The organism is Bacillus sp. CPT56D-587-MTF, from assembly GCF_058792335.1.
On the sequence record NZ_JBYTEF010000001.1, the window covers coordinates 1,464,645 to 1,579,987 of the forward strand.

The 115,343-nt window shown below is 34.3% G+C and carries 96 protein-coding genes, 10 pseudogenes, 2 riboswitches and 3 other annotated features (2 of these 111 cut by a window edge); of the genes and pseudogenes, 81 read left to right on the top strand and 25 right to left on the bottom strand.

The window, feature by feature from the left end; genetic code table 11:
• Positions 1–1,882, top strand: partial view of a DEAD/DEAH box helicase gene (locus AC3WVZ_RS07705; RefSeq protein ID WP_065211697.1) — the 3' portion only. The gene continues 1,313 nt to the left of window position 1, outside the view; 1,882 of the gene's 3,195 nt are visible here — the last part of the coding sequence; its start codon lies off the left edge, out of view; the stop codon is at positions 1,880–1,882.
• Positions 1,883–1,980: 98 nt separating this feature from the next.
• Here AC3WVZ_RS07705 and AC3WVZ_RS07710 read toward each other — a convergent pair whose 3' ends face one another.
• Positions 1,981–2,115 carry a DUF3934 domain-containing protein gene (locus AC3WVZ_RS07710; RefSeq protein WP_000047588.1) on the bottom strand — a complete coding sequence of 45 codons (135 nt, stop codon included), beginning with the start codon at positions 2,113–2,115 and terminating at the stop codon, positions 1,981–1,983.
• Between the two features lie 406 nt (positions 2,116–2,521).
• Positions 2,522–2,780 (top strand) — a binding site (T-box leader).
• Positions 2,781–2,850: 70 nt separating this feature from the next.
• Between AC3WVZ_RS07710 and asnA the strand changes: the two genes are divergently transcribed.
• The gene (gene asnA, locus AC3WVZ_RS07715; protein ID WP_233936244.1) at positions 2,851–3,834 is read left to right on the top strand and encodes an aspartate--ammonia ligase; all 984 of its coding nucleotides are present in this window, start codon (positions 2,851–2,853) and stop codon (positions 3,832–3,834) included.
• Positions 3,835–3,892: 58 nt separating this feature from the next.
• Here the strand turns inward: asnA and AC3WVZ_RS07720 are convergent, their stop codons facing one another.
• On the bottom strand, positions 3,893–4,345 hold the full coding sequence (locus AC3WVZ_RS07720; RefSeq protein WP_001107259.1) for a VOC family protein: 453 nt from the start codon (positions 4,343–4,345) through the stop codon (positions 3,893–3,895).
• 229 nt (positions 4,346–4,574) lie between these two features.
• Entirely contained in the window at positions 4,575–5,804 is a 1,230-nt protein-coding gene (locus tag AC3WVZ_RS07725; RefSeq protein ID WP_048657254.1) for an aspartate kinase, read from the bottom strand.
• Positions 5,805–6,006: 202 nt separating this feature from the next.
• A riboswitch (Lysine riboswitch) is annotated at positions 6,007–6,193 on the bottom strand.
• 193 nt (positions 6,194–6,386) lie between these two features.
• On the opposite strand from AC3WVZ_RS07725, the gene AC3WVZ_RS07730 reads away from it, so the two are divergent.
• The 3 genes from AC3WVZ_RS07730 to AC3WVZ_RS07740 are packed head-to-tail and all read left to right on the top strand — an operon-like array spanning position 6,387 to position 9,542.
• The gene (locus tag AC3WVZ_RS07730; RefSeq protein ID WP_233936245.1) at positions 6,387–7,295 is read left to right on the top strand and encodes a DoxX-like family protein; all 909 of its coding nucleotides are present in this window, start codon (positions 6,387–6,389) and stop codon (positions 7,293–7,295) included.
• Positions 7,296–7,299: 4 nt separating this feature from the next.
• Positions 7,300–7,911: a DUF4166 domain-containing protein gene (locus AC3WVZ_RS07735; RefSeq protein WP_063219833.1), complete on the top strand. Its 612-nt coding sequence runs from the start codon at positions 7,300–7,302 to the stop codon at positions 7,909–7,911.
• A 5-nt stretch (positions 7,912–7,916) separates the two neighbouring features.
• Positions 7,917–9,542 carry a YndJ family protein gene (locus AC3WVZ_RS07740; RefSeq protein ID WP_063219834.1) on the top strand — a complete coding sequence of 542 codons (1,626 nt, stop codon included), beginning with the start codon at positions 7,917–7,919 and terminating at the stop codon, positions 9,540–9,542.
• A 29-nt stretch (positions 9,543–9,571) separates the two neighbouring features.
• On the opposite strand, the gene AC3WVZ_RS07745 is transcribed toward AC3WVZ_RS07740, so the two are convergent.
• Complete coding sequence (locus tag AC3WVZ_RS07745) at positions 9,572–10,057, bottom strand: 8-oxo-dGTP diphosphatase (protein WP_001134945.1); 486 nt, start codon at positions 10,055–10,057, stop codon at positions 9,572–9,574.
• Between the two features lie 137 nt (positions 10,058–10,194).
• Here AC3WVZ_RS07745 and AC3WVZ_RS07750 point away from each other — a divergent pair, with 137 nt between their 5' ends.
• Positions 10,195–11,457 (top strand): MFS transporter, encoded by a 1,263-nt coding sequence (locus AC3WVZ_RS07750; protein WP_233936246.1) that lies wholly within the window; start codon positions 10,195–10,197, stop codon positions 11,455–11,457.
• Positions 11,458–11,672: 215 nt separating this feature from the next.
• On the opposite strand, the gene AC3WVZ_RS07755 is transcribed toward AC3WVZ_RS07750, so the two are convergent.
• Positions 11,673–12,137, bottom strand: coding sequence for a YozF family protein (locus AC3WVZ_RS07755; RefSeq protein ID WP_000823337.1), 465 nt, complete (start codon positions 12,135–12,137; stop codon positions 11,673–11,675).
• Between the two features lie 405 nt (positions 12,138–12,542).
• On the opposite strand from AC3WVZ_RS07755, the gene AC3WVZ_RS07760 reads away from it, so the two are divergent.
• From AC3WVZ_RS07760 to AC3WVZ_RS07770, 3 genes and pseudogenes are all read left to right on the top strand, one after another.
• The gene (locus tag AC3WVZ_RS07760; protein ID WP_000427315.1) at positions 12,543–13,346 is read left to right on the top strand and encodes a polyphosphate kinase 2 family protein; all 804 of its coding nucleotides are present in this window, start codon (positions 12,543–12,545) and stop codon (positions 13,344–13,346) included.
• A gap of 152 nt (positions 13,347–13,498) precedes the next feature.
• On the top strand, positions 13,499–14,038 hold the full coding sequence (locus AC3WVZ_RS07765) for a PadR family transcriptional regulator (protein ID WP_000678333.1): 540 nt from the start codon (positions 13,499–13,501) through the stop codon (positions 14,036–14,038).
• A 36-nt stretch (positions 14,039–14,074) separates the two neighbouring features.
• A pseudogene (locus AC3WVZ_RS07770) lies at positions 14,075–15,823 on the top strand (MDR family MFS transporter).
• Between the two features lie 36 nt (positions 15,824–15,859).
• Here AC3WVZ_RS07770 and AC3WVZ_RS07775 read toward each other — a convergent pair.
• The gene (locus AC3WVZ_RS07775; protein WP_063219837.1) at positions 15,860–17,725 is read right to left on the bottom strand and encodes a leucine-rich repeat domain-containing protein; all 1,866 of its coding nucleotides are present in this window, start codon (positions 17,723–17,725) and stop codon (positions 15,860–15,862) included.
• Positions 17,726–17,899: 174 nt separating this feature from the next.
• On the opposite strand from AC3WVZ_RS07775, the gene AC3WVZ_RS07780 reads away from it, so the two are divergent.
• Positions 17,900–19,174 carry an MFS transporter gene (locus AC3WVZ_RS07780; RefSeq protein ID WP_233936247.1) on the top strand — a complete coding sequence of 425 codons (1,275 nt, stop codon included), beginning with the start codon at positions 17,900–17,902 and terminating at the stop codon, positions 19,172–19,174.
• A gap of 46 nt (positions 19,175–19,220) precedes the next feature.
• Here AC3WVZ_RS07780 and AC3WVZ_RS07785 read toward each other — a convergent pair whose 3' ends face one another.
• Positions 19,221–20,204, bottom strand: a complete 984-nt coding sequence (locus tag AC3WVZ_RS07785) for a ketoacyl-ACP synthase III (protein ID WP_000555760.1) — start codon at positions 20,202–20,204, stop codon at positions 19,221–19,223.
• A 691-nt stretch (positions 20,205–20,895) separates the two neighbouring features.
• Between AC3WVZ_RS07785 and hflX the strand changes: the two genes are divergently transcribed.
• The 7 genes from hflX to AC3WVZ_RS07820 all read left to right on the top strand — a co-directional run bounded on the left by hflX (position 20,896) and on the right by AC3WVZ_RS07820 (position 28,720).
• A complete protein-coding gene (gene hflX, locus AC3WVZ_RS07790; protein ID WP_000393283.1) occupies positions 20,896–22,155 on the top strand; it encodes a GTPase HflX in 1,260 nt (419 codons plus the stop codon).
• Positions 22,156–22,367: 212 nt separating this feature from the next.
• On the top strand, positions 22,368–23,579 hold the full coding sequence (locus tag AC3WVZ_RS07795; RefSeq protein WP_001149398.1) for an MFS transporter: 1,212 nt from the start codon (positions 22,368–22,370) through the stop codon (positions 23,577–23,579).
• 10 nt (positions 23,580–23,589) lie between these two features.
• Positions 23,590–24,507, top strand: coding sequence for a cysteine synthase A (gene cysK, locus AC3WVZ_RS07800; protein ID WP_000762273.1), 918 nt, complete (start codon positions 23,590–23,592; stop codon positions 24,505–24,507).
• 78 nt (positions 24,508–24,585) lie between these two features.
• On the top strand, positions 24,586–25,098 hold the full coding sequence (locus AC3WVZ_RS07805; RefSeq protein WP_000771271.1) for a GNAT family N-acetyltransferase: 513 nt from the start codon (positions 24,586–24,588) through the stop codon (positions 25,096–25,098).
• A gap of 92 nt (positions 25,099–25,190) precedes the next feature.
• On the top strand, positions 25,191–26,018 hold the full coding sequence (locus AC3WVZ_RS07810; protein ID WP_233936248.1) for a DUF4037 domain-containing protein: 828 nt from the start codon (positions 25,191–25,193) through the stop codon (positions 26,016–26,018).
• Between the two features lie 23 nt (positions 26,019–26,041).
• A complete protein-coding gene (locus tag AC3WVZ_RS07815; RefSeq protein ID WP_000505543.1) occupies positions 26,042–26,617 on the top strand; it encodes a hypothetical protein in 576 nt (191 codons plus the stop codon).
• Positions 26,618–26,860: 243 nt separating this feature from the next.
• Positions 26,861–27,083, top strand: a binding site (T-box leader).
• Positions 27,084–27,382: 299 nt separating this feature from the next.
• Entirely contained in the window at positions 27,383–28,720 is a 1,338-nt protein-coding gene (locus tag AC3WVZ_RS07820) for a sodium-dependent transporter (RefSeq protein WP_139846994.1), read from the top strand.
• Positions 28,721–28,759: 39 nt separating this feature from the next.
• Here the strand turns inward: AC3WVZ_RS07820 and AC3WVZ_RS07825 are convergent, their stop codons facing one another.
• Entirely contained in the window at positions 28,760–29,464 is a 705-nt protein-coding gene (locus tag AC3WVZ_RS07825; protein WP_000726860.1) for a polysaccharide deacetylase family protein, read from the bottom strand.
• Between the two features lie 326 nt (positions 29,465–29,790).
• On the opposite strand from AC3WVZ_RS07825, the gene AC3WVZ_RS07830 reads away from it, so the two are divergent.
• From AC3WVZ_RS07830 to AC3WVZ_RS07850, 5 genes are all read left to right on the top strand, one after another.
• A complete protein-coding gene (locus tag AC3WVZ_RS07830; protein WP_000878325.1) occupies positions 29,791–30,054 on the top strand; it encodes a CD3324 family protein in 264 nt (87 codons plus the stop codon).
• A gap of 160 nt (positions 30,055–30,214) precedes the next feature.
• Positions 30,215–30,901 (top strand): DUF421 domain-containing protein, encoded by a 687-nt coding sequence (locus AC3WVZ_RS07835; protein ID WP_001015543.1) that lies wholly within the window; start codon positions 30,215–30,217, stop codon positions 30,899–30,901.
• Positions 30,902–31,011: 110 nt separating this feature from the next.
• On the top strand, positions 31,012–31,653 hold the full coding sequence (locus tag AC3WVZ_RS07840) for a FusB/FusC family EF-G-binding protein (protein WP_000387072.1): 642 nt from the start codon (positions 31,012–31,014) through the stop codon (positions 31,651–31,653).
• Positions 31,654–31,795: 142 nt separating this feature from the next.
• Positions 31,796–32,683 (top strand): RCC1 domain-containing protein, encoded by an 888-nt coding sequence (locus tag AC3WVZ_RS07845; RefSeq protein WP_000385090.1) that lies wholly within the window; start codon positions 31,796–31,798, stop codon positions 32,681–32,683.
• Between the two features lie 225 nt (positions 32,684–32,908).
• A complete protein-coding gene (locus tag AC3WVZ_RS07850; RefSeq protein ID WP_000919314.1) occupies positions 32,909–33,109 on the top strand; it encodes a hypothetical protein in 201 nt (66 codons plus the stop codon).
• 160 nt (positions 33,110–33,269) lie between these two features.
• On the opposite strand, the gene msrA is transcribed toward AC3WVZ_RS07850, so the two are convergent.
• Together msrA and AC3WVZ_RS07860 are read right to left on the bottom strand one after the other, a co-directional pair.
• A complete protein-coding gene (msrA, locus tag AC3WVZ_RS07855; protein ID WP_144639862.1) occupies positions 33,270–33,809 on the bottom strand; it encodes a peptide-methionine (S)-S-oxide reductase MsrA in 540 nt (179 codons plus the stop codon).
• Between the two features lie 90 nt (positions 33,810–33,899).
• Entirely contained in the window at positions 33,900–34,658 is a 759-nt protein-coding gene (locus tag AC3WVZ_RS07860; protein ID WP_000911822.1) for an SDR family oxidoreductase, read from the bottom strand.
• A 546-nt stretch (positions 34,659–35,204) separates the two neighbouring features.
• Positions 35,205–35,444: a binding site (T-box leader), on the top strand.
• 151 nt (positions 35,445–35,595) lie between these two features.
• Here AC3WVZ_RS07860 and ilvE point away from each other — a divergent pair.
• From ilvE to ilvA, 6 genes are read left to right on the top strand one after another with little or no spacing between them, the layout of a single operon-like run.
• Positions 35,596–36,495, top strand: coding sequence for a branched-chain-amino-acid transaminase (gene ilvE / locus AC3WVZ_RS07865; RefSeq protein ID WP_000528161.1), 900 nt, complete (start codon positions 35,596–35,598; stop codon positions 36,493–36,495).
• Between the two features lie 22 nt (positions 36,496–36,517).
• Complete coding sequence (ilvB, locus tag AC3WVZ_RS07870; protein ID WP_233936560.1) at positions 36,518–38,230, top strand: acetolactate synthase large subunit; 1,713 nt, start codon at positions 36,518–36,520, stop codon at positions 38,228–38,230.
• Positions 38,227–38,457 carry an ACT domain-containing protein gene (locus AC3WVZ_RS07875; RefSeq protein WP_142238802.1) on the top strand — a complete coding sequence of 77 codons (231 nt, stop codon included), beginning with the start codon at positions 38,227–38,229 and terminating at the stop codon, positions 38,455–38,457. The genes ilvB and AC3WVZ_RS07875 overlap by 4 nt, the downstream gene beginning before the upstream one ends.
• Positions 38,458–38,471: 14 nt before the next feature.
• Entirely contained in the window at positions 38,472–39,479 is a 1,008-nt protein-coding gene (locus AC3WVZ_RS07880; RefSeq protein ID WP_139846993.1) for a ketol-acid reductoisomerase, read from the top strand.
• Positions 39,480–39,525: 46 nt separating this feature from the next.
• Positions 39,526–41,199: a dihydroxy-acid dehydratase gene (gene ilvD / locus AC3WVZ_RS07885; protein ID WP_001255814.1), complete on the top strand. Its 1,674-nt coding sequence runs from the start codon at positions 39,526–39,528 to the stop codon at positions 41,197–41,199.
• A gap of 31 nt (positions 41,200–41,230) precedes the next feature.
• On the top strand, positions 41,231–42,493 hold the full coding sequence (gene ilvA / locus AC3WVZ_RS07890; RefSeq protein WP_000250327.1) for a threonine ammonia-lyase IlvA: 1,263 nt from the start codon (positions 41,231–41,233) through the stop codon (positions 42,491–42,493).
• A gap of 80 nt (positions 42,494–42,573) precedes the next feature.
• On the opposite strand, the gene AC3WVZ_RS07895 is transcribed toward ilvA, so the two are convergent.
• Positions 42,574–42,801, bottom strand: a complete 228-nt coding sequence (locus AC3WVZ_RS07895) for a hypothetical protein (protein WP_000910604.1) — start codon at positions 42,799–42,801, stop codon at positions 42,574–42,576.
• A gap of 52 nt (positions 42,802–42,853) precedes the next feature.
• A complete protein-coding gene (locus tag AC3WVZ_RS07900) occupies positions 42,854–43,957 on the bottom strand; it encodes a CapA family protein (protein ID WP_000854536.1) in 1,104 nt (367 codons plus the stop codon).
• 203 nt (positions 43,958–44,160) lie between these two features.
• Between AC3WVZ_RS07900 and AC3WVZ_RS07905 the strand changes: the two genes are divergently transcribed.
• The 3 genes from AC3WVZ_RS07905 (at position 44,161) to AC3WVZ_RS07915 (ending at position 47,138) form a co-directional block, all read left to right on the top strand.
• Positions 44,161–44,877, top strand: a complete 717-nt coding sequence (locus AC3WVZ_RS07905; RefSeq protein WP_000236030.1) for a DUF554 domain-containing protein — start codon at positions 44,161–44,163, stop codon at positions 44,875–44,877.
• 18 nt (positions 44,878–44,895) lie between these two features.
• Positions 44,896–45,756, top strand: a complete 861-nt coding sequence (locus AC3WVZ_RS07910; protein ID WP_000390853.1) for a GNAT family N-acetyltransferase — start codon at positions 44,896–44,898, stop codon at positions 45,754–45,756.
• Between the two features lie 167 nt (positions 45,757–45,923).
• Entirely contained in the window at positions 45,924–47,138 is a 1,215-nt protein-coding gene (locus AC3WVZ_RS07915; protein ID WP_000179304.1) for a multidrug efflux MFS transporter, read from the top strand.
• Positions 47,139–47,191: 53 nt separating this feature from the next.
• On the opposite strand, the pseudogene AC3WVZ_RS07920 reads toward AC3WVZ_RS07915, so the two are convergent.
• Positions 47,192–47,953, bottom strand: a pseudogene (locus AC3WVZ_RS07920) (DODA-type extradiol aromatic ring-opening family dioxygenase).
• Between the two features lie 211 nt (positions 47,954–48,164).
• On the opposite strand from AC3WVZ_RS07920, the gene AC3WVZ_RS07925 reads away from it, so the two are divergent.
• The 12 genes and pseudogenes from AC3WVZ_RS07925 to AC3WVZ_RS07980 all read left to right on the top strand — a co-directional run.
• A complete protein-coding gene (locus AC3WVZ_RS07925) occupies positions 48,165–49,088 on the top strand; it encodes an alpha/beta hydrolase (protein WP_001102581.1) in 924 nt (307 codons plus the stop codon).
• Between the two features lie 265 nt (positions 49,089–49,353).
• Positions 49,354–49,998, top strand: a complete 645-nt coding sequence (locus AC3WVZ_RS07930) for a LytTR family DNA-binding domain-containing protein (RefSeq protein WP_233936249.1) — start codon at positions 49,354–49,356, stop codon at positions 49,996–49,998.
• 127 nt (positions 49,999–50,125) lie between these two features.
• A complete protein-coding gene (scpC, locus tag AC3WVZ_RS07935) occupies positions 50,126–51,640 on the top strand; it encodes a succinyl-CoA:acetate CoA-transferase ScpC (protein ID WP_000429812.1) in 1,515 nt (504 codons plus the stop codon).
• A 238-nt stretch (positions 51,641–51,878) separates the two neighbouring features.
• Positions 51,879–52,322 (top strand): GNAT family N-acetyltransferase, encoded by a 444-nt coding sequence (locus tag AC3WVZ_RS07940; protein ID WP_000701899.1) that lies wholly within the window; start codon positions 51,879–51,881, stop codon positions 52,320–52,322.
• A 27-nt stretch (positions 52,323–52,349) separates the two neighbouring features.
• Entirely contained in the window at positions 52,350–52,709 is a 360-nt protein-coding gene (locus tag AC3WVZ_RS07945) for a YunG family protein (protein ID WP_000342907.1), read from the top strand.
• Positions 52,710–52,762: 53 nt separating this feature from the next.
• Positions 52,763–54,088: a bifunctional S-methyl-5'-thioadenosine deaminase/S-adenosylhomocysteine deaminase gene (locus tag AC3WVZ_RS07950; protein WP_233936250.1), complete on the top strand. Its 1,326-nt coding sequence runs from the start codon at positions 52,763–52,765 to the stop codon at positions 54,086–54,088.
• A gap of 153 nt (positions 54,089–54,241) precedes the next feature.
• Positions 54,242–55,870 (top strand): peptide ABC transporter substrate-binding protein, encoded by a 1,629-nt coding sequence (locus tag AC3WVZ_RS07955; protein WP_000823515.1) that lies wholly within the window; start codon positions 54,242–54,244, stop codon positions 55,868–55,870.
• Between the two features lie 137 nt (positions 55,871–56,007).
• Positions 56,008–57,377, top strand: a pseudogene (locus tag AC3WVZ_RS07960) (IS1182-like element ISBth7 family transposase); the annotation flags it as partial.
• A 434-nt stretch (positions 57,378–57,811) separates the two neighbouring features.
• A complete protein-coding gene (locus AC3WVZ_RS07965; RefSeq protein ID WP_002164570.1) occupies positions 57,812–58,612 on the top strand; it encodes a hypothetical protein in 801 nt (266 codons plus the stop codon).
• Positions 58,613–58,735: 123 nt separating this feature from the next.
• Positions 58,736–59,116 carry a BA_1872 family lipoprotein gene (locus AC3WVZ_RS07970; protein ID WP_000838922.1) on the top strand — a complete coding sequence of 127 codons (381 nt, stop codon included), beginning with the start codon at positions 58,736–58,738 and terminating at the stop codon, positions 59,114–59,116.
• A gap of 328 nt (positions 59,117–59,444) precedes the next feature.
• Positions 59,445–61,490: a class I SAM-dependent methyltransferase gene (locus AC3WVZ_RS07975; protein WP_033695997.1), complete on the top strand. Its 2,046-nt coding sequence runs from the start codon at positions 59,445–59,447 to the stop codon at positions 61,488–61,490.
• A 117-nt stretch (positions 61,491–61,607) separates the two neighbouring features.
• Positions 61,608–61,883, top strand: a pseudogene (locus tag AC3WVZ_RS07980) (SPASM domain-containing protein); the annotation flags it as partial.
• A gap of 117 nt (positions 61,884–62,000) precedes the next feature.
• On the opposite strand, the gene AC3WVZ_RS07985 reads toward AC3WVZ_RS07980, so the two are convergent.
• Positions 62,001–62,531, bottom strand: a complete 531-nt coding sequence (locus AC3WVZ_RS07985; RefSeq protein ID WP_144639877.1) for a GNAT family N-acetyltransferase — start codon at positions 62,529–62,531, stop codon at positions 62,001–62,003.
• A 144-nt stretch (positions 62,532–62,675) separates the two neighbouring features.
• On the opposite strand from AC3WVZ_RS07985, the gene AC3WVZ_RS07990 reads away from it, so the two are divergent.
• From AC3WVZ_RS07990 to AC3WVZ_RS08000, 3 genes are all read left to right on the top strand, one after another.
• On the top strand, positions 62,676–63,374 hold the full coding sequence (locus tag AC3WVZ_RS07990) for a response regulator transcription factor (protein ID WP_144639880.1): 699 nt from the start codon (positions 62,676–62,678) through the stop codon (positions 63,372–63,374).
• Positions 63,340–64,440 carry a HAMP domain-containing sensor histidine kinase gene (locus AC3WVZ_RS07995; protein ID WP_162837403.1) on the top strand — a complete coding sequence of 367 codons (1,101 nt, stop codon included), beginning with the start codon at positions 63,340–63,342 and terminating at the stop codon, positions 64,438–64,440. Before AC3WVZ_RS07990 ends, AC3WVZ_RS07995 begins: the two co-directional genes overlap by 35 nt.
• Before the next feature lie 71 nt (positions 64,441–64,511).
• Positions 64,512–65,372, top strand: a complete 861-nt coding sequence (locus tag AC3WVZ_RS08000) for a M23 family metallopeptidase (protein WP_233936251.1) — start codon at positions 64,512–64,514, stop codon at positions 65,370–65,372.
• 60 nt (positions 65,373–65,432) lie between these two features.
• Here AC3WVZ_RS08000 and AC3WVZ_RS08005 read toward each other — a convergent pair whose 3' ends face one another.
• Positions 65,433–66,728, bottom strand: a complete 1,296-nt coding sequence (locus AC3WVZ_RS08005; protein WP_001030679.1) for an Nramp family divalent metal transporter — start codon at positions 66,726–66,728, stop codon at positions 65,433–65,435.
• A gap of 478 nt (positions 66,729–67,206) precedes the next feature.
• Here AC3WVZ_RS08005 and trhO point away from each other — a divergent pair, with 478 nt between their 5' ends.
• Positions 67,207–68,166: an oxygen-dependent tRNA uridine(34) hydroxylase TrhO gene (gene trhO, locus AC3WVZ_RS08010; protein WP_233936253.1), complete on the top strand. Its 960-nt coding sequence runs from the start codon at positions 67,207–67,209 to the stop codon at positions 68,164–68,166.
• A 200-nt stretch (positions 68,167–68,366) separates the two neighbouring features.
• Here the strand turns inward: trhO and AC3WVZ_RS08015 are convergent, their stop codons facing one another.
• A complete protein-coding gene (locus tag AC3WVZ_RS08015) occupies positions 68,367–69,842 on the bottom strand; it encodes a hypothetical protein (RefSeq protein ID WP_233936255.1) in 1,476 nt (491 codons plus the stop codon).
• Positions 69,843–70,017: 175 nt separating this feature from the next.
• On the opposite strand from AC3WVZ_RS08015, the gene panE reads away from it, so the two are divergent.
• Positions 70,018–70,962: a 2-dehydropantoate 2-reductase gene (panE, locus tag AC3WVZ_RS08020; RefSeq protein WP_205171579.1), complete on the top strand. Its 945-nt coding sequence runs from the start codon at positions 70,018–70,020 to the stop codon at positions 70,960–70,962.
• A gap of 4 nt (positions 70,963–70,966) precedes the next feature.
• On the opposite strand, the gene AC3WVZ_RS08025 is transcribed toward panE, so the two are convergent.
• The gene (locus AC3WVZ_RS08025; RefSeq protein WP_282082059.1) at positions 70,967–71,095 is read right to left on the bottom strand and encodes a hypothetical protein; all 129 of its coding nucleotides are present in this window, start codon (positions 71,093–71,095) and stop codon (positions 70,967–70,969) included.
• A 139-nt stretch (positions 71,096–71,234) separates the two neighbouring features.
• Positions 71,235–71,381: riboswitch (cyclic di-AMP (ydaO/yuaA leader) on the top strand.
• A 144-nt stretch (positions 71,382–71,525) separates the two neighbouring features.
• On the opposite strand from AC3WVZ_RS08025, the gene AC3WVZ_RS08030 reads away from it, so the two are divergent.
• From AC3WVZ_RS08030 to AC3WVZ_RS08050, 5 genes and pseudogenes are all read left to right on the top strand, one after another.
• Positions 71,526–73,352 carry an APC family permease gene (locus tag AC3WVZ_RS08030; protein ID WP_233936562.1) on the top strand — a complete coding sequence of 609 codons (1,827 nt, stop codon included), beginning with the start codon at positions 71,526–71,528 and terminating at the stop codon, positions 73,350–73,352.
• Positions 73,353–73,950: 598 nt separating this feature from the next.
• Positions 73,951–75,111: a non-hemolytic enterotoxin NHE subunit A gene (nheA, locus tag AC3WVZ_RS08035; protein ID WP_000751828.1), complete on the top strand. Its 1,161-nt coding sequence runs from the start codon at positions 73,951–73,953 to the stop codon at positions 75,109–75,111.
• Positions 75,112–75,148: 37 nt separating this feature from the next.
• Positions 75,149–76,356: pseudogene (gene nheB / locus AC3WVZ_RS08040) on the top strand (non-hemolytic enterotoxin NHE subunit B).
• Between the two features lie 107 nt (positions 76,357–76,463).
• Positions 76,464–77,543 carry a non-hemolytic enterotoxin NHE subunit C gene (gene nheC / locus AC3WVZ_RS08045; protein WP_001171994.1) on the top strand — a complete coding sequence of 360 codons (1,080 nt, stop codon included), beginning with the start codon at positions 76,464–76,466 and terminating at the stop codon, positions 77,541–77,543.
• A 208-nt stretch (positions 77,544–77,751) separates the two neighbouring features.
• Positions 77,752–78,291 (top strand): annotated as a pseudogene (locus AC3WVZ_RS08050) (LysE family translocator); the annotation flags it as partial.
• A gap of 115 nt (positions 78,292–78,406) precedes the next feature.
• Here AC3WVZ_RS08050 and tnpC read toward each other — a convergent pair.
• Positions 78,407–79,810, bottom strand: coding sequence for an IS66 family transposase (gene tnpC, locus AC3WVZ_RS08055; protein ID WP_233935410.1), 1,404 nt, complete (start codon positions 79,808–79,810; stop codon positions 78,407–78,409).
• Between the two features lie 96 nt (positions 79,811–79,906).
• Here tnpC and AC3WVZ_RS08060 point away from each other — a divergent pair.
• Positions 79,907–80,008, top strand: a pseudogene (locus tag AC3WVZ_RS08060) (LysE family translocator); the annotation flags it as partial.
• A 125-nt stretch (positions 80,009–80,133) separates the two neighbouring features.
• Here AC3WVZ_RS08060 and AC3WVZ_RS08065 read toward each other — a convergent pair.
• Together AC3WVZ_RS08065 and AC3WVZ_RS08070 are read right to left on the bottom strand one after the other, a co-directional pair.
• Complete coding sequence (locus tag AC3WVZ_RS08065; protein ID WP_000637505.1) at positions 80,134–80,445, bottom strand: heavy metal-binding domain-containing protein; 312 nt, start codon at positions 80,443–80,445, stop codon at positions 80,134–80,136.
• Between the two features lie 149 nt (positions 80,446–80,594).
• Positions 80,595–81,245, bottom strand: coding sequence for a CPBP family glutamic-type intramembrane protease (locus AC3WVZ_RS08070; RefSeq protein WP_000008141.1), 651 nt, complete (start codon positions 81,243–81,245; stop codon positions 80,595–80,597).
• Positions 81,246–81,939: 694 nt separating this feature from the next.
• Here AC3WVZ_RS08070 and AC3WVZ_RS08075 point away from each other — a divergent pair.
• The 7 genes and pseudogenes from AC3WVZ_RS08075 to AC3WVZ_RS08105 all read left to right on the top strand — a co-directional run bounded on the left by AC3WVZ_RS08075 (position 81,940) and on the right by AC3WVZ_RS08105 (position 88,553).
• Positions 81,940–82,530 (top strand): TetR/AcrR family transcriptional regulator, encoded by a 591-nt coding sequence (locus AC3WVZ_RS08075; RefSeq protein ID WP_000169640.1) that lies wholly within the window; start codon positions 81,940–81,942, stop codon positions 82,528–82,530.
• 370 nt (positions 82,531–82,900) lie between these two features.
• Positions 82,901–83,848 carry a DNA-binding transcriptional repressor DeoR gene (deoR, locus tag AC3WVZ_RS08080; protein WP_000409781.1) on the top strand — a complete coding sequence of 316 codons (948 nt, stop codon included), beginning with the start codon at positions 82,901–82,903 and terminating at the stop codon, positions 83,846–83,848.
• A 304-nt stretch (positions 83,849–84,152) separates the two neighbouring features.
• Positions 84,153–84,824 carry a deoxyribose-phosphate aldolase gene (gene deoC / locus AC3WVZ_RS08085; protein ID WP_001017441.1) on the top strand — a complete coding sequence of 224 codons (672 nt, stop codon included), beginning with the start codon at positions 84,153–84,155 and terminating at the stop codon, positions 84,822–84,824.
• A gap of 99 nt (positions 84,825–84,923) precedes the next feature.
• Positions 84,924–86,115: pseudogene (locus AC3WVZ_RS08090) on the top strand (NupC/NupG family nucleoside CNT transporter).
• 36 nt (positions 86,116–86,151) lie between these two features.
• Positions 86,152–87,437, top strand: a pseudogene (locus AC3WVZ_RS08095) (pyrimidine-nucleoside phosphorylase).
• A gap of 33 nt (positions 87,438–87,470) precedes the next feature.
• The gene (locus AC3WVZ_RS08100; RefSeq protein ID WP_000358533.1) at positions 87,471–87,866 is read left to right on the top strand and encodes a cytidine deaminase; all 396 of its coding nucleotides are present in this window, start codon (positions 87,471–87,473) and stop codon (positions 87,864–87,866) included.
• A gap of 207 nt (positions 87,867–88,073) precedes the next feature.
• Positions 88,074–88,553 carry a CcdC family protein gene (locus AC3WVZ_RS08105; protein WP_233936259.1) on the top strand — a complete coding sequence of 160 codons (480 nt, stop codon included), beginning with the start codon at positions 88,074–88,076 and terminating at the stop codon, positions 88,551–88,553.
• Between the two features lie 47 nt (positions 88,554–88,600).
• On the opposite strand, the gene AC3WVZ_RS08110 is transcribed toward AC3WVZ_RS08105, so the two are convergent.
• Positions 88,601–88,831, bottom strand: a complete 231-nt coding sequence (locus AC3WVZ_RS08110; protein WP_000789780.1) for a DUF896 domain-containing protein — start codon at positions 88,829–88,831, stop codon at positions 88,601–88,603.
• Positions 88,832–89,020: 189 nt separating this feature from the next.
• Here AC3WVZ_RS08110 and AC3WVZ_RS08115 point away from each other — a divergent pair, with 189 nt between their 5' ends.
• Entirely contained in the window at positions 89,021–90,304 is a 1,284-nt protein-coding gene (locus AC3WVZ_RS08115; RefSeq protein ID WP_233936260.1) for an aminopeptidase P family protein, read from the top strand.
• Positions 90,305–90,398: 94 nt separating this feature from the next.
• On the opposite strand, the gene AC3WVZ_RS08120 is transcribed toward AC3WVZ_RS08115, so the two are convergent.
• The gene (locus AC3WVZ_RS08120; protein WP_000687265.1) at positions 90,399–91,034 is read right to left on the bottom strand and encodes a pentapeptide repeat-containing protein; all 636 of its coding nucleotides are present in this window, start codon (positions 91,032–91,034) and stop codon (positions 90,399–90,401) included.
• A 362-nt stretch (positions 91,035–91,396) separates the two neighbouring features.
• On the opposite strand from AC3WVZ_RS08120, the gene AC3WVZ_RS08125 reads away from it, so the two are divergent.
• Positions 91,397–93,037 carry a multicopper oxidase family protein gene (locus tag AC3WVZ_RS08125; RefSeq protein ID WP_233936262.1) on the top strand — a complete coding sequence of 547 codons (1,641 nt, stop codon included), beginning with the start codon at positions 91,397–91,399 and terminating at the stop codon, positions 93,035–93,037.
• Between the two features lie 51 nt (positions 93,038–93,088).
• Here the strand turns inward: AC3WVZ_RS08125 and AC3WVZ_RS08130 are convergent, their stop codons facing one another.
• The gene (locus AC3WVZ_RS08130; RefSeq protein ID WP_000458533.1) at positions 93,089–93,634 is read right to left on the bottom strand and encodes a hypothetical protein; all 546 of its coding nucleotides are present in this window, start codon (positions 93,632–93,634) and stop codon (positions 93,089–93,091) included.
• 301 nt (positions 93,635–93,935) lie between these two features.
• On the opposite strand from AC3WVZ_RS08130, the gene AC3WVZ_RS08135 reads away from it, so the two are divergent.
• The 7 genes from AC3WVZ_RS08135 (at position 93,936) to AC3WVZ_RS08165 (ending at position 103,713) form a co-directional block, all read left to right on the top strand.
• Positions 93,936–94,526 (top strand): TetR/AcrR family transcriptional regulator, encoded by a 591-nt coding sequence (locus tag AC3WVZ_RS08135; protein WP_016122308.1) that lies wholly within the window; start codon positions 93,936–93,938, stop codon positions 94,524–94,526.
• 19 nt (positions 94,527–94,545) lie between these two features.
• Entirely contained in the window at positions 94,546–95,283 is a 738-nt protein-coding gene (locus tag AC3WVZ_RS08140; RefSeq protein ID WP_016122309.1) for a thioesterase II family protein, read from the top strand.
• A 10-nt stretch (positions 95,284–95,293) separates the two neighbouring features.
• Positions 95,294–97,936 carry a non-ribosomal peptide synthetase gene (locus AC3WVZ_RS08145; RefSeq protein WP_233936264.1) on the top strand — a complete coding sequence of 881 codons (2,643 nt, stop codon included), beginning with the start codon at positions 95,294–95,296 and terminating at the stop codon, positions 97,934–97,936.
• Between the two features lie 65 nt (positions 97,937–98,001).
• Positions 98,002–98,709, top strand: coding sequence for an IS6 family transposase (locus AC3WVZ_RS08150; RefSeq protein ID WP_100910607.1), 708 nt, complete (start codon positions 98,002–98,004; stop codon positions 98,707–98,709).
• 243 nt (positions 98,710–98,952) lie between these two features.
• On the top strand, positions 98,953–99,582 hold the full coding sequence (locus AC3WVZ_RS08155; RefSeq protein ID WP_233936265.1) for a hypothetical protein: 630 nt from the start codon (positions 98,953–98,955) through the stop codon (positions 99,580–99,582).
• A gap of 534 nt (positions 99,583–100,116) precedes the next feature.
• On the top strand, positions 100,117–102,261 hold the full coding sequence (gene topB / locus AC3WVZ_RS08160) for a DNA topoisomerase III (protein ID WP_000766771.1): 2,145 nt from the start codon (positions 100,117–100,119) through the stop codon (positions 102,259–102,261).
• Between the two features lie 204 nt (positions 102,262–102,465).
• The gene (locus AC3WVZ_RS08165) at positions 102,466–103,713 is read left to right on the top strand and encodes a DUF4153 domain-containing protein (protein WP_233936267.1); all 1,248 of its coding nucleotides are present in this window, start codon (positions 102,466–102,468) and stop codon (positions 103,711–103,713) included.
• Between the two features lie 204 nt (positions 103,714–103,917).
• On the opposite strand, the gene AC3WVZ_RS08170 is transcribed toward AC3WVZ_RS08165, so the two are convergent.
• Complete coding sequence (locus AC3WVZ_RS08170) at positions 103,918–104,883, bottom strand: arsenic resistance protein (RefSeq protein ID WP_000103809.1); 966 nt, start codon at positions 104,881–104,883, stop codon at positions 103,918–103,920.
• 292 nt (positions 104,884–105,175) lie between these two features.
• On the opposite strand from AC3WVZ_RS08170, the gene AC3WVZ_RS08175 reads away from it, so the two are divergent.
• The 5 genes from AC3WVZ_RS08175 to AC3WVZ_RS08195 all read left to right on the top strand — a co-directional run bounded on the left by AC3WVZ_RS08175 (position 105,176) and on the right by AC3WVZ_RS08195 (position 110,658).
• Entirely contained in the window at positions 105,176–105,868 is a 693-nt protein-coding gene (locus AC3WVZ_RS08175; RefSeq protein ID WP_000522528.1) for an FMN-dependent NADH-azoreductase, read from the top strand.
• A 239-nt stretch (positions 105,869–106,107) separates the two neighbouring features.
• Positions 106,108–107,466, top strand: a complete 1,359-nt coding sequence (gene brnQ, locus AC3WVZ_RS08180) for a branched-chain amino acid transport system II carrier protein (RefSeq protein ID WP_001284786.1) — start codon at positions 106,108–106,110, stop codon at positions 107,464–107,466.
• Positions 107,467–107,550: 84 nt separating this feature from the next.
• Entirely contained in the window at positions 107,551–107,970 is a 420-nt protein-coding gene (locus AC3WVZ_RS08185; RefSeq protein WP_063219856.1) for a VOC family protein, read from the top strand.
• A gap of 328 nt (positions 107,971–108,298) precedes the next feature.
• On the top strand, positions 108,299–109,948 hold the full coding sequence (locus AC3WVZ_RS08190) for a copper resistance CopC/CopD family protein (protein ID WP_233936268.1): 1,650 nt from the start codon (positions 108,299–108,301) through the stop codon (positions 109,946–109,948).
• Positions 109,949–110,037: 89 nt separating this feature from the next.
• Entirely contained in the window at positions 110,038–110,658 is a 621-nt protein-coding gene (locus tag AC3WVZ_RS08195; protein WP_048538801.1) for a YcnI family copper-binding membrane protein, read from the top strand.
• Between the two features lie 42 nt (positions 110,659–110,700).
• Here AC3WVZ_RS08195 and AC3WVZ_RS08200 read toward each other — a convergent pair.
• A pseudogene (locus AC3WVZ_RS08200) lies at positions 110,701–111,608 on the bottom strand (DMT family transporter).
• A gap of 97 nt (positions 111,609–111,705) precedes the next feature.
• Here AC3WVZ_RS08200 and AC3WVZ_RS08205 point away from each other — a divergent pair.
• The 6 genes from AC3WVZ_RS08205 to AC3WVZ_RS08230 form a co-directional block, all read left to right on the top strand.
• Entirely contained in the window at positions 111,706–112,575 is an 870-nt protein-coding gene (locus AC3WVZ_RS08205; protein ID WP_000156743.1) for a LysR family transcriptional regulator, read from the top strand.
• A gap of 120 nt (positions 112,576–112,695) precedes the next feature.
• Positions 112,696–113,127: an Rrf2 family transcriptional regulator gene (locus tag AC3WVZ_RS08210; RefSeq protein WP_000704073.1), complete on the top strand. Its 432-nt coding sequence runs from the start codon at positions 112,696–112,698 to the stop codon at positions 113,125–113,127.
• Between the two features lie 70 nt (positions 113,128–113,197).
• The gene (locus tag AC3WVZ_RS08215; protein ID WP_233936270.1) at positions 113,198–113,848 is read left to right on the top strand and encodes a DsbA family oxidoreductase; all 651 of its coding nucleotides are present in this window, start codon (positions 113,198–113,200) and stop codon (positions 113,846–113,848) included.
• Positions 113,849–113,905: 57 nt separating this feature from the next.
• A complete protein-coding gene (locus AC3WVZ_RS08220; RefSeq protein WP_001277021.1) occupies positions 113,906–114,508 on the top strand; it encodes a nitroreductase family protein in 603 nt (200 codons plus the stop codon).
• Between the two features lie 126 nt (positions 114,509–114,634).
• The gene (locus AC3WVZ_RS08225) at positions 114,635–114,766 is read left to right on the top strand and encodes a hypothetical protein (protein WP_000997344.1); all 132 of its coding nucleotides are present in this window, start codon (positions 114,635–114,637) and stop codon (positions 114,764–114,766) included.
• 111 nt (positions 114,767–114,877) lie between these two features.
• Positions 114,878–115,343 carry the 5' end (the start) of an amidase family protein gene (locus tag AC3WVZ_RS08230; protein WP_063219858.1) on the top strand. The gene runs 1,145 nt beyond the window's last position, so the window shows 466 of its 1,611 coding nt (coding positions 1–466); its start codon is at positions 114,878–114,880; its stop codon lies off the right edge, out of view.

The window sequence follows — 115,343 nt, forward strand, 5'->3', positions numbered from 1 at the left end:
AGAAGGCGGTTACTTTATGCATAATGAAGAAGCTGAGTATAACTTTTTATATCACGTTGTGCCAACATTAAAAGGTTTAGTTGATATTTATGCGACAACAGCAATCAAATTGCGAATTAGTAAAGGGGATGCAGTTCCTCTTATTAGAGTGAGAAGAAAAGAAAGAATTGATTGGTTGTCATTTCGTTTTGATATAAAAGGAATACCAGAAGCAGAAATTAAAGGTGTATTAGCGGCCCTTGAAGAGAAACGTAAATATTATCGATTGGCGAATGGTTCGTTTTTATCGCTAGAGAGTAAAGAGTTTAATGAAATTAATCAGTTTATAAAAGAATCAGGTATTCGGAAAGAATTTTTACATGGAGAAGAGGTAAATGTTCCGCTTATTCGAAGTGTAAAATGGATGAACGGACTTCATGAAGGCAATGTTTTAAGTTTGGATGATTCTGTTCAAGAGTTAGTAGAAAACATTCAAAACCCGAAAAAATTAAAGTTTGCTGTGCCAAATACTTTAAATGCAGAAATGAGAAAGTATCAAGTATATGGGTTCGAATGGATGAAAACACTTGCTCATTACCGTTTTGGCGGTATTTTAGCAGATGATATGGGACTTGGAAAAACGTTGCAAAGCATTGCTTTTATAGATTCTGTTTTGACTGAGATTCGAGAAAAGAAACTGCCAATATTAGTCGTTTCACCATCATCTCTTGTTTATAATTGGTTTAGTGAATTGAAAAAATTCGCCCCGCATATTAGAGCAGTTATTGCAGATGGAATTCAAGCAGAGCGCCGGAAAATTTTGAAAGATATAACGGAATTTGATGTTGTAATTACGTCATATCCATTACTGAGAAGAGATATAAGATTGTATGCAAGACCATTTCATACACTATTCCTTGATGAAGCGCAGGCGTTTAAAAACCCTACAACGCAAACGGCAAGAGCTGTGAAAACAATTCAAGCTGAATACCGTTTTGGGCTAACGGGTACACCTGTAGAAAATTCATTAGAAGAGCTATGGTCTATCTTCCATGTCGTCTTCCCAGAATTGTTACCAGGAAGAAAAGAGTTCGGTGATTTAAGGCGTGAAGATATAGCGAAGCGAGTGAAACCATTCGTATTAAGACGATTAAAAGGGGACGTATTAAATGAGTTGCCAGAGAAAATAGAGCACTTACAATCATCGGAGTTATTACCCGATCAAAAGAGTCTTTATGCTGCTTATTTAGCGAAGCTAAGGGAAGAAACGTTAAAGCATTTAGACAAAGATACGTTACGTAAAAATAAAATTAGAATTTTAGCTGGTTTAACGAGATTGCGACAAATTTGTTGCCATCCTGCTTTATTTGTTGATGATTACAAAGGAAGTTCAGCTAAATTTGAACAACTGTTAGAGATTTTAGAGGAATGTAGAAGTACAGGGAAGAGAATATTAATTTTTTCTCAATTTACGAAGATGCTTTCCATTATTGGTCGTGAGTTAAATCGACAAGCAATTCCATACTTTTATTTAGACGGGAGTACACCAGCGCAGGATCGTGTAGAGCTGTGCGATCGGTTTAACGAAGGAGAAGGGGATCTATTTCTCATTTCTTTAAAAGCTGGTGGTACCGGACTTAATTTAACTGGTGCAGATACAGTAATATTATACGATTTATGGTGGAATCCAGCTGTTGAACAACAAGCGGCTGATAGAGCGTATCGAATGGGGCAAAAAAATACAGTACAAGTTATAAAGCTAGTAGCCCACGGAACAATTGAGGAGAAAATGCATGAACTGCAAGAAAGTAAGAAAAATTTAATTGCTGAAGTGATTGAGCCAGGAGAAGAAAAATTAGCATCCATTACGGAGGAAGAAATAAGAGATATTTTAATGATTTAATATGAAAAAGCTATGCTTTCACATGTGAAAGCATAGCTTTTTGTTGTAATAATTATATTTTGTTTTGTGCAAAGTAAAGAAATCAAATGTTATTTAAATTACTTCTTTGTACCTTTACTTTTGTAGGGTTTGGCAGCTGCCTTTTTCTTTGCACTTGATTGCCAACGGTTCCATCCTTTACTTCCTGTACCTTGTCCTACACCTTTTTTCGGTTTTGCTTTCGTTTTACTCATATGATCACTCCGTTATATAAAAATCTTATTTGATAATAGTCAATGATTTAGAAAATACTCTTTATAAATGACTATGATTGCTGTAAGTAAAAATAAACTGCTTGAATGCTATAGTATAACATGAATTTGCAAGTAAACTGAAAGGAATTATAAAGAAAATGAAAATAATAAGAAATACTGCAGATTCTATATTCCGAACGATCACATTAATTGTTGTGTATACGTTAGTTTCGGTCAGTGAAACATTTTTTGGATTGACGAGGCAGAAAAAGTAAAGATGTTAAATTAACAACAATCAATAAAGCCGTAAAATAAAGAATTGAAAAACATTTTAAAACTTTTTGTTGACTTTCTTTATTTTTTGTATAGAATAATCATTAATAAAATGTTTCAGAGATGTGACAACAAAACGACTATGAAAGGACGAGTAGTAGTAGGACGTAGTTTAAGCGAGTCAGGGGTGGTGTGAGCCTGATACGAAGCCTATTATGAAGAACCTCCTGGAGTTGCTAACCGAAATCCTTTATAGGAAAGTAGACTTAGCCGGGAACTTCGCCGTTACAAGAAGAACAGTATCGAGATATTTCATCTCCGTATTGTATAAGTGAGCAACCTCTGTTGCTAATTTGGGTGGTACCGCGGAACCAAAGCCTTTCGTCCCAGTTTTTTGGGAAAGAAGGGCTTTTTTTGTTGGCTTCTTTTCACAACATCCAAACATTTTAGGAGGAAACCACCATGTATCAATCATTAATGACAGTAAGAGAGACTCAAATTGCAATTAAGGAAGTTAAAACATTTTTCGAGGACCAATTAGCAAAACGCCTTGAACTATTCCGCGTATCTGCACCATTATTCGTAACGAAAAAATCAAGATTAAACGATCACCTAAACGGTGTAGAACGTCCAATTGAATTTGATATGTTACAATCAGGAGAAGAATTAGAAATTGTTCATTCACTAGCGAAATGGAAACGATTTGCATTACATGAATACGGATATGAAGCTGGTGAAGGTTTATATACAAACATGAACGCGATTCGTCGTGATGAAGAACTTGATGCAACGCATTCCATTTATGTTGACCAATGGGATTGGGAAAAAATCGTTCAAAAAGAATGGCGTACTGTTGAATACTTACAAAAAACAGTACAAACAATTTATGGAATATTCAAAGATTTAGAAGATCACTTATTTGAAAAATATCCGTTCCTTGGAAAGTATTTACCGGAAGAAATTGTTTTCGTTACTTCTCAAGAATTAGAAGATAAATATCCAGAATTAACACCGAAAGATCGTGAACATGCAATTGCAAAAGAACACGGTGCAGTCTTCATTATCGGAATTGGTGATGCACTTCGTTCAGGTGAAAAGCATGACGGACGCGCAGCTGATTATGACGATTGGAAATTAAACGGTGACATTTTATTCTGGCACCCAGTACTACAATCTTCATTTGAGTTATCATCAATGGGAATTCGTGTTGATAGTAAATCACTTGATGATCAGTTAACGAAAACTGGTGAAGACTTCAAACGTGAGTATGATTTCCATAAAGGTATACTAGAAGACGTACTACCATTAACAATCGGCGGTGGCATTGGACAATCAAGAATGTGCATGTACTTCTTACGTAAAGCACATATCGGTGAAGTTCAATCTTCTGTATGGCCTGACGATTTACGTGAAGCTTGCAAGAAAGAAAACATTCATCTGTTTTAATAGAAGTAAGGGAATAGCTTAAATATAGAGCTATTCCCTCTTTTTTATAAAACATTACTTATTTATTACCGAGTTCTTCTGCTAAACCGATTAAAATTCCTTCGACTCCACGAATGTAGCAGAGACGATACGAGTTCTCGTACTGAACTACTTCGCCAACGAGCTCTGCACCATGCTTAGTGAGTCTCGATACCATTTCGTCAATATCCTCGACAGTGAACATGACGCGTAGATAACCGAGGGCGTTTACAGGAGCTGTTCGGTGATCTGCTATAGTAGGAGGGGTGAGAAATCGCGAAAGTTCAATTCGGCTGTGGCCATCTGGAGTGACCATCATAGCAATCTCTACGCACTGAGAACCGAGTCCAGTTACGCGACCAGCCCATTCACCTTCGACATTTGCTCGACCTTCGAGATTCAAGCCAATCTCCTCAAAGAAAGAGATTGCGTTATCAAGGGATTCTACAACGATGCTGACATTGTCCATTCGTAGTAATTTGTTTTTTGCCATAGTCTTATCTCCTTATGTATAAAAGTTTATTATTTAATTATCCTCATAATTATACTACTAAGTAGTTACAAATTCCTTTCAGTCAAAAACACCTTGTCACAGTATAGGAAAATGTGACAAGGTGTTTTTTAATATATCATATAGCATCTTGTTAACGAATAGCTTTTTATTTAATAGGAAGGAAGTAGATTAATATGTTTTTTTTATAAGCGTTACTAAACATATCAAATTAGCTCATTTGCACGAAAGGCTCAATTTTCGCCATAAATGATTGATGCAGCGCCTCAACGCCTGTTACTAAATGAAGGCGGTCAATAACGACAGACACTTTAATTTCTGATGTACTTACCATTTTAATATGAATATCTTCTTCTTTTAAAGTAGTGAACATATTTGCAGCGACACCTGGGTTAGATACCATGCCAGATCCTACGATTGATACTTTTGCTAAATGATTTTCATATTCTACTGCTTCATAGTGAAGTGCCTCTTGATTTTGTTCCAATACTTCTAATGTTTCTCTTAAATCATTAGAATGGATGGAGAAGGAGAGATGAACAGTTCCTTCATTTGTAATACTTTGAATGATGATATCTACATTAATATGTGCCGCTGCTAATGTAGAGAAAACAGTTGAAAGTGAACCTTGTTCTAATCCTTTCACTGTGATGCGTGTAATATTATCTTCAAATGCAATACCTTTAACGATTGATTGTTGTTCCATGTTACATTCTCCTTTTACAATTGTTCCGTTTTCTTGTTCCATACTTGAGCGAACTTCTAAAATGACATTATGATTTTTAGCAAACTCAACAGCACGCGGGTGTAATACACCAGCACCGAGGTTTGCAAGTTCTAACATTTCGTCATAAGAAATTTCATCTAATTTGTAAGCATCTTTTACAACTCGTGGATCCGTCGTATATACGCCGGTCACATCTGTGTAAATATCACATTTTTTTGCGTTTAGTGCAGCAGCTAATGCGACAGCAGTTGTATCAGAACCGCCTCGTCCAAGCGTTGTAATTTCAAAATCTTCACTGACTCCTTGGAAACCAGCTACAATAACAATCGTACCTTCAGCAAGATAAGATTGAATACGATCTGTATGAATGTCAGTAATCCGTGCACTACTATGTACAGATTCTGTCGTAATACCTGCTTGCCACCCTGTTAATGAAATTGCATGATAGCCTTTTGCTTGCAGTGCCATTGTTAATAATGAAATAGTTACTTGTTCTCCTGTAGATAGAAGCATATCCATTTCACGTTTACTTGGATTTTCTGTGATAGCGTTAGCGAGTGCGACAAGTTCATCTGTGCTTTTTCCCATTGCTGAAACGACAGAGACAATGCTATGACCTCGTTCATATTCTTCAATAATTAAATTTGCTACATGTTGAATGCGTTCGACGCTTCCGACAGAAGTGCCACCAAATTTTTGAACAATTGTTTCCATTACAAATTCCTTCTTTCGTCTATTTTTAAGAATAGATTAGGAAATATATCAATCCCAATACTCCTGTAGTTACCAGAAAGACAAACAAAAAACACCATCTCAAATAAGTGAGGATGGTGCTGTTACAGGAAAAGGGAAACAGAAAACGGAGCTAATAAAAAAACCGCCAAAAAAGGAATATCATAAAAAATGATATCTCTTTTTTGTAGATAGCTCTTCATACGTACACGTCTGTACATATGACAGTTCTGTTTCTATTCGAAAACAGCCCCAATTGATAAATGCAGAGAAATTTATCAATTTCGGCAATACTTCCTTTCATCTAAGTTCATAGATATCTCTGTGTCTCCATTAGAATACTCATAAGTATCGCAACCTCTATCTCACGTTTTAGGCGAGAGTGTTTGATTTATGAAGTTGTTGGTAACATTTGTTTTATAATAATTTAAATTTTTCGGGGAATCAAGTGTTTTATATATATTTTAAAAATTCTTTCTTTTTTCTGAGGAAGTTTGTGAAAAATGTAGCAAAATAAATTCATTGCATGTACATTAAACTTATAGTGCATAGGAGGTGGGGAGAATGAAAAGGAAACAGCCTATTTATGTTGCGACAAAAATGAACACGACGATGGGAAAATTATGGGAATATACGCAAGAACCAGCTATACATACAGAGCGGGATGCTCGCTTTACTGAAATTTCGTATTTAGAGAAAAAAGAAGGAGAACCACAGAAGTTTTTGTATAAAACAAAGATTGGATTTGGGCTTGAAATAGCTGGAGAAGGGGAATCAATAGGTGAAATAAGAAAAGAAACTGGTGAAAGAATTTCTTCTTTAAAATTTTGGACGGATAATACATTATCTCTTATTCAAATAGGACGTGGTTATTGGAAGTATACGCCAAATAAAGAATACATCCATTTTGAGACACAATATGATTATGATACAAGATTTGGTCATGTAGGGAATGTAATAGATTGCTATATATTTCGGCCGTTATTAGGTTGGGCGACTGCTTGGAGTTTTGATGCTTTAAAATTATGGTTAGAAAAGGGGCTTCATCCTAGGTTACTAATTAGAAGAACAATGACGTATTGGCTCGTATGTTTTTTATTTGCTTTTGTATGGATATATCAAGGGATAGTGCCAAAACTACTGTTTACTCATTTAGAAGAAGTAAAGATGCTTTCTGTATTAATCGGTTCAAATGAAAGTAGTATATGTATACTTAAAATAATTGGGATGTTAGAAATAATTTTCGGCGTCGTATGGCTGTTGCCAATAATAAAACGAAAATTATTTATACTGCATATTATTGTATTACTAGTTTTAACGTTAGCAGCAGGATTTACGAATATTGCAAGCTTTACAGGGCCGTTTAATCCGATTACATTAAATGTTCTTCTAATGGGGTTATCAATTGTCGGTTATATAAATAGTTTCGATTTACCAAGCGCGAAAAATTGCAAGAGGGCGAGAAAGGGATAAGTGTATGGCTAATATGTATGAACGATTATTAGGGGATACCTATAAAAATCTTCATCCTGAATTGCAGAAGCGTTATGCGATTACAGAAGAGAATAGTTTTACAGGGGAAGGAAAAATGGATGAAATTTACGGTGGCTCTTTTTTCGTGAAATTTATATTGAAAATTACATCGAAGTTTCGAATGTTTTTCTCGGAACGAGGAGAGGAAATTCCATTTACGATACAAAACATAGCTGAGCGAGATGAATATGGACGAGAATTAGTAAGGTGGAACCGTACTTTTTATTTCCATAATAAGAAAAGATATTTTAATGCAGTTATGCAATTGGATGAAAACGAAAATGAAATTGTAGATTATTTTGGTGAACCACATTTACTCGTTTCTACACTGCATTTTCATATCGATGAGTTAGGGGCAATGCATATTTCTTCAAAGAAACAATGGTTTTATATGTTTGGAAGAAAAATGCCGTTACCAAAATTTTTGTATGGTGAGGCAAAAATTGTTGAAAGTTATGATGAAACACTACAGTGTTTTCGAATTCATGTACAAGTACGAAACCCGTTAATTGGCTCGCTTTTTTCATATAAGGGAACATTTGTGGAAAGGAAATAAACGATATGAAAAATATAATATTTGGGCTTGCTTGTTATGTTGTTTTTCTAATATGTGAGTGGTCGAATATAAATCCTGTTGAAGCAATTATATTATTATCTGTTTTATTATTTATACCAATGTCATTTTGTATTATTGATAAAAGAAAAAGAGATGGATCGCAATTATTATTTTATAAATCCGTATCGTTTTTATATCCAATCGCAGCAATTTGTGCAATGCTAGCTTTCGTCACAAATTACAATGTATTTGCGCTAGTTTGGTTTGTATATACAGGAATTGTTGCGTTATTTGGTGTAAGTAGATTGCTAGAAAGAGGATGGAAGCCGTTAGAAGAAATCGCCATAGATAGTGCGTTTATTTATTTGTTTTTAGGTGGTTTTTGGTTTTTTGCTTCAGTAGCAAAACTTTCAATTATGCATTTTAGCTTTGACATTGTTTTACTCACAGCTGCACATTTTCATTATTCGGCGTTTCTATTGCCATTATCAGCTGGTTTAATAGGGAGAAAAAGAGAAAAGAGAAGTAAAGTGTATGATGCTATTATGTTTATCATCATGATTTCACCTATGACAGTTGCAATAGGAATTACATACTCAAGAATATTTGAATTTTTTGCAGTGTTCCTATATTTATGTGCAATTTATGGGTATGGATTTTACGTTTGGAGAGCAAAATTTAATGCTATCAGTGCAAAGATTCTTCTAATCGTTTCGTCTAGTACACTCATGGTTACAATTATGTTCTCACTTATATATTCATACGGGAATTTGAAGCATGTCTTGACGATTACAATTGCTCAAATGGTTTGGATTCATGGTGTTGTCAACGGAATTGGAGTAGCGTTACCGGCATTTATCGGCTGGGTGATTGAAAAGAGTGTTCCGAATTATAAATACTATGGGAAACCAATGAGTAAGTTAAGAGGAAATGTGGCAATTGGTGAGGCTTATTTATATAGCAACAATTTAGTAGACAGTAAGGAATACAACGGTTTAGTCGATAAAGTAAATGACTTTCATAGTGAGGCATTTGATGTGACGAAGGTTCCTTTAAGTATGATTCATTTTTATGAAAATACAACAGAGTATGAGTTGCAATCAAATATTAAATGGACTCGTTGGTTCCGTCCGTTCGCACTTTGCTATGAGAAAATGAGTAAGCGTGTAGAACAAATACATTTAGGTATGGGCGGCAATTGGGAAACGATGCATGGCTCTATCATTAGTGTAATAGATGAGAAAGACGGAAGAGAGAATGTAAGGGCTTGGATAAGGAAAAATGAAGCAGGTGAATCTATTTTTGTAGCTCTTTATTCAAAGCATACAAATAAGAATGAGATATATATGAATATCGCCTTACCTTTACCTTATTCGAATATGACTGGTATTTTGAGGCTATGTAATGATAATCATGATTTAATCATTACTAGTAAGTTAAGAGAAAATGGCCAGGGAGATGAGGGGATTTATTTACATACTCGGTTCTTAACAATCCGTTTACCGTTAGCAGAGACTTTCATCATTACAGAGGGTAAGGATAAAATGTTAACAGCTCATCATAGCATGTGGCTATTTGGACTTGAATTTTTACATATTCATTATAAGATTGAAAAAATTGCACAGAAGTAAGAAAGGCTTGGATGGGTTTCCAAGCTTTTTTATGTATGAGTAATTGTCATAGAAATTTGTTTATTTAGCTCATTATCCCAAACACGTTGAATTTCAAAAGTGCCTGTTTCAAAAAATAATGGGAATCTTTCTTTAAACCAAGTTTGCATAGGTAGCTTTAGTGCTGTATTGATTGGTATCCATAATAATTCACCCTCAGGAGGATTCAAAAGAAGTTCACCTTCAAATGAGTCTGTCCAATAGTTAAATACCATATATCGAACATTACCTTTCGGATTGACATATTCATCTAATCCTTTAAAAGTTAAATTGGAAACAAGTAATCCAGTTTCTTCTTTTACTTCTCTTATAGCGGCTTGAACGATACTTTCGGGGAAATCTACTTTGCCGCCAGGAGCGATGTAGCCAGGGAAACCTCGATGGCTGGGGCGTTTTATGAGTAAAATTTCATTGTTACGTTGGATCATACACATTGTATAGATCTGATGTTCGATGTTATGTGAATTTGGAGGCATAATGATGTATTCTCCTTTATATTTTTTTGATAATTTTACCATAACATAATTGTTTCTTATATAATTAGAAATGGAATGTTATAAATTTTCAGTTATATATTATAAATTCTATAGTCATTCGAAAAGAGGGGAGAGACATGCAAGGAGAAATACAAAAGGAGAAAAGTTTAGGTTATATTGGAAAATTATTATTACCAGTTAAAGTATCAACGCACTTTAAGTTTTTATGGATTGGACAATTACTCTCGGCCTTAGGTAGTTCGATAACTATGGTCATACTTCCAGTTGTTGTGTATTCATTAACTGGTTCAACAGTTGTAATGGGGATGACGATGGCAATGTACATGCTACCTAATATTCTTGCTTTACCGTTTGCGGGTTTAATTGTAGACCGAATTGATCGGGTTAGGTTAATGTTATTTACGGATATAATCCGCTGTATATTAATGCTATTACTTGCATCGCTTATATTTATGGATTTATTAACAATTACGATTTTATATATTCTCGTTGCCATATACGGACTTATGGAAGGGATATTCCAACCAGCATATTCTGCTGTAAGGGCGAAAGTATTCGTCCCTGAAATTCGTAATGCAGCTAACGCACTCACTCAAATGAGTAATCAAGGTATACGATTAATTGGGCCAGCACTTGGTGGGTTAATCGTATCGGTTGCATCTGCAGGGATAGGTTTCGGACTAGATGCAGCAACGTACTTATCATCATTTTTATGTTTATTATTTTTAAAAGAAATTAAGTTTAAAAAAGTAAAACCCATTGAAAAGAGTAAGCTTAATTACAAACAAGAGTTTATGGAAGGTGTTTTCGTTTTAAAAAGTCATCCGTGGCTGTGGATTACAATTTTAGTTTTTTCTTTTATAAATATTTGTTATGCCGGCATTATCGTCGTATTAATTCCATGGTTATTTAATGTTCATCATCATTTTGAAGCTTACGTGTATGGACTTGGCATGGCCTTTTCTGGTGGTGGGGCTGTAATTGCCGCATTAATATTTGGTGGGAAAGAGCTGTGGCATAAGAGAGGATTACTGGCTTATGGAGGTGTTTTAATGAGTGGCATTGCTTTATTAATTATGCCATTCATTTCTTGGGCACCCGCTTTAATATTCTTAATGGCAATTGAAGGATTTGGCATGATGATATTTGGACTCATTTGGGAAACGAGTTTACAGGAGCTTGTACCAGAAGAAGCATTCGGAAGAGTGGCAAGCCTTGATATGTTGGGTTCTTTTGCTTTATTGCCATTAGGATACGTAGTTGTAGGCTGGTTAGCTACTGTCATAGGTGGCGAGATAACTATTATAACACTAGCTAGTTTAGTAATTTTAACAATTGGAATCGCATTGTCTGTACCGAGTATTCGTCGATTTAATTGATTATATGGGAAAAGAGGGCTAGACCTATATAGAAAATAACTTAGCATATAATCAACTAGTATTAATAAAACATCTTTGTAATGAAAAGCCTTCCATACATATTTGGCACAAAAAAATTAGTATGGAAGCAACAAAATTAGAAATCACAAAAGAAGTGACGGAAGCGATACAAGCAGGTTTCAAAAAAGAAGAATAAGCCCTAAAGAAATTAGGACTTATTCTTCATTAAATACAAATGTTTGTTTCATTTTTTTACCTTCATTTACCGGATGGCCGTTATAAGAGAAATTCTTTTCTTCCCAAGTGATCACAACTTTAAAATTATGACTATTAAAGTCTAATGGGAATACCATGTAGTCAAAGCTTGTATGACTTTTAGAAATATTTTCATTAGGTGTAGTAGGTTTAAAGGTAGCCTTAGAGGTAGGATTGTTATCAAGTATTTCCACGGATACGTTTGATACATCATGACCGATGTTTTTTACGAGTAAACTATACGTATCAAATACACCTTGTTTCGGCTGGATTGCTTGCTTGTTTGAGTTATGAGATTTATCAATTTCGACATACCATTGTTTAGACTTTGATGCAATCGGTAGTGACTGAAATGTGTAAGCACTAGCTTGCATTGGTAGTGCTAAACATATAAGCGTAAAGAGAGTTAATATTTTTCGTTTCATTTTTTGAGAGCTCCCATTCTTTAATGGATTTACTTGTTATTATTTTCTTTTTATGAGTTAATATACCATATAATGTAAAGTGGTTGTTGTGAGTAGTGAATCAATATCTTATTCACTACTCTTATAGCTAGCATCATTACGTATGAAGTAAGAAAGAATAAATTTGTTTTTTCTATACTTAGATTACTGCCCTTTTTAAAAGGGCTATTTTTACGTTTTAATAAAAAGAATATACTAAGAATTCCGTATAAATTATTTATTTTAATGTAGTTAAATGTGCTTGTATATTGTGAAATTAGAGAGGGAAGTTGTGTAGAGATGTTTCTACACAGCTATTTAGGATATGAAAAAATCACCAAAAATATGTTAAAATAACATTGTCATACAACAAGGGGGATTTGTTTTATGGAAAATGGACATCTTGCTAAAGTAGACTTAACGAAAAAAATTGAATCAAAATCTAAGTACAATAAGAAATTAGAAAAATATCAAAGGCGCTTATTAGCATTACAACAAATTTTGAAAGAAGAAAAAATCGCGGTTATGCTTGTTATGGAAGGATGGGATGCGGCTGGTAAAGGTGGGGCAATTAAGCGGGTGACGGAACATCTTGACCCACGTGGGTTCCAAGTAGATCCAATTGGAGCGCCTGCACCTCATGAAAAACGTTACCATTATTTGCAACGTTTCTGGCGAAAAATTCCACAGTACGGGCAAATTACTATTTTTGATCGCTCATGGTACGGTCGTGTGTTAGTTGAGCGTGTTGAAGGTTTTGCTACAAAGGAAGAGTGGATGAGAGCATATGATGAGATTAATGATTTTGAAAAACTACTAACAGATGACCATTACATAATGGGGAAGTTCTTCTACCATATAAGTAAAGAGGAACAGTTAAAGAGATTTAAAGATAGAGAGAAAAATCCTTTGAAAAGATGGAAAATTACAGACGAAGATTGGCGTAATCGTGAAAAATGGGATGAATATGTTGAAGCGATGGAAGACATGTTTGAAAAAACAAGTAAGCCAAATGCGAAGTGGCATATTATTGAAAGTAACGATAAATTGTATGCTCGTGTGAAAACGTTAAAAATTATTATTTCATTCATTGAGGATTATTTCTTAGAACATGGTATAGAATTGCCTTCTTATTATTATGAAATGAAAGAGGATATTGAAGTTTTGCAAGATGTAGGTGTGAAAGAGTAAAAAAGAAAATGGCCCTGTGAATTGGTGAAACCAAATCATGGGGCTTTTTTATTTAGAAACATTTTACAATTAACAGAATAAGGTATATAATCAATAATCATATTAACATTGTTAATATGATTATTGATTATATAATGTGTGGGGGTTTTACTTTGAAGGGAAGAGATGTTGTTTTAGGTTTATTAATGGAAAAGGAATTGTCTGGTTACGATATTAAAATTGTGTTTGAAGACGTATTTACTCACTTTTTTGATGGAAGTTTTGGAATGATTTATCCAACGTTACGACAATTGGAGAATGAAGGGAAAATAAAAAAAGAGGTTGTCATGCAAGAGGGGAAACCGAATAAGAAAATGTACTTTATTACAGATGAAGGACGTGAAGAGTTTTATCAATACATGCAGACGCCTGTAGAGAAGGATGTTTTACGTTCGGATTTTTTAATGAGAATGTATTTTGGTAACTATAGTGATGATGTAACAATAAAAAAATGGATTAAAGATGAAATTGAAAGAAAAGAAGCGTACATTGCAGATCTTCGATTGAAATATGAAAAGTGGAGAGTAGGTATTACTTTCGTCGAAGAAATTTCACTAGATGTAGGTATTGCATCGTATAGTGCACAAGTGGAGACTTTGAAGAAAAAATTAGAAGAGTTAGAGGCGAAAGAAAACAATAAAACAGAAGAATGAAAAACGCGTTCACAATAAATAAAGGGGTATATAAAGATGGAGCAATCAAAGGGTATTAAGATTGTCTTTTTAATGTGTCTAGGTATCTTTCTTTGTATGATTGATACGACAATTATGAATATAGCTTTACCGGCAATACAATCAAGTGTAAATACTTCGTTAGAAAAGATGTCTTGGGTATTAAATGTTTATACAATGACGATTGCAGTACTTGCCATTCCGTTAGGGCGGATAGCTGATATCTTTGGAAAAGCAAAGATGTATATTCTGGGTCTGGTGATTTTTGGTGGTGGATCGGTACTTTGCGCTTTTGCTAATACAGGTGATTTTCTTATTTTTTCTCGTTTTATACAAAGTATTGGGGCAGCGATTTTATTTCCAACAAGTATGGTAATTGGTGTATCAGCTATGCCATTAGCTAAGAGGCATGTTGCGCTTGCAATTTTAGGAGTAACACAAGGATTGTCAGCTGCTATGGGACCAGTAATAGGTGGAATTATTACGCAAAATTTAGGATGGAGATGGGTGTTCTTCGTTAATGTTCCGGTTTGTATAATAGGAATCGTGTTATGTTGCATCATGCTACAAATAAAAAATGAAGAACGTATTATCTCAAAAATAGATTGGATAGGACTACTATTAAGTAGCACAGCAATTTTTTCATTTACTCTCATATTAGTAAAAGGTAATACATGGGGATGGCAAAGTAATATTGCTTTGTCTTGTTATGCACTTAGCACTATTTCTCTTATTCTATTTGTTTTAGTAGAACGAAAGATTCATAATCCAATGGTGAATTTAAAGTTATTTCAAGATTGAATGTTTGTCGGAGCGTCTATCGTTGTTATATTAAGTAATTTATTTTTAATTGGAGTTACTGTATTGCTTCCAACGTTCTTGACGAAACTACAAGGTCGAACGGAAATTGAAGCGGCTTTTTTAGTGACACCTATTTCAGCAATGATATTTTTTGTCTCACCAGTTGCAGCAACTTTAATTAAAAAACTCGGAAAAGTAACTATTATTTTGTCAGGATTTCTTATTATGGGGCTTTCCTACTATTGGTTGCAAATGATTGATGTTCATTCAACAAATATAGAAATTATTATTCCATGTATGATATTAGGTGTTGGATATGGTTTAGTAGTGGGGCCAATTACAGTTTTAAGTGCGTCTTCGTTTGAAGGAGAATTGTTAACTGCTTCTCAAAGTGTTGTATCAATGTTACGACAAGTTGGAATTGTATTGGCAGTCGCAATATTTGTCTCTAACTTAACTCACAATTTAACTGTAAATAAAGAAAAAGTATATCGTTATGCAGAAGAAAAGGTGCGTACTATTCATGTGAATAGTACTGAGCAAACTGAAATTTTACAAATGACTAAAGAGAAAATAGAGAATCAAAGTTTAGAGTCGAATATAAATAAGAAACAAAATGCAATGACAATGGGATTAAGTAAAGAGAAAAAGGAAGAATTGATTCGCGACAAGACGGATGAAATATTAAGAAAAGTTCCAGTAGAATATAGAGATGTAAAAAGAGAAGAAGTTATGAGGCAAGTGACAAAAGAAGTTGAAAAACAAGAGGAAAGTATAAAGAAAGAAGTACTCACATTTTCAAATGATGTGAATCATTATGCCAAGAATCAGATGGCTATGAGTTTTACAGATTTATATAAAGCAAGTGTGCCAATTATTTTAATTTGTGCTTTCGTAAGTTTGTTGTTTTGGGAAGGGAAAGCTTTGAGTAAAAAGAGAAAGGGAAGGATAGTAGAAGAAGCGTAAAGGAAAACAGGCTGCTATTAGCCTGTTTTCCTTACGTTAGTATGAAAAATCTGGATTTAATTCTTTAAATTTATGACTATAATGCCTTTTATTATTAAAACCAACAAAATCAATTCCGACACAAGATTCTAAATTTCCGTCTATAATCGTAGAATCCACGAAGCTTAAATGTTTTAATTTTTGTAGTTCTTTAATGAATTGTAGATTTCGTATGTTACCACAACTTGATAAGATGAGAGTTTCTAATTCCGTTAAATAGCGCAAATATTCGTGGTTTTTAAGCTTACTGCAATGGTCGAATTCGATGTGTTTTAAAGTTGAAGCATTGTTTTCAATTTCATCAATATGCTCTAAATTTCTTAAATAATTGAGTTCTAAATGCTTTAATTTAGGTAATGACCTACATCCTTTTAATGAATTAATGTTCCCTTGTGTAATGCTTAGTTTTTCAATTTTTTGTAAAGACATTAATTCTTCAAGGTTCTTTTGTTTCGGTTTGTATTTCCAAATGTATAGTTCTTTTAAGTTAGGACAAGATTCGAAGCCTTTAATGTTTTTATTACACTTTATGTGAAGTTCCTCTAAATTTGTAAAGCTTTCTAGCTCTGTTAAGTTTAGTGGAACTTGTGGTTCTTCTAGTGATAAAGATTTTAAGTTTTTTAATTTATATAGGGCTGAATAATCAGTAATATATATACTACTAATGTGTAAGCTTTCAATTTGCGGGCAGTGTTCAAGAAAATTAATATGGTGCAAACTATACCTAAGATCATTAATGAAAACATCAGTAAAGTTGTTTGTATTAATGAAGTCTACGTATTCATCCAGTCTGTTTTCATGGATTTGTACTGTGCCATCCATAACTAAAAAGTTTTGTGGTTTCTTTTTGATAGATATTTGTAAAGGATTCATGTATTGAAATATTTCTGTCTTGTTTTCTAAAATAGTTTCAACACTTCTTTTGACAGTTGGAACATTGTCTCTTTGTTTGTAAGCTATTAAGGTTGACTTTATTTCTGACGGATCTGCTAATAAAATTTTTGGAGCCATTTCATATAGTACATCTTCATTTGCAGGTATACAGCTAACCATTGCATCAAGTGCTATTAAACTTAAAGGGTGTCCTTTTGTTAGCCAAGACTTAATTCGTCTCCAAGTTAGTTGTGATACTGCAGCTAATCGCGCCCAATCGTTATGAAATGATACTGCATGTTCCTCTATCCAATCTAATGTTTCTGAGGATTGAAAAGAATGCAGACAAATGAAGGAAGTGGTCGGAAGCTCACTTTTTAATACTGTTTTTAGCCTTTCTATTACTAAAGGAAAGGCTTCTTCAAATGGTAAACAATAAGCTGCAGCGTGAGAAAGAGGTGCAAGTAAATCTTCATCAAATGCCTTCCACAGTTTTCTTATCCAATCTGAGGCGAATTCTCCTAGTACACATATAACAATCTCAAGTAATCTAGTTTTAATTACACCATTCATTGTGTTTGAAAAGCGGTTTATAACAGCATCTAGTACTTCGTTTTGATCGTACCTATTAAGAGCTTCAATTTCTGCTTCTTGAAGAAACCATCTAGTCATGGTGTAATCAAGTAATTCCTCTAAACTAGAGCGAACTTCTTCTAAAGTGGGCACGGGTGTAAGTTTGTGCTCATTCATCTCTAATTTTGGTTGCTTCGCTTTACCATCTTCTTCATAAAAACTATCATGCAAATAATATTTATAAGGTGAGTGAATCATTACAAGGTGGTACCATTCTTTAGGATGTAAAGATAACGAAATAAGACGCTCATGACATTGGTTACATAATTTATAAGGTTGATTTGCTTGATCGGATTCTTCTATTTTATATACTGGATCATGTTTGCAAGCTTCACATAATTCTACTGTTTTTTTCATTGTTTCCTCCTTGCCTATTGTGAATAGTAGTATTTTTAATATAGCATGGGATAAGTCGAGTATGATTAGAAAGTTTTTTAGAATGAAAGGAAGGAATGGAAAATGCCATTGAATATGTAACGTTATACATAGTACATTAACAAGAGGGATTAATTTTAAAAGGAGGATGGGGAATTGCTAGATAAGGCAGGGGCTTTAATAGATAATCATGTGTACACAGAAGAAGAGCAACAAAAACTATACAAACGAACGTTAATAATCGTCAGCATTTCACAAATGTTTGGCGGTGCAGGACTAGCTGCTGGTATTACAGTGGGCGCACTTCTTGCGCAGCAAATGCTTGGAACAGATGCGTTTGCAGGATTACCAACTGCTATGTTTACATTAGGATCGGCATTAGCAGCTTTCATAGTAGGGAAGCTTTCGCAACGATATGGACGCCGGATAGGTCTTGCAACAGGGTTTATAGTAGGTGGATTTGGAGCAATTGGTGTTGTAATGGCAGCTTTAACAAATAGTATTATTCTTTTACTTATTTCTTTACTTATATACGGTGCTGGTACAGCCACGAATCTACAAGCTCGTTATGCAGGTACAGATTTAGCAGATAAGAAGCAGAGAGCAACGGCTGTTAGTATTACGATGGTAATGACGACTTTCGGTGCAGTTGCAGGACCAAATTTAGTAGGGGTAATGGGAAGTTTTGCTCATTCAATTGGAGTTCCTAAACTTGCAGGTCCGTTCATACTATCGGCAGCAGCATTTATACTGGCGGGTCTAGTTCTTTTTGTTACGCTTCGTCCAGATCCTTTGATTATTGCTAACATAATAGAAAGATATAAACAGGAACATACATATAAAGGACAACCAATAATAGAAGAAGCGAAAGAAAATAAACGAGGTATTACAGTTGGAGCAATCGTAATGATACTTACGCAAATAGTGATGGTTGCGATTATGACGATGACGCCAGTTCATATGGGACACCACGGTCACGGTTTAAGTGCAGTAGGACTTGTGATAGGTTTTCATGTAGGTGCAATGTATCTTCCATCTCTCGTTACAGGAATGTTAATTGATAAAATTGGCCGAACTACAATGAGCATAGCTGGTGGAGTGATTTTACTTGCAGCGGGTGTCATAGCTGCGATAGCGCCAAGTGATTCTTTATTATTATTAATCGTTGCTCTGTCTTTACTTGGGCTAGGATGGAACCTCGGATTGATAAGTGGTACAGCACAAATCGTTGATTCCACAACACCGTCTACACGTGCTAAAACACAAGGGAAAATAGATGTTTTTATTGCGCTAGCTGGAGCTTCTGGTGGAGCAATGTCAGGTATGGTAGTAGCGAATTCAAGTTATGCGGCATTGTCATTGGCTGGAGGCGTGTTAGCGTTATTACTTATTCCTGTTGTGATATGGTCTCGAAAAGGGGCAAGAAATTAAATGAAAAAGAGGTTCTAGTTACTGACTAGAACCTCTTTTTATACACTTAAATTAAATTCCACTCTACAATAAGCCCTAAATGCGTAAGTCCGCCACCAAATCCGTATAGTAAAAGTGTGTCTCCGTTATTTAATTTCCCTTCTTTTATAGCTAAATTTAAAGCGAGTGGAATGGTGACTGAAGAGGTATTCCCCATATATTCCACGCTCGTTAATGTTTTTTGTATTGGAATTTGAGATTTTTCGCAAATAGATTCGATCATTCGTAAGTTAGCGCTGTGGGGTATGAACCAGTCTATATCATCTACTTGCATATTTACGGTATGTAATAAATTTTTTATGCCTTTTGGTACCGTGCGTGTTGCCCATTTATATACTTCTCTTCCATTTTGAACGATTTTTTCATTTGTTTGCAGTGGTGTGCCATTCATAGTAGTAGATAAGTTTGTTCTATATAGATGAATGCCGCCATCACCGTTTGTTCCCATGTGAGCAGCGATAAAGCTTGGGGTGTTTTCATCTCTTTCTAATAAAATAGCTCCAGCACCATCACCGAATAAAATACAGGTCGTTCTATCGGTATAATCAGTAACTTTAGATAATGTCTCTGTCGCTACGACAAGTACTTTTTCATGTGATCCAGAAGTGATTAAGCTATTACCGACGTGTAGTCCATATGTAAAACCAGCACAAGTTGCATTTAAATCAAAAGCTAGTGTATGAGGTATGTTGAAGTATTGTTGTATTTGGCAAGCAACACTAGGGAAAACGTAATCAGCAGTAGTAGTAGCGACAATGATACAGTCGACATCTTCTAAGTTTTTCTTATATGTTGTACATAAATTTTCAATTGCTTTAATGGCTAAGTTTGAGGAGTATTCTTCGCCGCTAGCGATTCTTCTTTCCTTCATTCCTGTTCTTTGTACAATCCATTCATCATTCGTATGGACCATCTTTTCTAAATCGTTATTAGACAATATTTGATCTGGAACATAAGTACCAATTGCAGTAATACGAGATTTAGAATGCATAGGAACATCTCCTAACTTTTATTTTTATAACCTGATACTAATATTAGGTTATAAAAATGTCAATAAAGATTTTTGTTGTATTAAAACGATAATACTTAACTTACTATGAAGGAATTTGGCGAGTGCTGTAAAAATAATATACGAGAAGTTTCTAAAATTGATAATTGCTTTTGTTATTTTTATTGTGAGAAAAACTCGCAAAAAATGACGATTAAAGTAAAAATATAAAGATTTTCTTTCGTGTGATATAGGTTGTTAAACCTTGTGAAAGCGAATTACTTATGCTACACTTTATGTAACTTAAAATGAACGGAGGGGCTTCCTTTGATCTTAATCAGATTACGTCTCAATACTTTGTGCCAATAATTGAATAGCGCTCAAAGGCTCTGTCTGTGTACAGAGTGAACGGGATTGGTCTGCCTATTTTAAAGGAACCCTTTATTAAGCTTATATGTGAAAAAGAGGGAGGGACGAATACGCCCTCTTTTTGTTTTGCCTTTATAAATAGAATTGGATTGTATAAGTGAACACTTACTGTGGATACGTATACAATCTTGGGACTTTTTGACTATAAAATAGGATGAAAGCATAGCTTTCTTCTATTTCTTTGGTGAACCCTTATCCGTTTACGAAAACACAGGCAGCGACCTGTGTTTTTTATTTTACGTAATCGAAATGGAGGAATAAATATATGGAAGAAGTATTACAAAGAGCAGTTTTAGTTGGAGTAAATGTAGGTAATGAAGATGATTTTGCATATTCGATGGAAGAGTTAACAAATCTTGCGGAAGCTTGTGATGTAGAGGTAATTGGGCAAGTAACGCAAAATTTACAACGAGTAAATCCATCGCATTATATCGGAAAAGGAAAGATTGAAGAAGTTGCAGCGTATGTACAAGAAATAGATGCGAATATGGTTATCTTTAATGATGAATTATCTCCTTCACAAATTCGAAATTTAGAAGAGGATTTAGATTGTAAGGTAATTGATCGTACCATTTTAATTTTAGATATTTTTGCGCAACGTGCGAAAACGAAAGAAGCACAGCTACAAGTAGAAGTAGCACACCTTCAGTATATGATGCCTCGTTTAATCGGTCTTCGTGAATCGTTAGGGAGACAGAGCGGCGGCGTTGGTACGAAAAATAAAGGTGTCGGTGAAAAGAAGTTAGAGTTAGACCGTCGTAAAATTGAAGAACAAATTTCAGTTTTGAATAAAGATTTAGAAGCGCTCGTTGCCCAGCGTCAAACGCAGCGAAAGCAGCGTAAGAAAAATGAAATACCTGTTGTAGCATTAGTAGGTTATACGAATGCAGGAAAGTCAACGACGATGAATGCAATGCTTGAAATTTATAATGGTACAGAAGAAAAACAAGTATTTGAAAAAGATATGTTATTCGCGACGTTAGAAACATCTGTACGAAATATTGATTTGCCAGATAATAAATCATTTTTATTAACAGATACAGTTGGATTTGTAAGTAAATTACCACATCATCTTGTGAAGGCGTTCCGTTCAACGTTAGAAGAAGTAGCGGAAGCAGACCTACTTATTCACGTTGTAGATTACGCAAATCCAAATTATGAACAATTAATTGATATTACAAATGAAACGTTAAAGAAAATTGGAGTAGAAAATATTCCAACGATCTATGCTTATAATAAATCAGATATGGTAGATGTTGAAATTCCGAAAGTGCAAGAAGATCGCGTTTATTTATCAGCGAAGAAACATGTTGGAATTGAAGAACTTGTAGAAATGATTCGCTCACACATCTATAAAGAATATACGAAGTGTGAAATGTTAATTCCATATGATCAAGGACAGGTAGTTTCGTATTTCAATAATCATGCACACGTTTTATCTACGAGTTACGAAAACGAAGGTACCAAATTACAAATAGAATGTAAGACGAGTGATTACGAGAAGTATAAGCATTTTGCAATTTAATGTAAGAGGCAACCCAGTATGTGATTGGGTTGTCTTTTTTTTGTACTGTTTTACCGCTGAAAGTTACAAGGATGCAAGCCAATGACGGGAGTTAAGTTATATTTCTGGAAAAAGAAATGAAAGCAGTATAGAATAGAAATGTTTCAAAAGTCAGAATTTATTACACCTACTGTAATAAATATATATTTTGTACAGAAAGGGGAGATTCACATATGCAGGCAGTTTCACACAAAAAAACTGTAGAAACACCGACAATATATCGAATTTTATTTGCGATTAGCTTTGGGCATTTTTTAAATGATTCGATGCAAGCAGTTGTGCCGGCGTTGTTTCCTATTTTGGAAAAAACGATGAATTTATCCTATATGCAAGTAGGGTGGATTGCGTTTGCGTTAAATATGACGTCATCGATTATGCAACCGGTGTTTGGTATGTATTCAGATAAGAAGCCGTCACCATTTTTATTACCACTCGGCATGTTTTCAAGTATGCTTGGAATGATTGGACTCGCGTTTGCACCAAACTTTATTATTGTTATTATTTCTGTTTTATTTATTGGTTTAGGTTCCGCAGTCTTTCATCCAGAAGGCGCTCGTGTTGCGTATATGGCGGCAGGTGCAAAACGAGGGTTAGCGCAAGCAATTTATCAAGTTGGGGGAAACACGGGGAATTCTCTAGCTCCTATTTTTACAGCGCTAATTTTCGTTCCACTCGGTCAAATTGGTTCATTAGGTTTTACAGCATTTGCAGCAGTAGGAATTGCATTATTAATTTTCGTATCGAATTGGTACAAAAATGAATTAGCAACCGGTGCTGTAAGAAGGAAGAAGAGGGCTGCACTTGAGGCGGAAAATGCAATTGTAAGTACACACATTAAATTCGTTATTATACTTCTTGTTTTTCTTACTTTTGTACGCTCTTGGTACGGTGCTGGTATCGGGAATTTCTATCAATTTTACTTAATAGAGCATTACGGTTTATCTATAAAAAATGCCCAGTATTTCGTATTCGCATTTATGATTGCTGGTGTGTTAGGCACTTTCTTCGGAGGACCGTTAGCAGATCGATTTGGTAAGAAAAATATCATCGTATTTTCAATGTTAGGTTCAGCGCCACTTGCACTGTTATTACCACATGTCTCACTTGTGTGGGTCGTACCGTTATTTTTATGTATCGGTTTTATTAGTTCAAGTAGTTTTAGTGTAATTGTTGTATATGCACAAGAGCTTGTGCCTGGAAAAGTGGGAATGGTGTCAGGATTAATCGTAGGTCTTGCATTTGGACTTGGAGCATTAGGTGCTGTAGTTCTTGGGAAATTAGCAGATATATATAGCCTGCAATTTATTATGCTATTATGTAGTTGTCTACCATTAATTGGACTCACTTCATGGTTACTGCCAAGTGATAAGAAAACGATAGAATAGGGGATGCGCTATGAAATTGTGTGAAAACGTTACGGAATTAATAGGAGATACACCTGTCGTCCGATTATCTAAATTTATTCCGGAAGACGCAGCAGATGTATATGTGAAACTAGAAATGTTTAATCCATCGCGCAGTGTGAAAGACCGTGCTGCTTATAATTTACTTCACGTTGCAGAAGAAAATGGTCTCATCAAACCAGGAGATACAATTATTGAACCGACAAGCGGGAATACAGGGATTGGTTTAGCGATGAATGCAGCAGCTAAAGGGTATAAAGCGATTTTAATTATGCCAGATAATATGTCAAAAGAGCGTATTAATTTATTGAAAGCATACGGAGCAGAAGTAGTTTTAACACCAGCAGAACAAAGAATGCCAGGAGCAATTGCGAAGGCGTTAGAACTGCAAAAACAAATACCGAATAGTTTTATCCCGCAACAATTTGAAAATCCAGCTAATCCGAATATTCACCGTTATACGACTGCACTTGAAATTTACGAACAAATGGATGGAGAGCTTGATGCTTTTGTTGCAACGGCAGGAACAGGCGGAACGATTACAGGGACTGGTGAAACGTTAAAAGAGAAATTGCCAAACTTATATATTGCAGTAGTGGAACCGAAAGGATCTCCCGTTTTATCCGGTGGTGTACCAGGTCCTCATAAACTAGTAGGAACAAGCCCAGGATTTATTCCGAAAAACTTAAATACAGAAGTGTATAACGAAATTATTCAAATTGCAGATGAAGAGGCTTTAACGACAATGAGAAACTTAGCTAGACAAGAAGGATTATTAGTTGGGCCATCTTCTGGAGCATCTGTTTACGCTGCAATCATGATAGCGAAACGCCTAGGCGTTGGTAAAAAAGTTTTATGTATTGCGCCTGATACAGGTGAACGTTATTTAAGCATGGGGTTATTTGAATAAAAAGGATAGAAACACCTTAATAGTGAATAGCTGCTATTAAGGTGTTTGTTTTATGGAATGAAGAGGGGGAGAAGAACAATGAAACTATTAAAACCAATCCATGAATATAGTGAGCATATTACGGCGTATAGACAAGCGTTTTTACACTCAGGGGAACAACCACATGGAAGTAGTTCTTTACAAAACTTTGATTCTCTTGATGAATGGTTTGAAAAAGTGAGTAAACAAGAACTAGGAGAAAATTTACTAGCTAATCGAGTGCCATCTAGTCAGTTTTTAAGTTTTGAAAAAGGGGAACTTATAGGTTTTGTGAATATTAGACATAGATTAAATCCAGAATTATTACGGGAAAGCGGTCATATTGGATATAGTGTCCATCCGAATAAACGTCGCCACGGTTACGCTACGAAACAACTACAACTTGCATTAGCTGAAGCGCAAAAATTAGGATTGCAGAAAGTATTAATAACTTGCGATAAATCCAATATCGGTTCTGCTAAAACGATTCAAAAGGTTGGAGGTGTGTTAGAAAATGAAGTAGTTTCTTCTCGTACTGGTGAAGTTATTCAGCGCTATTGGATACAAATATGATTAAGTAGGAATTTGAAAAGGTAATGCAAGCTGTAATATCGAAATAGATAAATGAAATATAGGGGATTACTGCAATTTTAGGGGGAAATGAAATGGGATTAAAAGAGAAAGCGATAGAGATGTCAGAGATTTATAGGAAAAATCCGAAAGTAGAAGCTATTATTTTAGCGGGTTCAGTAGCTAGAAAGCTTGAAGGTGAACATTCAGATATAGGATTACATATTTTATGGTCAACACCGCCAGAAGATGAGGATCGTAGGGCCCCTATTCATCATATTGATGGGACAATATTATCGTATCATCCGTATGAGGAAGAAGAATGGTCGGAAACGTATTTAACGAAAGAGGGAATTAAATTAGAGATTAGTAACTTTTTAACAGAGACAGTAGAGAAAGTGATTTCGGATGTGGTGGATCAATATGATATAAGTTATGAAAAACAATGTATTGTATCATCCATTCATGATGGTGTTAGTTTGTATGGAGAAGGGAAAGTGAATGAATTAAAAGAAAAAGTAGCGGCATATTCAGATGAACTAGCAAAACGGATGATTTCAGAAAATCTATGGTTAAGTAATCGTTGGCACAATCGAAAGGCGCTTTTAAAACGGAAAGATTGGCTTATGCTTTATGACGTTATTTGCGAAGTACAAAGGAACATATTCGGTGTTTTATTTGGTTTGAATAAAATGTACGTACATCATCCAGCGTTTAAATGGATGCCTAATAATGTGGAACGAATGGCTATTAAACCTGAAAAATTATATGAACGTATGGCGGACACATTAATAGGGAATCCAGAAAAAAGTGTGCAGGAGTTAGAGTTGCTAATAGAAGAAGTGTTGCAACAAGTTCATACATACGCACCAGGAGTAAATGTGGATGAGCAAGAAAAATCTATTTTTTATTTTGTGAAATAGAAAATAGTAATAAGGGGGAAGTTATGGGGTTTTTTAATAGGTTTTTTAAAAAAGTTGAAAAAGTAAATGAGCAAGAAGCTACTCTTCATGAATTAAGTGAAGAATTGTATGTTGAATCACCGGTAGAGGAAGCGACTAGTTACTGGGTATCAATGGCACAAAATATAATTGTTAATGCTGTAAAAGCGGCTGACAATGATGTGGAACGTGCCTTCGTGTTATTGAATTTGAAGAAAGGTGAGGCTTCATTTGATATTTTTTATCAAATAAATGGGCAATTGTATTTCTGGGATCAGCTAGAAAATGAGACGATAAGAAATAGAATTCAGAACGAGTTGTTACCGCAAGCTCCAGAAGTTTCAAATGCAGTAAATGAGCAATTTCGTGGAGCTGATCACCCTATAATTTCGTTCGCACAATTGCAGTTTGAATGGGAAACGAAAGCCTGGTTCTCACATATAATTTGGGAAGATAGCCTTGCTGCTCAATTGCCCAAAAATCAAATTCTAAATGAATGGTTTCGTGTAATTAAAGAAGAAACGAAAAATAGACCATTGGATAGTGATGCGAAATTTTCTTGGTATCCATCAAACTCTTAAAAAATGAATACAGCGAGACAGGTTATGTTTCTAGATGATTTGTATTATTGAATAAGTATCAATAATACGTAATTCTTTTTCTATTGCCTGTTAGAATTCGTTATGTACTAAGCTACTTGTTTTCTAAACTAAAACTTATATTTCGAATTTTTAAATAGATTGTAATACATAAAAATTCGAAATATAAGTTGACACTATTTTTAATGTGTGATAAAAATGATAGTAATCAATTCGGAAAATAATATTTGGGCAATGAAAGGGTATAGTAGTGAATATCTCCCTATTTCAGAGAGCTGATGGTTGGTGTGAATCAGTATATAGATTATTCATGAAGTTCGTCCTGGAGCATCTTTCATAAATCTCATATTTTGAGGAAATGAAAGACGGTAGTTTATACCGTTATCAAATAAAGTGGTGAAGATTTTTTCACAACTAGGGTGGTACCGCGATATTTATCGTCCCTACGTATTTACGTAGGGACGTTTTTTATTTAGGTCCTAACTTTGGTGTGGCTTCATAACTAGGGTGGTACCGCGATATTTTATCGTCCCCACGTTTTTGCGTAGGGGCGTTTTTATTTAGGTGGTTTCTTAGTGTTCTTCACAACTAGGGTGGTACCGCGATAATTTTGTCGTCCCTACGTATTTACGTAGGGGCGTTTTTTTATTATTAGGGAGGAAGTGAACGTATTAGAAAAGAGTATTGATAGAACAATATAAATACCGAATTGTAACAAAGAAAAAGAGATAGAGAGGAGATTAACAAATGAATTCACAGCAATGGACATCGAAATTAGGTTTCGTATTAGCTGCAGCAGGTTCGGCAATTGGTCTTGGGGCGATTTGGAAATTCCCATATATGGCCGGCATTGGAGGAGGCGGAGCGTTCTTCCTAATTTTCATCGGTTTCACATTATTAATTGGTTTACCGCTATTATTAGCTGAATTTGTTATTGGAAGAAGTACACAAAAAGAGGCTGTCGATGCATATAGAGAGATTGCTCCTAAAACGTTATGGCCTTGGTTAGGTAAATTAGGAATTGTAACATGTTTCATATTACTTTCTTTCTACAGTGTTGTAGGAGGCTGGATTTTATTATATTTATGGAATGCAATTACAGGTAGACTATGGGAAGGAAATGGAGCATACGAAGCTACGTTTGGTGAAATCATTTCCAATCCATATTTAGCAGTTGGATCACAGCTATTATTCATCCTTATTACTATTTTCATCGTAAGTAAAGGTGTACAAAATGGTGTTGAAAAAGTAAATAAATATTTCATGCCAGCACTATTCGTTTTATTCTTTGTATTAATCGTTCGTGCACTTACGTTAGATGGTGCTGGAGAAGGCGTTCGTTTCTTCTTACAACCTGATTTCTCACATGTAACATCAGAAGTTATTTTATACGCAATGGGGCAATCGTTCTTCTCATTATCTGTTGGGGTAGCCGTTATGGTAACGTATAGCTCATACTTACCGAAAGAAGAAAGCTTACCACGTTCAGCATTTTCTATCGTAGCCTTAACTCTTGTTATTACATTACTTGCAGGACTTGCAATTTTCCCAGTTGTGTTCGCATTTGAGATGGAACCATCTCAAGGACCAGGACTATTATTTATCGTATTGCCAGCTATTTTCAGTAAAATGGCATTCGGAAAATTATTCTTCATCGTTTTCTTATTACTATTCTTCTTCGCTACGATTACATCAGCAATTTCGATGTTAGAAATTAGTGTTGCATCGTTAACATCAAAAGGTAAAGGGAAACGTGAAAAAATGGCCTTAATCGTAGGGTTATTAATCTTCGTTGTTGGGGTACCATCAGCATTATCATTCGGTATATTAAGTGATCTGAAGATTTTCGGGAAGACAGTCTTTGATTTAGCGGACTATGCAGTAAGTAACGTATTAATGCCACTTGGTGTATTATTAGTTTCTATCTTTGTTCCTTTAAAAATGAAGAAAGATGTATTAATGAAAGAGCTAGGTGTAAGTAAAAATAAAGGTTATAAACTATTCGTATTATGGTTATTCTTACTTCGTTATATCGCACCAATTGCGATTATTATCGTATTCTTAAATGTACTTGGCATTATATAAAAAGAAAGGTAGCGTATCATACAAAGATACGCTACCTTTTTATTTTGCTCTTTTTTGCAATTCATTTACTGTTACGAACTGATAGCCCTTCTTAGATAAAGAATCTAAAATACCTTCAATCGTTTGTAAATTTTCATTAGACTCATCATACATAGAGTGCAGTAAAATGATAGAACCTGGTTTTACATTTTTATTAACGTATTTAATTTTATCAGCCGCAGATTTATAAAAAGTATCGGGCTCAAGATCCCATGTGATTGTTTCGATATTGTTTTTATTTAAATAATATGGCAGCCCTATTAACTTTTTACCGTTAGGGGGCCTAAAATCAATTTCGTCTGTAAATCCTGTTTGGCGGATTAATGAATTCGTTTTTTCTATTTCATCTTTAATAAAAGAAGGTGTTTTGAAAACCATTCTATTATGAGAATATGTATGGTTTCCAAGTTGGTGCCCAGATTGCGTGATAGCTTCTCCTAACGATAAATTTTGCTCTAATTCATTTCCAATTAAAAAGAAAGTAGCTTTAGCGTTGTATTTATCTAGTAGCGGTAATATTTGTTTTACATTGTTAGTAGGGCCATCATCAAAAGTTAAAGCAATCACTTTTTCATTTGTTTCTACGCGTTGTGTTAAATCTCCAAATAATTGAAAGCTTCTTGCGTTCATCAATTTGTATGTTCCGAATAATGCCGTGATAATAAAGAATAGTGTAACGATTGTAATGATAATTTTTTTCTTCATAATGTAACCTCACAATGATTTTTAATTCAGTTAAAAAGTATTATATCAAACTAAGTAATTTCGTGCTTTAAGAAGGGTGTGGATGCAAGGAGAAGGAATTTATCATATAATAAAATGCAAAAGGTATATTAGGAGGTGTTTATATGGCGATTATAATTCAATTGCCAGACACTGCAACGTCTCATGCAAAGCCAAGTATGGAAATGGCGATACTTTGCGTGAGGTAGACAAGTAATATACAATCGCCTATATGAGCTCGTATCATTTTTTATATTTGGCTTTGCACCTTATTGAAATGAACCATAAAAAATAAGGGGCGAGCAGAAATGAAATACGTAAAAGCTAATGCTGTTTTACCAGAGAGTTTAATTACTGAAATTCAAAAGTATATACAAGGTGAAACAATTTACATTCCGAAACAAGAAACGAAACATTATAAATGGGGTACACGATCTGGCGGAAGAAAACAACTAGATGAAAGAAATAAAGCAATTAAAGAAGCGTTTAAAAGTGGGATTGCTATTCATCAACTTGCAGAAGAATATTTTCTTTCTGGGGAAACGATTAAAAAGATTGTGTATTCTAAATAAGAGGAAAAGAGTCTGATTCATATATTACTTTGAATCAGACTCTTTTTGTTTTATGTGTATTGGATATATGAGGCGTGAACGGGCATGATAATAGAAAAAATGTGCCGTTTTTTTATTAAATGGTATACAGAGCACTTGAAAAGTAGAAAGGTGAACATATATGAATCATATTGGACAAATAACGATAGAGCTTTTAGTTGGTTTTTTTGTTTTATTAATTGCTACAAAAATATTAGGGAAAACACAAATATCTCAGCTAACGCCATTTGATTTTATTTCTGCAATCGTCCTAGGTGAGCTCGTTGGAAATTCAATATATGATCCTAAAATTAAAGTATGGTCTATTTTATATTCAGTATTTGTTTGGGTAATTTTAATTTATACTATAGAAGTGATAACACAAAAAGTAAGAGGAACAAGAAGGTTTTTTGAAGGGTATCCTTCAATTATTATTCGTAACGGAAAGATTGATCGTGAACAATTAAGCGTAAATCATTTGGATATAAACCAATTACAACAAATGCTTAGGCAACAAAAAGATATATTTTCAATCCGAGAAGTTGAATATATGATATTGGAACCGAACGGAAACATAAGCGTTCTGAAAAAAAGTAAATACGAATCTCCTACTATAAATGATTTAAGTTTAAAACATAAGCCTGTATACTTACCAATTTCATTAATTAGTGATGGAAAAGTAGTTAAGGATAATTTGAGGGAAGCGGGATTTGATGAAGGATGGCTTTATAAACAAATAAAGCAAAAAGGAATTACTAAATTTGAAGACGTATTATATGCGGAATGGAAAACAGATGATGGCTTCTTTTGTCAGGAAATGCAGCGGTAGAGAATAAGTGATATATGTAATGTTTGTTTCTAAGTTATCTTTTACATATCAAAAAATGTAATCATTGTATACAATAAAACTAGATCAACAATTTGTATGGAGTGATAAAGATGGAAGCGTTTATTAGAAGTGATCAATATAATTTTATAAAATCACAAGCTTATATTTTAGCAAACGGGCATGCAACGGCAAATGATAGAGGTGTAATTCAAGCGTTAAAATCGCTTGCGATTGAAAAGATAATACATGTATTTGAGAATTTAACGGATGAACAGAAAGAGTTAATTGATACGGTATTAACAGTTCAAAATAGAGAAGATGCAGAATCATTTTTAATGAAAATAAATCCGTATGTAATTCCGTTTCAAGAAGTTACAGCACAAACATTAAAAAAATTATTTCCTAAAGCGAAAAAGTTAAAACTTCCTGATATGGAAGAAATGGATATGAAAGAAATATCTTATTTAAGCTGGATTGATAAGGGGTCAAGCAGGAAATTTATTATAGCGAAAAATGATAAAAATAAATTTGTTGGTCTGCAAGGAACGTTCCAAAGTTTAAATAAAAAAAGCATTTGTTCGTTATGTCATGGACATGAAGAAGTAGGAATGTTTTTAGTTGAAATTAAAGGCGATGTACCAGGAACTTTCGTTAAAAAGGGAAACTACATTTGCAAAGATGGTGTAGCTTGCAATCAGAATATGAAGTCACTTGATAAATTACATGATTTTATTGAGCGATTGAAGAAATAACGAGAAAACCTCTAGTATTTAAACTGGAGGTTTTTATTTTTTGAAGAAGTAAAATAAGCTTTCTTTGTAAATGTAGATTTATAATGAAATTTGATAAAAATATCTATTATGATACAGTTGCTTATATGCAAGGAGGTAAAACATGGATTACCTTTTATCGAAAGAAAAAGTGAAGCGATGGCCCAAAGATATGATAGCGGCGGGGCGTTGTCATACAGTTGGCCTGAAATCGGATGGCACGGTAGTAGCGGTGGGCCGAAATAAAGAAGGAGAATGTAATGTAAGTGGCTGGCGAGATATTGAAGCAGTCGCAGTGGGCAATGTTCATATGGCAACGAACACGGGTAATGCTCATACAATCGGTCTTACATGTGACAGTACTGCGGTAGCACTGGGTTGGAATAAGCATGAACAATGTGATGTAAACGATTGGCATAATATTGTAGCGGTTGCGGCAGGGTGGCGTCGTACTATTGGCCTGAAATCGGATGGCACGGTAGTAGCGGTGGGCCGAAATAAAGAAGGAGAATGCAATGTAAGCAGTTGGCAAGGTATTGTGGCAGTCACAGCGGGTGACTGGCATACAGTCGGTCTTAAATTGGACGGCACATTGACGACTGTGGGGAATAATCGATATGGTCAATGCAATGTAAGTAGCTGGCGAGGTATTGTAGCGGTCAAGGCTGGGTATCTTCATACTGTTGGTCTTAAACGAGACGGTACGGTGACAGCAGTGGGGAATGATAAACATAACCAGTGTGATGTAAGTGGCTGGCGAGATATTGTAGCAATAGCGGCTGGTACGAATCATACAATCGGACTTAAATCAAACGGTACCGTGGTCGCAGTGGGTTGGAATGAGTATGGTCAATGTAACGTAAGTGATTGGAGAGATATTGTAGCGATAGCGGCTGGTTGTGCACATACAGTCGGACTAAAATCAGACGGTACGGTGATCGCGGTAGGTAATAATGAATTTGGCCAATGCGATGTAGGTAGCTGGCGCGACATTCGGTTACCTGGCAAATAGTCAATTTACAATAAATCATTAGTAATATTATTCTATTTTAGGAGTAATTATGGAATAGGATATGTAGAAAATAATTAAACTTAAATCTGCTGAATAAGAATCTCTTTTGAAAAGGGATTCTTATTATTTTTCATAAAATGAGGGTGTAAATGGAATTTTTGAACAAATTTTATTTCAAAATTACAGTAGAAGATATAAATTAAAAAGTATAGAGGAGATAAAGGAATGCTTAAAAGGTTTTTACTTTCTTTACCGGATGTTTTACTTATATGTATCGTTCTCTACATAATGTACACAAATTCTTTTAGTTTTGGACAGATGCTAGTAATTTCCATTGCAATCGGAATTATTGGTGGTCTTGCTATTAGAATTTGTAAGGATGTATTCACGTATATAAGATGGACAATTAAACAAAGAAAAAATTGAATATGTTTAATAGTTATTAGGAGGGAATGAAATGACTAAGAAAAAGAATAGAGTGAAAAACGAGATAGTACTTTGGTCACTAACAGCAATTGTTCTGTTAATTGTATGGTACTTTTATCAAAAATAAAAACGCAACGTACTAAAAAAGCACGATGCGTTTTTAGTATTTTTTTTGCCAATTTTCTTTTATAAAGTCTTCACGCCCAGATTCTTTTTGCTCAGTAGCATATTTCTCTGGATTCTTTTTATAGAAATGTTGGTGGTATTCCTCTGCTTCGTAAAAAGGTGCAGCAGGACGAATTTCAGTCACGATTGGATCTTTAAACATACCGCTTTCTGCAAGAGCTTGTTTTGATTTTTCAGCAAGCCCTTTTTGTGTTTCGTTATGATAAAAAATAGCGGTACGATAAGATGGACCACGGTCAAAAAATTGTCCGCCATCATCAGTTGGATCGATTTGTGGCCAATATAAGTCTAGTAATTTCTGATAAGGAAAAATAGAAGGATCGAATGTAATTTGAACAACTTCTAAATGTCCAGATGTTCCAGCTTTTACTTGTTCATATGTTGGGTTTTCTACATGACCTCCTGCATAGCCAGAAAGTACTTTATGAATACCAGGAAGTTCATCAAATGGTTTTACCATGCACCAAAAGCAACCGCCTGCGAAGGTTGCGAGTTCGTATGTTTTTTCGGACATTGCTGTAATCCTCCTAAATGTATATGTTTTATATAGTATTATATAAATTGTTTTATTGCGCAATAAAAAAGGTTTGAAAATATATGTTTTTTACAAACAAGATCCTCCGCTCACATCAATTAATTGGCCAGTAACCCAGCGGCTGTCTGGAGAAGCAAGGAATGCAGCAGTATCGGCAATGTCTTCTACTTCACCTAAGCGATTGAAAGCGGAAATAGTAGTAGCGTACTGCTTCATCATCGGGTCGCTCAAGAGTTCTGCATTCATATCTGTTTTAATAAATCCTGGAAGTATTGCATTCACCGTTATTCCTCGTGCTCCAAGCTGTTTTGCTAGCGTAAAAGTCATTGTATTAATAGCGCCTTTCGTCATACTATATGCAACAAAATCAGGTAAAGAAATGCGGGTGGCAGCGGATGAAATATTAATAATTCGGCTATTGTCACGTAAACGTGGTAGTGCTAGTTGAATGATAAAGAATGGAGCTTTTGCATTTACTGAAACCATTCTATCAAAAAACTGTTCAGTCGTTTCTTCAATAAAAGCACCAGGACCAATGCCAGCATTGTTTATTAAAATATCAAATTGTGTTTCACCAGTGCGCTTTTGTAATTCAGTATCTAAAGCGTTATAAAGGTTTTCTACACCGTGTAAGGATTCTAGATTTGCGCCGATAGAAAAAGCTTGGCCACCATCTGATCGAATTTCATGAACAGTTTCTTCAGCGTCATCTTTTCGACTACCGTAATGAACAGCAACCAATGCACCGTCATTTGCTAAACGTTTAGCGATCGCTCGTCCAATTCCTCGGCTTGCTCCTGTAACTAACGCTACTTTCCCTTTTAACATAGTTTCCTCATCTCCTCATAAACTTTATAAGTTTTTCTTTATGTAGTAATGCAAACATACTTAAGTAATATATGAGTGTATGTAAGTAATGCATTCCAATTTTGATTTGAGAAAAAATAAATAGAATGAATTTTGATTTTTTTGAAAAAAACATATTGACAACGAAAAGGACAACGTCCTATAATACGTGTAACAAATAAAAGTTAATTAAGAATTTTCTAACTTTATGTGTTGTATATGCAAAGAAGAGGAAAGTAGATGATTATGATCGTTTCAGAGAGCTACTCCAAGGCTGTGAGGGTAGTAACAATCGAATCATTGAAGATCACCTCGGAGCATCGCTTGCGAAAGGGAAACTGAGTAGAGGGCGGCGGCATCGTCTCCGGTAAAAGGACGGAGGTCTGATTGGACCTACAAAGCTTATATTTCGTGAGAAGTATAAGGAAGCTGAGTGGTAACGCGAAACTCTCGCCTCAGCAATCAAAGCTACTAAATTGTAGTAGTTGATTGCTGAGGCGAGAGTTTTTATTTTTAAAAATAGAAGAAGAGAATGCGTAGAAGAGGAGAGTAAATGATAAAGATTGTTTCAGAGAGCTGCCCCGAGGCTGTGAGGGTGGTAACAATTCACTCATTGAAAATCACCTTGGAGCACTACTTTTGAAAACTAGTAAAAAGTAGCGGGGTTGTTCCCGATAGAAAAACAAAAGTCTAATTGGACTTGCAGAGCTTATATTTCGTGAGAAGTATAAGGAAGCTGAGTGGTACCACGATTCCCTCGTCTCAGCAATGGATTGCTACAAGTATGTAAGTAATCGATTGTTGAGACGAGTATATTTTTAAGGTTTATATACTGAATATTCTGTTAAAAATACTCATCTCAGCAATCGATGTAGAAATAGATTGCAAAAAATAGAGAAAAAAAGAGGAGCGATGTGAGATGGGAAACCAGTACATTTACATGAATGGGGAATTTGTAGAAAAAGAAAAGGCAGTTGTTTCAGTATATGATCACGGTTTTTTATACGGAGACGGTGTATTTGAAGGGATTCGTAGTTACGGAGGAAATGTATTTTGTTTAAAAGAACATGTGAAACGATTGTATGAATCAGCGAAATCTATTTTACTAACAATTCCAATGACGGTAGAAGAAATGGAAGAAGCAGTTTTACATACACTCCAAAAAAACGAATATACTGATGCTTACATTCGCTTAATTGTCTCAAGAGGAAAAGGTGACTTAGGGCTCGATCCGAGAAGTTGTGTGAAGCCGAGCGTAATTATCATTGCAGAACAATTAAAGTTATTCCCACAAGAATTTTATGATAATGGGCTAAGCGTTGTATCTGTTGCATCAAGACGTAATACGCCAGATGCGTTAGATCCACGTATTAAGTCAATGAATTATTTAAATAACGTACTTGTAAAAATTGAAGCAGCACAAGCAGGAGTGTTAGAGGCTCTTATGTTAAATCAACAAGGATATGTTTGTGAAGGTTCTGGTGATAATGTTTTCGTTGTGAAAGATGGAAAAGTATTAACCCCGCCATCCTATTTAGGAGCATTAGAAGGTATTACGAGAAATAGTGTTATCGAGCTATGTGAGCGACTGAGTATTCCGTGTGAGGAAAGACCGTTCACTCGCCATGATGTATATGTAGCGGATGAAGTATTTTTAACAGGAACAGCAGCGGAGTTAATTCCAGTTGTAAAAGTTGATTCCAGAGAAATTGGAGATGGGAAACCAGGAAGTGTAACGAAACAATTGACCGAAGAATTTAAAAAATTAACGAGAGAAAGAGGAGTACGTGTTCCCGGGCTGACGGAAAGCTTAGCATAAATAAGGAGAGGAGTTAATGGAAATGAAGCAGCAGTATACAGCGTATGAGAAGTTACAGTATGAAGAAATGACAGGCGCTGGGCACGTGATTCAATGTTTGAAGAAATTGGGTGTAACGACCGTTTTCGGCTATCCAGGCGGAGCGATTTTACCAGTATACGATGCGTTATACGAAAGTGGTTTGAAACATGTTTTAACTCGTCATGAGCAAGCTGCCATTCATGCGGCTGAAGGATATGCGAGGGCTTCTGGAAAGGTCGGGGTAGTCTTTGCTACCTCTGGCCCAGGGGCGACAAATTTAGTTACGGGCTTAGCAGACGCTTATATGGATTCGATTCCTTTAGTTGTCATTACCGGGCAAGTTGCAACGCCTTTAATTGGTAAAGATGGATTTCAAGAAGCGGATGTTGTCGGAATTACAGTACCTGTTACGAAGCATAATTACCAGGTTCGTGATGTGAATCATGTATCACGAATTGTGCAAGAAGCTTTTTACATCGCCAAAAGCGGGCGCCCGGGACCAGTATTAATTGATATTCCAAAAGATGTTCAAAATGCAAAAGTCACCAGTTTCTTTAATGAAGAAGTTGATATTCCGGGGTATAAACCAGAATTTGTACCAGACAGCATGAAACTTAGAGAGGTGGCTAAAGCAATTTCAAAATCTAAGCGTCCACTTCTTTATATAGGAGGTGTCATTCATTCAGGTGGATCCGATGAACTCTTCGAATTCGCAAGGGAGAACCGTATTCCAGTCGTTTCAACTTTAATGGGACTTGGTGCATATCCACCGGATGATTCATTGTTTCTAGGGATGCTTGGTATGCATGGGACATACGCTGCTAATATGGCGGTAACAGAATGTGATTTACTACTTGCATTAGGTGTTCGCTTCGATGATCGTGTAACAGGAAAATTAGAACTTTTTTCTCCAAACTCGAAAAAAGTACATATTGATATTGATTCTTCTGAGTTTCATAAAAATGTAACTGTAGAACATCCGATTGTTGGTGATGTAAAAAAAGCGTTACACATGCTGTTACATATGTCTATTTATACACAAACAGACGAATGGCTTCAGAAAGTAAAGACATGGAAAGAAGAATATCCACTTTCTTATAAGCAAAAAGAATCTGAGTTAAAACCACAGCATGTGATCAACTTAGTAAGTGAATTAACGAATGGTGAAGCGATTGTCACAACAGAAGTAGGTCAGCATCAAATGTGGGCTGCTCACTTCTATAAAGCAAGAAAACCTCGGACGTTCCTTACCTCTGGAGGATTAGGAACGATGGGGTTTGGTTTTCCAGCAGCAATTGGTGCTCAGCTAGCTAAAAAAGAAGAACTTGTCATTTGTATTGCAGGTGACGCTTCTTTTCAAATGAACATTCAAGAACTACAAACAATTGCTGAAAATAACATCCCTGTAAAAGTATTTATCATAAATAACAAATTTTTAGGGATGGTAAGGCAATGGCAAGAAATGTTTTATGAAAATCGTTTATCAGAATCAAAAATTGGATCACCAGATTTTGTGAAAGTAGCAGAAGCTTATGGAGTAAAGGGATTAAGAGCAACAAATTCAACCGAGGCAAAACAAGTGATGTTAGAAGCATTTGCTTATGAAGGTCCTGTCGTAGTTGATTTTTGTGTAGAAGAAGGTGAAAACGTATTTCCGATGGTTCCGCCAAACAAAGGGAATAACGAAATGATTATGAAGAGGTGGGAAGAATGAGTCATACTTTTTCACTCGTTATTCATAACGAGCCAAACGTCTTATTACGTATAAGTGGGATTTTTGCTCGGCGTGGTTATTATATTTCTTCTTTACATTTAAAAGAAAGAGATACTAGTGGTGTTTCTGAAATGAAACTCACAGCAGTTTGTACTGAAAATGAAGCGACATTACTTGTTAGTCAGTTGAAAAAATTAATTGATGTTCTGCAAGTAAATAAATTATAAGGAGTGTATGGAATATGAAAACATATTATGAAAAAGATGCAAATGTAGAGTTATTACAAGGAAAAACTGTTGCAGTAGTTGGTTATGGATCACAAGGTCATGCGCAAGCACAAAATTTACGTGATTCTGGTGTAGAGGTTGTAGTTGGTGTTCGTCCTGGTAAGTCGTATGAAGTAGCGAAAGCGGATGGATTTGAAGTAATGTCTGTTTCAGAAGCGGTTCGAACCGCACAAGTTGTACAAATGTTATTGCCAGATGAACAGCAAGCTCATGTGTATAAAGCAGAGGTAGAAGAGAATCTTCGTGAAGGACAAATGTTACTTTTCTCACATGGATTTAACATTCACTTCGGACAAATTAATCCGCCAAGTTACGTAGATGTAGCGATGGTCGCGCCAAAAAGCCCAGGTCATCTCGTTCGCCGTGTATTTCAAGAAGGAAATGGTGTTCCAGCATTAGTCGCAGTGCATCAAGATGCGACGGGAACAGCGCTACATGTAGCACTGGCGTATGCAAAAGGTGTAGGGTGTACACGTGCGGGGGTAATTGAAACGACATTCCAAGAAGAAACCGAAACGGATTTATTCGGTGAGCAAGCTGTACTTTGCGGCGGGGTAACTGCACTTGTGAAGGCCGGGTTCGAAACGTTAACGGAAGGTGGATATCGTCCTGAAATTGCATACTTTGAATGTTTGCATGAATTAAAGCTAATTGTTGACTTAATGTACGAAGGTGGATTAACGACTATGCGCCATTCTATTTCAGATACGGCAGAGTTTGGAGATTATGTAACAGGATCGAGAATTGTTACAGGTGAAACGAAGAAGGAAATGAAGCGTGTTCTGACAGAAATTCAGCAAGGTGAATTTGCGAAGAAATGGATTTTAGAAAATCAAGCAGGGCGTCCGACGTATAACGCAATGAAAAAAGCAGAACAAAATCATCAATTAGAAAAAGTGGGAGCAGAGCTTCGTGAAATGATGAGCTGGATTCATGCACCGAAAGAATTAGTAAAGAAATAGAGTAAGAGAGTATAAATGAAAAATATGTAAGAGGGGATTTGACAAGATGAGAAGTGACATGATTAAAAAAGGTTTTGATAAAGCACCGCACCGTAGTTTATTAAAAGCAACTGGTTTGAAAGATGAAGATTTTGATAAACCTTTCATAGCGATTTGTAATTCTTTTATTGAAATTATTCCAGGGCATAAACACTTGAACGAGTTTGGGAAACTTGTAAAAGAGGCAGTTCGCGCGGCAGGTATGGTACCATTCGAATTCAATACAATTGGAGTTGACGATGGTATTGCGATGGGACATATCGGTATGCGTTATTCTCTTCCGAGTCGTGAAATTATTGCAGATTCAGTAGAAACGGTTGTAAATGCACACTGGTTTGACGGCATGATTTGTATCCCAAACTGTGACAAAATTACACCAGGTATGATGATGGCTGCACTACGTATTAATATTCCGACTGTGTTTGTTTCAGGCGGCCCGATGGCGGCTGGAAAAACGTCAAAAGGAGAAGTTGTTGATTTAAGCTCTGTTTTTGAAGGGGTAGGAGCTTATCAATCTGGGAAAATTTCAGAAGAAGAATTAAAAGATATTGAAGATCATGGCTGTCCATCTTGTGGCTCTTGTTCGGGTATGTTTACCGCGAACTCTATGAATTGTTTATGTGAAGTATTAGGTTTAGCTCTTCCTGGTAACGGGAGTATTTTAGCAATTGATCCAAGACGTGAAGAGTTAATTAAACAAGCAGCAGAGAAATTGAAAATTTTAATTGAAAGAGATATTAAGCCGCGTGATATTGTAACAGAAGAAGCAATTGACGATGCTTTTGCACTTGATATGGCGATGGGTGGATCAACGAATACAGTATTACATACGCTAGCACTCGCACAAGAGGCAGGACTAGATTATGATATGAACCGTATTGATGCAGTTTCAAGACGTGTACCTCATTTATGTAAAGTAAGTCCAGCCTCAAATTGGCATATGGAAGATATTGATCGTGCGGGCGGGATTAGTGCAATTTTGAAAGAGATGAGCCGGAAAGAAGGAGTACTTCATCTTGATCGAATAACTGCTACTGGGCAAACATTAAGAGAAAATATCGCTGAGGCAGAGATTAAAGATAAGGAGGTTATTCACTCTCTCGAAAACCCTCATAGTGAAGAGGGGGGCTTACGTATATTAAAAGGAAATCTTGCTAAAGATGGAGCGGTTATTAAAAGCGGTGCAACAGAGGTAAAGCGTTTTGAAGGGCCTTGCGTTATTTTTAATTCACAAGATGAGGCACTTGCGGGCATTATGCTTGGGAAAGTGAAAAAAGGAGATGTAGTTGTCATTCGTTATGAAGGACCAAGAGGTGGCCCTGGTATGCCAGAAATGTTAGCCCCAACATCAGCAATTGCTGGAATGGGATTAGGTGCTGAGGTTGCATTATTAACAGATGGACGTTTTTCTGGAGCTTCACGTGGAATTTCAGTAGGACATATTTCACCAGAAGCAGCAGCGGGCGGGATGATTGCACTTCTTGAACAAGGGGATATTGTATGTATTGATGTTGAAGAACGCTTGCTAGAAGTAAGGGTGAGTGATGAGGAATTAGAAAAGCGTAAAAAAGAATGGAAACGACCAGAACCAAAAGTGAAAACTGGCTGGCTTGGACGTTATGCACAAATGGTAACATCGGCGAATACAGGGGCTGTTCTGAAAATCCCACATTTTGATTGAGCCAATTTAAAAGAGATAAGGATGATATATAATGGTGCAAAAGGTAAAGGAGAGAGTGAAAATTGAAGATATCTTAATGGCCCATAATTGCATGAAAGATATCGTTATTAAAACACCGTTACAACGTGATACAGTTTTATCTGAGAAATATGATTGTGACGTTTATGTAAAACGAGAAGACTTACAATTAATTCGCTCTTTCAAAATTCGTGGTGCATACAATTTGATTCAAAGTTTACCGAAAGAAAAGTTACAAAACGGTGTTGTTTGTGCAAGTGCTGGTAATCATGCGCAAGGAGTTGCTTACACGTGTAATTTATTGAAGATTCCGTCAAAAATATTTATGCCCACAACAACACCGAAACAAAAAGTATCACAAGTACAATTTTTCGGTGGTGATTTTGCAGAGATTGTATTAGTTGGTGATACATTCGATAGCTCTTTCCAAGAAGCACAGTGTTATTGTGAAGAAAATAGAATGACATTTGTTCATCCGTTTGATGATCCGTATGTAGTTGCTGGTCAAGGGACAGTGGCAGTTGAAATTATGCATGATATGGAGAAACCGGTTGATTATATCTTTACAGCAATTGGCGGTGGTGGATTAGCATCAGGAGTTGGTACATATGTAAAAGGTGTTAGTCCTACTACAAAGGTTATTGGTGTAGAGCCAATGGGAGCTGCATCTATGAAAGAGGCTTTTCTTCAAAATGAAAATGTAGCATTGGAGAAAATAGATAGCTTTGTTGATGGGGCAGCTGTTAAAAAAGTAGGAAAGTTAACATTTGAAACTTGTAAAGATGTAATTGACGATATTATTTTAGTACCAGAGGGGAAAGTTTGTACGACGATTTTAGAACTGTATAAGAAAAATGCGATTGTAGCTGAACCGGCTGGTGCACTCTCTATTGCAGCGCTTGATTTATATAGAGATGAAATAAAAGGTAAAACAGTTGTATGTACGCTAAGTGGTGGAAATAATGATATTGATAGAATGCAAGAAATGAAAGAGCGTTCGCTCATTTATGAAGGACTGAAACATTACTTTATCATTGAATTTCCGCAGCGTTCAGGTGCGCTAAGAGAATTTCTTGATAAAGGATTAGGACCAGAAGATGACATTACGCGCTTTGAGTATATTAAGAAACATAATAAAGAAAATGGTCCAGCATTAGTCGGCGTAGAATTAAAACATAAAGAAGATTATGAGCAATTAATTACTCGCTTTAAAGAAAATAATATTCAATTTATGGAACTTAATAAAAACCCTGTTTTGTTTGATTTGCTTATTTAATAGAAGGAAAGAGTTAGAATGTAAATAAAAAAGATAGATACAAGCGAGGGAATATAGTGCTTGTTCTATCTTTTTTATAGTTAAACTAGGTACTCATTAAATTCAAGAAGAATAAAGCTAGCTAACCAAAAGAGTATCGCAATACGAATGATTACATACATTGTAAATTCAAAAGGAGTAAGATTTCTCTCTCGCTTTATTTTTTTAAATAGTCTCACAGAATAAAAGGAACATAAAAGCAGGATTGCTATAGACATTTTATAGATGTTTTCTAAGAGGTTTATATTTTCTAATAACTCTTTTAGCATGTTTATCACCTATTCTGTAAAGTATATTACAGAGAAATAGATCTTGAGCTGTCTAGTTTCGTTTGTTTTTTATTTTCCCTGTATCATCAATTTCTACATCAGTTGAAATTGTTTGTAAATATTGAAGAGCTTTTTTCTTTTCTCCTTCATTTACAGGGGAAACTTGGTTGTTGCGAATGATATAAGGATTGAATGACATTTGGACATCCTTTCCTTTAAAAGTTAAAGTTAATACGCCAGTTTCAGCGCTTTTCCCATTCACATAACTCGGGAATAAAAAGTTACCTAATGAGTAAGCGATAGGAACTTTATTATAATACTCAAACCCTTGTAACCAATGTGGATGGCTCCCGACAATTGCGTTAGCTCCTGCTTCAACCATTTTAGGTACATATTGCTTTTGGTATTCTACCGGACGATTTGATTTTTCAACGCCCCAATGCATATAGACGATTAAATAGTCTGCATCTTTCTTTTGTTCTTTAATTGTTTTTGTTACAAGATTTAAATCATAGCCATTCGCAACGCCAGGTTTATTCTCACCAGCTACCCAATTAGAATCAGGCATAAATCGAACGAAGGAAAGAAATTTAAACTTTTTCCCTTTTACGGTCATTTCTCGTGCTGTATATGCATCTTTCGCATTTTTTCCGGCTCCAATGTAAGGGAACTTTAATTTTTCTACGTGAGAAATCGTATCTAATAATCCATCTTGCCCATAATCAAGTGTGTGGTTATTCCCAATATTTACGATGTCATATCCAGTGTTTTTAATAGCTTGTAGTGTAGATGGATCACTTTTAATCCAAAACAGTTGCCCAGGTGCTTTCTTTTCTTTCGTTGTAAATGCCGACTCTAAATTCACAAAAGAAATATCAGCTTTTTTTATTTCTTCTTTTACATGTTGGAATGGGTAATCAGCCCCATTCTTTTCGATTATAGGACGTAATTGCCAATCAAACATTGTATCACCAGAGAAGGTGAGTGTGATTTCTTGGTCTTCTATTTTCTTTTCGCTTTTTGAAGCGGTTTTACTAGATTTGTTTTGCAAATCGGGTTTGTCTTTTGCTTTTGAAATAAAAGAGTAATTGATTAATAAAACAATCGGTGTAATGAAAAAGGCTATTAACAAAAATCGTTTTAGTAAAGTTTTCATATATACCTTCCCTTTTAATATTATCCCGCAATTAAATTAACACTGAATCTATTAAAGGTAATTAAAGTTACAAAAAATAGCGGGTTATGTAGTGGAAAACATTTGTTAATATTCTCAATATTAAGTTAACATATAGATAACCTGTAAATCAATGTATAAACCAAAATATAGAAATAAAGAATTCGAAGGGTGAAGAATGAGAAATGGTTATATTAGGAGCAGTTGTAAATGGAATTTGTATTATATTTGGTACTTTACTTGGTAAATTATTTAGTAGGATTCCAGAAAGTATGAAAGGGACGATAATGCACGCAATCGGTTTAGCGGTTACTGTGCTTGGGCTTCAAATGGCATTAAAAAGTGAAAACTTTCTTGTTGTCATACTGAGTTTAGTGATTGGTACGGTAATTGGAGAATGGTTACAATTAGAAGAAAAGTTAAAACATTTAGGGGATTGGCTAGAAAATAAAGTTGGATCGAAAGGGAAAGGTAGCATATCAGAAGGTTTTGTAACAGCTACTTTAATTTTTGCAATTGGCGCGATGGGGATACTTGGTGCACTTGACAGTGGGATTCGCGGAAATCATGATATTTTATTTACAAAGGCGATTATCGATGGATTTATTTCTATTATATTAACGACAACTCTAGGAATTGGCGTAGTATTTTCGGCAATTCCAGTTGTTTTATATGAAGGTGGTATTGCAGTTTTTGCAACACAAATTAATAGTTTTGTCCCGAAAGAATTAATGAACCAATTTATAGTGGAGATGACGGCTACGGGCGGCATTATGATATCTGCTATTGGATTGAACTTGCTTAGTATTATTAAAATCAAGGTGGCAAATTTACTTCCAGGTATATTGGTAGTGGGTGTAATTGTTTCAATTATTTATGGTTACGGTTTGTTAGTAAATTAGTAGAGGATGGAAACACATATGGAGGAATTTCAATTTACAAAACGTGTGCATAAAATATTGGAGATTGCAGCAAAAGAGAGTGAGTATAACATAATTCACCCAGTCCATCTGTTTATAGGTATGTGTAAAGAAGGTACAGGAGTTTGCGCTGAGTTATTTATGTATTTGTTTCACAAAGTCGGTCCAGATTTTTTAGAAAAACTTTCGTTACGAAAACAATTCGATTTACATAATCAAGAGTATAAAAAAATAGGGCAATATAAACTATCTTATAAGGCGATAGAAATTTTACAAATAGCGAAGAAACGTATGGAACGCTTTCAGCAAGTAGTAGTAAATGAAGGACATGTTATGTATGCATTATTTCATGTAGATACAAATATTGGTGGATTTATACATACACAAATGCAAGAAGATATATTACGTATTACAGCTGCACCGAGAGACTTAGCGGTTGATTTAAATAGTTTTAAATCTATTTATAATACATTATTTTGTCATGTAAGAAGAGTTAGTCCTTCTGATTTTGATAAGTTATCACGATTTGTAGTGGATGAATTTGGTGAACGGTGGTTACAGTCGGTTGATTATGGATTTCGGACATATAACGAAAAGTTACCTATCTATATTGCACAGCAGGAGGAAGTAATAGTTGGTTTCGCCTGTTACGATGTAGTGAGAGGAAAGAAAGGCTTGTTTGGTCCAATGGGCATAGCGAAACAAAATCGTGTGAAAGGTGTAGGAAAAGAATTATTGCATCATTGTTTATATAATATGAAGCAAGATGGATATGAATATGCGATTATTGGACAAGCAGGTCCCATTGAGTTTTACGAGAGAAATTGTAATGCTCGTTTAATACCGATAGATAATAAGTAACCAACTTCATATAGAGGAGTTGGTTTTATTATGAAAATGATGTAGAGATGTAGTGTTTTTTACTAGAAAATAGCGGGTTTTGTAGTAAATCTTGCATATAAAGCAAATTACTAAACTTTTTACAAGAAAGGGTGTAGAATGGGTATCTAAAGAAAGAAGGTGTGAAAATGGCCAGCTGGAAACGGAATTTAATGATTTGTTGGCTAGGTTGTTTTACCACTGCAGCCGGTATGAGTTTAGTAATTCCTTTCTTATCTTTTTATATTGAGGAATTAGGAGTAACTGGCACTTCAAGCATTGCACAGTGGTCGGGACTTGCATTTGGTGTAACATTTTTAATGGGTGCGATCGTATCGCCAATATGGGGAAAGCTTGGTGATATACATGGACGGAAATTGATGCTTATTCGTGCTAGCCTCGGTATGGCGATTATTATGACGCTTATGGGGTTTGTAACGGATGTGTATCAACTAGTCGCACTAAGATTTTTAATGGGAGCAGTATCTGGTTTCCTTTCAACAGCGATGACATTTATTGCAGCAGAAACTCCGAAAGAACATTCAGGTTGGGCGATTTCCACAATTTCAACTGGTGGTGTGAGCGGTTCGTTACTTGGCCCGTTACTTGGCGGTTATTTGTCTGAGTTAATTGGAATGCGTCATGTCTTTCTTGTTACGGGAGCTTTTTTATTCCTTTCCTTTCTCATCGTTTTTTTCTTCCTGCATGAAGAAAATCACTCTGCTCAAGCAAAAAAAACACAGCCGAAAAAAGTATGGACGATGGTCCCAGCGAAGCATTTAATTATTAGTTTATTTGTAACAACATTTATTATTCAACTTGCTAATATGTCAGTTCAACCAATTGTTACATTGTACGTGAAAAATTTAGTAGGTCCTCATACTGCACATATTGAAACAATTGCGGGTGCAGTTATGTCAGCGACAGGATTAGCAGTTATTTTGGCAGCACCAAGACTAGGAAGATTATCAGATCATATCGGTCCTCAAAAAACGTTAGTTGTAGCGTTATTTGCTGCAGGAATTATTTTTATCCCGCAAGCATTTGTAACGTCAGCTTGGCAACTATTAATTCTTCGATTTTTATTAGGTATCGCACAAGCAGGATTATTACCTTCCGTACAAACTCTACTAAAACAACATACACCAACCCATGTTACGGGACGAATATTTGGATATAATCAATCATTTCAGTTTTTAGGAAATATGATTGGTCCAGTGCTCGGGGGACAAATTGCAGCGCATGCAGGTTTCCAATATGTTTTCCTCTCTACATCTTCACTATTATTTATTGCGTGTATTTGGGTTTATTTTCATAATAAGAACGAAGAGGTATCAGAGAACCGACATTTGGAAGTTAGTTAACTAAGTGAATGAAAAAGAAAAAGGATGAAGCAGCATGTGCTTCATCCTTTTCTTTAAAATCGAACACAAAGATAACTTAATGTACCAAGCTCGTAACTACGGTGAATGACTTCACCGCTATTTTCACCACTTCCCATAGCGATAAATAAAGGAACAAAATGTTCTGCTCTTGGTACTGCTAATTGTGCATGAGGAGCATTTTTCTCCCAATTAAACAATGCATCTTTATCGTTATTCTGCATATGTTTAATAATCCAATCATCAAATTCAATTGCCTATTTTTCAGGTGTAGTTTGATTCCATTTCAGTGCTCGTAAATTATGAACGGTAACGCCACTCCCGATTACTAAAATATCTTCTTGTCCGAGTCCTTTAAGTGCTTCTCCAATTTCAAATTGTTCTTTTGCAGAAAGGAATGGATTGACTGATATTTGCACGACAGGAATATTTGCTTCTGGATACATGCGGTGCAGGAGTGTCCATGAACCATGATCTAAACCTCTCGTCATATTATGATGGACTGAAATACCTTTGTTCTTAAATTTTGTTTCTAAAATAGATGCAATATGAGAAGAGCCTTTCGCACGATATTTGATTTCGTATAACTCAGGGGGAAAACCTCCAAAATCATAAATTGTTTCATACTCGTTATCTGATGAGGAAATCGTTAATACTTCACTTTCCCAATGAGCAGTGAAAATAACAATTGCTTTCGGTTTATATGTTTCTCCAAGTGTTTTTAAAAATCGTGTATAGTCTGTATCTTGAATAGCGAGCATAGGCGAACCATGTGCTAAAAATAATGATGGCATCATAATAGTAGGAACCTCCTAAAAATTATATAGTTACTTTATGTAAGTAACTATATAATTTTATTTTGAATTCGTCAAGAAATTAGTTTAAAAGCAAGTCTGAAAAATACATCATTTGTCATAATGAAAGCAATTACATATAATATAAAATAAGAAAAGTGAATGAATATTCATTTTCTTAAAGCTATACATAATAGAGTTGGGGGCTGACGAAATGAATGTACAGGAAAGTTTCGTTACGGCATTGGATGGATCGGAAATTTATTTGCGTAAGTGGTTACCAGAAGGAGATCCGAGAGGAATTATTCAAATTGCACATGGCATGACAGAGCATGCAGGGGTGTATACAGAATTTGTAGATGCTTTATTGGAAGCAGGGTATGGTGTTTATGCGCATGATCATAAAGGACATGGGAAAACAGTAAAAAAAGAAGAAGATTATGGTCATTTTGAACCAAATATAGGCTGGAATCAAGTTGTATCGGATGTTATCTTTGTTTCAGAAAAGATAAAAGAAGAGCAGTCAAGTCCTTTGTTTTTACTTGGACATAGTATGGGTTCTTTTTTATCAAGACGTGCTGTACAACTTAGAGGCGAATTATATGATGGATTTCTGATTTCAGGAACAGGTGGAAATCCAGGGCTTTTAGGAGCTATTGGTCATAAAGTAGCAACAATCGAAATGAAATTGCGTGGGGCAAAAACGAAAAGTCCAATGTTAAACTTTTTATCTTTCGGAAACTTCAATTCGAACTTTAAGCCAAATCGTACAAAATTTGATTGGTTATCTTCAGATAATAATCAAGTTGATAAATATATTGCGGATCCGTTATGTGGTTTCATTTGTACGACGAGTTTTTACCGAGAATTATTTTCTGGTGTATTAGAAGTAAATAAACTAGAAGAATACAAGAAGACGCCAAAGAATCTTCCAATACATATATTCTCTGGTGATCGTGATCCTGTTGGCGATATGGGGAAAGGTGTAAAAGAAGTATATGAAAACTATAAAAAATGTGGTGTGAAAGACGTGACACTACGTTTATATGAAAATGGTAGACATGAAATGTTTCATGAAGTAAATAAGGATGAAGTATTTAAAGATTTAATTTCGTGGTTAGATGCGCATAATAAATGAGAAAGATAATCCCAAACTGTTTGTAGTTTGGGATTATTTATTATACAGAAATAGGGGCAATAAATTCTTAAATTCACTTTACTTAATAAAAAATAAAAAAATATTGTATGAGAGGAAACCTCACTTTTCTGAAGTGAGGTTTTTTGTAGTAACGAAGTAATAGTGAATAAAACTAATTTTAAAAGTAATTTAAAATTAAACTTTTTATAAAGCAACAGATGCTCGTTCATAATAGTAGTATAATAGTGAATGAGGTGTTAATAGAATGGAAGATAGAACGTTAGGTTTATTACTATATGTTGTTGGGGAACTATTTTCAGATGAAATTTCAATTGCTGTTTCGAATACGAAAGAATATATTTACTATCGGCCAAGTAAACGAATTGATTTAAAGATTAGTGTCGGGGATCCTATAAAGGAAGGAACGATTGCTCATAAAGCGATGGTGATGAATCAAAAAACATCTGAGTTTATGAATCGGGATGTTTTTGGTATTCCTTATCATGGAATGGCTGTACCATTTTCAAACAATGGAAAGCTTGAAGGGTGCGTGACGGCAATTTATCCAGCTTTAACGGATGGAAAGTCAGTTGTTACTTTAAAAACAACAGACGGCTGGATTCCGGTTCCTTTTTCAAAGGTTATGTATTTAGAGGCTAAAGATAAAAAGACGTATGTGAATTCAGAAGAGTTATCAGGAACACATAAATACTCTCTGCAAGAATTCGAATACTTGCTTCCGAAAGATTCATTTATTAGATGTCACCGTTCGTTTATTGTAAATGTTAATCATATTAAAGCGATTTATCCTGATACCCATTCTACTTTTGTACTTTCGATGGATAATGGTGAGAGAGTACCAGTTAGTCAATCATACGCTAGTTATTTCCGTAAACTTCTAGGATTCTAAATTTTTCTGCTTTAGAACCTAGATTTGCTGTTCTGTCTGAATTTTCGGCATTGTATACTAAAATCCCTATTTTGATAGTGTTAATGTGTAAAATAATTATGAATATTCAATGAGAGAGGGATTACATATGGAGAACAATTTAGATAGAATCAGAGATCAACGTCTAAAAGATCGGGTAGTTACACCTGAAGAAGCAGCTTCCTGGATTCAAAGTGGAATGACTTTAGGCTTAAGTGGGTTTACACGTGCAGGTGATGTAAAAGCAGTCCCATTTGCGCTTGTAAACCGAGTTAAGAATGATGAATCTTTTAAAGTAAATGTTTATACTGGGGCTTCTTTAGGATCGGATGTAGACAAATTATTTGCTGAGGCAGGAATTTTAGGGAAAAGATTACCTTTCCAAGCTGACGCTACTATGCGAAAAGGAATTAATAACGGAGACTTTTTATTTGTGGATCAACACTTGTCTCATACAGCAGAGTTACTCCGTGCTGACGTTCTGGATATAGATTTCGCTATTTTGGAAGCGGTTGCGATTACAGAGGACGGAATGATTATTCCAACCACTTCAATTGGAAATTCCTTAGCGTTTTCCTTAAATGCTAAGTCTATTATTATTGAAATGAATATGGCTCAATCCGCGCAATTAGAGGGGCTACATGATCTATATGAACCAGGTAAACAAGGGGAGAGGCTTCCAATTCCGCTTGTGAAAACAGATGACCGAATTGGAACAATCGGTATTCCAATTGATCCTGAAAAAGTAAAGGGAATTGTGTTTACGAATCAATTGGATTCGCCATCGACAATTGTTCCTCCGGATGAAGAAACTGTTATTATGGCACAGCATTTAATAGAATTCCTTCGAGAAGAAGTCAAAGTAGGCCGATTAACAAATCGTTTAGCGCCGTTACAATCAGGAATTGGTTCAGTGGCTAACGCCGTATTGCATGGAATGTTAGATTCAGAATTTGAAGATTTAGAAGTATATTCCGAGGTTTTACAAGATGCAGTTTTTGATCTTATGGATGCTGGAAAAGTCAATTTTGCTTCTTGTTGTTCTATCACGCTTTCTGAAGAGAAAATGCAACAAGTATTTTCTAACTTTGAAAAATATCGTGACAAATTAATGATGCGTCCACAAGAGATTTCCAATCATCCTGAAATTATTCGTCGCCTTGGATTAATCTCAATTAATACTGCATTAGAATTAGATATATACGGAAATGTTAACTCTACTCACGTTTTAGGTACAAAAATGATGAATGGTATTGGTGGGTCTGGTGATTTTGCAAGAAATGCTCGCCTAGCTATCTTTGTTACTAAATCGATTGCGAAAGGTGGTAACATTTCAAGTATCGTTCCTTTCGTTTCTCATGTAGACCATACTGAACATGATGTAGATGTTATCGTCACTGAACAGGGATATGCCGACTTAAGGGGACTTGCGCCAAGAGAAAGAGTGGAACTTATTATTGAGAATTGCGCACATCCAATGTATCGTGAACAGCTACGAGCTTATTACGAAGAAGCAAAAATAAGAGGTGGACAAACTCCTCATATTTTAGAAAAAGCTTTTTCTTGGCATACGAACTATGCTAAAAATGGAACAATGCTTGAAGCGGTAGTAGAAACTGTATAGGTTTGTATCGTACGAAATAGTAAAACGAATGAGTGAGCTTGAAGATTAAATTTTAGAAAAAGAGAACGCCAACTTTTAGGGATGGCGTTCTTTTTCTTTAAAAAAATTGTTGAAAATCGTACTGATTATAATAAAGATTTATAAAAACAATTTCTATTTTATGGAAATTAAAGGTTTTTTTGAAGTGCTTTCCGAATCAATTTAGTAGTGTACATATTGAAAGTGAGGAAAAAGAATCATGAAGATAAGAGAAGCATTATTAAGTGAAGCAAATGAATTAAGTGAACTCGCACTGCATTCAAAAGCAACGTGGAATTATAGTGAAGAATTCATACTTGCTTGTAAGGAAGATTTAACAATTACGGAAGAGTACATAAAAAATAATTTTGTATATGTTTTAGTAAACGATAATGCGAAGATTGGTTTTTTCTCATTTTTACGTAATGATAAAGCTCTCGATTTCTTGTACATTCATCCTCATTACAAAGGAAAAGGTTACGGGAAAATACTTTGGGAGTATGTAATAGAAAAAGCCAATGAACTAGGATTAAAAAGTTTTACAATTGATAGTGATCCGAATGCAAAAGGATATTACTTGAAAATGGGAGCACAGTTAATAGGAGAGACACCATCAACTGTCTTTAAGGGTCGTGTACTGCCTCTTTTGAAATATGATGTGTAAAACTATTAATAGTAGGGGAAGATTAGAATGGATGATGTAAAGGAAAAAAGAATATATGAAGCACTAATAAAATCGTGGTCGATTGAAACGAGTTCAAAGTGGACAATTGAAAACCCAGCAAAGGGACAATGTGGTGTTACAGCTCTTGTCGTTCAAGACATATACGGAGGAGAAATTAAAAAGACAAAAGTAAGAGAGGTATGGCACTTTTATAACTTTATAGATGGGCAGAGATTTGATTTTACAGAGACTCAATTCAATGGGAAATTGAATTATATGGATGAAAAGTCAAATCGGGAAGAAGCATTTGCAGATACAAATGAAAAGCAATATAACATTTTGAAGGGAAAAATAACGAAAGAATTAAAATTATCTTTTGACTCTTAATCTTTAATAAGTTACTATAATGGTGGTAACTTATTAAAGGGAACTTCATAGAGTTGAAAGGGGAAATACTTTTGAAAACAACTTATGTAAACGCTACAATTGTAACGATGAATGAACAAAACGAAGTGATAGAAAATGGATATATCATTGTAGAAAATGATCAAATTATAGATGTAAAGAGCGGAGAATTCGCTAATGATTTTGAAGTAGATGAAGTAATTGATATGAAAGGAAAGTGGGTTTTACCAGGGCTTATAAACACACATACACACGTTGTAATGAGTCTCTTAAGAGGTATTGGCGATGATATGTTATTACAACCATGGCTGGAGACGAGAATTTGGCCACTTGAAAGTCAGTTTACTCCAGAGCTTGCGGTTGCTAGTACGGAATTAGGATTACTTGAAATGGTGAAAAGTGGTACAACATCATTTTCTGACATGTTTAATCCAATTGGAGTAGATCAAGATGCAATTATGGAAACGGTATCAAGGAGTGGAATGCGAGCTGCTGTTTCAAGAACTTTATTTAGCTTCGGAACGAAAGAGGATGAAAAGAAAGCAATTGAAGAAGCTGAGAAATATGTGAAGCGTTACTATAAAGAAAATGGCATGTTAACTACGATGGTTGCACCGCATAGTCCATATACATGTTCTACAGAACTGTTAGAAGAATGCGCACGTATTGCAGTAGAAAATCAAACGATGGTCCATATTCATCTTTCGGAAACAGAGCGTGAAGTACGTGATATTGAAGCACAATATGGAAAACGTCCAGTAGAATATGCAGCGAGCTGCGGATTGTTTAAACGCCCAACAGTTATTGCACACGGTGTAGTATTAAATGACGATGAGCGTGCATTTTTAGCAGAAAATGACGTTCGAGTAGCACATAACCCAAATAGTAATTTAAAACTAGGTTCTGGTATAGCGAATGTAAAAGCGATGCTAGAAGCAGGAATAAAAGTAGGAATTGCAACAGATAGTGTTGCGTCTAACAATAATTTAGACATGTTTGAAGAAATGCGCATAGCGACTTTATTACAAAAAGGTATTCACCAAGATGCAACAGCATTACCAGTTGAAACAGCTCTTTCTCTTGCGACAAAAGGAGCTGCGGAAGTAATCGGGATGAAACAAACAGGGTCACTAGAAGCTGGTAAGTGTGCTGATTTTATTACGATTGACCCGTCTAACAAGCCGCATCTACAACCAGCAGATGAAGTGTTATCACACCTTGTATATGCTGCGAGTGGTAAAGATATAAGCGATGTAATTATTAACGGAAAACGTGTCGTTTGGAATGGCGAATGTAAAACGTTAGATGAAGAGCGTATTATATTTGAAGCACGTCGTTATAAACGAGGTCTGCAAAGATAGATAATTATGTGGCAGTTGAAAAAGCTATCCTTTTAAAAGGATAGCTTTTTTCTTGAACGAATAAATATTCAAAAGAATGTCGCATCTTTCTGTTAGTATTTCTGCTATAATATATTACGCTTTATAATATTTTATATTTAAGGAGAACAACTCATGAAGCGAAAAAAGAGCCATTTAATGGTAATGGCACTTGTTACATCTTTATTATTAACAGCTTGTAATAATAAAGCGAATAAAAGTGATACAGAGGTTAAAAAACAAGTGTTAAATGTAACAGTATCAGAAGAAATTCCTTCTCTGGACACTGCGAAAACAATGGATGGTACATCAGCCCACGTTATGCAGAATATATTTGAGGGGTTATATGTATTAAATGATCAAGATCAGCCTATTCCAGCAGTAGCAAGATCGTTTAAAAGAAGTGAAGATGGTAAGAAATATACATTTGATTTGCGTAAAGATGCAAAATGGTCAAATGGAGACAGTGTGACAGCAAATGATTTTATATTTGCATGGAAACGTGCAATTAATCCTGAAACGGCATCTCAATATGCATACATGCTCTTTTATGTGAAAAATGCGAAAGAGATTAATAAGGGAACAATGCCTCTTGATGCACTTGGGGTTAAAGCAATAAATAATTATACGTTAGAAGTTGAACTCGAACAGCCAGTTCCGTATTTTTTACAGTTGTTAGCACTACCTATATACTTACCACAGCATGAATCATTTTTGAACGAACAAGGAAACAATTATGCATTGGAACCTAGTAATCTCATATATAACGGTCCATTTGTATTAGAAAAATGGAAGCATGAACAAGAGTTTCAATTAAAGAAGAATGCTACATATTGGGATCGAAAGAAAGTGAAATTAGACGAAATAAACTTTCATATCGTAAAGGATACAATGACAGCTGTAAATTTATATGAAGCCGGAGATTTAGATCGAGTACCTATTAATTCGCAAGTTGTAGACAAGTATAAAGGGAATAAGGAATTACATATGTCGAGTGATCCTGGAATTGCTATGCTTCGTTTTAATGAAAAAAATAACGCGTTAGCAAATAAAAAGGTGCGTCAATCTATTTCATTAGCGTTAAATAAAGATGATTTCGTTGCTCACTTTATTAATAACGGAGCAAAACCTGCAAGTGGACTTGTACCAGTTGGTCATGTAAATGAAGTGACTGGTAAAGATTTTAGAAAAGAAAATGGAGATATTTCCTCATATGATTTGCAAAATGCGAAAAAACTTTGGGAAGAAGCGAAAAAAGAGCTTGGGGTAGAACAAGTAAACCTAGAGTTCTTAACGTTCGAACAAGATAACGCAATACGTATGGCAGAATATATAAAAGGTGATTTAGAGAAGAATTTGCAAGGGTTAACGATACAAATTAAACAACAGCCATTTAAGCAAAAATTACAGTTAGAACAAATAGGTGATTACGATATAACTATGGCAAATTGGGGACCTGACTATAAAGACCCAATTAGTTATTTAGAGTTATTTACGACAGGGAATCCGAATAATAAAATGAATTATTCTAATGTTCGTTACGATGAATTAATAAAGAAAGCGAAAACGGATTTTGTACTAGATACGGAAAATCGATGGAAAGCGTTGCGAGAAGCCGAGCAGGTATTATTAGAAGATGCTGCGGTGGCGCCGCTTTATCATATTGGCTCAGCATATGTACAAAAGGATTATGTAAAAGGAATTGAAAAGCATCAATTTGGTGGTATTTATACTTATAAGAATGCTTATATTGCTAATGAATAAATAAAAAAAACCTTACTTTTTAAAAGTAAGGTTTTTTTTCAGGCTGTGGAGAAAGTCTTCTCCACAGCCTGTTTTTGTGTCTGAACCTCTTTTTATGTGTCAACACTGATAAAAAAGAGGAAAAGGAGAGATTTTTTATGATGGGTGCTTTAAAAAATCATCGTGATGAGCGTGTATCTGTTTCTGTAGAAGAGTTGGTTCCACAAGATCATTTCCTTCGTGCAATTGAAGCGACAATTAGTTTTGATTTTATTGAAGAGAAGTTACGCCCTTATTACTGTGAAAACAATGGACGCCCGTCCATTCATCCTATTGTTTTATTTAAGATGATGTTTATTGGATATTTTTACGGTATTCGTTCTGAGCGTCAATTGGAAAAGGAAATTAAAACGAATATTGCCTACCGTTGGTTTTTAGGGTTTTCTCTATCGGATACTATTCCGGATCACTCTACAATCAGTTGGAATCGTCGTACTCGTTTTATTCATACAAATATTTTCGAAGAAATTTTTGATGAGATTGTGAGACAAGCGACGGAGCACCGGATGGTAGGAGGACGTGCACTGATGACAGATTCTACACATATTAAGGCCAATGCCAATAAAAATAAATTTGTACATAAATATAAAAAAGAAAAAGCAAAGTTTTATATAGACGAGCTAGAAGCTGCGGTAATCGAAGATCGTGAGGTACATGGAAAAAAGAATTAAAACCTAGAAAGGAAAGTGATACCCCTACCAAAAAAACTCGTATAAGTACAACGGATCCAGATAGTGGATTTTTAATGAGAGATGGAAAACCAAATGGTTTTCATTTCTTGGATCATCGTACGACTGATGCGAAGTACAATATTATTACAGATACCTATGTAACGGCTGGAAATATGGCAGATTCCGAGCCGTATTTAGCACGCCTCCAAGCTCAGATTGATAAATTCGACTTCAAAGTAGAAGCTGTTGCCCTTGATGCTGGCTATTTTACAGGATATATCTGTAAGAAACTATCAGAACGGAATATATTTATGGTGATGGGGTATCGCCGATTTGGAAAACGGAATAAAGAAGTACCGAAAAGCCAATTTAAATATGTAGAAGAAATGAATGTTTTCGCTTGTCCGATGGGATGTATTCTAGAATATGTAACAACTGATCGTGAAGGATACCGTCAATACAAATCGAATCCAGAAGACTGCGCTGTTTGTCCGTTACGTGAGGTGTGCTTTTCAAAGAAACAAAAACAAAAAGTTATCACTCATCATGTGTGGGAGAAATATAAGGATATTGCTAGAAAAAACAAGCTAACAGCTACAGGGAAAAGGTTGTATAAAGTACGCTGTTCCACTATAGAGCGAAGCTTTGCAGACGCCAAAGAACTACATGGCTACCGCTATGCCCGGTTTCGAGGGCTGAAGTCTGTCCAAATGCAAGCTTATCTCACCGCAGCTTGTCAAAACATGAAAAAAATAGCCCTCCACCTGACCAAAAAGGGTCAGGTGGAGGGCTATTTTTTAAAATTCTATTATTTTATGTTGTTTTTATTCGCTAAAATCAAAAAAGATTCCAGAGTGTTGGGAACCCTAAAGGGTTTCCCAACACTCTGAAAAAAAACCTTACTTTTTAAAAGTAAGGTTTTTTTTACAGAGGACCGGGAAATCCTTTGGTGGTGTTCCTAGCATATAAAGAAGAGAAGTGCAAAATTGTAGTTACACATTCATAAGAAGTTGCAACAAATAATATTGAGCAGTTTGTTTAAGTAAAGAGAAGAATAGAAATATAGCATACAAGGAATAAGGGAATGTAGTACAGATCAGCATACAAGCATTTTCTTTCTGTAACTATGTTTGTTTTTAATTATATAAAAAAATATTAGGTTATATATTTTGTCCTTGGTATACTTAAAAGGTAATTTGGGGTATTAAGATGAATTGATAGAGGTGTTTGTGTGGAATTATTTGAGTATTATAAAAAAAGGGGGCGGTTTAAGTGTTTAATTGGGACAGGGATTTTTCTCTTTGGATTATATTGTCTGTATAATAGTTGGGGTGATGTTAATTGGGGAGAAATAATATTTATGGTTATAGCTTCGTTTGTTTTTGGGGGGATTGGATTTTGGCAATTAAGAAAAGGGAACTTATTAGAAGAGAATATAGCTAAAAATGATTTGAAGTTTTGGGATATTGATACTTATGTTTTACTAGAATTACCTCAAAATAATAAACATTACGGTTTATATACTCCCGATGGGGCCTATATAGTAGGAACAACTATGGTTTCAACTGATATAATTTCTTCAAAATTACCTTTTTTAAAAAACAAGCAAGTTATTGGATTGGAAGCAAAGGATGGGGAAACTCTTGCATATTTTCATAGTGAAGTTGAAAACTATGATTGGGCTATTTATGACTCAAATTATAATTGTGTAGGTATGTTTAAAGAAAATATGATACAAGGATTTGGAATGGTACGTGGTTCTTTAATGAATGAAAAAGAGATAAGACTTTCTGAAGTAGAAGTTGAATTTGATTTTTTCGAAACTTCTTTTCGTACAATGGATAACCGGATATTAATAAACTGTAAAAGAGGATATATGCCTTTGGAATGGAGCGAAAGATTCGGATTAAATGTACCTATTATTAAATTAGGTAATAATATTTCTAATGCTGAAAAGATATTTGGTTTAGGGGTTCTTTTCTATATTTTAGAAACAATTAAAGTAAGAAAAAGTAGGGTTTTTAATGATTAGAGTTTCAAAAATTATTTAAAAAAGAAATTGAAGAAAAGCAGTGATTCTTTTTAGGTGTTGGTGTTTTTGAAATAGTTAAAGAATGAATCTTAATTCACATATACATAAAAAAGGGGAATTTCTATGAAATCATTACGTTTATTTATGATTCTCACTCTTGTTGTATTGTTAAGCGCGTGCAATACAGCGACACAAGTTACAAAGGTTCAAAAAAATGGCGAAACGACTTTAAAAATTGGTTCTCTGCAAGGGTATTACGATGTACAAACACTTAAAGCTGAAAAAGGAAATGTGGAAATCCCTTATGAAGCAGCTGTTGAAGAAGGTACGATTTTATTACAAGTTACAAAAGATGATAAGGTTATTTATGAAGAAGAAATCACTTCTCAAAAAGAAGGTTTGCTTTCTTTTGAAGCTTCAAAATCCGGATCATATGATTTAATTGTACGCGTGAAGGGTGAAAAAGAGAAAGCAAAAGAAATTCAAATACATACTAAGCTATGAAAAAACGGTAAGTGGAGTGCACCCGCTTGCCGTTTCCATTTTCAGTTGATTCTGTCACAACATATGTTTATCAATTTAAGAGGTGATCTTCCGAAATTCCTAATGAAGTTAAAATAAGAGATCAACAAAAAATATGTTACAACCTTGGCGTGGTAGTAACGGAATTTATAACTCTCTTTTACACGATAAAAAGACTGGGTTTGATACATTTTTATTCGAAAGAGATGTAGATGGTAAAAAGCAAGTAGTAGTATTTAGGAGAAGGGACATAAGGTGATGCTCTTTTTGGAGAAGGTGTACTAGATCTTACTACCGATATTGATTATATATGGGGGGAAATAAGTTGAAAAGCATTGAAGTTCTAAATACATATATTGAAGGGAGTTCTGTTTCAATCCCTACGTGGTTAAAGCATCTAATTGAGGCAGAGGAGATACATCAAAATTATGAGAATGTACAAGTACTTGGTGCATTAAAAACAGATGCGGTGTTGTACTATGTACACCGTACGCTGCAAGTGTTGGATGGACTGTCTTTAGATGAAGAAGCATATCGTATTATTGAAAAGGTACTAACGTATAGTGAGCTTGCAAAGGTAGGATCTTTAAAACAGCGGGAGCAATGGAAGAAAAAAGGGATTAATCTATTGGTACATAACGAGGGTTCTGCTGATATCTTTAGTGATATTCAGTTTATTGAACGTGTAGAGACAAACTTAAACTCTACTGAGTATTTGTTTATTCAAGATTTAATTAGAACACATGGATTAATCGGGCAGTATATACGCGGGGAGGCTCGTTTGGACTCTCATGTTGATTTAATTAACACATATAAAGAAGAATACGGAGACGTTAGGTTAAAGGAGATTCTATACTATCTTAACCAATGCATTATTGAGGGCGTATCAAAAGCTTTGTGGAGTGAAGTGAAGAACGATGTGAAGATTACAATTGATGGTCTGTTTGATGGTTATATGGAGCCATTTACTTCTCGTATACATAGACTCACGCCAAAACATAAGGAGTCAGCATTTGAAAAAGATATAATTATGGGGAGCGAGAAGAGTGACGTTCAAACATTCCTATCTAATAAGGATTTGTGGTATGTAGAACCTTCTATGCATGCTCTTAGCTTTGAGGATATTTGGACAGTTTTTGTTATGTTAAAGAATGAGATAGGCACTAGAAAAGTTCAGCATATACATTTCGAGAAATTGATGCAGCAGCTACATTATGATTTCAAAGGCGAAAAAAAGGACAACGTGTATCGTAAGCGAGTTATTGAGAAGTATCTACGGGAGTACCGTGAGAACGAGAAACCGAATACAACGCATGTTTCTTTTCAGGTTAAAGTCGATGAAGATATGAAGACTGCGTATGTGTCGTTTCGGTTTTCTGCTGTAGGTGAGGCGTTAATTACCTTCTGTGTAGAGGCAGAAAAGATAGATATGATGCATGCTCGGGCAAATGTGCTGCTGTTTGATTTCTTCGGGTTACGAAAGGATGCATATGATAGATTCCATAACGAAGAAGTGTATCTGGAGCATATGAATAGCTCGGCTGATGATAAACGAATTATTCTTGATTATATAAAGGGAGATACGATTGTAGATGTCGGAGCCGGTGGTGGTGTCATGCTAGACATGATTGAAGAAGAGACCGAGGATAAACGAATCTACGGTATCGATATTTCCGAAAACGTGATTGATACGTTGAAAAAGAAGAAGCAGGACGAGGGGCGTTCTTGGAACGTCATTAAAGGGGATGCAATCAATTTAAGCAGCTCATTTGAAAAAGAATCGGTTGATACGATTGTATATTCTTCTATCCTTCATGAGCTGTTCTCTTATATCGAGTATGAAGGTAGGAAATTTAATCATGAAGTAATTAAAAAGGGGCTGCAGAGTGCTTATGAGGTGTTAAAGCCAGGAGGCCGTATTATCATTCGTGATGGCATCATGACCGAAGATAAAAGGTTAATGCGGGTGATTCGTTTTAAAGATGCAGGCGGAATGAAGTTCTTAGAGCAGTATGTCCAAGAATTTAAGGGGCGTATAATCCAGTATGAGGTACTTGCAGACAATACAGTCAAAATGCCTGTTAATGATGCAATGGAGTTCTTATATACGTATACTTGGGGTGAGGATTCCTTTGTTCATGAAGTGCAGGAGCAGTTTGGAATTTTTACGCCAAACGACTATAAGGACTTCGTAAAGGGTATCTTTGGAGATAAAGTAAATATCGTTCAAGCTATGAACTATTTGCAGGATGGATATACAAACCATCTTAGCGAGAAAATCGAGTTTACAGATGAGTCTGGGAATGCTGTTACGCTACCAGATAGTACGTTCTTTATGGTTTTAGAAAAGAGGTAATGATGTTGAAAGACTTTAAAAATATAATTTTAAGAAACTTAATTTAATAGTCTTCAGTTAAATAGCGTATTTTTAGAGTAATGAAAAATTCCTAATTTCTTAACTTTATACCGAGAAACATATCCAAGTGGGGTATTGACGATTAAAACCGGGAATATTAGAACAAATTCGCTAGCTGAAATCTATCGAAACTCCCCTGTTTTTCAAAATCTTCGTAATCCTGACAAGTATAAGGGAAAGTGTGGTGTTTGTGAGTTTCGATATGTTTGTGGGGGATCTCGTTCTAGAGCATATGCAATGACGGGGGATTATATGGAAAGTGAGCCTTTCTGCGTATACGTACCAAAAGCATTGCGAAAACAGAAAAAGAACATAAAAAAGGGCTATGAGTAAAAGCTTACTCACAGCCCTTTTTTAATGTTTTATAATGTATAGTACTTCGCATCCGTCATTAAAAATTCGCTACCTATAACTGTTGTACTGAAACAAGTTTTTTACACATGTATTCTACTAAACCGATTTTAATAAAGAATAAAAATTCGTATCATAGGGAATGTCATCTTGATACATATAATTTTTTAGAACGCCTTCTTTTTCAAAGCCTAATTTTAATAGTACTTTATTGGAAGCTTCATTTTCAAGAAATACAATTGCTCCGATCCGCTTTAAATGAATCGTATGGAAACCGTATGATATAACCTCAGAAACAGCTTCAGTCGCATATCCTTGTCCCCAGTGTTCAGGCAAAAAGGCATAACTTATATTGGCTCGTTTATGCTCAGAAGACCAATCGTGAAAACCAATGGTACCGATGAGTTCTTTCTTGTCTTTTAATTCGATTCCCCATTTTATACCGCTTCTTGCATTGTAACTCAGTTTAAAGTTATGAATAATTTGTTTCACTTGATCAATATCTTGTAACGGTTTTTGGCCATAATAGCGCAGTACGTCAGTATTAGAGAAGCATTGTAGTATACCTGGTGCATCTTCTTCGGTAAGTTCTCTTAAAATAAGTCTTTCAGTTTTTAATAAAGGAAACATATTTTCGCTCCTTTTCACATGAAAATAGAATGTATTTGTTATTATATAATTTAGTCTGAAAATAAAGATTATTCAAGGTGTAAGGGTAGATTTGATTTATGATAAACTTAGATGTGGAATATATTTCAAAAAAGAGGTTTGGAAATGGAAAAAAATTCGATATTAATTGTAGATGACGATAAAGATATTATTCAATTTATTAATGTGAATTTAAAACAAGAAGGTTTTAAAGTTTTTAGTGCTCATAACGGAGAAGAGGCTTTAGAAATAATAAATAATAACAGTATTCAACTTGCTATTTTGGATATTATGATGCCTCAAATGGATGGTATAGAACTTTGTAGAAGGATTAGAGAGAAACATAGTTTACCAATTATGTTTTTAAGCGCGAAATCATCGGATGTAGATAAGGTAATTGGATTTAGTACTGGGGCAGATGATTATATTGTGAAGCCGTTCAGTACAATTGAATTTATCGCAAGAGTGAAAGCTCAATTAAGAAGGTATACATATTTCAATCAAAATGCTCCCCAAGTAATGGAAAAGAAAATAAATATTAGAGGTTTAGAAATAGATGAAGTGTCGAGAACAGTAATGTTATATGGAGAAAGAATCAATCTTACGAAAACTGAATATGATATTTTACACTTAATGGCAGCTGCAAGGAATCGTGTGTTCACAATTGAAGAAATATATGAGAGCGTTTGGAACGAAAGAGCCTATGAAAGTAATAATACAGTAATAGTTCATATTGCAAGATTGAGAAATAAAATTGAAGAGAATCCAAAAGAACCGAAGTTTATTCAAAATGTTTGGGGAGTCGGATATAAAATTGAAGATTAAATCATTACAAGGCATTAGAGCTAAGTTTTTTATCGCATTCATATGTAGCATCTTGTTAGCGACTGTAAGTATAATAGTGTTTCAAATTTTAGTTGGAAATATATATAGTCAGGTTAATGTTTTAGAGGAAAAATATTCATTTTTATATTTTATAGTTTTTTTGATTTTTACTACAACATACTTTGCATGTATGACAAAAACACTGATGAAAAGGTTGTCTCAAATTAACAAGAACCTGAAGGAAATAAGTGACGGTAATTTTGAAATACATATACCTATTTTGAAAAATGACGAGATTGGTGAACTAGCGGCAAATGTTAATAGAATGGCGAAAAGCTTAAAAGAGTCTATCGAGAATGAAAAAAAATCACAGGAAATGAAAAATGAAATGATTAGTAATATTTCTCATGATTTACGAACGCCAGTAACATCTTTAATCGGTTATGCGGACCTGTTAGGAAATAAACTTCATTCGAATGGAGAGGAATGTGAACAGTATGTAAGTATATTAAAGCGAAAAAGTTATGAATTAAAACATCAAATAGATGATTTATTAGAATACTGTCAAATAAATTATAGAGAGATTGAATTACATAAAGATGAAGTAGATATGAAAGCATTAATTGAACAAATCATGATTGACTTTGTACCACAATTAGATGATGCTAATATGAGCTTTTATATTAAAAGTGATGAAGTGCTGCATGTAGAAGTTGATGTAGCACTTATAGTGAGACTATTTGAAAATGTAATAGGTAATAGTATTATGTATGGAAAAGATGGAAAGGAAATTGCAATTGAAATTTCCAATAAAACAATGAATGTTGAAGTAGAAATTAAAAATTTTGGACAATGCATTCCGAAAGAGGACCTTCCTTACGTTTTTGAGAAATTTTATCGTAGTGAAAAATCACGTAGTTCTCATACGGGCGGGAAAGGAATAGGACTTGCAATTTCAAAAAGTATAGCCGATCTCCATCAAGGGGATATCACTGTACGTAGTAACGATAAAGAAACAGTTTTTACTGTGAAATTACCGCAGTATAAAAAAGTAAGAAAGTCGTAAGTATTTCTTTTATATGTCGTAATTTTTACTTTGTATCATTGAGAAAAAGGATATGAGAGTAGGGACGCGACATGTGGAAGGCATTTTTATTAGTAATTATAGTTTCTTTTTTAATTATAAGTTGGATCTTAGTTTATGTAGCTAATGGTGTTACATCAGTTTTTGTTTGGTGGAGTATACAGGCTTTTAGTTTTATTTCAGTTTTCCTCTTGGTAGGATCAGTAATAATATTTTTTTGGAAAGGCATTTTTAGAAAGCGGATAGATAGAACGCTATTTTTAATCATTCTGTTTTCTATCATTGGAGCTTGGCCTGTCGGTTGGTTTGCTAATATAGGTAGAATTGCTTATCCAGCAGATATACAATCTATGAGTCCTAAAGCAGTAGTTCGTTTTCCTTTGAATGAGCGAGCATTAATAGGTTGGGGTGGTGATCGGTTAGAAATGAACTATCACGTTATAAAACCAAATGAAAGGTGGGCATATGATAGTCTCATTCCACCTGCTGAAGTGAAAAGTAGTAAGTTAGAGGATTACGGAATATATGGAGCGAAAGTAATGGCACCAGCTTCTGGGACGGTTGTATCAATTAATAATAATGAACAAGATTTAGTTCCGGGATCGGATAATTTTCAGTCAATGGCTGGGAATCATATTTATTTACGACTAGATGAAACGGGCACATTTTTAATTCTTGCCCATTTAAAGAAAGGATCAATTAATGTGAGAGAAGGACAACATGTAAATGAAGGAGAATTTCTTGCTCAAGTCGGTAACTCAGGAAGTTCAAGTGAGCCGCATTTACATATTCATCATCAAAGGCAAGATCCGTCCAAGGTAAGTATGTTTTTTGCGGAAGGATTGCCACTTTACTTTCGAACTGAAAATGGTGTCATGATGCCGGAAAGAGGGACATACACAAGTGGTAACTAGAAGAAAATCATTTCATCCAAAAAGGGTACTCCAAATTAAAATTGGAATACCCTTTTTTCATTACCCTACAAATGTTTGATACAGTAAGAAGATATTTAAAACGATAACGAGTGCTGCAATTATCCAAGCGATAAATGTTGTTATGCGGTGGTTAACGAGTGCACCCATAATCTTTTTATTACTTGTAAACATAATAAGTGGCACTAGTGCAAATGCAATACCGAATGATAAGACGACTTGGCTCATGACTAGAGCGTAAGTTGGATTTACACCTAAAGCGATAATAACTAATGGTGGAATCATTGTAATAAATCGGCGTAAGTATAACGGAATATGCATGCGAATGAAACCTTGCATAATAATATCACCCGACATTGTACCGACAGAAGAACTAGATAGTCCTGCTGATAAGAGCCCAATTCCAAACAAAGCAGCTGATACAGGACCTACTAAGTTGGTAAATTGAGTGTAAGCAACATCTAAATCTTCAACGTGCAAGCCGTTTTTAAAGAATAGTGCAGCAGCAACAATTAACATACTTGCATTAATTGCTCCAGCAATAACCATTGCAATAATAATATCGATAAATTCGAAACGAAAAATCTTTTTCTTTTGTTCGTCAGTTGTTCCGACCACACGGCGTTGTGTTAATGCAGAATGCAAGTATATTGCATGCGGCATAACTGTCGCACCTAAAATCCCTGCTGCAAGTAATATACTGTCTACACCTTGGAATTTTGGAATAAATAGTCCTGAAAGAAGGGGACTTAATTCTGGTTTTGCATAAAAAACTTGAATCCCAAAAGCAATTACTACAATGAAAATCATTCCTGTAATAATAGCTTCTAGTGGACGAAATCCTCTACGTTGAAATTCAAGGATAATAAATGATCCGGCTGCTGTAATTAAAGCGGCAGGTAGCATCGGGATTCCAAATAGTAAGTAAAGCCCCAATGCAGCTCCAATAAATTCCGCTAAATCTGTAGCCATAATAACTAGTTCACCTTGTATCCATAAACCGATAGACACAGGCTTTGGAAAGTTTTCACGAGCTATTTCGGGTAAATTGTTTCCTGTAGCAATTCCTAATTTAGCTGATAAAGTTTGGATTAATACAGCCATTAAGTTAGAAGCGAGTATAACCCATAATAGTAAATATCCATATTGTGAACCAGCTGCGATATTTGTAGCAAAGTTGCCAGGATCAATATAAGCAACGGACGCTATAAAAGCGGGTCCTAAAAATGGTAACAGTCTTTTCCAGCCTTTTGTTTCTCCACTTAAAGCTAAGTGAGCTGATTGTACGGTTGTACTTTCAGAAGGGAGATGTTCATCTTTTGTTATATCTTTATTCATAGTAGTTTTCCCCTTTAAAATGTTAACTTGATGAAATTATTGTATTTATTCTTACTCATTATTTCAATACATTTAGATATGTTATATGATAATTTCATTTGAACACGAAAGTTTCCTTAATGCAAATTATATGCCTTTATGCAATGGATGGTGTGATAACGTAAAATAAATTGGGAGTTTATGGTGTGATGACGTGGGGAAACATAATAAATTAAAGGGTCAATTTTGAAATTTATGTGAACATAAAGCCGATAATCCAGCATATTAATTGATGGAATTGCATTTGTATGATATATAATATATTGGGATTACAACATAACCATAGTGTTTTGATGTGTAATCTTGTTTTTTATTTTTGTTAACTGATAGAAAATAGTATAAAGAAAAGAAAATGGGATTCATTTTCTTATTATATATGTTTTGATATGAACGTTAACTTATACATGATTTTAAAAATTAGATAGGTGGTAGAAATACATTGGCAACTACAAAACCATACAGAGTATTACTATATTACATGTACACAACAATTGAAAACCCAGAAGAATTCGCGGCAGAGCATTTAGAATTTTGTAATTCACTTGAATTAAAAGGAAGAATTCTTGTAGCGAAAGAAGGTATTAACGGAACTTGTTCTGGAACTGTAGAACAAACAGAGAAATACATGGAAGCAATGAACAATGATCCACGTTTTGACGGTATCGTATTTAAAATAGATGAAGCTGATGGTCATGCATTCAAGAAAATGCACGTGCGTCCTCGTCCAGAGTTAGTTACACTTCGTCTAGAAGATGACATTAACCCACACGAAATAACTGGGAAGTATTTAGAGCCAAAAGATTTTTATGAAGCAATGAAACAAGAAGATACAGTTATCATTGATGCACGAAATGATTATGAGTTTGATTTAGGTCACTTCAAAGGTGCGATTAAACCTGATATCGAATCATTCCGTGAATTACCAGATTGGATTCGTGAAAATAAAGAAGTACTTGAAGGTAAAAAGATTTTAACTTATTGTACAGGCGGAATTCGTTGTGAGAAGTTTTCTGGTTGGTTAGTTCGTGAAGGCTATGAAGATGTAAGTCAGCTTCACGGCGGAATTGTAACGTACGGAAAAGACCCAGGGGTACAAGGTGAGCTTTGGGATGGACAATGTTACGTGTTCGATGAGCGTATTGCTGTACCAGTAAACCAAAAAGAACATGTTATCGTTGGTAAAGACCACTTTACAGGTGAACCTTGTGAGCGCTATGTAAACTGTTCAAATCCAGAATGTAATAAGAAAATTTTATGTTCTGAAGAAAACGAAGCGAAATATTTACGTGCATGTTCTCATGAATGTCGTGTAAGTCCACGTAACCGCTACGTAATACAACATGAATTAACGGAAGAGCAAGTAGCTGCTGCATTAGAGCAAATCGAAGCAGGGAAGTAAACTGAATTCGTATAATAAAAGGGGTACTCCAAGTTTTATTTTGGAGCACCCTTTTTTTATTATCCGGTCCTGTCATTTGTCGGTAAGTCGATATATTAAAAAAATCGCTGATATATTTCGAGTTGCGCCGATATAATCGGAAAATCGCTCATAAAAATTTCACTTAATGCAGCGCGCCAAGAATTTGAAAATAACCTTTTTTAATTTTTATCTTCTTTCTCTTTAACGGCAGAAAGTACAGTTTGTTTTACCCAAGCTTTTCTTCGTTTATGCTGTAGACCCCATTGGTATAAACTTTGGGCTCCTAAAATAAGTGAAATGACAATGCCGCTAATCGCAATTAATAGAGCGAAAAATTCAAGAGGTGACGATATTTTGTTTGAATCGGTGTTTCTTAAAAGGTCAATCATAGTAAACCCTAACATTTGGCCCACTACAGAGTAGAGCGTTAAAATTAATAATAAGAGGCTATCTTTTTTAGAGGCGACATTTTCTTGATATTTAAACAAACTATCAAGATTTTGTTTCGCGTTCGAGTATAGAACCTCAATATTAAAAAGTTTTCTTAAACGAAAGAAAATATCTTCACTTTGTGATTGGGATACTAATTCTAAAGAAAAATAATTAGCAGTGAACGAATTGATCGAATAAATTAATTTCTCTATTTCATTAGTATCTTGTTCAATGTTTAGCTCAGCATAGGCGTTAGCCATTTTTAATAAAACAATTTTATGGAATAGGTTTAATAATAAAGCGTAATAAAATTCTCCGTACATTTGACTAGCAAGTTTAGCGATTTTACGTTCTCCTTCATTTGTTACACATGTAAAAATATGTTCTTCCATTATGAAATAACGATTTGGAGCCCATCTCTGGTAAGCGTGTTTTTTTAAATAGTCATGAATGTAAGGAAGGTTATTTGCGTTCACATATGGCTTACCATCACTTGTTAATCCGGAAAGACTAGAAGTACGATAAACATCCACTTCATTAAGCTCCATACCTTCTTTTAGAGACAATAAAGTTTGGACGTACATTCTTTGGTCTTCGAAGAAAGGGAAGGTTTGAAAGTATGAACTTCTTAATCTCTTCTTTTCAAAGAAATCAGTTACGCCATGAAATAAATAACCAAAAATGAATTTTTCAACTTGGGAATACTTTTTTCCGTTACATTCAATACAAATAGTTTCATTTGTATCATTTTTAGTTTCAAGTACACGGAAGCGAGCAGCGAATTCGATTGCTTCAGATAAAGTCATGTTTGGAGCAGTGTTTACTTCTGTTCGAATTGTTAAGAAGCCAAGTTCATAAGGACAAAGTGTTACATCAATAGAGTGTATCTTGAATGGGATTGAAATACGGTTTGTTGTTAAATATCCAGTTAAGTTAAGGTCCTTTGAATAACGTTGCAAGCCCTTTTGATGCTCTGAGTGAGGAAAGAGAATTTTATTTGTAAATGAAAGATAGTATGCTTCCATATTTTGATGTGAAACTTTAAACTCCCCATAATATGTATTTTCATCATCGAGATGATCGAGCCGAAAAGGACGAAAATCGTTTTTTTGTAAGAAAGGGAACATCTCTTGTTCATATCCAGCTTTAAACGAAAACGGGAATATAAATTGAAATATAGCTGTTGCTACACCTTTTTCCTCAATTGATTGTATTGCCTCCATCTACATTGTGTCCTTTCCATATATGCTATAGAAACAACATGCCCAAATTTATTTGAAAATAACCACTCTTTTATACTCAATTGAGAGTGAAAATTCAGCTTATTTAGCAGGGAACATGTATAATGTTATGTATACTAAAAGTTATAAAATTGTATTTTGAAAAGGGGGATGCTGTATGCGGATTTTAGTATTAGGCGCTGGTGGAGTCGGAGGATTTTTTGGTGGCAGATTAGTCGAGAAGGGAGAAGATGTCACGTTTCTTGTTCGTAGTAAACGGAAAAAACAATTAGAGGAAAGAGGACTTGTAATCCGAAGTGTTAACGGGGATTTTTCCTTCCGACCGAAATTAATAACGAAAGAAGAGCGAACTTCTCCATTTGATGTTATTTTATTTTCAACAAAAGCGTATCACTTAAACGAGGCAATTCAAGATTTGAAGCCGTTTGTTGGCGAAAATACTGTAATCATTCCATTGTTAAATGGTATCGCTCATTTATCGCTATTACAAAAAGAATTCGGCGAAGAAAAAGTAATTGGCGGTTTATGCTTTATCGAGACGACGTTAAACGATCAAGGAGAAATTGTACAAACTAGCGCTGCCAACAGACTTGTGTTTGGAGAAATTAAGTCTCAAAATTCAGAGAGAGTAAAGCATATTTCTAAAGCATTTTCAGGTACGAAATCTAGTTTTGTTTTAAGTGAAAATATTACGCAAGATATGTGGCATAAATATTTATTTATTACTGTAATGTCAGGTGTGACAACGTTAATGCGTGCACCAATTGGACCAATCCGTGAAAGTGAAGGCGGCCGTGATTTTATCCGTAATGTGTTTGAGGAATCTGTACAAATCATGAGAGTATTAGGAGCTCCAGTAAAGGCTAATATTGCCCAGGAACATATGAAAACGATTGATAAAATTTCGTATGATATGAAGTCATCAATGCAACGTGATATGGAAAAGGGTTCGTTTATTGAAGGGAAGCACTTGCAAGGATATTTACTGGATGTAGCAGAGAAATTTTCTATAGCGGCACCATTATTAAAATCTATATATCAAAATTTAAAGGTGTATGAAGAGATGACCTTTAACAAATCTGTAATAGAATTAGATGTATGAAAAATTATTTATTTCTTTTCGTTCTATCTGTCAAATTTATTTCCTGTTCACGTTTACTATATAACTGATTAATTTCATTTGCTACTGCATCTAAATATGAATCGGAAAAAATAGGCTTCTTTTCTTTAGACATATGGGTCTCCTTTGCGGATTTTTAATATTCATTATGTATATTTCTCAGCGGATTATGCGCAATCATTTTAATTTTTTTCTTATTAAAAATTTTTGTTTACTTTTTGAAAATAAAGGAGTATTATAATCCACAGTTTCAATTTTCTAAATCGCTGAAACCGCATGGTACGGGGGACCCGTTTTTACGGATTAGTACATAATCCGATGGGGTGAATCCTTGAAAAAGGTAGGGCTACTCATAGGCCCGAATCCGACAGCTAACCTCGTAAGCGTTATATTGAGAAGGAAGGTGGAGCTTGTGCGACAAAAAAAATAATGTCTACAAGTCTATTTCGCTATGGCTTGTAGACATTTTTTGTTTTCTGAAGAAATCGTTTACTGGCTGTAACAAGCAGAAAAGTTCGTACAAAATTATTGGAGAGTGGACAGCATTGGTTTCATCTATTAAAAGATTTTTAATTGGAAGACCGTTAAAATCAACAGAGCTTGGAGAACAAAAGCTTAATAAAACGAAAGCTTTAGCTATTTTATCTTCTGACGCATTGTCATCAGTTGCTTACGGTCCAGAACAAATTTTAATTGCTTTAGCAGGTGTGGGAGCGATCGCTTATTGGTATTCCATTCCGATCGCTGTTGGGGTATTAGTATTATTGACAGCCCTTATTTTATCTTATCGTCAAATTATTTTTGCTTATCCGCATGGCGGGGGAGCGTATGTTGTATCAAAAGAAAATTTAGGGATGAATCCAGGCTTAATTGCTGGAGGATCTTTATTAGTCGACTATATTTTAACTGTTGCGGTAAGTGTATCTGCAGGTACAGATGCGCTAACATCTGCTTTTCCTAGTTTACATGCACATAATGTAATCATTGCGATTATATTTGTTATATTTATTACGATCTTAAATTTAAGAGGAGTAACGGAATCGGCTTCTGTTTTAGCATATCCTGTTTATTTATTTGTTTTAGCCCTATTTATATTAATTGGTGTAGGCATATATAATATTTTGACTGGTCACGTTTCACCAACTTTACACACGCCGATCGGAACGCCGGTTGCGGGTATTAGTTTGTTTTTACTGTTAAGAGCATTTGCATCAGGTAGTTCTGCTTTAACAGGTGTTGAAGCAATTTCAAACGCAATTCCGAACTTTAAAGATCCTGCGCCAAACAATGCTGCAAAAACATTGCTTGCAATGGGTGCATTACTTGCTGTGTTATTTTCAGGAATTGTGTTTTTAGCCTATTATTACGGAGTGACTCCGAGTAAAGAAGTAACAGTTGTTTCTCAAATTGCTGAACAAACATTTGGACGTAATTTCATGTACTATTTCATACAAGGTACAACAGCTTTAATATTAATTCTTGCTGCTAATACAGGTTATTCTGCATTTCCTTTATTAGGGGTTAACCTTGCAAAAGATAAATTCATACCGAGAATGTTTACGATTAGAGGAGACCGTCTAGGTTACTCAAACGGTATTATTATACTTGGAGTTGCTTCGATTATTTTAATTGTAGCTTTCCAAGGACAAACAGAACATTTAATTCCACTATATGCAGTAGGGGTATTTATTCCATTTACACTTTCTCAAACAGGAATGGTATTAAAATGGCTTCGCGAAAAGCCTGAAGGATGGGCTTTAAGATTAACGGTTAATTTAATTGGTGCAGTTATTAGTTTTATCGTAATGAGCATGTTCTTTTTAACTAAATTTGCACAAGTTTGGTCGATTCTTATTTTCTTACCAGTTATTATCTTCTTGTTTCATCGAATTAAGAAGCATTATGATGCAGTGGGTGATCAATTAAGTTTAAAAACTTGTGAACCTCTTATTCCAATTGAGGGGAATGTAATTGTCGTTCCTGTAGCAGGTATGACGCATGTAGTAGAAAATTCATTGAACTATGCGAAGTCTCTTTCGGCAGATCAAGTTATCGCTGTATATGTTGCTTTTGACAGAGAAGAGGAAAAGAAATTTGAAGAGAAATGGAAGGTGTGGCAACCTGAAGTAAGGCTTGTTACATTACATTCTCATTATAGAAGTAGTATTCAGCCGCTAACGAAGTTCATTGATACAGTGCAATATAAGGCAAGTGAATCGAATTACCGCGTTACGGTCGTTATACCACAGTTCATTCCGAAAAAAGGTTGGCATAACATTCTTCATAATCAATCCAGTTTACTCATACGTGCGTATTTACTTTATAAAAGAAATGTTGTTATTACGACAGTTCCATATCATTTGAAAAAATAAGAAGATTTTTGAAGGATAGCTTCGTGAAAATGAAGCTATCCTTTTTGTGTATATGCTATGCATAATTGCATATGAGTTTAAAAATTATATTGATATAATTTTATCGGTTATTTGCAAGTAGTGTTTTCTGTTGTGATATGTAGATATTTCAATCAATAAAGTGAATCGGATTATATTTTGAAATAAGGACATGAAAGCTTGAAAATAAAGGGAATGAAAATACTTCTTTACGTTATATAAACAGCTGTGTTTAAATGACCTTACAGTACAAAACATATATGAAAACAAAACGAAATTTCATATTTACGCATGTTGTTTAGTTTGAAATGAATAATATTTTTACGTAATATATTCACTATGTGAATGTGGGAATTTCTATAAAATAGAAAATTTATACAATATTATTCATACTAAACACATATGAAAAATAATAAAATGTTTTGTGACGATAAGTAAGTACTGTAGCAATACGAGAGAGGTGGTTCATACATGGATCACGGTGAGAACGTTCTCTATTTTAATCATCTCAAATTATGGGCAAGAAAATAGAATAATAAAATGCGATAGTAATAGTTGCTAATACATAGGAGGAGTTAAAGTGAAAAAGACTTTAATTACAGGGTTATTGGTTACAGCAGTATCTACGAGTTGCTTCATTCCTGTAAGCGCTTACGCTAAGGAGGGGCAAACAGAAGTGAAAACAGTATATGCGCAAAATGTAATTGCTCCAAATACATTATCCAATTCAATTAGAATGTTAGGATCACAATCACCGCTTATTCAAGCATACGGATTAATTATCTTGCAACAGCCAGACATTAAGGTAAATGCGATGAGTAGCTTAACGAATCATCAAAAGTTTGCAAAGGCGAATGTACGAGAATGGATTGATGAATATAATCCGAAGCTAATTGACTTAAATCAAGAAATGATGAGATACAGCACTAGATTTAATAGCTATTATAGTAAGCTCTATGAACTAGCAGGAAACGTAAATGAAGATCAGCAAGCAAAAGCAGATTTTATGAGTGCATATGGAAAATTACAATTGCAAGTACAAAGCATCCAAGAGAGTATGGAGCAAGATTTATTAGAGTTAAATCGATTTAAAACAGTATTAGACAAAGATAGTAACAACTTATCAATTAAAGCCGATGAAGCAATAAAAACACTGCAAGGATCAAGTGGAGATATTGTGAAATTAAGAGAAGATATTAAAAGAATTCAAGGGGAAATTCAAGCTGAACTAACTACTATTTTGAATAGACCTCAAGAAATCATTAAAGGTTCTATTAATATCGGTAAACAAGTATTTACAATCACAAATCAAACTGCACAAACGAAAACAATCGATTTTGTTTCTATCGGTACTTTAAGTAATGAAATTGTAAATGCTGCAGATAGTCAAACGAGAGAAGCAGCTCTTCGCATTCAACAAAAGCAAAAAGAGTTATTACCACTTATTCAAAAGTTATCACAAACTGAAGCAGAGGCGACTCAAATTACATTCGTTGAAGATCAAGTAAATAGCTTTACAGAATTAATTGATCGTCAAATTACAACTTTAGAAACGTTATTAACGGATTGGAAAGTTTTAAATAATAATATGATTCAAATTCAAACAAATGTTGAAGAAGGTACGTATACAGACAGTAGTTTACTTCAAAAACATTTCAATCAAATTAAAAAAGTAAGTGATGAAATGAATAAGCAAACAAATCAATTTGAAGATTACGTTACAAACGTTGAAGTACATTAAACAGAAAAATAATTAGCGATATAGGGAGAGAAGAAAAATGACAAAAAAACCTTATAAAGTAATGGCTCTATCAGCACTGATGGCAGTATTTGCAGCAGGAAATATTATGCCGGCTCATACGTATGCAGCTGAAAGTACAGTGAAACAAGCTCCAGTTCATGCGGTAGCAAAAGCTTATAATGACTATGAAGAATACTCATTAGGACCAGAAGGCTTGAAAGATGCAATGGAAAGAACAGGTTCAAATGCTTTAGTAATGGATCTGTACGCTTTAACAATTATTAAACAAGGTAATGTTAACTTTGGAAATGTATCGTCTGTTGATGCGGCTTTAAAAGGGAAAGTAATTCAGCACCAAGATACAGCTAGAGGAAATGCGAAGCAATGGTTAGATGTATTAAAACCACAGCTTATTTCAACGAATCAAAATATCATTAACTACAATACGAAATTCCAAAACTATTATGATACTTTAGTTGCTGCAGTTGATGCAAAGGATAAAGCGACTCTTACGAAAGGCTTAACTAGATTATCAAGTAGTATTAATGAAAATAAAGCGCAAGTGGATCAGTTAGTAGAAGACTTGAAGAAATTCCGAAATAAAATGACTTCGGATACGCAAAACTTCAAGGGTGATGCAAATCAAATTACATCTATATTAGCTAGTCAAGATGCGGGAATTCCGCTTCTGCAAAATCAAATTACAACGTACAATGAAGCGATTAGTAAATATAATGCAATTATTATCGGTTCATCTGTTGCGACAGCTCTAGGACCAATTGCAATTATCGGTGGTGCAGTAGTTATTGCTACGGGTGCAGGAACACCGCTAGGAGTCGCATTAATTGCAGGTGGTGCAGCAGCTGTAGGCGGTGGTACAGCTGGAATCGTATTAGCGAAGAAAGAGCTTGATAATGCACAAGCAGAAATTCAAAAGATAACAGGACAAGTTACAACTGCGCAATTAGAAGTAGCAGGATTAACGAACATTAAAACACAAACAGAGTATTTAACAAATACAATTGATACTGCAATTACAGCGTTACAAAATATTTCAAACCAATGGTACACAATGGGATCAAAATACAATTCTTTACTTCAAAATGTGGATTCAATTAGTCCAAACGATCTTGTTTTCATTAAAGAAGATTTAAACATTGCGAAAGATAGCTGGAAAAACATTAAAGACTATGCAGAAAAGATTTATGCTGAAGATATTAAAGTGTAGATACGAAAAAAGCATAATCGAATACGAATCGTTAGGGCGTTAAGTGTTGATGAATGATTTGAAGCTCCTGTTCAGTTGTGAGCAGGAGCTTTTGATATCCTTATAAAGAGAATAGGTGAAAAATATGCAGAAACGATTTTATAAAAAATGTCTTTTAGCGGTAATGATTGCTGGGGTGGCAACGAGTAACGCATTTCCTTTACATCCTTTTGCAGCAGAACAAAATGTAACGGTGCTACAAGAAAATGTGAAAAACTATTCTCTTGGACCAGCAGGATTCCAAGATGTAATGGCACAAACGACATCAAGCATATTTGCAATGGATTCATATGCAAAATTAATTCAAAATCAACAAGAGACGGATTTAAGTAAAATAAGTTCGATTAATAGTGAATTTAAAGGAAATATGATTCAGCATCAAAGAGATGCAAAAATTAATGCAGCATATTGGTTAAATAATATGAAGCCTCAAATTATGAAAACAGATCAAAATATTATAAATTACAATAATACTTTTCAATCGTATTATAATGACATGTTAATAGCGATTGATCAAAAGGATAGCGGAAAATTAAAAGCGGATTTAGAAAAGTTGTATGCAGATATTGTAAAGAATCAAAATGAGGTAGATGGATTATTAGGAAATTTGAAAGCTTTTCGCAATAGAATGGCGAAAGATACAAATAGTTTCAAAGAAGATACAAATCAGTTAACAGCGATATTGGCAAGTACGAATGCTGGTATTCCAGCTCTAGAGCAACAAATAAATACATATAACGATTCGATTAAAAAGAGTAATGATATGGTCATTGCTGGTGGCGTACTTTGCGTAGCGCTAATAACATGTCTTGCTGGCGGGCCAATGATCGCGGTTGCGAAAAAAGATATCGCAAATGCAGAAAGAGAAATCGCTAATTTAAAAGATAGAATTTCAGGAGCGCAAGCAGAAGTCTTAATTTTGACTGATGTAAAAAATAAAACAACAAACATGACAGAAACAATTGATGCAGCAATTACAGCACTACAAAACATATCAAATCAATGGTATACAGTAGGTGCAAAATATAATAATTTACTACAAAACGTAAAAGGAATTAGTCCGGAAGAGTTTACGTTTATAAAAGAAGATTTACATACAGCGAAAGATAGCTGGAAAGATGTAAAGGATTATACAGAAAAATTACATGAAGGCGTGGCGAAGTAAACAGTGGACTAGTTCTGCTGTTTATTTTTTTATCCTGTTTTTTGTGAGAGTTGAACTGTGTTTTATCAATGTGGCTATTGGGTAATAGTTAATCAAATTGATACGAATAACCTAAATAAACTTCTGATCAAGCTTTTTATATGTAATGTTTTAATGAAAAAAGCTATACTGTAAGAAAAACTAAAAATTGGAAAGGGAATATTAGAACATGGAAAATTATTTATTATTTATTCTTACAGCAATGCTAATCATAATCATGCCTGGTCCTGGTTTTGCACTAGTTACAAAAAATACTATAGCGTATGGCAAAAATGGTGGGATGAAGACTGTCTTAGGAACGATATCTGGAATGATGATTCATACAATAATGGCTACGCTAGGACTCTCTGCCATCCTAATGAAATTTTCTATGTTATTTACATTTATAAAATATGCTGGAGCTTTTTATTTAATTTACTTAGCTGTAAAGTCAATTAAAAGTGCTTTTTCTAAAAAAGAAGATATGCAAGTTTTATTGGAAAGGCACTCTAAGGATATTGGGACGATTAAAAGTTTTAGACAAGGATTTACAACGGCAATCTTAAACCCAAAAACGGCTGTATTTTTCTTAAGCTTTCTCCCTCAATTTATTGTGAGTAATCAAAATCATTTCTTCCAATTTCTTTTGTTAGGACTCACATTTACGACTTTGACTGGAATATGGTATTTGCTTTATATCTCGCTAATACGTCAATTAAGAATTTTTGTAACTACTCAGCTTAGTTAGGAAAAAGGGCATACCAAATACATGTTTTCCATTCGAAAACATGAAAAAGAAAATACTTCAATAAGAAAAAGAATCTAGATCAAATAGAGAAATTCTCTTATAAAGTCATGCGATTCCAAGGAATCGTTCCGGTTTCTATAACCTGGCCTATCGCTTGTAAGACAGATTGTTTTTGTTTTTTCATGGTACTCATAAAGCTTCGTATCTGACAAAAAGATTCTGCGCCTTTTTTACTTCGGAAAGTTCCAGACACTTTCTGTTTTACTTTCGTCATTCGGATATCCCGTTCCGCTTGATTGTTATCAAATGGAATGTCTGGATGTTCTAAGAATGCTAAAATTCTGTCAGCATATTTGACGAAGCGATTCCATAAATTTTGAGCAGGCGTCTGCTTTCTTTTCTTTTTTAATTCTGCAGAAAAGACTGGTTGTTCTTTCAATATGGATTGATAAACGATAAATAGATTCTGTTGCTCCGATTTTGGCAGACTTCCTTTGTATTGCTTTTTCAGCGTGAAAGCCTGCGTTAGAAATTTCTGCATCTGTTGTGCCCATTTTTGTCCGGTACTATCTATAATTCCTTGCAAATCTCGCAAGAGATGGGCATTACATAATACATGACGACAATCTGTATACGCATCATACGATTTCCAACCATCATGCATTGCAATTCCAGAAAAAGACGGTAAAATTTCTCCCGCATTCATTGCTTCCTTTCCGCGTTTTTGATGAATATGTTGCAATGTCACCTCCGGTGTACTAGCAGTATGTAACCATTGTGTTTTATTTTCTACTCGCATACCGGTTTCATCAAAATGGACAACAGGAGACTGAAGAATCTTGTCTTTTACTTCTTGGAGAAAGGGCTGTAATTGAGCCGAAAAACTGTTTGTATGATTTATCAAAGTTCCTTCACTAATCGAATGTCCAAAACAATCTTGAAAGAATTCTTTTGTGCGTTTCAAAGAAAGACACTGATAATGTGTTAAATAAGGAACCAGTCTTTTTATATTTGGACCATATTGGACAGGACGAGAGACGGTAGAAGGAAACAGGGCTCCTTGGATGGCATGGCAATGTGGGCATTCTTTTTGTGACACTTTATGTTCCGTCACTTCTATCTGGATAGGTGGTAAATCATACACTTGGCGAATGCGGTATCCTTTTACAGGTTCTTGGTGTAAGGACGTGTTACAACAAGTACAATATGTAGGAGAATACGTAATTGTATGGTCTGGAGTCGCTGTCAAACCAAGAGTATGTCCTTTGTGGCCCAACTGGCCACCAGTTTGACGATGAGACGATTTGCGTAAACTTTTTGTAACAGGCTTACGCAAACCATCTGTAGAAGGTGGTTTATGACTATTTGTAGAGTTTTTTTTTGAAGCATTTTCTAGTTCGAGTATCCGTTTTTCTAACTTAGAAAATGTTTCTTCAAATAAAGAAATAACAGCTTCAGGTCCTTTTTTATATGCATCTAAAATGATTTTTCGATCGACCATCCTATTCACCTCCCTGTTTGATATACTCAGTATTTACAAATAGGAGGCATATGAAACTAGTAAAATTTAAAAAAACACCAAAAGGTAGCTGAGTAGTTACGAATTTTTTTAAGAAAAGAACGAGTGAACCGTACAATGGAGGGTATTACAGGCACAGTATTGTTAGTATTTGGAGTTAGGTTATTTTTCCAAAAATAAATATGTAGATAAAACGAGAAATAAAAAAGTTGATTATTTCTCGTTTTATTCTTTAAAATCTGCAACAGAACCAGGATCTCCCCTCAAAGTATAAATTCCAAGGGGTGAGCCTGTTTTTTATTTACTTATATACGTACAGCTGTACCACTGACAGCAACCATTAACATTCCATCACGTACAACTTCGTAATCTACGTCAATGCCGACGATAGCGTTCGCACCTTTTTGTTTTGCAAGTTCTTTCATTTCGTCCATTGCAATATCACGAGCGTCTTTTAGCTTACTTTCATAAGCACCAGCACGGCCACCGACAACATCACGAACTGAAGCGAATAAATCGCGGACAATGTTTGCACCCATAATAGCTTCACCATTTACAATATCAATATACTCAATAATTTCTTTACCTTGAATTCCGGAAGTTGTTGTTACAATCATGACTGACACTCTCCTAATAAGTTGTAGTTTTGATAAGATTTCTTATGCCTTAGAAAAAGTGGTTCTGGTGCCAAAAATACTCGATAGAAACATAGAGTATTTTTGCATCAAAACCTTCAATTACATATGTCTTGTTATGACATATGCAATTAAATAAAAGGAATAAAATTGTTTAACATATGTATCGCTATAACATATGCAAGGGATCTATTAGAAATAAGATAAGCCGCAGTAAGCATCACTGTGCCAGGTAAATATATAGCAAGATCCGAAAGTTGATTTGAATGAAGACCTGCAAAAATTATAATCGAAACGATGGATGCAATAGCAGTACCAACATATTCCGAAAAACGATTTACTAATATATGACGAAATATAATTTCTTCAATTATTGGTCCTATAATCCCAAATAGAAGTAATGTGAATATAATAGGCATCTCTGCGCCATTTGTAAGGATCTGTTCTTGGTTCTCTGGCTGACCTGTATTTAGAAAATGCATAATAGAATTTTCCACAATTATCATAAGTAAAACTACCATAGGAATGCTTACTATTTTCAAAATTGTTTTCTCTTTAAAATAAGTAAAACTTTCAATAATTTCTTTCCTAAAGAAAATGATTCCTACAATAGCAGGTACAGTCAAACCGATGGCACTAAGAGCAAATTCTGATTCAACTAAGTTGCTGTTAGTTAAAAGGGAGATGCCAAATAATATGAACAAGCCAATTTGAAGTAGTGCAAACAGTATATAAACTATTAGCATAACAAGTTCTTTTGTATTCATTTTTATAAAGCTCACTTTATTACCTCCATAATGAAATTACTTAGAATCTTTGATTTTTCTTGTTGCATTAGGTTCTCCTTCTAAAATATATTTATTTAATACCGAACCGGACCGTTCGGTTCGAAAAACTTATGATACTATAAGTTTCTAGTTTTTTAAACCCCTTTTATAAATTATTAATAAAATAAAAATGGTAAATAACAAATATATTTATATCTCAGTTGCTTATTTACAAGCAAATTTCAGTACTCATTAATTTTTGACAATTAGCTTTTTATAGAATGAAGTGATAAGGCTTTTAACTGCAAGGACTGCGGGAGATATCCTAATATACGAAGTGAAAGTGGGAGTAGTTCAAACACTTTAGCTAAACATATTAATAAAAATTATATATAATAATCATAGTCTATACGTTAAAATTAACTATATATTTTTACACCTTCTACGATTGTAGGTGAAATTAGTTGTATAACAGGACTGAATTAAATAATTGGACATGTTAATTTTGACAGAAAATTCATTTGAATGATATAGGTAATACAATTTGATTACCTCTTTTCAAACTGTATGGTTTGAGGTTCACATAATATAGGGATGGATAATATATTTTTGTTCCAAACTTATTTATACTTACAAAAAAATTCAAGAAAATAGATGGTAAATATCACCTGGAATATTAAGCTCGTTTTTATTAGGAGGATTACAAAGTATGACTAAAGTTGATAAGATTAAAGAAAAAATTATTGAAACATCTTTATATTTATTTAATACTAATGGGATAACTCGCACATCCATACAGGATATAATGACAGCTACTGAACTACCTAAAGGATCTATTTATCGTAGATTCAAAAGTAAAGAAGAAATTGTCCTTGCTGCCTATGACAAAAGTGGTGAGATTATGTGGAGTCATTTTCATAAAGCAATGGAAAATAAAAAGACAGCAATCGATAAAATTCTTGCAATTTTCCTTGTATATCAAGATGCAGCTAATAATCCTCCTATTGCTGGAGGCTGTCCATTACTTAATAGCGCAATTGAAAGTACTGGAGTATTTCCAGAATTACAAAAAGCAGCAGCAAAAGGTTATGATGATACAGTAATGTTAATGGCTTCTCTCATAAAAGAAGGAATAGAGAAACAAGAACTTAAAGAAGATATAGATATTATATCGCTCGCTTCTTTTCTTGCATCTTCAATGGAGGGAGCTATTATGGCAAGTCGCGTATCTAACGATAATATACACCATCATTATTTTATTGAACAAATAAAACATCATCTTTTCTCTTATTCTAAATAAGTGAGAACTTGCAGTGTTTCCATCCGATTTTTATAAACTTAAATTGAATACATACCCCTTATGAACAGTATCTTTTGTTTATGAGGGGTATTTGAATAGCTTTTAGACGATGTTTCATGTTTCTTATTGAACGGCTTTGTTATCGTTACTACAGGAAAAGCAATAAAGAATGAATTACATATAAACTGATTTATATGTTGTAAGTGTTTCTATATTGGGTTTGTAAATCTACACAATAAGGTTTCATTGTATATAATAAGTGGAATAGAAGTTCAGTTAGATAAAATTCGGTAGTCGAATTTTTTTGCATAAAGCTGTATAATGCTTGTAACGAAAGGGAAATACAGGAAGGGATTTGTAATGAGTTACTATGGAAAAAGATAAACAACAATTAAGCGTTGAAGTTGCAAGATTATATTATCAATCAGATTATAGTCAGCAAGAAATTGCTAACAAATTAAATATTTCAAGACCGACGATTTCTAGATTGTTAAAGTACGCGAAAGAAAAAGGGTTTGTTCAAATTAGCATCGCCGATCCATTTGCGGATTTAGATAACGTTGGGAATTTACTGAAAGAAAAGTACAACTTGTTAGAGGCACATGTTGTGTTTTCTCCAGTACCGGAATATGCAACGATTACAGAGTATATAAGTAAATATGCTGCTGAGTATATGGAAAAGACGGTTAAAAACGGTGATATTGTTGGTGTAAGCTGGGGAATGACGATGTATGAAATCGCTAGAAAAATCGTACCGCAACATGTAAAAGGGGTAGAGGTTGTCCAGCTAAAAGGTGGTATTAGTCATTCAAGTGTAAATACATATGCGAATGAGACGATAGCTTTATTTGCAGATGCTTTTCAAACGACGCCAAGAAATCTACCTCTTCCAGTTATATTTGATAATGCAGTGACAAAAGAATTAGTGGAGCAGGATCGACATATTCATCACATTATCGAAATGGGAAAACAAGCGAATATTGCAATTTTTACTGTAGGAACAGTGCGAGACGAAGCGTTATTATTCCGATTAGGTTATTTCGATAAGGATGAAACAAATTTACTCAAAAAACAATCGGTCGGTGACATTTGTTCACGTTTCTTTGATGGAGACGGAAATATTAGTAGCGAAGAAATCAATAAGCGTACCATTGGAATTGAGTTAGAGGAACTGAAATTAAAGAAACGCTCTATTTTAGTTGCAGGTGGTAATAGAAAAATAAAAGCAATTGATGGTGCGTTACGTGGCGGGTATGCGAATGTATTAATTATCGATCAGCATACAGCAAAAGAACTGTTACATTATCAAAAAGGTTAGAAATAAAAGGAGTTCTCAAAATTAACATATTGAGAACTCCTTTTATTTTGTTATGTATGAATGATAGGAGTCTTTTTTGAACACAATTTGCCTTTTTAAAAATAATTATGGATATGGAGATACATACTACCATTGTTAACATAGAAAATTTGATTATATAGGAAGTGTTCTTTGTTAGAATGCGCTTTATTTACTACAAGAAAATTCCTTTTAAAAAAGAATGAACAAAATTTCAAAAGTGTATTTACATTTGTTCAACTAAGAGTTAGAATGAAGTTGTTAAAAGATATGAGGAGTGAAGATAATGAACATTGCAAAGTTAATTGACCATACAATTTTAAAAGCTAATACTACTAAAGAAGATGTTATGAAAGTAATCGAAGAAGCAAAGGAATATAAATTCGCTTCTGTTTGTATTAACCCAACATGGGTAAAATTAGCGGCTGATGAACTAGCTGGGCATGATGTAGACGTTTGTACTGTAATCGGTTTCCCATTAGGAGCAAGCACTACTGAAACAAAAGCATTTGAAACAAAAGATGCTATTGCAAAAGGTGCAACTGAAGTTGATATGGTAATCAACGTAGGCGCTTTGAAAGATGGCGACAACGAACTTGTTGAAAAAGACATTTATGAAGTAGTACAAGCAGCAAAAGGAAAAGCTCTTGTAAAAGTAATCATTGAAACTTGCCTATTAACAGATGAAGAGAAAGTACGTGCTTGTGAATTATCAGTAAAAGCTGGTGCTGATTTCGTAAAAACTTCAACTGGATTCTCAACTGGCGGAGCAACTGCTGAAGATATCGCATTAATGCGTAAAACAGTAGGACCAAACGTTGGTGTAAAAGCATCTGGCGGTGTTCGTACACGTGAAGATGCAGACAAAATGGTAGCTGCTGGAGCTTCTCGCGTTGGAGCAAGTGCTAGTGTTGCAATCGTATTAAATGATGCAAAAGGTGCTACAGATAACTACTAATCGATAAAAGCTTAAAGCAATAGATATACGTTTAAAGTATATCTATTGCTTTAATAATTGAAAAAAATGTAAGCGGATACGAATGGGAGGAAACGGCTTATGAAATACTTAATCGGTGTTTTTGGCCTCGTATTGATTTTAGGTATCGCTTGGCTTGCTAGTAATGATAGAAAGAAAGTCAAATATCGTCCAATCATAACGATGGTTATATTACAATTTATTTTGGGGTTTCTATTATTAAATACAAGTGTAGGGAATATATTAATTAGCGGAATAGCAGATGGTTTTGGAGAGCTATTAAAATATGCCGCTGACGGTGTGAATTTCGTATTTGGTGGATTAGTAAATCAAAAAGAGTTTTCGTTCTTTTTAAGTGTATTAATGCCAATCGTATTTATATCAGCCTTAATAGGTATTTTGCAACATATTAAAGTATTACCTATTATTGTGAAATCTATCGGTCTAGCATTAAGTAAAGTAAAGTAAAGTAAATGGAATGGGGAAACTAGAATCATATAACGCTGTTGCATCTGCGATTTTAGGACAATCTGAAGTATTTATTTCAGTTAAGAAACAACTAGGGTTATTGCCAGAGAAAAGAATGTATACATTATGTGCATCAGCAATGTCTACAGTTTCTATGTCTATCGTTGGATCATATATGGTGTTATTAAAACCACAATATGTTGTAACCGCTTTAGTGCTTAACTTATTCGGTGGTTTCATCATTGCTTCTATCATTAACCCATATGAAGTTACTGAGGAAGAAGATATGTTAGAAGTACAAGAAGAAGAGAAGAAGACCTTCTTTGAAGTATTAGGGGAATACATTATTGATGGATTTAAAGTTGCGATTACAGTAGCAGCTATGTTAGTCGGTTTCGTTGCTCTTATCGCATTCATTAATGCAGTATTTAAAGGTGTAATCGGTATTTCATTCCAAGAAATTCTTGGTTATGCATTTGCACCATTTGCATTTATTATGGGTGTACCTTGGCATGAAGCAGTTAATGCCGGAAATATTATGGCAACAAAATTAGTATCAAATGAATTTGTCGCTATGACAGATTTAGCACAAGGAAACTTTAATTTCTCAGATAGAACGACAGCGATTATCTCTGTATTCTTAGTTTCATTTGCAAACTTCTCTTCAATTGGGATTATTGCAGGGGCAGTTAAGAGCTTAAATGAAAAGCAAGGGAATGTAGTCGCAAGATTTGGTTTGAAATTACTATTCGGTGCAACATTAGTAAGTTTCTTATCAGCAACAATCGTTGGCTTATTATTTTAATAGATTTATATAATATAAAAAGGAATGGTGATTGTAATGAGAATGGTAGATATTATTGCAAAAAAACGTGACGGCAAAGAATTAACGACTGAAGAAATCAAATTCTTTATTAATGGATATACAGACGGAAGTATTCCTGATTATCAAGTGAGTGCGCTTGCAATGGCAATCTTCTTTAAAGATATGACAGATCGCGAACGTGCAGATTTAACGATGGCGATGGTTGAGTCTGGAGAAACGATCGACTTATCAGCAATTGAAGGAATTAAAGTAGACAAACATTCAACTGGCGGTGTTGGTGATACAACAACATTAGTATTAGGACCGTTAGTAGCTGCTTTAGATGTACCAGTAGCAAAAATGTCTGGTCGTGGTTTAGGACATACAGGCGGAACAATTGATAAATTAGAAGCGGTAGAAGGATTCCACGTTGAAATTACGAAAGAACAATTCATTGATATTGTAAACCGTGACAAAGTAGCTGTTATTGGACAAACAGGAAACTTAACACCTGCAGATAAAAAGATTTATGCATTACGCGACGTAACAGGAACTGTTAACTCAATTCCTTTAATCGCAAGTTCAATTATGAGTAAAAAAATTGCAGCTGGTGCTGACGCAATCGTACTTGATGTAAAAACAGGTGCTGGTGCATTTATGAAAACAGAAGAAGATGCAAAAGAATTAGCACATGCAATGGTACGTATCGGAAATAACGTAGGACGTCAAACAATGGCAGTTATTTCAGATATGTCACAACCTGTAATGCTCTAGAAGTGAAAGAAGCGATTGATACGTTAAAACGTGAAGGTCCAGAAGATTTAACAGAATTAGTACTTGTATTAGGAAGTCAAATGGTCGTACTTGCGAAAAAAGCAAATACGTTAGAAGAAGCTCGTGAAATGCTAATTGAAGTGATGAAAAACGGAAAAGCAACTGCGAAATTTAAAGAGTTCTTAAGCAATCAAGGCGGAGATAGCTCAATTGTAGACAATCCAGAAAAAATGCCACAAGCGAAGTATGTAATTGATGTACCTGCAAAAACTTCAGGTGTTATTTCTAACATTGTTGCAGATGAGATTGGTATTGCAGCTATGTTACTTGGTGCAGGTCGTGCAACGAAGGAAGATGAAATCGATTTAGCAGTAGGATTAATGTTACGTAAAAAAGTTGGCGATGCAGTAAAAGAAGGCGAGCCGTTCGTAACAATCTACGCAAACCGTGAAAATGTAGAAGATGTAAAAGCAAAAATTTATGAGAACATCTCTATCGCTGAAACAGCAGTGGCTCCTAAATTAGTTCATACAGTTATTACTGACTAATCATCATTTCATTTACTTTGAGGGGGAAATAATATGGATAAGAAAAAATATATTGAAGAAGCAAACAAGATGTTATCGAAAGCGTATATTCCGTATTCTAAATTTCCTGTTGGCGCAGCGTTAGTTACGAAAGAAGGGAAAATCTATACTGGTTGTAATATAGAAAATGCTTCTTATGGTTTATGTAACTGTGCAGAAAGAACAGCAATATTTAAAGCGGTATCAGAAGGGGAGCGCGATTTTAGTTATTTAGTTATTACAGGAGAAACTGATGGACCTATTTCACCATGTGGTGCGTGTAGACAAGTAATTGCTGAATTCTGTGATCCGAAAATGCCTGTATTACTAACGAATGTAAAAGGTGATGAAAAAGAAGTGACTGTTGAGCAATTACTTCCAGGTGCTTTCACAATTGACGATTTAAAATAAGTTAAAAAGCCATTTTGCAATTATTAATTGCAGAATGGCTTTTTTGTTCATATTCCGTTCATAAACTTTGCGTAAAATGATTGCAGCGAATATGGAAAGTTTACAGCAGGAGGAATATAATGAAGAAATTCTATAATGTGGCATGTAGTTACTTATTGGTTTATGATTTTGTTAAAAAAGTCATTTAAATAGATAGGAGTGGAAAGTATGATAGCACTTTTATCAAGTGTCGTAGCAGTTTGTATGGCTGTTGGGGTAATGTTTCTACGTTTTAAAGCAGCGAAAAAGCCGGTAACGAAAAAGAAAATTATATTGCCGCCAATTTTTATGAGTACAGGCGCAATGATGTACTTTTTACCAGAGTTTCGATTAACATCGTTAGAAATAGTCGAGGCAATTAGTATAGGGCTTATTTTCTCTATTTTTCTTATTAAAACAACTAAGTTCGAAATAAAAGGCGAACATATATTTATGAAACCGTCAAAAGCATTCATATTTATTTTAGTAGGCTTATTAGCTGTACGCGTGGCATTAAAGTCATATTTAAGCCAATCAATTGATTTGGCAGAGTTAAGCGGAATGTTTTTCTTACTTGCATTTGCGATGATTGTGTCGTGGAGAATTGCGATGTATCGCTCGTTTACTAAATTAAAAAGGACAATAAAAAGAGCTGGAATTTCTATATAGGAAATCCAGCTCTTTTTATGTTTTATTAGAATTCTTTAGCTCGGAACTCATTTGCTTAATTTTAAACGTATTTGAGCATCTTGTAATGCAGCAGGTGTAACGTTAAGACCATTTTGATCAACAATTTTTGTGTTTAATAAAATGGAATCTAGGCTTCCACGAAATGTTTCTGTATAGTTTTGACGTAACATTTGTTGTTCTTGTTTTTCAGCAACTGTTAATCCAGTTGCTTTTTCTTTTTTTGACAATTCGTTAATACGGAATAAAATGTTTTTCATTTGATTCACCTCTAGTTAGATTTAATTATATTAGTTACTTACTAATATATAGTTATTTTAACGCTTAATTTTTATTATGTCAACACCATCTAAAAGGTTAAAAATTGACGAAAAATTATAACAATAATAAAATGAATAACAGAGGACAATTAGCTTTACAAGCATACATAGAACACTAGGGGGATTATTATGAAATCAACATTTTTTGCTCAAAATAGAGAAAGACTAACGAAAACATTACCTGATGAATCCGTTACGATTTTATTTGCGGGACGAGCACCGCATATGTCAGCTGATGCCCATTATAAATTTGTACCGAATCGTAATTTTTACTACTTAACGGGAATCGATGAACCAAATGTTATTTTTATGCTGAAAAAGTTTGGGAATAGTGTAGAAGAGACACTTTTCATTGAAAAATCAGATCCAGTAATGGAAAAATGGGTTGGGAAGACAGTTTCTAGCGAAGAAGCAGAGGGAATTTCAGGTATAAAGAAAGTTGTATATTTAGATAGCTTTGAAAAGACAATGTCAAATATACTTTTTACAGAAAATGCGAAGCATCTATATTTAGATATAGAACGTCGTGATTGGAATGGTGCGGAGACAAAAACATTAGCATTTGCTAAACATGTAAGAGAAAAATACCCACACGTAACAATTGGTAATGTATATCCGAACATTTGTGAATTACGAGTATTTAAAACAGAGGAAGAAATTGAAATTATTAAAGAAGCGATTGCTGTAACGAAAGATGGTATTTACAATGTGTTAAAAAATGCAAAAGCAGGCATGATGGAGTATGAATTAGAAGCTCAATTTGATTTTACACTGAAATCATCTGGCATTAAGCACCATGCGTTCAATACAATTTTGGCGAGTGGGAAAAATGCTACAGTTCTTCATTATGAAGATAATGATGCACAAATTCAAAATGGTGACTTAGTATTACTAGATTTAGGTGCTCAAAAAGACTACTATAACGCTGATATTAGTTATACATTCCCGGCAAATGGAACATTCTCTAGTCGTCAAAAACAAATTTATAATATTGTATTAAAAGCATTAAAAGAAACAACAGCGCTTATTAAGCCAGGATTAAAGTTCGCTGCATTAAATGAGCATACAAAAAAGGTACTGGCAGAAGAGTGTAAAGCAATTGGTTTAATTCAAGAAGATGAAGAGTTATCAAAATACTATTATCATGGTGTCAGCCATTTCCTTGGTTTAGATACACATGATGTAGGAACATATAAAGATAGAATGTTAGAAGAAGGTATGGTTATAACAATTGAACCTGGTCTTTACATTGAAGGAGAATCAATTGGAATTCGTATTGAAGATGACATTCTTGTAACGAAAGACGGGTATGAAAACTTGTCAAAAGATATCATTAGAGAAGTTGAAGAAATTGAAGAATTTATGAGTGTAAATAATGAACATGTAAAAGGAAACCAAGCTGTAGTTAAATAATAAAAGAGTCATCACTAATTTATTTGAACTTTATCTCGAATCGTGGACAATTAAAAAATCCATGATTCGGGATAGGGTTCTTTTCTTCGAAATACTAATCTTTAATTATTAATCCTAATAAAGTAGCAAACTGAACAGCTTGATATGTTGATACTTTACATCCTCTTAAATCGTTCACTGAAACTGTAAGTGTATCAAAGGTAGAAGAACTAATATCTATCCCCTTCAGTGATGTCTGATCAAAATTAGCTTCATCAAGACTACATAATTGGAATTCAACTTTTTTAAGTTTACAGTCAAAAAAATCTGCATTATTTAATGAAGTTTCATTAAATATAATTTTTTCCAGTTTAGAATTTCCAAATGCTGCTAAATTCAAAATTGAATTCTCAAATTTAACATTTCCTAAGCTAGATTCTGTGAAATTTACTCCGATTAATTTACTGTTTTTAAATTCGACTCTGTGAACAGAAGAATTGCTTAAATTAACATTTGATAAATCACAGTTTTCAAAACAAACATCTGTAATATCAATATTGCTAAAGTCTGTATTAGTGAATTTACAATTCTTTATCACTGCATCATACAATCGCACTCTATCTACACATTCATTTTCGAAAGTGGAGTCTATAATTTCACAGACTTCTAATGTTGGATCTTCTTCATAAAAAATATCTTGAAAATTCTTTGAAGATAACTCTGGTGAAATTTTTGGTCTATCAATTTTCATCGTATATCAATCCTCTTCTATTTGATATATTTGTGTAATTTGAGTCCATTGTCTGTAAAGAACATTAGTTCTTATTATACAAAAATCTAAGTTCTTTTGTGAAGAGCATTTTAGCTACATTTTTCTTATTTAATAATAGCAGTGTTATTGTTTCTTAAGAAATAACGTCAAAACAAATACGAGAACGGCTAATATAGTCGCTACAAGGAAAGCATTATGTATTTCTAAAATATTCGCCTCTTGTAATGTCTCCGCTTTTAGTAATCTTCCAATTAGCTTACGTAAGATCTAATTACATCTCCTTATTTTCTTGAAAATCAACCTCTATAATGATTTTGAAAAAGAAAAAGGGGGGATTTTCCATGAAGCGATTTGTATTAGCAGTCATTACAGTCTCTGCAATATTTTTAATTGCTGCCTGTTCTGTGACGACAAATACAACAAATGATCATAAAAATATGAATGATAAAAAAACACTACAGACTGAAACAGCTACAACACCATTGAAAGTTGAAAAAGGACCAGAAGTTACTTTAATAGCGAAAGAAGAAAAGCAAAAATTAAGTAACGGTGTTATTGTTCCAGTCTGGACATTTAATGGCTCATCTCCTGGTTCAGAAATTCGGGTGAAAAAAGGTGAAAAGGTGAAAGTGACATTAAAAAATGAATTATCTGCACCAGTATCTATTCATTGGCATGGATATCCTGTCCCAAATAACATGGATGGAATTCCAGGCGTGACACAAGATGCAGTTGAACCAGGAAAAAGTTTCACTTACGAATTTGAAGCGAACGTACCAGGAACGTACTGGTATCACTCGCATCAAGATTCTGTAAATCAATTAGATAGTGGTTTGTATGGAGCGCTCATTGTAGAAGATACAAAGGAAAAATATGATAAAGATTACACATTAATGTTGGATGAATGGGTTACAGATAAAGAAGAAATGAATAAGCAGTTAAAAGAAATGACAAAAGGGCAAATAGGTAATAAATCTAAAGGTAATGAAAATGGGGAAAAGAATGATGATAAGAACGGCATGGCTCATTCTGATATGAACATGGGCAGTGATAAAAAAGACTCTAGTAATATGGAAGGAATGGACCATGGAAATATGAAGATGGAAGGTCATGATATGAGTATGTACGATTTATTCACAATCAATGGAAAAAGCGGTGATTTAGTAGCACCATTAAAAGTGAATAAGGGAGATAACGTTCGTCTTAGACTCGTCAATGCTGGTTATCTATCACATGATATACATGTTCATGGCCATGATATAAAAGTAATTGCGACAGATGGTCAACCAATAAACGATCCAAAAGTTATAAAGGATAAAGTAATTTCAATCGCACCGGGTGAACGTTATGATATTGAATTTACTGCTAATAATCCTGGGAAATGGTATGTTGAAGACCATTCGAAAAATAAAGGTGCAAAAGGAATGAAAGCTGTTATTGAATATGATGGCAGCAAAGAGATGAAAGATAAAGCAGATGAAAAAGAAAAATTACCGAAATTAGATATGACGAAATATGGTGCTAAAAAATTAGGTAGTTTCACGTTAAATCAGCAGTATACTGCCACATATAATATGGACTTAAATACGCAAATGAATGGAAATGAAATGGTATATACAATTAACGGAAAGGTATTTCCAGATATTGACCCAATTCAAGTAAAAAAGGGTGATTTAGTAAAAGTAAAATTAGTAAATGGTTCTAAAATGGACGATCATCCAATGCATTTACATGGTCACTTCTTCCAGTTATTGAGTAAAGATGGAAAACCGATAGAAGGTTCTCCAATTGTGAAAGATACATTGAACTTAAAACCGGGAGAAGAATATGAAGTAGCCTTTGTAGCAGATAATCCGGGCGATTGGATGTTCCACTGTCATGATTTACACCATGCTTCAGCTGGGATGGTAACAGAAGTAAAATATACAGATTACAAATCGGATTATGTTCCAAACCGAAACATTCCTAATAAGCCAGAGTAATATTAAGCAGTTATCCTATGGATAGCTGCTTATTCATTTTTGTTGCAAGTACTAATGTATGTGTTGATCATGCCCGGATGTAGGTGAGGGAGTATGATCTGGGAATGTCGCGAATACGGCAACGATAATTACTACACTAATTGAAAGTAATGACAAAAAACGCTGTTGGATAAAAGTAGAAAAGTTCTCCGATAATAATTGAATCACACAGGACATAGTAATCGTTATAGTAAGTAAAAGGCTAATGAACAATATACTATGAGCTTGTTGAGCGTTTAACATTTCTGTAATCATTGCTCCCATCATACTTGCCATTAATCCAGAGAACATTCCTTCTAAAGCGGTATATAGGTGAAAACGTAGACCGATTAAAAAGCCGATAAAACCACTAATTGAAATAGCAAGCAAAGTAGAATATAGTAATTCCTCCTTAAAGAGAATGCCTAAGTAAAAACCAATACTTAAACCGATACTCATACTAAAAGACATAATAAATACCATATACTCCATTAGGGTACCCTTACGTTTAGAAATATTGGATGTAATAAGAATTGAGGTACAGCAAAGTGTTAAGGTAGTTAACGTATAAGCAAACATTATGATACCTCCTTGTCCTATCGTTCATTTCATCATATGTGTACTTATGATAATTTATATCTGCATATTATCTGCACAATTTCATAGATGTAGGCAAAGAGACGTTTGATTTTGTTGGGGGTCCTTTTTAAAAAGAATTATGTAAAAAATGAAATTTATACTTTTGTAATTATTAAATTGACCTAAAGTTATTTTACAATTTTATCTTGTTTTTGGAAAAAAATGTGCTAAAATGAAAGTAAGTAAACACTAACTAACATAATTGTTTTACAATACTAATAAGGAGGGATAAAAAACTAAAATGACAAAAATATCAGCAAAAGAAAGAATATTAGAAGCAGCAATTTCCTTGTTTGGTGAGAAAGGGTATAGTTCGACGACAACCCGTGAAATTGCAGAAAAAGCAAAAGTAAGTGAAGTAACTATTTTTAGACATTTTGGTAACAAGGAGAAGTTATTTAAAGAGGGTATTATTTTGAAAACTACACCTGTTGCAATACTAGCTGATTTAACAACCAAACTAACTGGAGATGTAGAACATGACCTAAATTTATTAGGGAATATTTATATGGAAATTAATATACCGAAGGTTAGTCAAATTTGGGCTGTTCTTATTGAAGCTAGACAAAATGAAGAAATGAAAGGGTTATTTAATGAAATTAATATGCGCTTGATAGATCACTTAGTTACCTATTTAAATAAATTACATGGTAAAGGTGAAATCCCATTGAAGGATTTTAAATTGATTTCTGCTATGTTTTATGGTCAATTATTTACCTACTTAATCAATATGGTGGCAATTGGAAATGATGAGATGAACAATGTTACAAGTGAGCATTTTGTTGCTACCTGCGCATCGATGTACAATAACTATCTTAAAGAGTCAAAGTAAAGTGTAAAGGAGGGGTGAGATGGGAGGAATAAATTTATTTTGTTTCCCATTTGCGGGAGGATCATCAACCTATTATATGCGATGGCAGAAGTATTTGCACCCTGGGATTGATTTGAAAATAATAGAGTTATCTGGTAGAGGAAATAGAATCACTGAACCGTTATATGAAGAATTTGAAGAGTTAATTGATGATGTATATATGAAAATTAGAAATCAGCTACTAGAAAAACCATATGCCTTATTTGGGCATAGTATGGGAAGTTTAATTACATATGAGTTAACAAGAGTTATACAGCAGAAAGATAATAATCTTCCTGTACATCTCTTTTGTTCAGGAAGAAATTCACCTAATAAAAAATCTATAACTTCTATGCACAAATTACCCGATGAGGAATTTAAAAATGAGGTTCTTCTTTTGGGAGGAACACCTAAAGAAGTGTTGGCTTGCGAAGAATTAATGGAGATTTTTATGCCGATTTTGAAATCAGATTTTAAAATTGTTGAAAATTATGAACATAGATTTATATATGGAAATGAAAAAGTCAGAGTTCCTATGACTATTCTTAATGGTATTCAAGACCAGTTAATTGATATTAAAGAATTAGAGGAATGGAGAGAATTTTCTACTGAACAATGTTCTTTTCATTTGTTTAATGATGACCACTTTTTTATAAATAAGCATGTTGGGGACATTACCAAAATTATAAATAACACATTAATTGATGAAAAAAATTATCATCAATTAAAAATAATCTAGGGGTAATCGAATGAAAACATTAATAGAGATGCTAGAATCTAAGAGAGAGATTAAGAATAAAGGTATTACCATAATAATGAATAGTAATACAGAAAAATTTATATCGTTTGAAAATTTATACAAAAAGTCAAAAGGCGTTTTATATAATTTACAAAAAAAGGGTTTAAAGCCCCAGGATGAAGTGATTTTTCAAATAGATGATAATGAACAATTTATGTACTTGTTTTGGGCATGTATTTTAGGAGGGATGATTCCTGTACCTATTACCGTAGGGAACAATGATTTGCATAAAATGAAAGTAGTAAATGTATGGGGGAACCTTTCGAATCCTTATATTGTAACTGATAAAAACACACACCAAAAGTTAAGTTTATTTTTACGAAATTCCGATATAAAAAATAAAGAAAAAATGATTGGTGAAAGGGTTATCTTTATAGAAGAATTAATAAATGTAGTGAAGGAGGGGGTAATTTATTCTTCTAAGCAACAAGATATTGCTTTTATACAGTTTTCTTCGGGTTCTACAGGGGCGCCTAAAGGAGTTATTCTTACTCACCATAACTTACTTACAAACATTAGAGATATTGTTAAAAGAATAGAAGTTGGTGAATTGGATTCAATGTTAAGTTGGATGCCTTTGACCCATGATATGGGATTAATTTGTTGCCATCTTATGCCTATATTTAAGGGGATTAACCAAGTGAATATGAATCCATGGCTGTTTATTCGCAACCCGATTTTATGGTTAAAGAAGGCAAATGAATATAGAACTACAATATTAAGCTCACCAAACTTTGGGTATCATTATTTCTTAAAATATTTTAAAGAAAAATATGCAGAGAATTGGGATCTTTCATGTATACGATTAATTTTAAATGGCGCTGAGCCTATTGCTATTAATACAGTTAATGAATTTTTGAAACGTATGACACCATATGATTTAAAAACCACATCTATGTATCCAGTATATGGAATGGCGGAAGCTACTGTCGGTATTTCGGGCCCAACAATAGATAAAGAAATCAATCCAATCTATTTACAACGTCAAAATTTAAATTTTGGTAAAAAAGTAAAAGAAGTGAGTAGTGAAAGTGAAGATGCAGCTCCATTTGTTGCAGTAGGATTTCCTGTAGATTCTTGTCAGGTTAGAATTTGTGATAATAAAAATAATGTTATGGAAGATATGTATATTGGTAATATTCAAATTAGAGGGGATAATGTAACGCAGGGATATTATAACAATATAGAAGCAACAAATGAAACAATAACTAGTGATGGTTGGTTAAAAACAGGGGATTTGGGTTTTATGATGAATGGTGAAATCGTCATTACTGGTAGAGCTAAGGAAATAATAATTATAAATGGACAGAACATATATCCACATGATATTGAAAGAATGATTGAATCACTACCTTCTATGGAATTAGGAAAAGTTGTAGCTTGTGGAGTGTTTAATGAACAAAAACATACAGATGAATTAATTCTATTTATTTTGTATAAAGGAAAGATAAGAAGTTTTATTCCATTACTTCACCAAGCAAAACAAATTATACAAGAAATGTTTGCGATACCTGTAAAAAATATTATTCCCATAAAAAAAATACCTAAGACGACTAGTGGGAAAGTAAGAAGACTCTTTTTGGCACAATGTTATCGTGAAGGGATGTACACTTTATTATTGGAAGAAATTAAAAAAGAGCAAAATGGGTTGGAATTGATAGATAATATACAAGTTGAGTCTATTGATTATGTTGAAAGAAAAATGCAATCATTGTGGGAAAAGGTTTTCGATAAAACTATTTTAAGACCTACAGATAATTTTTTTGAAATAGGTGGAGATTCTTTAAAGGCCAATTTATTAAATAGTATGATAGAAAAATCATTTAATCTATATATCCCTATAAACAAAATATTTGAGGCTCCTACAATTATTGGGATGTCGAAGGTAATAAAGTTAAGTATGGGTGATGTGATTTCTCAAAAGGGAATAACAGTTAACAAGGGAGCAAAAAAATATGAAGCTTCATTTGCTCAAAAACAGATTTATATGCATAGTCAGTTGTATGACAACAAACTTTTATATAATTTACCGCATGGAATCTTTATAGAAGGAAAGATAAATTATGATAAGTTTCAACAAGTGTGCGAAAAATTAATAGCAAGACATGTTTCATTAAGAACATCATTTTTATGGGAAAATCAAAATCTGTTTCAAATAATTAATGACAAGTTAGATTTAGATGTAGAATATTGTGAAATCAAAGAGACTGAAGTAGATAATTTAATCGCGGACTTTGTTCAAGAGTTCGATTTAAAATGTGCGCCATTAATGCGTATAAAATTGATTAAAATTAATACCAAAAAGTATTTAATACTTTTTGATATTCATCATATGATTGCTGACGGAACAGCAATAAAAAATCTAATTACAGAAGGAATACAGCTATATAAAGGAAATAAATTAAAGCAAGATATTCTGCAATACTATGATTATTTAGAATGGAGAAACTCACCTGAAGAGAAAAAGAAAACACATTCACAATTAAATTTTTGGAAAGAAGAGTTTTTAAATTCGGTTCCCAAATTGAATTTACCTACTGATTTTAATCGGAGTCCTGTAAAAAAAAGGTTCTGGTGCAAAAAAGCGAAATGATTTGAAAATGCTCTTTCAAACTTGGCAATACTGGTGCTATTACTAAAAAAAGGTGTGTGATCAGTATGGAAAAAGAAAATATATTCAAATGGAAACAGTATCAGCCTGATATCATTGTATTAACCGTACGTTGGTACCTGCGGTACAACTTAAGTCTTCGTGATTTAGTGGAAATGATGGAGGAAAGAGGATTATTCTTAGTACATACAACAATTATGCGATGGGTGCATCAATATGGACCAGAATTAAATGAGCGTATTCGAAAACATTTGAAACCAACCAATGATTCTTGGCGTGTGGATGAAACATACATCAAAATCAAAGGAGAGAAAATGTACTTATATCGCGCGATTGATTCTGAAGGAAACACGATTGATTTTTATTTAAGTCGTAAAAGAGATGCGAAGGCTGCCAAACGTTTTCTAAAGAAAGCCTTGGCTTCTGTTCATGCCACAAAACCTCGTTCGATAACTGCTGATGGCGATAAAGCCTATCCTGTTGCAGTACGTGAACTAAAGGAAGAAAAGTGTATACCACACGGTATACCACTTCGTGTAAAAAAATACTTAAACAATATCATTGAGCAAGATCATCGGTTTATCAAAAAACGGATTCGGAATATGCTAGGATTGAAATCATTCCCTACAGCTATAAAAATGATTACTGGAATAGAAGCTATGCATATGATCAAAAAAGGACAAACTCTCCAAGGGGAGAAGTCTGTCCAAAAGCAGATATATCTTATCAATGAACTCTTTGGTTTAACAGCATAAAGTTCCATTCCGTTAGGAATCTTCTATTCTTTTTTCACATTCCACTATTGTTGCACCAGAACCGATTTTATAGCCCTTGCTAACCTATCAAAAGAACTAGCATCTTTTAATAGATTTACAAATGTAGAAGTAATAGACCTTTGGCGGAAGTATCGGATTAATAAATATATACAAAGAAAATATAGATTAACCCCTCATTATTACAAAGGATTTAAAGAAATAGTAGGATTAGATAACATTTATTTGTGTAAAAAAGCTCAGGGATTTTTTTGTACTTTTCAATTTGGTGATTTTAATCTCATTGATTATCAATTATGTAAAATATTTAAAACAAATGTTTTTTTAACTCGAAGTAAATATTTGAATATTTCCGATTTAAAAAAGATTAAGGAAGATGAGATTTATCCTGGTTTGTTATTTTTAGATAATTTTTTGTGTAAGCGGATTAGTACAGAAGATAATAATACAACTTTTTTAAACCTAACATTTAAATCAGAAGCAATTAATTTATTATGTTCATTAAAAAAACCGTTATGTTTATTGATTGCTGATAAGAATAGAAATGGAGAATCACGTTTGGTAGCCTATAATTTATTTAAATCAATACATGTAGGTCAGAATAAAAAACAAAAATTATTTACATGTATATTAGAACCCTTTAATTTGAAAGTGAGATTATATCCTCATTTATGGGGATTATGGGATAAACTCTACACTTATGAAATAAGGAGTGAGGAAAATCTTAAATTTACAAAATTAGAAGTTGATTGGTTTGATAATGATAAAAGTTTAGGGCTAAATATAAAGACGGGAAATATATTGAATTTGGAAAAAAGTACAAAATCTAACCTTAAAGTTCTAGAGCGAGTATAGTGAAATGGATACAACTTGATTGATAGATTTTAAAGAGAGTTAATAATCATGTAGAGAAAGCTCGCTGTTAAAGAGCAAATTATGATTTGTCTACTACAACGAGATAGTTAAAGTATTCTATGGATAAAATGAAAAAAAATTCTAATTTTTTAAAGTTTAATACATAAATTATTGTGGCATTTCCTTACAGTACCATCTTTTTTAGAAAAATGATGGTAAATTGAAGGTAGATAGTATCGATAAAATTAATTGCAATGAAGAGAGTATAAAAAACAATGTAAATGAAAAGATAGTGGTTAAAAAATAGAGAAAAAGACACCAAATTTTATGGTGTCTTTTTTTGTTTAAGGATATCAAAGAAATTGTTATATTATGAGTTTCTATTGTGAAGCCATAAAGAATAAGCGTATAATATTATAGTTATCCCATTACTCGGGACAAACCGCGAATGATAAATAAGATTGTTGTTTTATCATCGCTTCTAAACATATAGACAATGAAAGTAACACTGGAATACAGATAGGGAGTTATAAAATGAAATTAATTATTGCCGAGAAACCAGATCAAGGGTTGGCTCTTGTTTCACAGTTTAAATATCGCCGGAAAGATGGATATTTAGAGGTAGAAGCGAATGAGTTATTTCCAAATGGAGCGTACTGTACATGGGCAATTGGTCATTTGACGCAGTTATGTAATCCAGAGCATTATCACGCAGAGTGGAAAAAATGGTCACTTAATACATTACCGATGATTCCAGAACGTTTTCAATTTGAAGTAACAAAGTCAAAGTATAAGCAATTTAACGTTGTGAAACAGCTGTTACATAATCCACAGGTAACAGAAATCATTCACGCAGGAGATGCTGGGCGTGAAGGGGAACTGATCGTACGAAATATTATTAATCTTTGTAACGTGCAAAAGCCGATGAAACGTCTATGGATTTCATCTTTAACGAAGCAAGCTATTTACCAAGGATTTAAAAATCTACTTGATGAATCAGATACAATTAATACGTATTACGAAGCATACACAAGATCTTGCGCTGACTGGGTTGTTGGTATGAATGCATCACGTGTCTTTAGTATTTTGTTAAAGAAAAAAGGAATGAATGATGTATTTTCTGCTGGTCGTGTCCAAACACCAACGTTAGCATTGATTGTAAAGCGAGAGAAAGAAATTGAAAACTTTAAGTCAGAGCCTTTCTGGGAAGTGTTTGCAACCTTTAATATAGAAGGAAAGAAATATGACGGAAAATGGGAAAAGGATAATGAATCCCGCTTAAAAGATCCTGATATGGCGAATAAAATTGCGGCATTTTGCCAAGGGAAACCGGCTGTTGTGAAGGAAATGAAAACGGAGCGTAAAGAGTTTCAGCCGCCGCTTTTATTTAACTTATCATCATTGCAAGCAACGGCAAATAAAGCCTTTAAGTTTTCACCGAAAAAGACGCTTGATATAACGCAAGCACTATATCAAAAAGGGATTGTTTCTTATCCACGTTCAGATTCTAACTATGTTACACAAGGAGAAGCAGCGACGTTCCCTGATATTTTACAGAAGTTGAGTCAGTTTGATGAATATAAAGGCTTATTACCGGCTCCGGTTGAATCCATTATGAATAACAAGCGTTATGTAAATGAAAAGAAAGTAACAGATCACTACGCAATTATTCCGACAGAGCAAGTTACAAACCCAAGCAGACTATCAGGTGATGAAAAGAAAATATACGATATGATCGTAAGAAGGCTTATTGCAGCTCATTATGAAGTTGCAATCTTTGACTATACAACGATTGTAACGCTTGTAGATGAACGTGCTGAATTCATTTCAAAAGGAAAACAGCAAATTCAAGAAGGTTGGCGTAAAGTTATTTTCCAAGACGATAAAGATGACGAAACCATTCTTCCAATTGTAGCTGAAGGCGAAGAAGGAAAAGTTGTAAAGGTGAAAGTGAAAGAAGGAAAAACACAGCCACCGAAGCGCTATACAGAAGGACAACTTATTACGTTAATGAAAACAGCTGGTAAGTATTTAGAGAATGAAGAGCTGGAGAAAGTATTAAAGAAAACAGAAGGTTTAGGTACGGAAGCGACTCGCGCAGGTATTATTACGATGCTGAAAGACCGTAAGTATATAGATGTAAAGAAAAACCAAGTGTATGCGACTGATAAAGGAAAAGTATTAATTACCGCAATTGGTGATAAAATACTAGCTTCACCAGAAATGACTGCGAAATGGGAACAACGTCTTGCGGAAATTGGTGAAGGTACAGCTTCACCAGCTACATTTATGGAACAGACGAAAAAGCTATCAGCTAAAATTATTGAAGATGCAGTGGAAATGTCTGAGAAGTGGGATTTCACTGGACTACATGTTGAATCGATTGAACGAAAAGGATCGAAATTTACAACGGGTAAAAAGGTTGGTAGCTGTAAAAAATGTGATGGCGATGTAATTGATAAGTCAACGTTTTACGGTTGTTCTAACTATAATACAACGCAATGTGATTTCACCATTTCAAAGAAGATATTAAGTAAAACAATTTCGCAAAAGAATATGACAAAGCTCTTAAAAGGTGAAAAGACTGATTTAATTAAAGGCTTTAAAAAGGGCGAGAAAACGTTTGATGCGAAATTAGAGTGGAAAGATAATAAGATTAATTTTGTATTTGAGAATTAATTTGTTAAAAGAGCATGACATAAAACTGTCATGCTCTTTTGTTTTTCTTTTATATAAAATTTAACGATAAAAAAAATCCTTTAAATAATAATTTTTTATTGTAAAACGATAAAACTTGTATTAAAATCAAAATCATAATAAATGAGTGAGGTGCTTTTGTTAAAAGGTAACAACCTTATTTTTAAAATTAGAGGAGGTATAACTATGAACATTAACAATTTGATTGTTAAAAATATGGATAACCCCCATGAGTTGGAGAAGATGTATAGAAAAGATCCGAAAGCTTTTAAAAAAGCATTCTCACAAGCATGGGACCAAAACCCTGATTCTCAAGTTCTAGGTGCTTGGTATGAAAGGTTGCATTTCAAGGAGAAAGTAAATAAAGAAAAAACATCTTTGTTTCAAAAAGGTTTCTTATTCATGGGCCTTTTAGCTATTCTGGCCGGCATAAGCACCAGGATCATTTTCCACTTTGTTGAGCAGGAAGCAATTGCTCCAATTAACTTGGCTTTTGGTGTAATTCCCTTTATTGCTGCTTATTTTGTTTACAATAATACTCCGAAAAAAAGTATTATTTATTCCCTTGCAGCGTTGTTCCTAATTTCCGGGTATTATCTTAATACGCTGCTAGTAAATTATAAAGACAGTACCATACTTGCGTATTTACATCTTCCTATATTTTTATGGGTCTTAGTAGGGCTTGCATTTACAGGAAATGAATATTCAAAAGGCAGTACAAGATTAGCCTATATTAAATTTAATTTAGAATATTGTCTTCTCTACGGGAGCATGGCAGTGAGCGGAATGATACTTGCGGTATTCACCATGCGTTTATTTAGCTTTGTTGACTTAGATATAGGAGAATTCTATTTTAGTAATGTTGTTTTATTTGGAGCAGCGGCTCTCGCTATTGTGACTGCATACTTAGTATCAATGAATCTTAAGCTTGCTAAAAATATTACACCATACATATCTAAAATTTTTAGTCCTCTCGTCCTGATTACCTTGCTTATCTATCTTATAACGGTAATTTGGATCGGGAAAAATCCATTCTTGGATCGCAATTTCCTAATGGCCTTCAACGGAATACTGCTTGGCGTATTGGCTGTTACTATATTTTCTATCGTTGAGAGTGACTCGGACGAGAAAAAGAACATTTCAGATTATATAAATTTTTCCTTAATTGTTCTGGCGCTTATTATTGACACTGTCGCATTGTCAGCCATAGTATTCAGACTTTCTTCTTACGGGATTACACCTAATAGACTTGCTGTTTTAGGAGTAAACATACTGATTTGGGCAAATCTCATTTGGATTATGTTTGCCTATATGCGTTTCTTGCAAAATAAATCAGGACTAAAAGCTATCCAAGATGCCGTTACGAAGTATTTGCCAATATACGGACTTTGGGCAGCTTTCGTTATATTTACGTTTCCTATCATTTTTAATTAGAAAGGATCTGTTAATGCGGGAGTGGTGAGGGCTAATAATCATTGGGGGATGAACAAAACCCCCAATGATTAAAGTTTCACTTTATTACAATTGGTATTATTACGTTTGTAGTTTCGGTAATTTCATTTGTATTGATAAATAAGAAGCAAGTGTTGTATGTAATCTTTCCATAATAAAAACCGTCCCAAAATGGGACGGTTTTTATTATGCGTATTGCCGTTTTTTCTTAATAAGCAACAAAACTTGTGAAACAAAAGCTAGTACCGGTAACTCAATCAACGGTCCAATAACGAGTGCAAGTGCGATAAGAGGCTCGTCTGGAAAAGCTGTTACAGCGATAGCGAGTGCAACAGGTGAGTTTCTTGCTAACGTTGTTAAGCTTAGACTTACTGTATCTTTGTAAGATAAATGCATGATGCGCCCGATAAATTGTCCTAGTAAGAAATTAATGATGAAGAACAATAGAACAGGAACGAGTAATAATAAAACGACATTCATATTTTGCAGTAAATATTTACCTTGTGATGCAAACATCGCTACTATTGCTAAACTTAAAAATACAATTTGAGCAGAGCTGAAAAACGGAATGAGTTTATTCTCGAGAGTTTCAGCTTTTTTCATTTTATTCATAATGAACTTTGTAGCGTGTGCAAGTATAAATGGTAAGACGATTACGATAACAATACTTTCTACTAAAACAGAAATCGCTACAGTTTTCATGACACCAGCAAATAAAAATAAATAAATGGGAAGGAGCAGTACTTGCAAAATTAAATTTACAGGTAAAATTGCAGTAGAAAGTGCTACATTACCTTTCGCTATTTCAGTAAAGATTAAGTACCAATCTGTACATGGAGTAACCATTAACATTATAAATCCAACCCAAAGTGCTGGATGATCGGAAAGAAATAGTGCTCCTAACCCCCAAGCGAGTAAAGGTGTCCATAAGAAGTTAATAGTAAGACTTGTTCCAGCAAATTTTAAATTGCGAAATCCGTTTTTTATTTCTTTTAATGGAATGCTGAGGAATAATCCATATAGCATGAAAAATAAGAAGGGGACAATAAATTTGTCTGAATACGTATGTATCATATTAAATTGTCCGAGTACGATGCCGCATGTAACAGCAAAAAGAATAATAAAAGTTTGAATCTTTTCTATAGTGCTCATGAATAAATCCTTTCTATATATGAATTTTCCTCTCAAAGTTTATTATACAAGTAATAAAGATGTATTTGGTGTTCAATTGTATTTTAGTTAATATTTTTAATTTGAGATTTTATTTTTTATTAAAAGTTACTTGACTAAAGTAAGTGACTATATTACAATCACTTACATAAGGTAATTAAATAACAAAAAGTTGTGATAGCGTAACTTAAGGTATCTATTGGAACTTTTTCTTAGAATAAGAATTTTTATGATGATGAATAATGAATATGAAAAGAAAGATTAGGTGAAGAAAATGGGACTATTTAGCTCATTATTTGGTAAAAAAGAAGAAAATACGAATGTAGAGGGGAATAAAAAAATGTCAAAAGTATTATTTGTAAAAGCAAACGATCGTCCAGCGGAGCAAGCAGTTAGTTCAAAAATGTATGAAACATTTGTAAGTACTTATAAAGAAGCAAATCCAAATACAGAAATTACGGAATTAGATTTATTTGCATTAGATCTTCCTTATTACGGAAATATCGCGATTTCAGGTGGATATAAACGTAGCCAAGGCATGGAGTTAACTGCTGAAGAAGAGAAGGCAGTTGCTACAGTAGATCAATATTTAAATCAGTTTTTAGAAGCTGATAAGGTTGTATTTGCATTCCCATTATGGAACTTTACAGTACCAGCGCCATTAATCACATATATTTCATACTTATCTCAAGCTGGAAAAACGTTTAAATATACAGCGAATGGCCCAGAAGGTTTAGTTGGTGGTAAAAAAGTAGTTGTGTTAGGTGCTCGTGGTTCAGATTACTCTTCAGAGCAAATGGCTCCTATGGAAATGGCAGTTAATTACGTAACAACGGTACTTGGATTCTGGGGAATTACAAATCCAGAGACAGTTGTAATTGAAGGACACAATCAATATCCAGATCGTTCACAACAAATTGTTGAAGAAGGTCTAGAAAACGTTAAAAAAGTAGCAGCAAAATTTTAATTCATGATAGTAAATGGAAAAACCAACATGGATGACCATGTTGGTTTTTTAGTCTATTTTTCATGTTAAAAAATGTATATTTATAAAATAAAAGAAAAGTTCGAAAATAGTATTGCAAAATATTATATAGCAAACTATAATGAGTTCAAGAATAGTTGATACTTAAATTAAATATTCAGAAAATTCAATTAGTTAAAATTGGAAAATGAGATAAGGAAACTTGAATGGGGGGTTATATTATGGCGAATAAAGTACCGTTTTCGTTCATAGTAGTTATTGGATTAATGTTATTTGCACTATTTTTTGGAGCGGGAAATTTAATTTTCCCAGCGATGCTTGGTCAATCAGCAGGAGAGAATGTATGGATTGCTAACGCTGGATTTTTAGTAACTGGTGTTGGATTACCATTACTAGGTGTGCTAGCATTTGGTTTTTCAGGTAAAGATGATTTGCAGTCGTTAGCTAGTCGTGCTCACCCAGTGTTTGGGATTGTGTTTACAACAGTTTTATACTTAGCGATTGGTCCGTTATTTGCAATACCGAGAACAGGAAATGTTTCTTATGAAATTGGTCTTAAACCGTTTATGCCAGAAGGAGTAGGTTCTACACCTTTAATTCTTTTCACAATTATATTCTTTAGTATCACTTGTTTTTTTTCGCTAAATCCCGCGAAAATTGTCGATATTGTTGGAAAAATCTTAACACCAATTAAGTTGACTTTCATCGGTATTTTAGTAATCGTTGCTTTTATACATCCGATTGGAGATATGCAAGCACCAGTGGAAGCTTATACATCACATGCATTCTTTAAAGGATTCCAAGAAGGATACTTAACGATGGATACGCTTGCATCATTCGTATTCGGGATTATCATTATCAATGCTATTAAAGAAAAAGGTGCGAAAACGAAAACACAAATTATGGTCGTTTGTGCAAAAGCGACAATTATTGCAGCATCTATTTTAGCAATTATCTATACAGCACTTTCTTATATGGGTGCTTCAAGTGTTGCAAAGCTTGGACATTTAGAGAACGGCGGAGAAGTATTAGCGAAAGTTTCTAACTACTATTTCGGATCATATGGCGGAGTATTATTAGGATTAATGATTACAGTAGCTTGTTTAACAACTAGTGTGGGACTTGTATCAGCATGTTCTTCATTCTTCCATAAGTTATTCCCAAATGTTCCTTACAAAGCAATTGCAATCACGCTATGTGTATTTAGTGCAATTGTTGCAAATGTAGGATTAACACAGTTAATCGCAGTTTCTGTTCCAGTATTAACAGCAATTTATCCACTAGCAATCGTATTGATTTTCTTAACATTCTTCCATTCATTATTCAAAGGAAGAGCTGAAGTTTATCAAGTGAGCTTAATCGTAACATTTATCATCAGCTTATTCGATGGATTAAGTGCAGCTGGAGTTAACATTGAAGTAGTAAGCCAAGTGTTCACTAAATTCCTTCCGATGCAGGAAGTAGGATTAGGCTGGATCTTCCCAGCGATTATCGGTGGATTTATCGGATATGGACTTAGCATTTTAAAAGTGAAAAACCAAGTTCAACCAGCAACTAGAGCGGATAAGAAAATAGGTTAAATAAAAAAAGTTATAGAACTTGTTTCTATAGCTTTTTTTGTTACTATTAATAATGAGAAAAAATAAAGTAGTAGGGGAAATAAAATGAAAAAAACAATTGATCATATCGGAATCGCAGTTCGTGATATAGATAGTACGATACGTTTTTATGAAAATGTGTTACTAGGAACTTTAATAGATCGTTACGTAAGTGAAGTTCCTGGTGTGGAAAGCGAAGTAGCCATTCTTGAAGTGGATGGAGATAGAATTGAATTACTTGCACCGACGAATAATACGACATCTCCAATTGCCCGTTTTATTAAACAAAAAGGTAAAGGTGTTCATCACGTTGCGTATCGTGTCGATGATTTAGATGTGGCTCTAGAAGAGTTAAAAGAACAAGGTATTCGGACATTAGAGCATACACTACGCATTAATAAGCACGGTAGAAGGTTAATTTATCTTAACCCAGCGGATACTGAAGGAACGATTATCGAGTATTGTGATTATCCGGAAGAGAAATAGAAGAGGGATATTTTTTTAAAGGTGTTACGTAATAACGTAATACCTTTTTATTTATGTATTTCACATTTTCTTCACAAATGATTCACGATAACTTTTCTTCTTTGATAACTTACATAAATATATTTTATGATATAATAACAATCGACTTTAAAAATGTAAGTTGTATCTATCATAATAGTTACTATTATATTGGAAGTTTAGAGGTGGAAGAGAAATAAAGAGTTATACTTTCTAGAAGTTTATATTTAATCAGGTTAATATTTTGCCCAGAATCAAACTTTGGAAGTTAAAGTAATGAAAATAGAGCAATGAGGAAGAAAGAAGTGAAATGAGTGTGAAAGTAATGAGAAGATTAGGGACATGGCTATTACTTGTGTGTGTGCTTATCATATTGATCCCGCAAAGTGCATCTGCTCATGCGTACGTTGTGAAATCAAACCCTACTGAAAATGAAACATTGAAGAAAGCACCATCTGTTGTAAAAATCGAATTCGATGAGGACATACAAGTTTCACGTTTTAATACATTGTACGTGAGAGATACATCAGGTAAAAGGGTCGATTTAAAAGATGCTCATATTGATAAAAAAAATAAAAAACTATTAGAAGCCGGATTAAAAGAAAACCTCAAAAATGGTCTCTACTCTATTCAGTGGAAAGCTATTTCAGCTGATGGACATCCAATTCAAGGGGTTATTCCATTCCGTATTGGATTAGCGGAAGCGGAAACAGACGATGTACAAGTGGAAGAGATGGGGTATGTTCCGCAAATTGATATGATCATGGAACGTGGAATTTTATATACAAGTTTCTCACTATTTATAGGAGTGCTATTCTTTAATCTTATTATGTATAAAGGGAATGCAACCTCGGTTCGATTAAGGAGTAAGAACATAATATGGATCTCTTTATTTGGGATATTGATTAGCTTGTTATTCAATCTACCACTGCAAGCGAAAATAAATGCTGATGTTTCATGGCTAGAAGCATTCAACCCTTTACTATTAAAAGAAACATTACAGCTTTCTGTTTTTGGTTATGTATGGATTACTCAAATGGTTCTCATTAGTACGCTTATAATTGTTACGTATTTTGCGGTGAAGCAGGAGAAGTTTTCGTCGTTTAAAGTATGGAGTATTCCAATACTATTGTTTATAGGGTTACTTGTTATGAAGGCCTTTAATAGTCACGCATACGGTTTAAAGTTTAAAGACATTGCTGTCGTTATGGATTTTCTACATTTATTCGCAGCTTCATTATGGGTGGGTGGTTTATCATCTATTATTCTTCTTTTACGTAATGAGGATAACAAGTGGCATATGTATTGGGATATGATTAAGCGTTTTTCACCGTGGGCAACAGGTGCCGTCATCGTGATTTTAATAACAGGCCTTTTTAACAGTACATTTTTTATTCCAACAATCCACTCGTTATTTGATACGAAGTATGGATTGGCTTTATTAACAAAGATACTTTTATTCACTTTCATGGGGATATTGGGAATTATTCATTATGTGAACGGGAGAATGCGAGCGCAGCAAGGATTAGGTGCTACGGTGAAAGTAGAGTTTATCATTGGAATTATCATTTTCGTCATCGTAGCTTTTATGACAAACGTACAAACACCACCGATGCCTCCTACTGGACCTTTTACAGAGAGTAAACAATTAGATAATGGATATGAAATGACGCTAAATGTAAGTCCTAATAGAGTAGGACAAAATATATTCCATATTACTTTAAAGGATGAGAACGGACAACCCGTTACTGATATGGAACAAATTATATTAACGACTCAATCGTTAGATATGAATATGGGAAAAGGATCATTTAAAGTTTCGGCAGTTTCACCGGGAGAATATGAAGCAGAAGGTATGTATATTAACATGACAGGAAACTGGAATATACAAGTACATGGATTAACGAAATCGCTTGATAGCTTCGATACGGATTATAAATTTATTGTAGGTGGCAGATAAAGTGAAACTTTAAGCAGCCCTCATCAATTGGGCTACCCGGCGAATAGCGGGATAAAGAGTAGGTATAGATAAAAAGGAGCTAATTGAAAATGGAACGTATAAAAAAATTAGGAACAACAATGATCGCAACAGCAATTACAATGGGAATGTTTTCGTTACCTGTTAGTGCGCACGTTACTGTGAAGCCAGCAACTTCTGACATCGGTTCTTGGGAGACTTACACGATAAAAGTACCAGTTGAAAAGAATATAGCAACAACAAAAGTTACACTGAAAATACCGTCTGGTGTGGAATTCCAACAGTATGAACCAGTGCCAGGGTGGAAAATGGAAGAGCAGAAAGATAATGCCGGAAAAGTGAAAACTGTAGTATGGGAAGCAATAGGAGAAGGGATTTTACCCGGTCAGTTCCAGCGATTTACTTTCGTCGCTAAAAATCCGGATAAAGAACAAAAAATAGCTTGGGATGCATATCAACAATATAAAGACGGAGAAATTGTTGAATGGACAGGCGATGAGAAAGCTGAAAAACCGCATTCACTTACTACAATTGCAAAAGGTACGTCATTAACAGGAGAACATGGTGAAGTATCTAATGTAGAAAAGAATGAAGGTACCAGTAATATGCAATTTATAGCGATTGTTTTATCTATTTTGGCAATTGTATCTTCGGTAGGTGCGTGTGTTTTTGTAGTGCGTCGTAAAAAATAAGATATAAAAAAGAGCCTACAAATAGTAGGCTCTTTCTCATATTTATTTCACTTCAACCTGCTGCCTTACAGCAAGTGTTTTCGGCTTTATATTTACAAAACAAATGCTCACAACAATAAATAATAGGCCAATAAATAAGCTCATTGTAATGGCTTCATGTAAGAAGATTGAACTTACAATAATAGCGATACGAGGGGAATAAGGAATGTATAAGCCCCTACTTTACTCGCTTCACCAGCTCCAACGAGTGTGAAGTATGCAAGCCACCCCATTGCAATAACAAAGAATGAAATAAAGAGTAGTACACTAACAAATGGCATACTCCAAGCAATACTAGACCAACTTTCAAATTCTGAGCCAAATCCGATTAAACAAAGACCACCGATAAGAAGCTGAATTGTTACCATCCAAATGGCATTCACACGGTGACCAGTCTTCTTAATGAATACTGTGCCAAGTGCCCAGCCAATAGCGCATCCTAACGCGAGAAGGATTCCAATAACAGAAATATGTCCTGTTAAACTGCTTGAGCTAATAACACCTACACCAATAAATCCGAGAACAAGCCCGAAAATTTTCAAGCCGTACATTGATTCTTCAAGCCATATCCACGAGAAAATACCGAGTAAAACTGGTTGTAGAAATACAATGGCGGAAAATAACCCAGCAGGCATATATTGAAGACCAACAGTTTGTAACCCGTAAAATATAATGATGTTAAGTAAAGAAGAAATAACGTATAAATGCCACGTTTGTTTTAAATGTAATTCTTTATATTTGGGTAGAGCGAAAAGGAGTAAAATGAATCCTCCAATTAAAGTTCGAACGCCTGCAAATAAAACGGGTGGTGTATAATGCAGGGCAAACTTAGATAAAGGCCAATTGATTCCCCACATGAAAACGAGAAAGGTAAGGATTATGGCCGTCTTAGTTCGAGAAAGCTGTGTCACGGTAAGACCTCCTTGTTGTTATTCATTTCACTATGATATGATATCGAATGTAATAAATAAAATGAATCTTTTTTATAAGGAGTATAAGTGATTAGTTATGACTATTACACAACTGCAAGTATTAATAAAAACTATTGAGTTAGGTAGTTTTACGAAGGCTGCCAGGGTGTTAAATATGACGCAGCCAGCTGTAAGTCATGCCATTTCAAGTATTGAGTCAGAGTTAGGAGTTACGATTCTTATACGTGATAAACGACAAGGATTACTCGTTACGGATGTAGGAAACAGAATTCTTGTACATATTAGAGAGATTTTGAACGGTGTAGAGAAGATTGAACAAGAAGTTGCGATGGAGAAAGGACACGAAGTGGGGACGATTCGAATTGGGAGTTTTCCGAGTGCTTCTGCACATTTCTTACCGAAAATGATAAACCATTTTAAGGAGAAGTATCCGAGCTTAGAGGTCGTTCTTTGTGAAGGAACAATTAAAGAAGTTGAAGATTGGTTAATATCGAGGGTTGTTGATATAGGAATTGTTATTTTACCTAATAAAGAGATGGAGATTGTCCCGTTAACGAAGGGAAAAATGGTTGCTATCTTAAGAGAGGATCATCCTCTTTGTAAGAAGGACTCTATTACAATTCGTGATTTGGAGAATGAACCGATCATATTATGTAAGGGCGGATACGAACCACCCATCATTGATATGTTTAAACAAGCCAACGTACCACTTCGGGCTGAGTATGTAATTTCTACCGTTACTACAGCTTTAAATATGATTCAAGAAGGATTAGGCATTGCAATATTAGCTGAATTATCTTTAACGAATTTACCACAGAATGTGCAAACGAGAGAATTGGAACCGCAAGTATGGAGAGAAATTGCTTTAGCTGTTCCTTCATTAAAGGATTCTTCAATCGCTGTACAGCTATTTATTGAAGAATTTCAAGCGCTATTTGCAGAATAAAAAGGGGTGTCTCATATATCATAATGGGGCACTTTTTAATTTGCTTATAAAAAATCTATGAAAAGGATTGACTTATCTTTTAGTTGTAACTATAATGATTACATCTAGGTGGTGATTACGATGAAAATTAGTAGCCGCTTTTCCATAGCTGTTCATATTTTATCTATTTTAAAAAACAATCCATCTTCACTTTGTACTTCAGACTATATGGCTGAGAGTGTCAATACAAATCCAGTAGTCATTCGTAAAATCATGTCGTACTTGAAACAAGCTGGCTTTGTTTACGTAAATCGTGGACCGGGTGGCGCGGGATTACTAAAGGATTTACATGAAATCACATTGTTAGATGTGTATCATGCAGTGAACGTAGTCGAAGAAGACAAGCTATTTCATATTCACGAGCAACCGAATCCAGATTGTCCAATTGGGGCGAATATTCAAGCGGTGTTAGAAATTATTTTAATTCAAGCACAATCCGCGATGGAAGAAGTTTTGAGAAATATTACGATGGGGCAGTTGTTTGAAACTTTGCAAGAAAAAATGAATGCTTAAATAATATTTATATTTTTTTATCATTAATGTAACTTATTTGATTACAACGATAAGGTAAGGTGTAAAAGTTATGACTGTAAAAATGAAAGTATACTCAGATTTTATATGTCCGTTTTGTTTTTTAGCAAAAGGTCCATTAGATGAGGTAGCGAAAGAGAAAGATGTAGAGATTGAATGGATGCCATTTGAATTACGTCCAAGTCCATATTCAAAAATAGATCCATGGAATGAACCAGAAAAATTAGGTTCATGGGATGCTTTCATTCTTCCGACAGCGAAGAAGTTAGGAATTGATATGCGCTTGCCACGTGTTTCACCACATCCATATACACATTTAGCTTTCGAAGGATGTCAATTTGCGAAAGAACGTGGACTAGGTAATGAGTATCATCACCGCGTATTCACAGCATTTTTCCAAGAGGAGCAAAACATTGAAGATATTGATGTGTTAACAAAATTAGCGGTAGAAGTAGGACTTCCTGAGGCGGAATTTAAAGATGCTTTAGTAACTCGTAAATATAAAGAAAAGCATCAAGAAGCAATTCAACACGCATATGATGAAGCGAATATTATGGCTGTTCCAACTGTCATGATTGGAGATGAAGTCATTCAAGGGCTTGCTAGTAAAGAAACACTAGAAAGGGTCATTGATAAAGAAATTGAAAAGGATAAAACAAATTCATTTGAAGGTATGCAATGTAGTACCGATGGATATTGCTAATTCGCTTGTTATGAAATAACAAAATAAATTATAAAACAAACATTTGGAGGAATTAAAATGTCAGCAACTACAACAAACTTAAAAGAAGCAATCGTGAACCGCCGTTCAATTCGTAAAGTAACAAAAAACGATGCAATTACGAAAGAAAGAATTGAAGAAGTGTTAAAAACAGCTTTACACGCACCAACATCTTTCAATATGCAAAGTGGTCGTATGGTTGTATTAATGGATGGAGAGCATGAAAAGTTTTGGGATATCGTTAAAGAAACACTAAGAGCACGCGTACCAGCAGAAAACTTTGAAGCGACTGTAGAAAGACTAAAAGGCTTCCATGCAGGTGTAGGAACAGTTCTATTCTTTGAAGATCAAGCAACTGTAGAAAAAATGCAAGAAAATGCCCCATTATACAAAGATCAGTTCCCATTCTGGTCTCATCAAGGAAATGCGATGTTACAACATACTGTGTGGATGCTATTATCTGCTGAAGGAATTGGGGCGTCATTACAACATTACAACCCAATCGTAGATGCTGAAGTGAAAGAAACTTGGAACATTCCGGCAGAGTGGAGCTTAGTAGGTCAAATGCCATTTGGTGAACCAAACGAACAACCAGCAGAAAGAACGTTCTTGCCTACTGAAGATGTAGTGAAATTTTATTAAGAAATACAATATGTAACGAGAAGGAAGCTGTGCTTAAAAACAGCTTCCTTTTTTGTAGTGGTGTTAATTTATGCGCATTTAGGGAAGAAATATAAGAAATAATACGGTGAGAAGGGAATTAGAAAAATGAATGATGAGAAAAAATATACAGTGGTAGGTACTGATGTTGAGGAAGTAAAGCGTTTAAATAAAAATTCAGGATTAACGTATAATCAAGTGAAAGAAATGTTAGCAAAGCAAATGCAAAAAAAGAAGTAATTAGATTGAAATCTTTCATTTTTTCATTTAGCATTTTGATTGGAGAGAGTTAAGTAAAAGGTAACTCTCTTTTTTGTATAGCTAAGCATCTTATAGAGTGGAGGAAGCAACATGAAGAAATGGGTAAAGGTAACGCTGTCTATCACTGGAGGCATTGTCTTATTAGCGTGTGCCGGCGGATATTACGTGTATAAAAATTATTTTCCAAAGGAACCTGAGCGTATTGTATATGATAAAGAAAGAGTGCTACAACCGATACATAATCAGCTTAAAGGAATCAATATAGAAAATGTAAAGATAAAAGAAAGAGAAGTCGTAAATGCGACTGTAGATGAGCTTCAAAAAATGATTGATGATGGAAAGTTGTCATATGAAGAATTAACGAGTATTTATCTCTTTAGAATACAAGAACATGATCAAAATGGAATAACATTAAATTCTGTTACAGAGATAAATCCTAATGCGATGGAAGAAGCAAGAAAGTTAGATCAAGAGCGGGGTAGAAACAAAAATTCGAATTTATATGGTATTCCTGTCGTTGTAAAAGATAATGTACAGACGGAAAAAGTGATGCCGA

Bases quoted from the DNA above. Each gene is read 5' to 3' on its own strand.
- AC3WVZ_RS07710 (WP_000047588.1), bottom strand. From the start codon at position 2,115: ATGAGTAAAACGAAAGCAAAACCGAAAAAAGGTGTAGGACAAGGTACA.
- asnA (WP_233936244.1), top strand. From the start codon at position 2,851: ATGTATCAATCATTAATGACAGTAAGAGAGACTCAAATTGCAATTAAG.
- AC3WVZ_RS07720 (WP_001107259.1), bottom strand. From the start codon at position 4,345: ATGGCAAAAAACAAATTACTACGAATGGACAATGTCAGCATCGTTGTA.
- AC3WVZ_RS07725 (WP_048657254.1), bottom strand. From the start codon at position 5,804: ATGGAAACAATTGTTCAAAAATTTGGTGGCACTTCTGTCGGAAGCGTC.
- AC3WVZ_RS07730 (WP_233936245.1), top strand. From the start codon at position 6,387: ATGAAAAGGAAACAGCCTATTTATGTTGCGACAAAAATGAACACGACG.
- AC3WVZ_RS07735 (WP_063219833.1), top strand. From the start codon at position 7,300: ATGGCTAATATGTATGAACGATTATTAGGGGATACCTATAAAAATCTT.
- AC3WVZ_RS07740 (WP_063219834.1), top strand. From the start codon at position 7,917: ATGAAAAATATAATATTTGGGCTTGCTTGTTATGTTGTTTTTCTAATA.
- AC3WVZ_RS07745 (WP_001134945.1), bottom strand. From the start codon at position 10,057: ATGCCTCCAAATTCACATAACATCGAACATCAGATCTATACAATGTGT.
- AC3WVZ_RS07750 (WP_233936246.1), top strand. From the start codon at position 10,195: ATGCAAGGAGAAATACAAAAGGAGAAAAGTTTAGGTTATATTGGAAAA.
- AC3WVZ_RS07755 (WP_000823337.1), bottom strand. From the start codon at position 12,137: ATGAAACGAAAAATATTAACTCTCTTTACGCTTATATGTTTAGCACTA.
- AC3WVZ_RS07760 (WP_000427315.1), top strand. From the start codon at position 12,543: ATGGAAAATGGACATCTTGCTAAAGTAGACTTAACGAAAAAAATTGAA.
- AC3WVZ_RS07775 (WP_063219837.1), bottom strand. From the start codon at position 17,725: ATGAAAAAAACAGTAGAATTATGTGAAGCTTGCAAACATGATCCAGTA.
- AC3WVZ_RS07785 (WP_000555760.1), bottom strand. From the start codon at position 20,204: ATGCATTCTAAATCTCGTATTACTGCAATTGGTACTTATGTTCCAGAT.
- hflX (WP_000393283.1), top strand. From the start codon at position 20,896: ATGGAAGAAGTATTACAAAGAGCAGTTTTAGTTGGAGTAAATGTAGGT.
- AC3WVZ_RS07795 (WP_001149398.1), top strand. From the start codon at position 22,368: ATGCAGGCAGTTTCACACAAAAAAACTGTAGAAACACCGACAATATAT.
- cysK (WP_000762273.1), top strand. From the start codon at position 23,590: ATGAAATTGTGTGAAAACGTTACGGAATTAATAGGAGATACACCTGTC.
- AC3WVZ_RS07805 (WP_000771271.1), top strand. From the start codon at position 24,586: ATGAAACTATTAAAACCAATCCATGAATATAGTGAGCATATTACGGCG.
- AC3WVZ_RS07810 (WP_233936248.1), top strand. From the start codon at position 25,191: ATGGGATTAAAAGAGAAAGCGATAGAGATGTCAGAGATTTATAGGAAA.
- AC3WVZ_RS07815 (WP_000505543.1), top strand. From the start codon at position 26,042: ATGGGGTTTTTTAATAGGTTTTTTAAAAAAGTTGAAAAAGTAAATGAG.
- AC3WVZ_RS07820 (WP_139846994.1), top strand. From the start codon at position 27,383: ATGAATTCACAGCAATGGACATCGAAATTAGGTTTCGTATTAGCTGCA.
- AC3WVZ_RS07825 (WP_000726860.1), bottom strand. From the start codon at position 29,464: ATGAAGAAAAAAATTATCATTACAATCGTTACACTATTCTTTATTATC.
- AC3WVZ_RS07830 (WP_000878325.1), top strand. From the start codon at position 29,791: ATGAAATACGTAAAAGCTAATGCTGTTTTACCAGAGAGTTTAATTACT.
- AC3WVZ_RS07835 (WP_001015543.1), top strand. From the start codon at position 30,215: ATGAATCATATTGGACAAATAACGATAGAGCTTTTAGTTGGTTTTTTT.
- AC3WVZ_RS07840 (WP_000387072.1), top strand. From the start codon at position 31,012: ATGGAAGCGTTTATTAGAAGTGATCAATATAATTTTATAAAATCACAA.
- AC3WVZ_RS07845 (WP_000385090.1), top strand. From the start codon at position 31,796: ATGGATTACCTTTTATCGAAAGAAAAAGTGAAGCGATGGCCCAAAGAT.
- AC3WVZ_RS07850 (WP_000919314.1), top strand. From the start codon at position 32,909: ATGCTTAAAAGGTTTTTACTTTCTTTACCGGATGTTTTACTTATATGT.
- msrA (WP_144639862.1), bottom strand. From the start codon at position 33,809: ATGTCCGAAAAAACATACGAACTCGCAACCTTCGCAGGCGGTTGCTTT.
- AC3WVZ_RS07860 (WP_000911822.1), bottom strand. From the start codon at position 34,658: ATGTTAAAAGGGAAAGTAGCGTTAGTTACAGGAGCAAGCCGAGGAATT.
- ilvE (WP_000528161.1), top strand. From the start codon at position 35,596: ATGGGAAACCAGTACATTTACATGAATGGGGAATTTGTAGAAAAAGAA.
- ilvB (WP_233936560.1), top strand. From the start codon at position 36,518: ATGAAGCAGCAGTATACAGCGTATGAGAAGTTACAGTATGAAGAAATG.
- AC3WVZ_RS07875 (WP_142238802.1), top strand. From the start codon at position 38,227: ATGAGTCATACTTTTTCACTCGTTATTCATAACGAGCCAAACGTCTTA.
- AC3WVZ_RS07880 (WP_139846993.1), top strand. From the start codon at position 38,472: ATGAAAACATATTATGAAAAAGATGCAAATGTAGAGTTATTACAAGGA.
- ilvD (WP_001255814.1), top strand. From the start codon at position 39,526: ATGAGAAGTGACATGATTAAAAAAGGTTTTGATAAAGCACCGCACCGT.
- ilvA (WP_000250327.1), top strand. From the start codon at position 41,231: ATGGTGCAAAAGGTAAAGGAGAGAGTGAAAATTGAAGATATCTTAATG.
- AC3WVZ_RS07895 (WP_000910604.1), bottom strand. From the start codon at position 42,801: ATGCTAAAAGAGTTATTAGAAAATATAAACCTCTTAGAAAACATCTAT.
- AC3WVZ_RS07900 (WP_000854536.1), bottom strand. From the start codon at position 43,957: ATGAAAACTTTACTAAAACGATTTTTGTTAATAGCCTTTTTCATTACA.
- AC3WVZ_RS07905 (WP_000236030.1), top strand. From the start codon at position 44,161: ATGGTTATATTAGGAGCAGTTGTAAATGGAATTTGTATTATATTTGGT.
- AC3WVZ_RS07910 (WP_000390853.1), top strand. From the start codon at position 44,896: ATGGAGGAATTTCAATTTACAAAACGTGTGCATAAAATATTGGAGATT.
- AC3WVZ_RS07915 (WP_000179304.1), top strand. From the start codon at position 45,924: ATGGCCAGCTGGAAACGGAATTTAATGATTTGTTGGCTAGGTTGTTTT.
- AC3WVZ_RS07925 (WP_001102581.1), top strand. From the start codon at position 48,165: ATGAATGTACAGGAAAGTTTCGTTACGGCATTGGATGGATCGGAAATT.
- AC3WVZ_RS07930 (WP_233936249.1), top strand. From the start codon at position 49,354: ATGGAAGATAGAACGTTAGGTTTATTACTATATGTTGTTGGGGAACTA.
- scpC (WP_000429812.1), top strand. From the start codon at position 50,126: ATGGAGAACAATTTAGATAGAATCAGAGATCAACGTCTAAAAGATCGG.
- AC3WVZ_RS07940 (WP_000701899.1), top strand. From the start codon at position 51,879: ATGAAGATAAGAGAAGCATTATTAAGTGAAGCAAATGAATTAAGTGAA.
- AC3WVZ_RS07945 (WP_000342907.1), top strand. From the start codon at position 52,350: ATGGATGATGTAAAGGAAAAAAGAATATATGAAGCACTAATAAAATCG.
- AC3WVZ_RS07955 (WP_000823515.1), top strand. From the start codon at position 54,242: ATGAAGCGAAAAAAGAGCCATTTAATGGTAATGGCACTTGTTACATCT.
- AC3WVZ_RS07970 (WP_000838922.1), top strand. From the start codon at position 58,736: ATGAAATCATTACGTTTATTTATGATTCTCACTCTTGTTGTATTGTTA.
- AC3WVZ_RS07975 (WP_033695997.1), top strand. From the start codon at position 59,445: ATGGGGGGAAATAAGTTGAAAAGCATTGAAGTTCTAAATACATATATT.
- AC3WVZ_RS07985 (WP_144639877.1), bottom strand. From the start codon at position 62,531: ATGTTTCCTTTATTAAAAACTGAAAGACTTATTTTAAGAGAACTTACC.
- AC3WVZ_RS07990 (WP_144639880.1), top strand. From the start codon at position 62,676: ATGGAAAAAAATTCGATATTAATTGTAGATGACGATAAAGATATTATT.
- AC3WVZ_RS07995 (WP_162837403.1), top strand. From the start codon at position 63,340: ATGTTTGGGGAGTCGGATATAAAATTGAAGATTAAATCATTACAAGGC.
- AC3WVZ_RS08000 (WP_233936251.1), top strand. From the start codon at position 64,512: ATGTGGAAGGCATTTTTATTAGTAATTATAGTTTCTTTTTTAATTATA.
- AC3WVZ_RS08005 (WP_001030679.1), bottom strand. From the start codon at position 66,728: ATGAATAAAGATATAACAAAAGATGAACATCTCCCTTCTGAAAGTACA.
- AC3WVZ_RS08015 (WP_233936255.1), bottom strand. From the start codon at position 69,842: ATGGAGGCAATACAATCAATTGAGGAAAAAGGTGTAGCAACAGCTATA.
- panE (WP_205171579.1), top strand. From the start codon at position 70,018: ATGCGGATTTTAGTATTAGGCGCTGGTGGAGTCGGAGGATTTTTTGGT.
- AC3WVZ_RS08025 (WP_282082059.1), bottom strand. From the start codon at position 71,095: ATGTCTAAAGAAAAGAAGCCTATTTTTTCCGATTCATATTTAGATGCA.
- nheC (WP_001171994.1), top strand. From the start codon at position 76,464: ATGCAGAAACGATTTTATAAAAAATGTCTTTTAGCGGTAATGATTGCT.
- tnpC (WP_233935410.1), bottom strand. From the start codon at position 79,810: ATGGTCGATCGAAAAATCATTTTAGATGCATATAAAAAAGGACCTGAA.
- AC3WVZ_RS08065 (WP_000637505.1), bottom strand. From the start codon at position 80,445: ATGATTGTAACAACAACTTCCGGAATTCAAGGTAAAGAAATTATTGAG.
- AC3WVZ_RS08075 (WP_000169640.1), top strand. From the start codon at position 81,940: ATGACTAAAGTTGATAAGATTAAAGAAAAAATTATTGAAACATCTTTA.
- deoR (WP_000409781.1), top strand. From the start codon at position 82,901: ATGGAAAAAGATAAACAACAATTAAGCGTTGAAGTTGCAAGATTATAT.
- deoC (WP_001017441.1), top strand. From the start codon at position 84,153: ATGAACATTGCAAAGTTAATTGACCATACAATTTTAAAAGCTAATACT.
- AC3WVZ_RS08100 (WP_000358533.1), top strand. From the start codon at position 87,471: ATGGATAAGAAAAAATATATTGAAGAAGCAAACAAGATGTTATCGAAA.
- AC3WVZ_RS08105 (WP_233936259.1), top strand. From the start codon at position 88,074: ATGATAGCACTTTTATCAAGTGTCGTAGCAGTTTGTATGGCTGTTGGG.
- AC3WVZ_RS08110 (WP_000789780.1), bottom strand. From the start codon at position 88,831: ATGAAAAACATTTTATTCCGTATTAACGAATTGTCAAAAAAAGAAAAA.
- AC3WVZ_RS08115 (WP_233936260.1), top strand. From the start codon at position 89,021: ATGAAATCAACATTTTTTGCTCAAAATAGAGAAAGACTAACGAAAACA.
- AC3WVZ_RS08120 (WP_000687265.1), bottom strand. From the start codon at position 91,034: ATGAAAATTGATAGACCAAAAATTTCACCAGAGTTATCTTCAAAGAAT.
- AC3WVZ_RS08125 (WP_233936262.1), top strand. From the start codon at position 91,397: ATGAAGCGATTTGTATTAGCAGTCATTACAGTCTCTGCAATATTTTTA.
- AC3WVZ_RS08130 (WP_000458533.1), bottom strand. From the start codon at position 93,634: ATGTTTGCTTATACGTTAACTACCTTAACACTTTGCTGTACCTCAATT.
- AC3WVZ_RS08135 (WP_016122308.1), top strand. From the start codon at position 93,936: ATGACAAAAATATCAGCAAAAGAAAGAATATTAGAAGCAGCAATTTCC.
- AC3WVZ_RS08140 (WP_016122309.1), top strand. From the start codon at position 94,546: ATGGGAGGAATAAATTTATTTTGTTTCCCATTTGCGGGAGGATCATCA.
- AC3WVZ_RS08145 (WP_233936264.1), top strand. From the start codon at position 95,294: ATGAAAACATTAATAGAGATGCTAGAATCTAAGAGAGAGATTAAGAAT.
- AC3WVZ_RS08150 (WP_100910607.1), top strand. From the start codon at position 98,002: ATGGAAAAAGAAAATATATTCAAATGGAAACAGTATCAGCCTGATATC.
- topB (WP_000766771.1), top strand. From the start codon at position 100,117: ATGAAATTAATTATTGCCGAGAAACCAGATCAAGGGTTGGCTCTTGTT.
- AC3WVZ_RS08165 (WP_233936267.1), top strand. From the start codon at position 102,466: ATGAACATTAACAATTTGATTGTTAAAAATATGGATAACCCCCATGAG.
- AC3WVZ_RS08170 (WP_000103809.1), bottom strand. From the start codon at position 104,883: ATGAGCACTATAGAAAAGATTCAAACTTTTATTATTCTTTTTGCTGTT.
- AC3WVZ_RS08175 (WP_000522528.1), top strand. From the start codon at position 105,176: ATGGGACTATTTAGCTCATTATTTGGTAAAAAAGAAGAAAATACGAAT.
- brnQ (WP_001284786.1), top strand. From the start codon at position 106,108: ATGGCGAATAAAGTACCGTTTTCGTTCATAGTAGTTATTGGATTAATG.
- AC3WVZ_RS08185 (WP_063219856.1), top strand. From the start codon at position 107,551: ATGAAAAAAACAATTGATCATATCGGAATCGCAGTTCGTGATATAGAT.
- AC3WVZ_RS08190 (WP_233936268.1), top strand. From the start codon at position 108,299: ATGAGTGTGAAAGTAATGAGAAGATTAGGGACATGGCTATTACTTGTG.
- AC3WVZ_RS08195 (WP_048538801.1), top strand. From the start codon at position 110,038: ATGGAACGTATAAAAAAATTAGGAACAACAATGATCGCAACAGCAATT.
- AC3WVZ_RS08205 (WP_000156743.1), top strand. From the start codon at position 111,706: ATGACTATTACACAACTGCAAGTATTAATAAAAACTATTGAGTTAGGT.
- AC3WVZ_RS08210 (WP_000704073.1), top strand. From the start codon at position 112,696: ATGAAAATTAGTAGCCGCTTTTCCATAGCTGTTCATATTTTATCTATT.
- AC3WVZ_RS08215 (WP_233936270.1), top strand. From the start codon at position 113,198: ATGACTGTAAAAATGAAAGTATACTCAGATTTTATATGTCCGTTTTGT.
- AC3WVZ_RS08220 (WP_001277021.1), top strand. From the start codon at position 113,906: ATGTCAGCAACTACAACAAACTTAAAAGAAGCAATCGTGAACCGCCGT.
- AC3WVZ_RS08225 (WP_000997344.1), top strand. From the start codon at position 114,635: ATGAATGATGAGAAAAAATATACAGTGGTAGGTACTGATGTTGAGGAA.